A 111,196-nucleotide genomic window follows, 5' to 3' on the forward strand; every position below is an offset into this window, starting at 1 on the left:
AAGCCATTCTCATGTGGTGCGTTTAACGTCGAAACGAAGAAGTGTTCTGGCGGTAACTAGAGCGTCAATTCAGGAACATTGAGCCTTCCGGTTTGGGAAGAACGCGTCTGTTTAACGGGCGAAGCGAACGGAAGGCTCATCGTTTCAGGTAATAACCACTATCCACACATCCTCCAAGTAAAAATAACAATATCTAACTTGGTTGGTTAAGGAAGCAGGGATGAAAAACGTATTAAACGTATTTAAAGCGCTGTTGCTCATGGCAGTCAGTGCTCAGTTGGCTTTTGCTGGAATAACGGATGAAGCTAGCTTTACCAAGGCGCTAGTTGGTAAGAAAACATCGGATAAAGAATTAGCTATCGATTGGGTGATTGAGACGCAAACGGAAGATGTGTCGAAACCTATTTTAGATGGCTGGTTAAACGGAAACATTTACTACTTCAATGAGAAACAGAGCGAGCAGTACAAACAGCTCTACCTCATTCAAAACATCAAAACAGCAACGTCAGCTCAGTCTGTATGGACTGATTCAACCCTGAATATCGATAATGCTAGACAGTTTAAAAAGGTTCGTGTGAATAACAAACTTCGCGGGATCTTGCGCGGGGAAATTGCTTCTATTGGACTGAACAGCAGTAATCCTGATGTGCGTTATAAAGCTGTTTTGGATCTACTAGGGACTAAAGACGCTGACATCATCGAACGACTCACTGAACTCAGAACCAATGAATCAGATAGCAAAGTAGCCGAGCTAATGGATTTGTCGTTAGCCATTTCCACCTCTCTTAATAACAGTGCCACCACTGAAGATCGTGTTGCTTCAATTGAACGAGTTGGCGACTTCAAACATTCTGTGGTTCTGAAAACATTGAATCAACTACTGAGCAATGAGCAAGACCCAAAAGTCTTAGCAGCGGCAGAGCGTGCGATGGACGGTTATCAACAGAGCCAAGCACTCTATTCGGGTGTAGAAACGGTATTCTTCGGTTTGAGTTTAGGTTCGGTATTGGTGTTAGCGGGCATTGGCTTGGCGATTACCTTTGGTGTAATGGGCGTTATCAACATGGCTCATGGCGAGTTGATCATGATTGGCGCTTATACCACCTATGTCATGCAATTGTTGATGCCCAATCATATTGGTTTGGCACTGATACTCTCTATCCCTGCTGCGTTTATTGTTTCTGGTTTGGTGGGCATTGTGATCGAGCGAAGTGTGATTCGTCATCTTTATGGTCGCCCATTGGAAACCTTACTTGCGACCTTTGGTATCAGCTTGATCTTGCAGCAAGCCGTTCGCTCGATTTTCTCTCCTTTGAACCGCTCAGTGAGCACACCTGAATGGATGTCTGGCGCACTTCAATTGAACCCAATGTTGTCCCTGACTTACAACCGACTTTATATCATCCTGTTCTGTGGTTTGGTGTTTATGGGCTTATTAATGGTTCTGAAAAAGACACCACTAGGCTTACAGGTTCGTGCGGTTTCTCAAAACCGTGGCATGGCTCGTGCGATGGGTATTCGTTCTGAGCGAGTTGATGCGATGACCTTCGGTTTAGGCTCTGGCGTTGCGGGTGTCGCGGGTGTGGCACTTTCTCAACTGACCAACGTGGGTCCAAATATGGGGCAGGCATACATCATCGACTCATTCATGGTGGTGGTGTTCGGCGGTGTTGGCAACCTATGGGGCACGCTAGTCGCTGGCTTAAGCCTTGGTCTTTTCAACAAGATTTTAGAACCATGGGCTGGTGCGGTTCTCGCCAAGATTCTGGTACTGGTTTTCATCATTCTGTTTATTCAAAAACGCCCACGCGGACTCTTCCCGCAACGTGGTCGTGCGGCTGAAGGTTAAGGACAACATCATGCAGTCAAAATCATTTGTACTTTCGGCAATGCGTGGTGACAAAGGTGGCCAACTGACCATCCTTGCCATTCTTGCGGCCGTCATTCTTATCCCACTGGCTAACACCATGTTACCAAGTGGGCACCCGCTTCATGTCGAGACTTTCACTATCTCACTAATGGGCAAATACCTGAGCTACGCAATGTTGGCGTTGGCGCTCGATCTAGTGTGGGGCTATCTCGGAATCTTGAGTCTTGGTCACGGTGCTTTCTTTGCGCTTGGTGGTTATGCGATGGGCATGTACTTGATGCGTCAGATTGGTGACCGTGGGGTTTATGGTGATCCAGTCTTACCAGATTTCATGGTGTTCCTTGATTGGTCTGCGTTGCCGTGGTTTTGGCAGGGTTTTGATCAGTTCTGGTTTGCTTGTCTGATGGTGGTGCTAGTGCCGGGCGCGTTGGCTTACTTGTTTGGTTATCTGGCTTTTCGCTCTCGTGTGTCAGGGGTTTACCTTTCTATCATGACTCAAGCGTTAACTTACGCATTGATGCTGGCATTTTTCCGCAACGAGATGGGCTTTGGTGGTAACAATGGACTGACAGACTTCAAAGACATCATCGGTCTGAGCTTGCAGAGTGATGCGGTCAAGATAGGTCTGTTTGTCGCGACTGGCATTGCGCTTATTCTCAGCTACATTGCTTGTCGCATGGTGGTGACCAGTCGATTAGGTCGTGTGGCACTAGCGATTCGAGATACGGAATCACGCACTCGCTTTATGGGCTACGACGTCGATGGCATCAAGCTGTGGGTCTTCGTTCTTTCAGCGGTTATCGCGGGTATTGCTGGGGCTTTATATGTCCCTCAAGTTGGCATCATTAACCCAGGTGAATTTGCTCCGCTCAACTCGATTGAGATTGTGGTTTGGGTAGCCTTAGGCGGTCGTGCCACTCTGTTTGGTGCCATTGTTGGGGCATTGATCATCAATTACGCCAAGAGTTGGTTTACGGTTGAGTTCCCAGAGGTGTGGTTATTTGCTCTGGGTGGGCTATTCGTTCTCTCGACCATGTATTTCCCACAAGGTGTAATTGGCTTTGTCAGTGAAAAATGGCAGCAGCTACGCAAGGCATCAAATGGGAAAAGCCAAGATAAAGATAAGGATGATCAGCACAAAGCCAAGGAGGTGATCGCATGACCACATTTAATAGCGTAAAGGAATCGGTTCAGGCGTTTACTCGTCGAGACCAAGTGTTTGATTACCTTAAACCTGATATTCACCCCGCCATCGATACTCGCCATAACGTGCTGTTGTATGTGGAAGGCGTCAACAAAAGCTTCGATGGTTTCCAAGCGATAAACGATCTGAACCTCTACATCAATGAAGGAGAGCTTCGCTGCATCATTGGCCCCAATGGCGCAGGTAAAACCACCATGATGGACATCATCACAGGTAAAACTAAGCCAGATACTGGCGAAGTGTGGTTGGGTTCGAACATCAACTTATTGAAGATGAATGAAGCCGAAATCGCCAATGCAGGCGTTGGGCGTAAATTCCAAAAACCGACCGTGATTGAGTGTTTAACCGTGTGGCAGAACCTTGAATTAGCCATGGCCGGTGACCGCTCAGTGTGGGCGACTTTTACCGCTGTGATGTCTGGTGAACAGAAAGACAGACTGACCTCTGTGCTTGAGCTGATTCATTTAAAAGATGAAGCCGCGAATTTGGCAGGTAACCTGTCTCACGGGCAAAAGCAGTGGTTAGAGATCGGCATGTTATTGATGCAAAACCCTAGGCTATTGCTGGTGGATGAACCTGTTGCTGGCATGACTCACCAAGAGATGGACCGTACCTCTGAGTTACTTAACTCACTGGCAGGCAAGCACTCGGTTGTGGTAGTTGAACACGATATGGATTTCGTTCGTTCTATCGCAAGCCATGTCACCGTGCTTCATCAAGGTCATGTGTTGGCTGAAGGCACTATGGACCAAGTGCAGGCTCACCCTGAAGTTAAACAAGTTTATCTTGGAGAATAGGATGCTAGAGGTTAAATCAGTTAATCAATATTACGGTGAGAGCCACACGTTGTGGGATTTGGATATGCAGATCCCAGAAGGTAAATGCACGGTGCTAATGGGGCGCAATGGCGTCGGTAAAACCACGTTGCTGCAATGCATCATGGGGTTGGTTAAGGTCGAAAGCGGTGACATCTCATTATCGGGCGAGTCGCTTTTGAAAACCGATGCGGAAGATCGCGCTCGCCAAGGCATTGGTTATGTGCCGCAAGGCCGTCAGATCTTTCCGATGCTTACCGTTCAAGAAAACCTAGAAGTAGGTTTGCCGATTCGAGAAAAGGGCGACCGTAAGATCCCAGAGTTCATCTTCGATATATTCCCAGTGTTAAAAGAGATGCTGCATCGTCGCGGTGGTGATTTATCTGGTGGTCAACAGCAGCAACTCGCGATTGGGCGTGCGCTGGTGGTCAATCCAAAGCTATTGATCTTGGATGAACCAACAGAAGGTATTCAGCCCAATATCGTGCAAGAGATTGGTGACATCATTCGCATGCTCAACGAGAAGATGGGACTCACCGTTCTGCTTGTTGAACAGAAGCTGCCATTTGCGAGAAAGGTCGGTGACCGATTTTGCATTCTCGACCGCGGTCGTCAGGTAGCAGAAGGTGAAATGAAAGGGCTCAATGAGTCCTTGATTAAGGAGTACCTAACCGTATGAGCTCCCTATATTCTTCGAGTGAAGCAATAAACACTTCTTTAGCGGGAGTGTTGTCTCTGAATGAGACCATCGAGCAAGATATCCGAGACGGTTGGCAAGCGAGTTTAAACCTCACCTTTGTCGACCGTGGTGATAAAACCGTTTTAAAGAATCGTCAGCAGTCTGGTCCGCTTGCGGTGCAACGCCCCTTGTATCCTGATGGGGAAACGTGTCACACCTACTTACTTCATCCCCCCGGCGGAGTAGTAGGTGGTGACACACTCAATATTGAAGCGACCATCGAAAGCGGTGCGCATGCGTTGATCACTACACCCGGTGCGACCAAGTTTTATCGCTCAAACAACAAGTACGCCAAGCAGAAGCAGACCCTACGAGTGAAGAAAGATGCACGCTTGGAATGGATGCCGCAAGAAAACATCTTTTTCCCGAATGCACACGTTCGTTTAGACACTGAAATTCGCCTAGAAAAGGGTGCACAATTTTGGGGTTGGGAGATGCACTGTTTTGGACGTCCTGCACAGAATGAGGGATTCGAGCATGGTCACCTCGTTGGGAAAACAGAAATCTATCTTGATAATCAAAGGCTTCTGACTGAAGGTTTTAATTTTCACGGTGGCGATAAGTTAATGATAAATATGGGGTTACTTGATTATTCAATGATGGGGACTTTTTATATCACCTCAAATGAGAAGCAAGATTTAGAGTTGGTACAGAGCTTGCTCTTATCTATTACACAGCAAGCTTCACAGCAATCAGTTACATCAAAAACGTCGAGTGAACCCACATTAATATTGGGTGCGACTCAGATAGAAGGATTGATTGTGGTGCGAGCCTTGGGTAATTGGAGTGAAGATATCCTCCAGGCCTTTGGTCAGATATGGCAAGCAACTCGCTCTCATTTATGTGGTACGACTCCTGATTTACCAAGGATTTGGGCGACTTAGCGATTAGCCCTTTTTGTACCTAGGGTGACTTCCGACCCTAGGTACATTTTTTCAAGCTTGCTGTGATTGAATCCCACTTACTGCTCATGCGTTTTTGAGCAATAAGAAAACAACACTAACAGCGGGCGGCTAAATGGAATTAACACCAAGAGAAAAAGATAAGCTACTTATCTTCTGCGCAGGAATGCTGGCACAGCAGCGCAAACAAAAAGGCTTAAAACTCAACTATCCAGAATCTATTGCACTGATCAGCAGTGCCATTCTTGAAGGTGCCCGCGAGGGTAAAACCGTTTCAGAATTAATGGATTTTGGACGCACACTGCTTACTGTCGATGACGTTATGGAGGGGATCCCTTCCATGATCCCTGATGTACAAGTCGAAGCCACTTTTCCTGATGGCACCAAGCTGGTGACCGTTCATGAACCTATCGTGTAGGGAGAAGTAATATGGCTGGTTCAACAAAACAATACTCAGGATTCGTTCCCGGAAAAGTCGAAACCGCTCCCGGTGACATCACTCTCAATGAAGGCCGTGACACAACGTCCGTTAAGGTTCAAAACATTGGCGATCGTCCTGTTCAAATTGGCTCTCATTACCACTTCTATGAAGCAAACCCTTCGCTGATCTTTGACCGAGAAGCCACTAAAGGTTTTCGACTCAATATTCCTGCTGGTACTGCAACCCGCTTTGAGCCGGGTCAGTCGCGCAGCGTCGAGTTAGTGCGTTACGCCGGTAAGTTAGAGATCTATGGCTTCCAAGGAAAGGTGATGGGCAAGCTCTAAGCGCTCCCACGGAATAATGAAAATAACAAAGGATTGAACATGGCGACGATATCCAGACAGGCTTATGCCGAAATGTTTGGGCCAACAGTCGGTGACCGAGTGCGTCTTGCTGACACTGATTTATGGCTAGAAGTTGAAAAAGATTACACCGTATACGGCGACGAAGTGAAATTCGGCGGCGGCAAAGTTATCCGTGATGGACAAGGGCAAAGCCAACGTCCAAGTGCCGAAACTCCAGATTTGGTGATCACCAATGCGATTGTGTTGGATTACTGGGGCATCGTAAAAGCCGATGTCGCAGTCAAAGATGGTCGAGTTCAGGCATTGGGTAAAGCGGGCAACCCAGATGTTCAACCGGGCGTTGATATTGTGATTGGCCCGGGCACGGAAATTTTAGCCGGTGAAGGTTCAATCTTGACTGCTGGTGGTATTGATTCACACATTCATTTTATTTGCCCACAACAGATTGAAGAAGCACTGGCGTCGGGTGTGACAACCATGATTGGCGGTGGCACTGGACCAAACACAGGTACTAACGCGACCACATGCACACCGGGGCCTTGGAACATGCACCGCATGCTAGAGTCACTCGATCAATTCCCGATGAACTTTGGCTTGTTAGGCAAAGGAAATGCCAGCCAGCCAGAAGCTCTACGCGAACAAGTAGCGGCAGGTGCAGTGGGTTTGAAGTTGCATGAAGACTGGGGAACCACTCCCGCTTCAATCGATACCTGCTTAAATGTGGCTGACGAGATGGACGTACAAGTTGCGATTCATACCGACACTCTGAATGAATCTGGTTTTGTTGAATCGACACTTGGCGCAATCGGTGATCGCGTGATTCATACCTATCACACCGAAGGTGCGGGCGGTGGTCATGCTCCCGATATTATTCGTGCTGCAGGTGAGCCGAACGTTTTGCCCTCCTCAACCAATCCAACACGCCCTTACACCATCAATACCGTCGATGAGCACTTAGACATGTTGATGGTGTGTCATCACCTTTCACCATCAATTGCTGAAGATGTCGCGTTCGCCGAATCGCGTATTCGCCGTGAAACCATTGCCGCAGAAGACATTCTTCATGACTTAGGCGCGTTCTCGATGATCGCTTCGGATTCACAAGCTATGGGGCGAGTGGGTGAAGTAATAACTCGAACTTGGCAAACCGCGCACAAGATGAAAGTTCAGCGCGGCAGCCTAAAAGAAGATTCAGACTACAGCGATAACTTCCGATTAAGACGCTATGTCGCTAAGTACACCATCAACCCAGCGATCACTCATGGTATGTCTCATGAAATCGGCTCTATTGAAGCAGGAAAGCTGGCGGATTTAGTGTTGTGGAAGCCCGCTTTCTTTGGTGTGAAACCGAGTGTGATTTTGAAAGGCGGCATGATCGCCATGGCGCCGATGGGTGACCCAAACGCTTCAATCCCAACCCCTCAGCCAGTCCATTACCGCTCTATGTTTGGTAGCTACGGCAAGGCATGTCAAAACACATCAATGCTGTTTGTCTCTAAGGAAGCCAAAGCGCAGAACATCGATAAGCAATTGGGTTTGCAGAGCTTGATTGGCGTAGTAAGTAACTGCCGGAACATCAGTAAAGCCGACATGAAGCTCAACGATTGGATGCCAAAAATTGAGGTCGATTCTCAGACGTATCAAGTCCGCGCCGATGGTGAATTGCTAACTTGTGAGCCTGCTGAAGAACTACCAATGGCACAACGGTATTTTCTATTTTAAGAGCTCGGCTGAAGGCTTTTATTTTAGCGCTGAGCTGAAGGCTCTTGTTCTAGCTCTTAGCTAAGGGCTTTTAGGCTGAAGGCTCCTAATTTAAACGTTATAAATCTCACAAGGAGATTGAGGTAATAGCATGATTGAACTGACTCAACTGAATACTAAAATACAAAATGCACCGGACGGCTACTTAAGCCTGCCGATCGATAGCCGCATTAAAAGTCGTCTTAAGGTGATGCTCGATGACGGGCGTAATGCCGGCCTGTTTCTACCACGAGGTCATATCTTGCGTGGCGGCGAACAACTCTCAAGTGAATGTGGTTTAGTCGTGGAAGTGAAAGCGGCACCGGAAACCGTTTCGACTGTTTACTGTGAAGACTTGCTCCTGTTAACGCGAGTGGCATATCACCTTGGTAACCGACATGTTCCTCTGCAAGTGGAAGCGGGCTGGGTTCGCTATCAACACGACCATGTTTTGGATGAAATGGTCGAAGGTTTAGGCGCGAAGGTGACCACCGAGAAACAACCGTTTGAACCAGAAGGCGGTGCTTATGGCGGTCGCTCTGGTGGACATCATCACCATCATTAATCGAGTCATTGATGACTCACTAAACGATTTATATAACAACAAATATTAATAACTATAAACGCAAGGAACTCGCGATGAACTTTAAAACAGCTGCAGGCTTATGCACTTTCACAATAGCTTCTCTAACAACATCAACGATGGCTTTTGCTCACCCAGGACATGGGGCGCATTCAGTTCATGAGTCTCACTCGTTTATGTCTGGCTTAACTCACCCTGTGACTGGCATGGATCACCTAATCATGCTGATCGCTTTCGGTCTGTTAATTGGCGCACTGTCATTTTCCACCAAGACAAAAGCAGCTCTGATTGGCGGTGGATTGGTGTCTTTAGTGGTAGGGCTTATCGCAGGCCAAGCCTTAGGTTTCTCTGTGATTGTTGAGCCTGCCATTATCGCTTCTCTGTTTGTCGTCAGCTTATGTTTATGGCATGTATTCTCACCATCAACCAAGCGTGTAAACAGCGTATTAGTTGCTTCGATTGCTATGTTGTTCTTCCATGGTTACGCACACGGCGTTGAAGCCGCGAGCAACCTGACTCAGTTCGCAACAGGCATGAGTATCAGTGCTTTGGCTCTGATGGTTATCGGTACTTTTGTTGGTCGCGCGGTTTACTCTAAATGGTTGTCAGTCGGCGTGGCTTCAGCAAGCGCACTATTGCTGTTAGGCGCGTAGGCTCTCGAACTTATTTGATTCTGGAAGACTGAGGGCACGATTATGACCACAACAGAAAATGTAGCCGTCTATCGTCTGTTTCAATTGATCAGTCCATCGTTGCCGATTGGTGGGTTCACTTATTCGCAAGGCTTAGAGTTAGCAGTTGAAGCGGGGTGGGTGACCGATCGCAACAGCATGGAACAGTGGCTTAATACCATCGTCAGTTCCAGTGTCGCAACTTTGGAATTACCTATCTTAGAGCGTCTTTATCACGCGCTAGAAAAGGGTGAAATCGATGAGATTGAGCATTGGTGTAACTACTTATACTCAAGCCGTGAAACCAGTGAATTGCGAGCGGAAGAAAAGCAGCGTGGGCATGCATTGAACACCTTGTTGAAGCGCTTGGATATCGATATTTCGCTGGTGGATTCTGTTGATAGTCATCCAAACCAATTGTTGGGAATGTGTATGGCAGCTCAACATTGGGGTATTGATTTAGAAAGCCTCAAACAAGGTTATTTATGGAGTTGGCTTGAAAACATCGTTACCGCAGGCGTGAAACTGGTGCCTTTAGGGCAAACCGATGGTCAGTTGGCATTGATTAATATCACCAACACGTTTCCCGAGATCATTGAGAAAGCACGCACGATAGAAGATTGGATGATAGGCAGCTTTTCGCCTTCGATGGCATTAGCGAGTTCACTGCACGAAACACAATACACACGACTATTTCGTTCGTAGCGGTTAGCGCGAACGATGTAGCAAAAAGAATATAAGGAAGTAGACAATGGAAAGTTATAAGCAACCACTTCGAATTGGTATTGGTGGCCCGGTAGGGTCTGGTAAAACAGCGCTATTAGAAGTGTTATGTAAAGCGATTCGCAACAAGCTAAACATTGCGGTGGTAACCAACGACATCTACACACAAGAAGATGCAAAGATTCTCACGCGAGCAGAGGCTCTGGAACCAGATCGTATTATTGGTGTTGAAACAGGTGGCTGTCCGCACACGGCAATTCGTGAAGATGCGTCGATGAACTTAGCTGCCGTAGAAGAGCTTGCTAAGCTGCATAAGAACCTTGATGTGGTATTCGTCGAAAGCGGTGGCGACAACCTCAGTGCCACGTTCAGCCCTGAGTTAGCCGACCTTACTATCTATGTAATCGATGTGGCGGAAGGGGAGAAGATCCCACGTAAAGGCGGGCCGGGTATTACACGTTCTGATCTGCTAGTCATCAACAAGATCGATTTAGCACCGTATGTTGGTGCGTCACTTGAGGTGATGGAGCAAGACACACAACGCATGCGTCCAACCAAGCCATATGTGTTCACCAACCTAAAAGAGAGCCAAGGCTTAGACTTCATTATCAACTTTATTGTGACGGAAGGAATGCTGACCATGAAGGAGCCTTCTACGACTGAGTCGTGAGTAGGGAGTAAGGTTTGAATCCGTTCGTTTGCTTTTGAAGTCAATAGACACAAAAAAGCCCTGTCGATTATTCGATAGGGCGCTTTCTGGTTTTAAATGATTTTTAACGTCCTAGTTGAATCTAAAGCTCGCTCTTCGCGACGCTTGTTGTCACTTGCGACTCAATTACACCGTCTTCAACTTGAGTGGTGATCACTTCACCTACTTCTACGTCATTAATCGATGACACGGTCTTGCTCGATGCTGAATGAGTAATGCTGTAGCCACGCTTTAGGGTAGCAAGTGGACTAACGGTCTCTAACTTCTCGGCAGCCATGGCTAGCTGGTGGCGAGTGGTTAGCAGTGTTTTATCCATTGCATCCAATAGTTTTTGCTCTGAACGTTGTAGATGCAGTTTTTGTTCACCAAGGCGCTTTACTGGTGAGTTCAGCTGAAGCTGGTGCTGTTTACGTTCAACACGCTGTGCATGTTGTTTTAGGTATTGAGTCATACCACGACGCAAACGCATGTCTAGGTCATCAAGCTGCTGACTCTGCTTTTGCAGTTGGTAGCTCGGGTGTTGTTTCTCTAAGCGGTATTTCAACGTTTGAGTTGATTGCGCTTGTTTGATTAACACATGACGAATCGCACTGACTAAACGAGCACGTTTAGACGCATAAGCTTGCTCTTTATGACTGTTGTCACGGCTAACCAATTCAGCGGCTGCTGATGGCGTTGGAGCTCGCATGTCTGCGACGAAATCGGCTATAGTGACGTCAATTTCGTGGCCAACGGCGCTGATAATCGGTATTTGGCTTGCTGCAATTGTGCGAGCGACGATCTCGTTATTGAAACACCATAAGTCTTCTAATGAACCGCCACCACGACCAACGATCAATACATCACATTCGTCGCGCTCATTGGCACGTCCAATCGCTTGAGCGATCTTAATCGAAGCTCCTTCACCTTGTACCATGGTCGGATACACGATGACTGGCAATGACGGATCGCGTCTTTTCAGTATATCGAGAATATCGAAGAGGGCTGCGCCTGTTTTAGAGGTGATGACACCAACGCATTTAGGGTGTTCTGGGAGAATTTGTTTACTGGACTGAGCGAACAAGCCTTCCGCCGCCAAGTTCATCTTAAGTTTTTCAAACTCTTGCTGAAGCTTACCGTCACCCTCTGGCTGCATGCTTTCGATGATCAGTTGATAGTCACCACGCGGCTCATAAAGAGACAGACGTGCTTTGACTAGAACTTGATTACCGTTCTGGGGTTTAAAAGTCACACGGCGGTTATTGCCACGAAACATAGCGCACTTAACTTGAGCGCGGGAGTCTTTAAGTGTGAGGTACCAGTGACCAGAGACAGGTGCAGAGAAATTTGAGATTTCACCAACGAGCCAGACTATTCCCATTTCGTTTTCTAATAGGAGACGAACCTCTGAGTTGAGGCGAGAAACAGTAAAGATGTTTGGATTAGTCATAGAAGCACTATCTTTCCTTGAAGGAAGGTCTTTCTTGGAATATCACAGGGCGTGAGTATGGAAGATAGCGGCAATATAATACATAGCAAGGGGGTAAATGCAAATTAAAAATACAAAAATGTGTAGCCAAGCGATTTCGTTGGCCGTATAATCCGTCCGCAATATCTAATCCAAATGCAGTTTGATTTTCCTTAATTGGCTGCCCTCATTAGGCGAAACGATGAGATTGGATTGTTTCTTTTTACTCCTATTATTGTGAGATATTGCAAATGCTAAGAATTGCCAAAGAAGCGCTGACATTCGACGACGTACTGCTAGTGCCAGCACACTCCACCGTTCTCCCTAATACAGCTGATCTTCGCACTCAGCTGACGAAGAATATTTCCCTAAACATCCCAATGATCTCTGCATCGATGGATACTGTGACAGAAGCTCGCCTAGCGATTGCACTGGCACAAGAAGGCGGAATAGGCTTCATTCATAAGAACATGTCTATTGAACAGCAAGCTGAAATGGTTCGCCAGGTTAAAATTTACGAAGCAGGTGTGGTTTCTCACCCTGTTACTGTAAACCCTGACGCGACAATCGCTGATGTTGTAGCCCTTACTCAAAAACACGGCTTTGCCGGTTTCCCTGTTGTTACTGAAACAAACGAACTTGTTGGTATTATTACTGGCCGTGACGTTCGCTTTGTGACTGACCTTTCTAAGAAAGTTGATGTAGTAATGACGCCTAAAGCTCGCCTTGCTTCTGTTAAAGAAGGTGCAACTCGTGAAGAAGTTCAAGAGAAAATGCACGAAGCGCGCGTTGAAAAAGTTCTTGTTGTAAATGATGACTTCCAACTAACGGGAATGATCACTGCAAAAGATTTCCATAAAGCAGAACGTAAACCAAACGCTTGTAAAGATGAGCGCGGCAGCCTACGTGTAGGTGCAGCTGTTGGTGCTGGTGCTGGTAACGAAGAGCGCGTTGCTGCTCTAGTTGAAGCTGGCGTAGACGTTCTACTTATCGACTCTTCACATGGTCACTCTGAAGGCGTACTTAACCGTATCCGTGATACGCGTGCTGCATACCCTGATCTACAAATCATCGGTGGTAACGTAGCAACTGGCGCTGGCGCTCGTGCTCTTATCGAAGCCGGTGTTAGTGCGGTTAAAGTAGGTATCGGCCCGGGTTCAATCTGTACGACTCGTATCGTTACTGGTGTTGGTGTTCCTCAAGTAACAGCAATCGCAGACGCAGCTGAAGTGGCTAACGAATACGGTATTCCAGTAATCGCAGATGGCGGCATTCGCTTCTCTGGCGATATCTGTAAAGCTATCGTTGCTGGCGCATCTTGTGTGATGGTTGGGTCAATGTTCGCGGGTACTGAAGAAGCACCGGGTGAAGTTATCCTTTATAACGGTCGTTCTTACAAGTCTTACCGTGGTATGGGTTCTCTTGGCGCTATGTCTCAAGGTTCTTCTGACCGTTACTTCCAATCTGACAACGCTGCAGACAAGCTTGTTCCAGAAGGTATTGAAGGTCGTATCGCATACAAAGGTCGTCTAAAAGAGATCGTTCACCAACAGATGGGCGGTCTACGCTCAAGCATGGGCCTAACGGGTTCTGCAACTGTTGAAGACATGCGTACTAAAGCTGAGTTTGTTCGTATCTCTGGTGCGGGCATGAAAGAATCTCACGTACACGATGTTCAAATCACGAAAGAAGCACCTAACTACCGTTTAGGTTAATAATACGTCCAAACGTTTGAATAATGTGCTGATTTAGTCGGCACATTCTTATACCAATCGTAGTAAATAACTGGTCATCCTAGCTTGTTAAAAACCTCGATAACTTCGTTAGAATTTTTGATTGTAGAATAACTACTTATCAGAAAATTCTGCCTTGTTCTCAAGCTTTTTTTCTGCGCTATTCCTGAACACTTACTTACTGTGATTGGTATTATATCTACCGCCTGTTTTGTTTAGATAGTAATTCTCACAAAACATCGCCTTACAGATAACCTACGAAAACGTTTGCTTTATTTCTTGAAGAGTTAATCAGAGGTGAGTAAACTCGCCTCCGTTTTATCACATAGCCAATAAGACTGCTTACAATGACTAAAAATATTCATGACCAACGTATTCTAATTCTGGACTTCGGTTCTCAATACACACAGCTAGTAGCTCGTCGTATTCGTGAGATCGGTGTTTACTGTGAACTTTGGAGCTGGGACGTAGAAGAAGCGGATATTCGTGAATTCAATCCAGACGGTATCATCCTATCTGGTGGCCCTGAAAGTGTAACGGAAGAGAATTCTCCACGTGCACCTCAGTACGTATTTGATTCAGGTGTTCCTGTCTTCGGTATCTGCTACGGCATGCAAACTATGGCTGAGCAACTTGGCGGTAAAGTAGCAACGTCTACTGAGCGCGAGTTCGGCTACGCAGCGGTACAAGTAACGGGTGAATCTGCACTTTTCGCTGACCTTGAGACGACTCAAGATGTTTGGATGAGCCACGGTGACAAAGTGGTTGAAATCCCTGCTGATTTTACAAAAATCGCAGAGACAGACACTTGCCCATACGCAGCAATGGCAAACGAAGATAAGAAATACTACGGTGTTCAATTCCACCCAGAAGTAACGCACACTAAAAACGGCCTAAAAATGCTTGAGAACTTCGTTCTTAACGCGTGTGGTTGTGAAGGTCTGTGGACTTCAGCGTCTATCATTGAAGATGCAGTTGCACGCATTAAAGAACAAGTAGGTGACGACGAAGTTATCCTTGGTCTTTCTGGTGGTGTGGATTCATCTGTAGTAGCGATGCTTGCTCACCGCGCTATCGGCGACAAACTAACATGTGTATTTGTTGATAACGGCCTTCTTCGTTTAAACGAAGGCGAGCAGGTTATGGACATGTTTGGTGACAAATTCGGCCTTAACATCATTAAAGTTGATGCTGAAGAACGTTTCCTTAACGCTCTGGAAGGTGAAGCTGAACCAGAAGCGAAACGTAAGATCATCGGTCACGTATTCGTAGATATCTTCGACGAAGAGTCTAAGAAACTGAAGAATGCTAAATGGCTTGCTCAGGGTACTATCTACCCAGACGTCATCGAGTCTGCAGCATCTAAGACTGGCAAAGCACACGTAATCAAATCTCACCACAACGTTGGTGGTCTTCCTGATGATATGGAAATGGGTCTTGTTGAGCCTCTACGTGAGCTGTTTAAAGATGAAGTACGTAAGATCGGCCTAGAGCTTGGTCTTCCATACAACATGCTTTACCGCCACCCATTTCCGGGTCCAGGTCTAGGTGTTCGTGTCCTTGGTGAAGTGAAGAAAGAGTACTGTGACTTACTGCGTCGTGCTGATGCTATCTTCATTGAAGAGCTTCACGCTGCTGACCTTTACCACAAAGTATCTCAAGCATTCACGGTATTCCTACCAGTACGTTCAGTTGGCGTAATGGGCGATGGCCGTAAGTACGATTGGGTTGTATCTCTACGTGCTGTAGAAACTATCGACTTCATGACTGCTCACTGGGCACACCTACCATACGACTTCCTAGGTAAGGTTTCTAACCGTATTATCAACGAAGTTAACGGCATTTCACGTGTTGTTTACGATATTTCTGGTAAGCCACCAGCAACTATCGAGTGGGAATAATCTCTTAGAGATTTAACCAGTTTTGATTTAGCTATTATTTGACTTAGCCATGATTTGACTTAGTTATTAAAAGCCTCGAACTCAGTTCGGGGCTTTTTTATTTCTGACTCAGGGTATTAAAAGCTTATAGCTGACAACTAAACACCAAATCAGTTGGAAACTAGATATCAGCTCAAGAAACCATGAGACGCTTTGTTGTGTTGAGCTATATATCAAAAAGATCACTCGCACTTTTTATAAATTCACACCGCTACAGCTAGGCCATTTCACATGTGAAGCATACTCTTTGATGGACTTATTAAGGACAGATAAGAGAATTCATCATGTTAAAAATCAAATATTTGGCGACAGTGCTCGGCTGCACATTGGCAGCGCAAAGTCATGCGTCTTTGAACATCCAACCTGATCCGCAAAACCCGAATGGTTACCTTGTTGAAAAGTCGGCCCTACAAGCTGCTGAACAAGCGAAAACATCCGATCCTATGTATGCGATCTGGTCACAAGCATTACAGACTCGTCCCAATAGTATTGTTGAAGCGATAGAACCGGGCTTAGCCTCGAATCCTGAAAACGTGAAACGAGTCGAGCGTGTATTCCCCCAATCTGAATGGGATTTCCTCACTCAGATGGCAGCGCCAGAATATACTTACACTCGCTTCTTACGTGCGATTGGCAAATTCCCAGCCTTCTGTGGAGAGTACACCGACGGCCGTGACTCCGACGCCATTTGTAAAAAATCCATCATTACGGCCTTTGCTCACTTCTCACAAGAGACGGGCGGTCACATTGCGATAGACAACACCTCTGATAATCCATTAGCTCTCGAAGAGTGGCAGCAAGCGCTGGTGCATGTTCGTGAAATGGGTTGGTCTGAAGGCCAAGAAGGTTATACCACGGGTTGTGGTCAGAACGATTGGCAGAATGCACGTTGGCCATGTGCCGCGGGGCAGGGTTACTTCGGACGTGGTGCTAAACAGCTTTCTTACCATTTTAACTACGGCGCGTTCTCGGAAGTGATGTTTGATGGTGATGCGACGGTCCTATTGAATAATCCAGGCTTGGTTGCTGACTCTTGGTTGAACTTGGCTTCTGCTATCTGGTTCTTCCTTACGCCTCAAGCTCCTAAACCAGCCATGCTGCACGTGATTGACCGTACTTGGACTCCCTCTCAACGCGAATTGGATGCAGGTATTGGTTATGGATTTGGTACCACGATCAACGTGATTAATGGTGGTATTGAATGTGGTGAGCAAAACAAAGATAAAGGCCAACCCGTTAACCGTATTCGTTACTGGGAAGGGCTAGCGGCGCACTATCAAATTCCGGTAGAAGCGGATGAAGCCAATACTTGTTGGCAGCAAACGCCTTACGGAAGCTTGAATCTCAACGGCGCGACTGATGTGTTGTACACCAACTGGGATGGCAACTGGAAATACTACGCAGACCGCCCTGAAGGCTACTCATTTGAATGTGAGTTGGTTGGATTCCAAACGGCATATTCAGCACTAGTGGCTGGCGATTACGAGAAGTGTGTGACGAATTTTTATGGTTCTCATGCGAGCTGGCCTGAAGTGAAAGTGGTCGATAAGCTGGATCCGGTAGACCCTGGGACTGATCCGGGTGGTAACGGTTGGAGTGCGACCAAGGTTTACAACGTGGGCGACCAAGTTACTCACAACGATGCAACCTACGAAGCGAAATGGTGGACACAAGGGGATGACCCTGCGAGTGGAGGCCCTTGGAAGTTGATTGCTGGAGAGCCAACACCACCCGTAGTCACCGATCCTACACCTGTTGATCCTGCTCCGGTAGACCCAACACCAGTTGAACCACCTGTTACCGAGCCGCCTGTCGTCGTTGACCCATCGGTGTTTATCACATGGCAAGCGGGCGTTAGCCAAGTGAGTAACGGTGACAAGGTGACACATAACGGCAAGTGTTTCGTGGCTAAAAACGGCCCGGGTGTATGGGAAAGCCCTGTTCAGTCGAATTGGTTCTGGGATGAAATTAGCTGTAATTGATCGTCTGAATACTGAAAAGCGGTCTAACCGACGAGTTCAGTAGTACGACCATAATGATATAAATAATCAAAAGCCGAAAGTTTCTACTTTCGGCTTTTTTTCGTTTCGAACTTGGCTATCTAAGGAGGGCTATTGGTCTATTTGGCTATGTTGAAGCGCATTTAAAGACTAATTATCCAGTTAGAGGATAAAGTTCTGTACAAATGATGGTTGTGAATTTATATTCAAATTTAATTTATATTTATTCTTTTTATTTTAGGGTTAAGGTGTACCTATGGAACAGACAGATATCACGTCACTCATCCCCATTGTTATTACTTTGGTGTTGTCGTTGGCGACAAGGAATGTAGTGATAGGCCTTTTTGCTGGCGTGCTGAGTGGTGTGGCGATGCTGACTGGCATGTTTAGCGAACTTAACCCACTTGATACGTTTGGTACCATGGTGAAAGGTTACTTAGTCCCTCAACTTACCGACAGCTATAACGCAGGTGTCATTATGCTGTTGGTGTTCATCGGTGGCTTTGTTGCTCTGATGGAGAAGTCGGGTGGTGGTGTTGCGTTTGCAAAACGTGTTACTCAATGGGTAAGCAACAAATGCCAAGCTCAAATCTCAGCATGGTTGGGTGGAATCGTTATATTTTTCTCAGACTTAGGTACTCCGTTAATTGTTGGCCCTGTTTTTCGTCCCCTTTTCGATAAACTGAAACTCTCAAGACAGAAGCTAGCATTCATCATCGACTCAACCTCGTCGCCCGTCGCTATTCTTATCCCTTTCATTGGATGGGGCGTTTACATCATGAGTCTGATTCAAAAAGAGTTCACGGCGTTGAATGTCAACATGTCTGATTGGGATGCCTTCATCGGTGCGATTCCTTTTCAGTTCTACGCATTCCTCGCGATTTTCATTGTCCCGTTAGTGTCCGTTAAAGGTTTAGACTTTGGGCCAATGGCAAAAGCCGAGCGTGATTGCCAAGCGGGAATCGATACTGGCGTGAATAGCGAATCACTGAATCCGTTCTCGCATAAAAATGCAAAGGCATCTTTTGTTTGGGCACCGTTGTTAGTGATGCTGGTGGTGTTGTGTGCCATGTTGGTTCCTCAAGGCTTCCCATTCCAAAAGGTCGCGGGTTCATCGTTCAGAGCAGCTTTATCATCGGCTTATTTCTTTGCGGCGATTACCTTGATCTCGCTAATGGCTTACTACGGTGTAAGAAAGCTTTCAGATGGTGTTTCAGTGTATTTAAAAGGCATGGGAAACATGATGCCAGTTGCGATCATCTTGGTATTGGCTTGGGCGTTAAGTACAGTCGGTAAAGAGTTGGGCGCAGCGGCTTATATTGCCGAGCAAGCACAGAGTGGTTTCCCTTATTGGCTAGTGCCTGCGGTCGCTTTTTTGTTGTCGGCTATTATTTCATTTGCTACTGGTTCGTCGTGGGGAACCTTCGCGATAATGATGCCATTGGTTATTCCAACCGCGATTGCGATTGATGCACCGCTACTCGTCGCAATTGGCGCAGTGTTGTCTGGTGGTTTATTTGGTGACCATTGCTCACCGATCTCTGAAACAACGATTCTTTCTTCAACAGGGGCTGGGTGTGATCAGTTTGAACACTTCAAGACACAGCTTCCTTATGCGTTGATGAACGGCTCTATCGCTTTGGTCAGTTTTGTAGTGGCAGGCTTTACTGGAAGTGCATTGGTTGTGTTGGGCGCTCTTGTTGCTCAGCTTATCCTTGTGACTCTGTTAGCTAAACGAGATGTGAGTAAAAACGCTTCTTCAGAAGTTCAATCTCAAGTGTCTGAATCTAAACCACAACAAGCGTAATTTAAGATTACAAACGAGGGAGGAGATTCCAGATATCTCGTCCCTCGATTCTGGAATGACGATCTAATGAATAGATACGGGATGCGAGTAAACGGGTAACGAAAGCTCGCCCTCTGTTGCCTACGTTTGCTATTTAGGGGGGCGCTTTACTCAAATCTAAAGACTCTTTTCGCATCTCGTATCTCGCATCTTTTTTTATAGCGTGATAGGGAACCTGCTTATTTATAGTTCCTATGAATCAATCTGCGCCGTTATGAAACTAATTTTCCATAAGATCATTTCTACAACCTTAGTTTGCGTTAACTTGATTATCCTTTATGGCGGTTTATAGATTAAAATTTTCTTACAAATTTTATCGATTTTTTTTAATCAACCACTTTAATAAGGTAAATTCGCAATGTCGACCAAACTAGCTAACCCAGCGCCACTAGGCTTAATGGGTTTCGGTATGACCACTATTCTTCTTAATATCCACAACGCAGGTTTCTTCCCAATGGATTCAATGATCCTTGCGATGGGTATTTTTTACGGTGGTTTGAGCCAAGTTATCGTGGGCACAATGTGTTTCAAACGTGGTGACACGTTCGGTACAACTGCATTTACTTCTTACGGTCTGTTCTGGTTGTCTTTGGTTGGTTTGATTGTAATGCCTTACATGGGTCTACCAGCAAGCCCTGCAGCATTCATGGGTTGGTATCTACTATTATGGGGCATCTTCACAGGCTTCATGTTCATCGGTTCTCTATGCTACCCAGTAGCGAAGCAGGTAGTATTCGGTTCACTCACTATCTTGTTCTTCCTACTTGCAGCTCATAATTTCACGGGCAGCTCTTTGATCGGCACTATCGCTGGTTTTGAAGGTATCTTCTGTGGCGCTTCAGCTATCTACTTTGCAATGGCACAAGTAATCAACAACGAATACGGCCGCACAGTACTGCCTGTTGGTGAGAAGAAAGCACCTCAAATGGCAACACAAGAAATCGCTGCTTAATGCTCTAACTTGGGAACAGTTAGTTTGTTATAAGCCGTTTATTGGTTATGAATAAAACAAAAGGGGTTAGCTGAAATGGCTAACCCCTTTTTTATGCGTTATTAATAGCGCTATTTGTTTAGGTAATCTTAAGCTGAAGGTTGCTCTACAGGTTTAGTGTCTGCAGCTTCTGCTTCAGGAGACTTACCTGTTTTACGCTTGTACTTTTCTTCCCAGTAAGTAGCACCTTTAATGCCTAGTTTTACAGGGTTGAATGTGTACTCAGTCACACCTTGTTTCTGCTGTTCTTCGTAGTCTGCTAGAGCTTTAAGCGCAGGCTTAGACATGAAGAAGATGATCAGAATACCAACGATGTTTAACCATGCCATCAAGCCAACACCAACATCACCCATTGCCCATGCAAGGTTAGCTGTTTTGACTGTGCCATAGAAAACCGCAGTGATAAGAACAAGCTTAAGTACGAACATCATGCCAGGGATCTTGATGGTACGACGTAGGTAAGCAATATTCGTTTCTGCGATGTAGTAGTAAGCAAGAATCGTTGTAAATGCGAAGAAGAACAGAGCAAATGCGATGAATGGCTTACCAATACCTGGTAATGCACTTTCAATAGCAAGCTGTGTAAATACAGGACCATTCGCACCAATGTTTGCTGCTAAGTTCTGAACAAGGAACACGCCTTCAGCGCCGCCGTGAACGTTGTAAGCACCAGTGATGATGATCATGAACGCTGTAGCAGAACATACTAGAAGAGTATCGATGTAGATAGAGAACGCTTGTACCAAACCTTGCTGAGCTGGGTGATCGACATTTGCCGCTGCTGCCGCGTGAGGACCAGTACCTTGACCTGCTTCGTTTGAGTAAACACCACGCTTAACACCCCAACCAATTGCAGCACCAAAGCCCGCCATAGGTGTGAATGCATCGCCAAGAATCATTCCGAAAACAGCTGGCACTTGGCCGATGTTTAGCAAGATGATAACGAACGCGATAATGATGTAAGCCAATGCCATGAATGGAACAACAATTTGTGTGAAGTTCGCGATACGTTTAACACCACCAAAGATGATGAAAGCAAGGATGATAGCAACAACAGTACCAGTGAAAATTTTAGCGAAACTGAATGTACCGATAGCTGTTTCAATCATGTCGCCTGAGCCAAATGCAGCTTCTACAGCATTACCTATACTGTTTGACTGAACACCTGGAAGCAAAATACCACATGCAAAAATAGTCGAGATAGCGAAGATCCATGCGTACCACTTCTGGCCCATTGCTTTTTCAATGTAGTAAGCCGGACCGCCACGGAACTGGCCTTCGTCTTCTTCTTTGTAGATTTGCGCTAGCGTAGATTCTGCGTAAGCAGTCGCGGCGCCAAAGAAGGCTACAACCCACATCCAAAAGACTGCACCTGGGCCACCGAAACCGATAGCGGCAGCAACACCAGCAATGTTACCTGTACCTACACGGCCAGATAGCGAAACGGCAAGAGCTTGGAAAGACGAGATGCCTTTTGCAGAGCTTTTACCTGATAGTAGCAAGCGCCACATTTCAAAGAAGTGACGGATTTGAACAAATCGAGTCATGATGGAGTAGAACAAACCTGCACCTAAACATAGGTAGATAAGTACTGGGCTCCAGATTATTCCATTCAAAAAATCAACGAATGACTGCATGAGTATTTTCCCTGTTAGTTTTACTTATGATTGTTTTTCGAACAACACAATACTTCACTTGTAACCCAAGTGTTAAATTATTTAACTGCGCATTAGGATTACTGTGACATAAAGCAAGTTACAGAGGGGGTTTGTTAACGCTTAGTTCTAATTCGATAATCGTTCCATTTAATTTCATATGCAACTGCATGTGCTCATTGGCGTTTTGCAGAGTGAATAAATAGTGATTAATACAAAAATAGAAATTTTAGCCATGCAGAAGAGACAAATTCGAGAAAAACAGCGGTTAAAATCGCTTAGCATGAACGGCTGATATATGAGTGGTGAGATGGATTTGATTGGAATATATCACCTGCATAGAGTGATCTCGCAGGCCTAAGAAACTGCGTATTTGAAGGCTCGAGAATTCTGGCCTTCATGTTTACTGAGTGAAAGTGGCTAGTTTGATGCGTGTTTCAAACAACCACAAACCCTCGCTCCTCTAGTTCTTGAGCGAACTCAGACTGAGTATTTGGCTCACCGTGAATCAAATGCACCTCTTTCGGTGGTGTCGCGATACCTTCTATAAATCGGTAGAGATCCTCTTTATCGGCATGAGCCGAGTAGCCAGACATGCCATGAATTTGAGCATTGACCTCAACGTCTTTTTTATCAATAGAAACCTGCATTTCGCCTTGTTGCAGTTCTCGCCCGAGCGTTCCGTGCGCTTGATAGCCCGCTAAAACCACATCGGTTCGTTTATCGGGAAGCAAGGCTGATAAGTAGTTCATTATCCTGCCGCCCTGACACATCCCAGAAGCTGCAACCACAATCGCGGGTTCACCTGTCGACTTGAGGCGGTTAACGATTTTCTTGTGCATTCTATGCCCATCAACAGTAATGCATTGTTCAAAAGCGAGTGGGTGACGTTTCAGTTCAAGACGCTGCTTTGCTTCTTGTCCCCACAACTCTTTAAAGCGTCGGTAGGATCGCGTTACTTTATCTGCCATAGGCGAATCGAGGATGATAGGAATATCGGCGCTGAGTTGATGCTCAAAGACCAGATTTTCGATATCAAACAGCAGTTCTTGTGTTCTGCCGATGCTAAAAGCCGGAATTAAAATAATGCCACCATCAAGCAGCGAACGATCAATGATCGCCTTTAAGCGCTCCGATCGCGTTGCAATATCGTCATGTTTACTGGTGCCGTAAGTTGATTCGATAAATAGGTAATCGGCTTGTTGTGGTGGCAGAGGATCGGGCAGCAGTGGTGTGTTAGTTGGGCCTAAGTCGCCAGAGAAGACTACGACCTCTTGGCTTGGTAACTTAATCTCTATATAGGCCGAACCTAAGATATGCCCTGCAGGTTGAAAACGGGCATACAGAGTATTTGGCCTATGATGATCCTTTCCGTCGTTTTGCTGTGTGGACGTGATGGGAAACCATTCCCCGTAAGGCTTGGGAGCTATCAACGAATGAATCTTTTTGAGTATCAGCTTCGATTGTTTATTGCTGAGCCCTTGTAGTTTTAACCCATCCTCAATCATTAAAGGCGCGAGTTCGGCGGTGGCTTGCGTGCAATAAATAGGTTGGTTAAATCCCCTAGCGAGTAACCAAGGTAATCGGCCAATATGATCAATGTGGGTATGGGTCAGCAGCAGAGCGTTGAGGTGGGACGTTTCAAATTCAATATCAAGAGGACGTGCGTCCGAACCTTGAAAAAGGCCACAGTCGATGAGCACCGCTTGGCCTGAATCTCTTAGTTCGTGACAAGATCCTGTGACAGTATGTTTTCCGCCATGGTGAATCACTTCCATCGTTTACTCCCATTGCTCTTTAAAGCCATTAACGCCTGTTTTTATTTTGCGGATAAGCGCCGGCATGTAAAACAAGAACAATGAGAGTTGCGATCGTTAAGTGTCTTTTAAAGTAATTGAGCGATGACTCAGTGTATTCGTTGCGAGTTAGCTCTTGTTCCTTCTGTGACTACCTTGTTAGCGCGTAGAAGAACGGTCTGAATCCAGCTCTGGATTTTGTTGAGCCTCTATACGAGCCACTTCGGCATCAAGCTCTGCTATTTTTTCAGCCATGATTGCGTGACAGCGATTAGCTAGTTCTCTAGCGTCGCTGATCTTGTATCCAGACACATCGATAGGTTCAAGCATCTCGGTGATCACAATGCCATTATTAACTCGGTTGAGGTCAATCTTATTGTATGTGGTGCTGGTACACATCGGGGTGATAGGTACGCCAGCTTCAATCGCCATTCGAAAAGCGCCCGTTTTGAATGGCAGTAGTCCACGCCCTTTACTGCGCGTTCCTTCAGGGTAAACCCAAACAGACAGATCTCGCTGATGAATGGCTTCTGCCACTTGCTTGATCGTATCGCGTGCTTTGGATTTATCTTCGCGGTTAATCATGATGTTACCTGTGATCCAATACAGCAGACCAAAGAAAGGCACATACAACAAATCGCGCTTGCCTAAAGAAACGGTACGAGGCCTTAGCATCCCAGGGTCAGTCACAAAGTCTAATATGCTTTGGTGGTTAGAGATGTAGACGCTTTTTTCTGACGTTGGCGCATTGTCTAGGCCACGCTGCACCAGTTTCACACCGACGATCTTTTGTAGTTGATTGAACCAACGGCAGAAAACGTACACATGCTTAGGGTTCTTGGGGCTAAACAAGCAGTAAACAAAAGCACAGAGGGTGGTGAAAATAATAAACACCGTAGCCAAAATAATACGAAGAACAGCAAGCACAATTCACTCCTTACTCACGACAAGATTGCAGTGATTAAATAGTTTTAGATGCTTGAAGTTTTCACTCTATTTAACCGAATTGCAACAATTAACTGTTATAGGGTGTGATTTTTAGATCTTCATATAAAACAAGGACTAACAATGGGTGTTTGACACGATCATCGAGCTTACACGTGTTCACCAGTAGGTAGGCATGTTCACCAATACTGTTTATTTGGATCCGACTTTTCTATCCATTCAGGATCTTGACGCGACTCTAAATAGAGTTGTAGGCCGTTATAAGACATGAAAGCCGCAGGGCCACCAAGATGCTCGAAATAGTCAAAATAATCATCCTCGAGCGCGCAAAGGTGAGCTAAATCTTTAACGTTATTCATCATTGCCCATTGAATGGCAAATACAGGCGCTATTGAGCCAGAGATACTCACTTCTTCGACATTCGGGTTGAACAGTGAGTTGGCTTGTTCAAGCAGTATCTCTTCTTGCTCAGACTCTTGCTGTAACACCTCTTCGACGATCTCTGAGCGTTTGGTATTAGAGACATTCTTGTTCAGCTTGGCGATTCGAAGCGCGTAGCTAAAACGGTCTGTTGAAACGATGTCGACAAGTTGCGATAGCAGCTCTTTGTCTACGCCCGCAGCCTTAGTGAAATAATCGATACATGAATTGATTGAAGCATAGCGAGTACCGTCGAATTCAAAGCCACTGGTTTCGTCGTAGACCTCTATTACAATGTCATCAACGGACAAAGGCCAACCTTTATAGTCGATTCGCTGTTTGGCTATTTGATACATCTTCCAAGCACTGCGCCCAAACCCGCCAAGTGTCGAGCCTGAAAAATCAGAATCAATAAGCTCTTGCTCCGTCCAGTTCTCACCGATGCCTAGGTGCTTTGCGTACTTATCGATGAGTGCGTGTTTTATCTGATCGCGCACAGCCCAAATTGAGGTTAGATCCTTTGCATACCTAACACTCGCGCACTCCTTGCAAGCTGGCAGTGCAATCGGTGAATAGTCTACCTTGGCAATAGCTTGTGCAGTCTTAGGGAATTCAACAACATCATTGGAAGGTTCACCACAAAACCAACAGGTGTGGCGCAGGTTGAATGGGATGTCTATGTGTGAGTATGTGGTCATTAGTCTTTTATCGGCTGGGTGCTTGAGGTTGATTTAATTATCAAAACAATTATCCCTGTTCGGGCTTGTCCTTGCACGCTGTTATTGGGTCTTCTGACTATATTTAACCAACGACAATAATAAAATCAACGCAATTCGGAGGCTGTGTATGCTGTTTATTCTCGCTTTGCTCTGCATCTTTCTGGTGGGATACCTCGCCCAAACTACCGGCCTTTGCATGGTTCGGGGCGTTAAAGAGGCGACAAGCGGATCACCAATTTTGATTGTCGCGATTGTATTTAGTGGCTCATTGGCTTGGGTGTTTATGGCATTAGGATCGGCAGTGGAAGGGCGAGCTTTATCTTCTGCGTTTTGGCCGAGTCTGTTTTCATTGTTCGGCGGTTTTTTATTTGGTATCGGAGCGGCAATTAATAGTGGTTGCGGCGTTTCGACGGTCAGTCGTTTAGCTCGTGGCGAAGTGGTTATGTTGGCGACCATATTAGGGTGGTTTGTTGCTTGGTTGTTGTTTGCTCCAGTTTTGCCGACGGAGTTAAAAGGATCTCGGTTGGTATTATCTGATTTTTCCCGATATGCATTCCTTGGGATCATTTCGTTCATTATTGTGGTGAGTTACTACTTCATGAATGCAGTAAATCGCAAGTTATGGTTCTCAATGTTGGGGATTGGGTTAATGGCAGGCTTTGTTTTCACGTATGAACTGCACTGGACGCCAAGTGGTTTATTGAAATCTATGGGTACTTCACTCTGGCATGGAAGAGTGGAAGATTGGCCAAGCAGTGAGCGCTTTATATTGATGATCTCGCTGTTAGTTGGAATGGTTAGCGCTGCGTTATTTACTGGATCCTTTTCTTTGAGGTTGAGCTCTATACGTCGATTGGGCAAGCACTTAGTTGCGGGTGTGCTTATGGGCTTTGGAGCCGTAATGGCCGGTGGCGGGAACGATACTCAGCTATTAGTGGCGATGCCAGTGCTGTCGTTGGCGGGTGTTTTTTCTGTGTTGAGTATCATTGTGGGTATATATACCGGAGTTAAGTTGATTCAAAGCCGATAGTTAGCGACAGTACGTAAATAACATGGGCACGTAATTTGAGAACACAATGAAATACATCGGAATTGATGGCTGCAAGGCGGGTTGGATCGCTTGGATTATCTCTGGCAATGAGCCACCTACGTTCAAAGTAGTAAACACGCTCGATGAGTTGCTTGATGATCTTACGGGAGCAACAACGTTAATCGATATGCCTATTGGCTTTAGCGATTCACAGACTCCGGATAGATTATGCGATAAAGCAGCAAGGCGCTTTCTCACCAGTAAGCGTGGCTCTTCCGTTTTTCCTGTTCCGTGCCGCGAGGCGGTTTATCAAACCGATTACATTGCGGGATGTAATGCCAATGTGGAGCAGCTTGATAAGAAGTTTTCTAAGCAGACTTGGGGAATTGTGCCCAAGATCCGCGAGCTTGATGAGCTCATTGAAATTCATCCCAATCTTTCTATCAGGGAATCACATCCTGAGGTGGTATTTGCAGCTTTGAAAGGCGAACCGCTGACGTTTTCCAAACGAACACTAGAAGGCAAAGAGGAACGGCTTTCTATTATTCAGCAACTCGCCCCTCAATGGTGTGGCCGCTTGTCGTTGGACATTTCAAATACCAAACGTAAAGACGTCGCGATAGACGATATTTACGATGCGTTCGTACTTATGTTGGTTGCCTATTACGCTCCGCAATTATCGACCTTACCTGAGCCTTCTGATGTTGGTAGAGAAGTGGATGTCGACCAGAACGGACGAGTTCGAGAGATTGTTTATTGGAACAAAACGCGCTAACAAAGCGTGCGCTCAACTTGGCTTAATATGCTATTTTCTAACTTATGCTATTTTCCAACTTCTGCTACTTTTCACTCTTACTATTTTTGAGTCTTTGATATGAAACGTTTTATTGTCGGCTGGCTGGCCATTGTGCTCAGTGCTGCGACTTATGCCCAAGTTGCTCCTATATCTCAATGGCAATGCGACATGATGAAAAAGAACAATGTCTTGAGTAATGGTGCGCCCGTTGGTTGTGAGCGACTATCCAAGGTGGATTTCGATTTCATTAATTTCAAAGGGGAAATGCAACAGGGCAATATGATCGTGCTTGATGTTATTGCGCCTGCTGTTGAACAAATCTTTTCAGAGCTTAAACAGCGCAATTTTCCTCTTCATTCTGCTCGCTTAATGCGTGAATTCAGAGGTGACGATAACGCCTCAATGGACGCGAACAACAGCAGTGCGTTTAATGCTCGTCCTATTACAGGCGGAGGAGGTTGGTCGAAGCATGCCTATGGTGTGGCGATAGACATCAACCCAGTTCAAAATCCTTTCTTAGAGTTCGATAGCAACGGAAAAATAACGGTAAAGCCTTCACAATCTGCGACAAGTTATGTGAACCGTACTCGCTTTCGTGCGCGTGATGAAATAGAACGCAGCGGCATGGCAGAAGATGTGGTGGATCTGTTTGCCCATCACGGATTTATGATCTGGGGAGGGGATTGGAATAGCCCCATCGATACTCAGCACTTTGAGGTCGGCTCAAGAAAGTTTGTTAACCAACTGCTTTCTAAACCCCAACCTGAAGCCAAGGTGTTATTTGAGCGCTACGTCGAATCTTATCGACAGTGCTATCTCAAAAATAAAGGTGAGGACGCAGAAAAAGCTCGAGCTATCTGTGCAAAGAAAACAGTCGGGACTTTTTAGTGCTATGTTTATCTAGAACCGTTTGTGTTTTAGCAAGTTAAACTCGCTTCAGGTGTGTTTTGAATCGCTAAGGTCAGCGCTTGTCGTTGGCCTTTTTTGTATTCATTTCTTCAATAGAACACCGAGCATTGAAAAGGTTATTGGGTATCCATTAGTCAATAATCGATAAGCGAATGCAGCGCAAAGTCATCGGTTTGTCATTGAAAAACTCATAGCGTTAACGTTTTGTGAGAACCATTACTGGTGGGGGAACTCTTTACCGAATCGCCAGTATTATTAGTGAACTGATCACAACGGACCAACTAATGAAAAAGATACCTTTGGCTCTAACTCTTTTAAGCACCCTACTTTTTTCACAATATACTTTGGCTACTGATACTTCACCTACCACTCAAAACCCGACTTACGAACTCGATGGTAAGGCGGTATTAGGCCGTACTGAGAATGTATACCTCTCTAGCGTTCAAGGGCTAAAAGACGTTCCTTTCATTGGCAAAATCGACACTGGTGCAGAAACTACCTCTATGCATGCTGAAGATATTCATGTGAAGAGCACGAATGCCGATTACAAGAATCTTAAAGACAAAGAGTTGATGGCGGCGTTAACCGAAGACTTGTTGAATAATTCCGATGTTGATTACGATGATTGGGATGGCAGTACCTTTGCGAAATATGAAGCTGTGGTGTCTTTTAAGGTTCAAAACCCACGTACGGGAGATATGGTATTAATCGAAGCGCCTTTAGAGCGTGTCAGCATGATACGAAGCCGCACCAGCAGCACACCTTTACTTCGTCCTACCGTAAAAATGTCGCTCACCATTGCAGACCAAGAGCTAAAAACCGATGTTAACCTGACCGACAGAAGCCACTTCTCTGCGCCAGTATTGATCGGCAAAACCTTCCTTGCTGACAACGCTTTAGTGTTTGCGGGCTATGACTACTTGCAAGAGCAGGAAAACGCGACCGTTGTTGGCCGAAAAGAGGTGGTGTCTATCTCTGGAATGGCGATGAACGCGACCTTCTCATTAAAAAATCGCTACAGCATCCTTCATGCAAAAGACATCGATGTAGATAAGAAGAACAGTGAAGTGACGTTTGATATGTTCGACAACGATGGCAAGCAGAAAGAGATGACACTGCCATTAGTTCGCATGTTAAGCGTGAGTGGTAAGAAAAGGCCTTTGGTGTATGTGCCGGTTCAACTCGATGAAAACACAACTAAAGACGTTCTGGTGTACCTACGTGAGCGCTCGAGTAGTGAGTCGCAGTTGAGATTTGGTACCAGTACCGCCAGTGAACTCTTCATGATTGATACCAATGCAGAAAATATTCTTTCTGAAGGTTCAGAGAGCTTTAGTGATGTTGCTAAAAAGAGTGAACCTTTGGTTATTTCTCCAGAAGAGGACATCACCCTTGATGACTTCCCTCTAAAGGCCGTTGCCTCATTCACTGTCAACACGCCTTTGTTGAAGGTCGACAGTTTTGAAATGACAGGTAAAGGCAAAGATGCCTCCGTTGAATTTTACCTTACGGATGTAAACGGTGAGAAGCAGAAGGTGACCAAGCCAATTATTAAGAAGCTTAAAGTCGGTGATGATACTCGTCCGGTTGTGAGTGGTGAGTTTGCGGTCTCTGGAAACGTTCGTACGCAAGAATTTGCCATCGATGTACTCAATACGAATGAGAAAGAAGCGTACTTTATTTTAGGCAAGAAGATGGCAAAAGACGGTGTGTATGTGAACACTCGCTCTGACTATCTTTTGAAAGCTGAGCCTTTGTTTAAAGTTGGGCACATTGAAGTGGTTGAAGTGAACGGCATGAAGTTCCCGGCCAAGCTCGACACGGGCGCGGATGTGAGCTCAATGAATGCAGTCAACATCAAACGATTTAAGAAAGATGGCCAAGACATGGTGAGTTTTACCTATCAAAACAACCAAGGCGATAAGAAAGATTTCACCAAGCCAGTGATTGATGTAATGCGCATTAAAGCCAAGAAAGGCGAGAAGGTGAACATTCGCCCTGTAGTAGAAATGAAGGTTAAGCTCGGAGACTTAGAGAAAGAGGTGAGGGTAAACCTTCAAGATCGCTCTCGCTTTGAATACAGCATGATCCTAGGTAAGAACTTCTTGAAGCACGGCGCGGTAGTGAGTAGCGATGAAGATTACTTGTTGGGTGATATGGATTAACACCTAAACTTCTTTAAGTTCGTTCTAGAACAGTTTAAACAGCCACACATTTCAGCAACGGGATGTGTGGTTTTTTATTGAGAGCCTAAACGGCTAACCATCAATGCCTTGTGAACAAGTTAAAAAAAGCGGCTCCTTAGAGAGCCGCTTATTACTTAGTCATCACCTAAATAATCATCATTATTTGGGTTATGTGCATCAGACCAATCATCCATATCAGCATCGTTGTTTGGGTTGTTGATATCTGACCATACATCGAGCTCGTCTTGAGACATATCACTTGAGTTTGGCATATTATTTCTTCCCTTGTTGATTAGGGTTTAGTTGTTTACCGCGGTTGCCTTTGTTCTGATCATACTGACGGTTAGTGCCGCTTGTTCCCTTGTTGGCATTAGGGATGTTTGCTGCATTGTCTGCTGGTGTGATTTTCTTAGCCATTGTCAATTTCCTTGTTTAATAACTAGCCTTGCGGATTTGTTTAATGATTCGCTCAAATCCTTGCCTAGTTGTGATTGCTTTGGGATAAAGCCCATCAGGAGCAACACGCCAAACAAACCGGAACCCTCTACCCAACTTAAACCTAATATAGGTCGGACAAGAGCGGATCTTCTTACCCCCTAAATTTGGGTATAAAGCTCCAGCTCGGAGTTGGGCTTCAATACTGAAAGCTCGCTCTGCATAGCATGGAGGGAGTTGAGATTGGAATGTATCAATAAGCTGTTTAGTTGAAGTCATTCTTGCTCTCCCTGATGAACTGATAGCAAGAATGATTGAGTGCACTGCACTCGCAACAACTAATTTAATAAATTATTTAATAGGTCATCGAACTCGACGGCTTCGAGGTATTTCTGCTTGATAAGGGTTTGGTATTGAGCCAGCGCAGGAGTTGTATTTCCTAGAGAGCATGCTGCAAGGTAGGCTTTTTCTATATCCTGATTGAAAAAGTGCATGATCATTGATTCACCTTGTGTCAGCAGGGCGCTTTGAGCCAATAGAGCCTGCATTACACTGGTTACACCATTGAGAGAAAGTTGCGGTAACTCTTGAAAAGGGTTTGGTAATTTTTCTTTACTCAGGTCGATGTGTTCTGATTTTAATTTTACGATCAGTTCTGACAGCGCAGTCGTTTGAATGCCAACTGCGAGAATAGATTGTCTACCCATGACGACTGTTTCTAAAAAGTCCGCTGCTTCTATGCGTTTTTTTGAATGAGAAAAGATCTCTTTGACTCGTTTACTATCAGCAAAGAACCCTTGTAGCAAGACGGCATTATGGAGTTTGGTTAGGCTATTACTTGCAATGAGCAAGTTGTTCTTTGTTGAGCCCAGCGCCATAGGCTCTTTTTTTACCTCAAAGAAACCTTTGCTTCTTACTAGTGGGTACACCAAATCTTTGAATGATTTATGTTCGGCTAGCTTTATGTTGAATAGCTTCTTAATTGCATCAGGCGTTGAGATGTAGCTATCGGTTGAGGTGTAGCTATCGTTAGATTTCACACGATAGCTCCAATAGTTTTCGCTCTGGCAACGGCTTATCTTTTAATGACTCGCGTGCAATAAACTGTGCTCGCTCATACCAATCTGAACGGCAGCCATATTCGGACTTTTCATATTGGTCAATCACTCCCAAGCAGTATCCTGCACGTAAACTTTCTGATAGCGATGTGGTTTGTGCCGCTAACAATCGTTTCGAACTTTTGGAGTCATAAATATTGATAAGTTCAACACAGCTATCGACCAGAGAGAGTTTTTTAGCATTGGAAACCATTGGTAAGATCGCTAGTGCAATAGCAAGCATGGCGTGTTTTTTATTGAGCATTTGTTACCTCAGCGTCCGTTTGTGCTTGTTTAGTATCGTTGTCGTTATTTGGGGTTTCTAATGGGGTTTCTAATGGGGTGTCTGAGCCTGGGTTTAGAATCAGATCCTGGCTTGGAACTGCAATATACAAGCACAGTAATACAATGCTGAAAGAAAAGATTTGGTCGTAACTTTGCTCTAGCAATAACAGGTTTTTAAAGTGCTCGGTACCTTCGAATAGGTCAATAAAAACAATCGTACTGGCACAAAGTAACGCAGCCGTAATGAATTTTCCGTGCCATAAAAACGGGGTGCTAATGATATGCCACCAGCGAAGTGAGGTTTGTTTTGTATATACCCAATAGCGTTTTAGCAACACAAGAAATGAGATAAAAAAGATAATCTCGATGGTTGATACATCAGAGAACCCATCTTGATATTCAAAAATATTGAGTAATTCAAAACTGATGACTGCAATACTCATACTGACGAGGAAAATGTAAATTAACGCTTTTAAAATAAATCCTAGCAAGCGACTTAATGTCCAATCAGCCTGCTGTAAATAGTGTTTTAAAGAGGGCGTAGCCAATTTGGGCTTCGGGGTATCGTTGTTGATAGTGCTCTGCTCATGATTTGTTTACGTAATAGATATTTTACATACATCACGGGTGTTTAATTGCATAAAAAATAGATATTAATATGAAATGTTATGCAAATCATGGATTGCATCGATGATTTGTTGTGTTTGCACTCTTTCATTGCCCCACCAGCCCTACGACAATGCGAGAGTATGTGTCAGGTGAGTCATTGCCATACTTAGGGCGGAATTATCGCTTAAAAGTGCTAAAAGGCGACTTAAAGCCTACAAAACTACTTAATGGACGTTTTACGGTCACCGTTCCCGACCCATCCACACAAACGCACTATATTCGCCGAGCTTTAACGAATTGGTATAAGCAGCCATGCTGATAAGAAGATTCGAGAGAAGGTAAGGCGTTACGAATCGTTGGTGGGCGTTGAAACGGGAGTTGTTCGTACTAAAGAGTTTAAGAGTAGATGGGGCAGTTGTACCCCTTACGGTGATTTAGAATTTAACTGGGTGATTGTCATGGCTCCCAACAGGGTTGTTGATTACGTAGTGGTGCATGAGCTTTGTCATCTAATCCACCATGACCATTCGCCACAGTTCTGGAAAGAAGTTGAACGAGTCATGCCCGACTATAAAGAGCATAAAGAGTGGCTTAGAGGAAATGCACAAAATCTAATCATATAGTGCGTACGTTCACTAATGTAAAAAGACATCCTCAAATGAGACATAAAAAAAGGGCCAACTCTTTCGAGTTGGCCCTTTCCAAACGTTTGGTGGAGCTGGCGGGAGTTGAACCCGCGTCCAAAAATCATTCATCATTGGTACTACATGCTTAGTCGATCTTTAATTTCACCAGCAACCTGCGAACCGACACGCTAGTTAAAGGCTAACCTGAATTGTTATTCGCGCTTTTCCTCTCAGGTGGGAGAATCCGCGCTAGCTAGTTTGGGTTTGATCTCTTATTGGTCCCCGTCTTACGAGCGGAAGCTAGGGTAAGAGAGCTCTGAGCAGGTTATTAAGCTGCTAGTGCGTAGTTTTCGTCGTTTGCGACTATTTTTTTGCGGCTTTTAACGTGGCCAACCGCCCCACGGCATGCACCTCAGACTTCAAAATTCCTGTCGAATCCTAAATCAGCCCCAAGTGTTATTTGCATAGTACCAGAAAAGCATTGCCTGTCTAGCACTGTGCGTTTAAGTGCTTAAAATTAACGCAAATTACTCTTCATAATTCGTGCTTTATCTCTCGCCCAATCTTTTTCTTTCATATCAGTACGTTTATCGTGCAGCTTTTTACCTTTCGCTACGCCAACTTTAATCTTCGCCCAAGAGCGAGACCAGTAAAGCGCGGTTGCGACAAGTGTCATGCCTTCACGGTTAATACGACCGATAAGGTTATCGAGCTCTTTTCTCGACATAAGTAGTTTACGGATACGTGTTGGGTTCGCCACGATATGAGTACTCGCCTGAGTGAGCGGAGTGATCGTCATACCACTGATGAATGCTTCGCCGTCTCGGATGTAGACGTAGCTTTCTGCGATATTGGTTTTGCCTTCACGTAGGGATTTTACTTCCCAGCCTTGTAGCTCAAGCCCCGCTTCTATCTCATCATCGATGAAATATTCGTGGCGAGCTTTCTTATTAAGCGCAATGGTATTACTACCGGCTTTTGATTTTGATTTATTCTTTGCCATAATGGCCTCATTATACGGATTGCACCCTAGTTGGGGAATCCTTTTTATTTGCGCTCTGGCCCAATACAATTAAAATTGCAGTTTGTGTTAATGTAACGCTGTCTTTAACAGGAGTCTATATGCCAAAGGTTACTCGTTCAGCATTAGTGTCGTTTAGTGCCGACCAGATGTTCAGCTTGGTCAATGATGTTGCTCGTTATCACGAGTTTTTGCCAGGGTGTTCTGGTTCACGTGTGATCGAATCTTCAGATTCAACTATGGTGGCTTCGGTTGATGTCTCTAAAGCTGGTATCAGCAAAACATTTACCACATCGAACCGCTTAGCAGATGGTGCTGAGATCTTGATGGAGCTGGTGGATGGCCCATTCAAAAAACTGCAGGGTGGTTGGTATTTTACTCCGCTCGATGAGCAAGCGTGTAAGGTTGAGCTTAAGTTGGAGTTTGAATTCTCTAGCCGAATGATTGAAATGGCATTTGGTAAGGTTTTCAATGAGCTGACGAGCAATATGGTCAGTGCTTTTACTCAACGCGCGAAACAGGTTTATTAAGCCATGACTATTGAATCGGATATGATCCACGTAGAGGTTGTGTTTGCGCTTCCGCACGAGCAGCGTGTGTTTACCTTGGTGGTGAACAAAAACGCGACTGTGGAAGAGATTATTGCGCAGTCTGGTGTTTTGGAACTGTATCCAGAAATCGACTTAGCGAAAAACAAGGTTGGCGTATTCAGCCGTAACGTTAAGCTAGATGCGACGGTTCGTGATAAAGATCGTATCGAAATCTACCGTGCACTGTTAGCCGATCCAAAAGAGATTCGTCGTAAGCGTGCTGAGCAAGCGAAAGCGAAAGCAGCAGCGGCTAAATCGTAATGCTAAACAAATTCGACTAAGAAGAGAGCTCGCTATATTGGCGAGCTTTTTTGTGCCTGTTAGTTAGACAACGCAGCTAATTTGTTAGCAGATATTAAAAAGCCTGCTCGTGTTAGCAGGCTTTTGCGATTCTTGCTTTGTCGACCGATAGCTTTGTCGACTGATAGCTTTATCGGCTAAGAGCTTTGTTGACTGGAAAGCTTTGTTGGTTGAAAGCTAGCGAAGGCTTTCGAAGAACTCATCACTGGCTTCAAAATCACCGTTGATCGTTACTAGAGTGCCTGTGGCATCAAAGTTAACGACTAGGTTTTTCTGAATAGGGTCTTCATGGCCTTTTTGGTGGTGATAAATGTAATACCACGTATCTGGGTAGCCGTTTTCGATAAGCATTGGTGAGCCCATAACGTAACGAACTTGTGTTTTTGTCATGCCAAACTTGAGCTGATCGACAGCTTCTTGTTCAACATAGTTACCCTGATTGATGTCAATTCGATAAACCAACTTCTCTAGTAGAGAGCAACCGGTCAACATTGTTAGTGCAAGTGGAACTGCAACTAACCACTTTTTAATTCGCATAGTTTGAGATCTTTCTTCGCTAAAATACTGCCTGATAATAAACAAGCTCCAGCAAGAAGTAAAAAGCTCCTTGCGCTTTGAGCTTGTTATGACTGGCAATTTTGAATTAAGTTGCAAAATTGCCAAGAATTTTCGGTAAATTATCAGAAAGTTGCCGAATATGTAACCTAAGCTGCGATTAATAACTCTTTTGCATTGGCCAGTGTCGATTCGGTAATTTGGCTGCCACCAAGCAGTCGAGCAAGCTCTGAAACGCGTTGTTGTTCATCAAGCGTGTGCATTTGAGTCTCGGTTTTACCTGATTTTGTGTTCTTCGCAACAAACAGCTGTTGGTGACCGCAACCGGCAACTTGAGGTAAGTGAGTCACACACATTACCTGCGTAGATTCGCCCAGCTTACGTAGCATTTTTCCGACAACCGCAGCCGTTGGTCCACTGATACCCACATCGACTTCATCGAAAATCAGGCTTGGTGTATCCACTTTTTGCGCTGTGATCACCTGAATCGCCAGTGAGATTCGTGATAACTCACCACCAGAGGCCACTTTAGCAATTGGCTGCATTGGTTGGCCTGGGTTGGTCGAAACAATGAAGGTCACGTTATCCATACCCAATGGAGAAGGGTGCGTGTTGGTGTTGTTCACTTCAATGGCAAACTGCGCTTTTTCCATGCTCAGTTCGTGCATGCTTTGCGTGATCAGTTTGTTGAGCTCTTTTGCATAACGAGTTCGAGATTTATGAAGCTTCTCTGACTTGGCAACGAACGATTGGTATTGGTTTTCTACCTCGTTTGCTAAGTCTTCGAGTTTTTCATCCGAGCAATCAAGCGCTTCAACTTGTTGTAATAAGTCTTGATGGTGCTTATAAAGCTCTTCTGGTAACACGTGGTGCTTACGAGACATCGACATCACTTTAGAGAAACGCTCTTCAACGTAAGCCATACGACCCGGATCGACATCAATGCTGTCTAGGTAGGTTCTTAATTCGTTATTGGTCTCTTCAATCTGAATAATGGCTTCAGACAGTAAGCTCGGCAATTCAGCCAATCTTTCATCAAGCTCAGCTAACTGAATCAGGGAGTTATTGGCCGATTGCAGAATACCAAGCGCATTAACTTCTTCGCCTTCATAAATAAGCTCGATAGCTTGCTGACAGGTTGTGGCCAATTCTCCGCTATTGGAGAGGCGCTTATGCTCTTGTTCGAGGTCTTCATATTCTTCCTCCCCAATAGACAGCTCATTTAACTCTTTGATTTGGTATTCAAGAAGTTGTTTTTGAGCTTGGTTTTGCTGGCTATTTTCACGTAACTCTTTTAAGTGGTTATCGGCTTGTCGCCAGGCTTGGTAAGCGTTACGTGTCGATTTCAACAGGTTCAAGTGGCCTGCGTATTGATCAAGCATCGCCATTTGGTAATCGCTTTTCATCAACTGGTGATGCGCGTGTTGACCATGGATGTTGATCAGCAGTTGTCCAAGTGATTTCAATTGCGAAAGAGGGACAGGACTACCGTTGATGAATGCACGAGAACGACCTTCTTTTGAGATGGTTCTGCGCAGGATGCACTCACTGCCATCAAGCAATTCGTTGTCTTCTAACCAGCGAGTAGCGTGCAGATTGTTCTCAAGTAAAAAAGCGGCACTGACTTCGGTTTTTTCTTCACCTTGTCGAACCATTCCTGCATCGGATCTTCCCCCAAGACATAAGCCTAAAGCATCGATAGCGATAGATTTACCCGCACCAGTTTCTCCGGTGATTGTTGTCATGCCTTTAGAGAGTTCTAGCTGTAAAGACTTAACAATAGCGAAATTATTAACACTTAGATGAGCCAGCATTTTTATTTACCTGTATAACTGAACAATACTGTATATAAGCTCAGTATATACTGTTTCTTTATACAGTAAAGTCGACAGGTGAAAATTTTTTGTGACCGATCTCAGAATTGAGGTTGTCTGTAGATCACTGAAACCGCTATAGATTCCCAACTCAGTCGTTCCTCCCTCTTGGGAATGACGATGTGGTGGATTGGCGTAAAGGTAGAGGCGGTGGGCTTTTAATCGGCAATAAAAAAGGCTGACGAATGTCGTCAGCCTTTCAAGTTTTCGGTTACCACTGGAGCGTTTATTCTTTTAGAACAGCTTACTCGACCAGCCTAGTTTGTTACGTAGAACATGGTAGTAGTTGTAGTCTTTAGGGTGGATCAGCTTTAGCACATTCGGGCTTTGGTAAATATGGATCTCGTCGCCAGGAGAAACCGGTAGCGAGATTTGGCCATCGCAGCTGACTTCCTGTGTACCGCGGTTATCAGGCGATACGATAAGCTTGATTCGACGCTTGCCATCCACCACCAGTGGGCGGCTTGAAAGGGTGTGCGGGAACATTGGCACTAGTGAGATAGCATTTAGGCTTGATGACAGGATAGGGCCGCCGCCAGAAAGCGAATAAGCGGTAGAACCTGTCGGTGTTGAGACGATCAAGCCATCAGAGCGCTGTGAGAAGGCGAAGCTGTCATCGATATACACTTCGAACTCGATCATGTGCGCGACTTGGCCGGGGTGTAGTACAGCCTCATTAAGGGCTGCATTGTGGCTTTTTATCTGGCCGTGACGATGAATTTCAGTTTCAAGTAAGAAGCGCTCTTCTTCCATGAACTCTCCCTTAAGCACATCAGTCAGCGCGCTCTGGAAGTTTTCAGGGTTGAGATCGGTTAGGAAACCAAGATTACCTCGGTTAACACCTATCACTGAAATGTCGAAACGTGACAAGATTCTAGCGGCACCGAGCATATTTCCATCACCACCCACAACAATTGCGAGATCGGCACGTTTACCCAATTCAATCAGGCTAGAAAAATGTTCTTGTGGGATATCGTCCAAAATGCTGGAGAGCCTATCATCAACAAACACTTGATAACCCTCAGTACTTAACCACTGATAGAGCTCTCTATGAGTCTGAATTGCTTGCTGATCTCGAGGTTTACCAATAATTGCGATGACTTCAAATGGCTTTTTCATAACGTTTCCAAACGAATTAGGCTTGAATCAAAATTCTTCATCCCCATAATAAAGGCAAGTTGAACGTCTATGCGAGTGTTTTATATCAATTTGAGGCGCAAACACGCCTGTCACTGGCATTGAAAACGAATTCTGGAGATATCATGAGCAACGAAGAAAACAAAGTAACCGAAGAAGAGCTAGATCAGATCATTGCTGAAGCTGAGAAAGTTGAAGAAGCTGAACTGAATGAAGACGCGGCTGATGAGCAGGAATCAAAAATTGCTCAACTAGAAGCCGCACTGCTTTCTAGTGAGTCTAAAGTGAAAGAGCAGCAAGATTCTGTTCTTCGCGCAAAGGCTGAAGTTGAGAATATGCGTCGTCGTACTGAGCAAGAAGTGGATAAAGCACGTAAATACGCGCTAAACAAATTCGCTGAAGGCCTACTACCTGTTATCGATAACCTAGAGCGTGCAGTACAAGCTGCAGATGCTGAGAACGAAGCGGTTAAGCCGATTCTTGAAGGTGTTGAGCTAACTCACAAAACGTTCGTAGATACAGTGGCTAAATTTGGTCTTACAGAGATCAACCCTGAAGGTGAAGCATTCAACCCTGAATTCCACCAAGCAATGTCGATTCAAGAAAGCCCAGACCACGAGTCAAACACTGTGATGTTTGTTATGCAGAAAGGCTACGAGCTTAACGGCCGTGTTATTCGCCCTGCAATGGTAATGGTTGCTAAGTAATTGAGTAGCCGCTTGCTAAGCAGTCGATTATTACAGTTGTGAAGTAAGACAATAGCGGCGACAAAACAATTCACTGGTTAACGTGAAATGAAAAGAGAGGCATATGCCTCTCTTTTTTTATGCCTGTAACTTGAGAGTCCACGTGAATAGTCACCAAAATCGCATTAAGAATGTCGTTCTTTTTATTTTATCCAGAACAGTGATTTAGAGTTTTATATTATGAAACTGGTTGTTAATGAAGAAATGTTTTGATGTCACACTTGTAATGTTTTTGTAAATAAATGCTTTTAATTGTTACCTTTGTATGTAAAATCCACTGCAATATAGCGATTTGGGTCGCATATATAACTATAAAAGTACAATTTTTAAACACAACAAACTGGAGAAGAACGATGGATAAATCGCTCTCAAGTAAGATTTTTGTAGGCTTGTTTGCCGGCCTTATTATTGGTACTGCTATTCAGTACCTATTCAGCGGCATTGCTATTTTTGATACGTACCTACTCGGCGCTGCTGAAGGTGCTGGTGGTATGTTCGTATCACTTATCAAGTTGCTTGTAGTACCTCTTGTATACGTATCTATTGTTTGCGGTATCGTTGAGCTAAAAGATATTCGTTCATTCGGTCGTCTTGGTGGTAAAACCTTTGGTCTTTACATTATTAACACCATCATCGCGATTTCAGCTGCTCTAACGATTGGTCTTATTTTCCAACCGGGTGCTGGTGCGAATCTAGCGGGTACAGTTTCTGAGACAATTGCGCTTACAACAACTGAAACGCCAGATATCTTCTCTCTTGTTGTTAATATCGTTCCTAGCAACCCTGTAGAAGCATTTGCAAGTGGCGACATGCTGCAAATCATCTTCATGGCTATTCTGACTGGTCTTGCTATCCAAGCTCTTGATTCTCGTGGTGGCCCAGCTATCAAGACATTCAAGATGGCTAACGAAATCATGATGAAGCTTATCGGCCTAGTAATGAGCCTTGCGCCATACGGTGTATTTGCTCTGATGATTCAATTAGGTGCAACACTTGATGCAAACACGCTAATGTCAGTTGCTGGCTATGTCGCGCTTGTTGTGGCAATGCTTGTGTTCTGGATCTTCTTCTTCTACCCAATGATGGTTGGTTCATTCACTGGTATTTCTCCAAAGCAGTTCCTACGTGCAACTCGTGAGCAAATCCTTTTCTCACTATCGACTGCAAGTTCGAACGCGACGATTCCAGTAACAATGCGTACTCTGACGGACAAACTGAACGTATCTAAGTCAGTGGCAGGTTTCGGTGTACCACTAGGTGCAACAATGAACATGTCTGGTGTATCTATCTACATCGCACTAGCAACTATGTTCGTAGCAAACGCATTCGGTCAGCCAATCAACACTGCTGATATCTTTACTCTAGGTCTAACTATCTTGCTACTGTCTATCGGTGCTGGTGGTGTTCCTGGTGGTGGTGTGGTTATGGTCGGTGTTCTATTGCACCAACTAGGTTTGCCACCAGAAGGTCTAGCGATTGTTGCTGCTGTTGACCGTATCTGTGACATGTTCTGTACTTCTTCTAACGTTGTTGGTGATACTGCGGTTAACACTATCGTAGCGAAATCTGAAAACGAAATCGGCGTTGAAGCTAACGAAGAAGCTGAGCTAAAGAAAGCAGAAGCATAATTCTTAATTAAGATTTGATAATTAGAAGCCCCGCTCAATGAGAGCGGGGCTTTTTGTTTCTGATGATAAGTGCTTTGGGCTATCTGATAACTTGGCTAAAAATATCTTTGATTGGTGTTAAGTCTCATTTTTTCTTTTTACTCGTGCCGAATTGGCCATCAGTTTTCAATCTTTAATATAGATCACATATAATAATACAATATTATTTTATTGTTCTGGCAACCTACATTATGACGACATAAAGGAAACCCAATAATGAAGCTGTCTTACCTTAGTCTACTGACTGCCAGCCTTTTAGCCGCTCCCGCTCTTGCTTCTAATCACGATATTGGTCAACAGTTCAATCTTGACCCTGCAAAAGCACCAGCACAAAACTTCGATTTATCTAAATGGAAAATTAACTTACCGGAGCTGACGACTGAAGGGTCTAGAAAAGGTAAAACGTTGGAGATTGGTAAAAAGGAACTGTCGAATGTAGACACGCCTTACGTTCACCCTAAATGGTTCTACACGGATGCCGAGTCTGGTGCGATGGTGTTTGTGGCTCCGAATACAGCTCCAACGACGCCAAACAGTAAAAACACGCGTAGTGAGCTAAGAGCGATGCTAGCGGATAGCTACTCTGCGCCGAGCAACAACTTCGCGATTTCAAGCCATAAGAACGCGGAAGAGTTTGGCTCTATCGGTGGGCAGATGACGGCAACACTTTCTGTTGATCAGGTGAGCACCAGCGGTAACTATAAGAAAACCGGTGCATTCTCTGTGGTTATTGGTCAAATCCATGGGTCGGATAATGAACCTCTGAAAATTGTTTACCGCAAATTGCCAGAGCATGAGCATGGTTCGTTAACGTGGAACTATGAATTAAATCCGCCGACAGAGATGAAAAATGCGAAGGATGAAAATGGTAAGAAGCTTCGTAAAGACATTCGCCATGATGTATTTGGCCAATACAATCTGAAAAAAGGCAGCTCGGATCCTACTGATGGTATCAAGCTAGGTGAAGTGTTCTCATATGATGTGAATATCAAAGATAACATCATGCACTTAACCTTTACTAAAAATCCAAACTCAGCCGAACCTGTTGTGAAGACCTATGATGTTGACTTGGCAAAGGGTAAATATCAGGGACACGATATCGATCTTGGTTACGGTCAAGACTGGATGTACTTCAAAGCGGGTGCGTATAACCAGTGTAATACTAAGAAGTCGAGTTCTGCCTGTGAGTGGCGTGGTATGGAAGCGGGTGACTACACCCAAGCAAGCTTCTACCAGTTAGTTCTTAATCAATAATATTGCTGAATCAAAAATAGTGCCGAATCAATAACGGTTCGACTCGCTGTTAGTTGAAAAAAGACCTTCCATATGAAGGTCTTTTTTTATGCGAGATAGAATAGGGAGACATTTTATTTATGAAGATGAACGCGTGAATATGTCAACTTTCGAGCCTTAAGCAGTAAGGGGTAAGCCACTTTTTACCTTTAAGTAGAAAGATAGGGGGAAAAACAGATTTTTTTTACCTATTTCCCTTGAAAATTAGTTTGCAGCCCTTATCTATGGTGCATACGAAAGCAAAATACATTTGCATTTAAATTTTGTGTATTAGGGTTGAATCCCTGATTACTACCCCCCACATAGTGGGTATAGCAAAAAACTAAATAGAATTTATTCGGAGAAAGCCTGATGGGTCGAATCATTGGTATTGATTTAGGTACTACTAACTCTTGTGTTGCTGTTCTTGACGGTGACAAACCACGCGTATTAGAAAATGCTGAAGGCGAACGCACAACAGCATCGGTAATCGCATACACTGAAGGCGAGACGCTAGTTGGTCAACCTGCGAAACGTCAAGCAGTTACTAACCCTCAAAACACGCTATACGCGATTAAGCGTCTAATCGGTCGTCGTTTTGAAGATGAAGAAGTTCAACGCGATATCGAAATCATGCCTTTTAACATTGTTAAAGCTGATAACGGTGATGCATGGGTTGAAGCGCAAGGCCAAAAAATGGCTGCTCCTCAAGTATCTGCTGAAGTTCTTAAGAAAATGAAGAAAACAGCTGAAGACTTCCTAGGCGAAGAAGTAACTGGCGCAGTTGTAACTGTTCCTGCTTACTTCAACGATGCTCAACGTCAAGCAACGAAAGATGCTGGCCGTATCGCTGGTCTAGATGTTAAACGTATCATCAACGAACCTACTGCTGCTGCTCTGGCTTACGGCCTAGACAAGCAAGGTGGTGATCGCACTATCGCTGTATACGACCTTGGTGGTGGTACATTCGATATCTCTATCATCGAAATCGATGAAGTAGAAGGCGAGAAAACTTTCGAAGTTCTTTCAACTAACGGTGACACTCACCTTGGTGGTGAAGATTTCGATAACCGCATGATCAACTACCTAGTAGATGAGTTCAAGAAAGAGCAAGGTATCAACCTTAAATCTGATCCACTAGCAATGCAGCGTGTTAAAGAAGCAGCAGAAAAAGCGAAAATCGAGCTTTCTTCTACTACTCAAACTGACGTAAACCTACCTTACGTTACTGCTGATGCGACTGGTCCTAAGCACATGAACATCAAAGTGACTCGTGCGAAGCTTGAGTCTCTAGTTGAAGACCTAGTTCAACGTTCTCTTGAGCCATTAAAAGTTGCTCTAGCAGATGCTGATCTATCTGTAGGCGAAATCACTGACGTTATCCTAGTTGGTGGTCAGACTCGTATGCCTATGGTTCAAGCTAAAGTAACTGAGTTCTTCGGTAAAGAGCCACGTAAAGACGTGAACCCTGACGAAGCTGTTGCAATGGGTGCTGCTGTTCAAGGTGGTGTACTAGCTGGTGAAGTTAAAGACGTTCTTCTTCTAGACGTTACTCCTCTATCTTTCGGTATCGAAACGATGGGTGGCGTAATGACTAAGCTTATCGAGAAAAACACAACTATCCCTACTAAAGCGGATCAAGTGTTCTCTACAGCTGAAGACAACCAAAGCGCAGTAACTATCCACGTTCTTCAAGGTGAGCGTAAGCAAGCGACTTACAACAAGTCTCTTGGTCAGTTCAACCTAGAAGGTATCCAACCAGCACCACGTGGCATGCCACAAGTTGAAGTAACATTCGACCTAGATGCTGATGGTATCCTGAACGTATCTGCTAAAGATAAAGCGACAGGTAAAGAGCAGAAGATCACTATCCAAGCATCAGGCGGTTTGTCTGAGGAAGAGATCGAAGCAATGGTTCAAGAAGCAGAAGCTAACAAAGAAGCTGACAAGAAGTTCGAAGAGCTAGTAACTGCACGTAACCAAGCTGACCAAATGATTCACGGCACTAAGAAGCAAGTAGAAGAAGCTGGTGAAGCTCTACCTGCAGACGAGAAAGCTAAAATCGAAGCAGCTATCGAAGCTCTAGAATCAGTTAAGTCTGGTGACGACAAAGAAGCTATCGACGCTAAAGTTCAAGAACTTATGCAAGCAGCTCAAAAGCTAATGGAAATTGCTCAACAGAAAGCTCAAGCTGAACAAGCTGGTGCTGACGCTGGTGAACAACCTAAGCAAGATGACGACGTTGTTGATGCAGAGTTTGAAGAAGTTAAAGAAGACAAAAAATAATTTTTCGTCGCTATAACACGTGATTTCTGCGTCGAAGGTACTCACTTACACTTGCCTCTTTATTGGCTAAGAAAGTCCGTGCCTTCTCCTTGAACTAACGTGTTTTAGCTTAGAAAAAGTCGTTTTTCGATTTCTAAAGATACGGGCGTCAGAGGTAACTCTCACGCCCGTAAATTTGTATTTAGACTTGTCGATCTAGATAATAGCTTTATTCGGCGTTTCAGCCGACAGAACTTTTATCTAGATTGATACATAGACTACTGAAGTGATCATTCGGTAGTAGCAATTATTTGGTGACCTAGAACATGTCAAAACGTGATTTTTACGAAGTATTAGGCGTAAGCCGCGATGCATCAGAGCGCGATATTAAAAAAGCGTACAAACGCTTAGCGATGAAATTCCACCCGGACCGTAATCAGGGTGATGACAGCGCAGCAGACAAATTTAAAGAAGTAAAAGTAGCGTACGAGATCTTAACCGATTCTCAAAAGAAAGCAGCTTACGACCAATACGGCCACGCAGCTTTTGAACAAGGTGGCATGGGTGGCGGCGGCGGTTACGGCGGCGGTGGCCAAGGTGACTTCGGCGATATCTTCGGTGATGTGTTTGGCGATATCTTTGGCGGCGGTCGTCGCGGTGGTGGTCAAGCGCGCGCACAACGTGGTTCTGATTTGCGTTACAACATGGAGCTTTCTCTAGAAGAAGCCGTTCGTGGTGTATCTAAAGAAATCGAAGTACCAACTCTTGTAGAGTGTGATATTTGTGACGGTAGCGGCGCGAAAGCGGGTTCTTCTGCACAAACGTGTGGTACTTGTCATGGCCACGGCCAGGTACAAATGCGCCAAGGTTTCTTTGCGGTTCAACAGACTTGTCCTACTTGTAACGGTAAAGGCAAGATCATCAAAGACCCATGTAACTCATGTCATGGCCAAGGTCGTAAACAGAAAACGAAAACGCTTAACGTTAAGATCCCAGCAGGTGTTGATACTGGTGATCGCATTCGTCTATCTGGCGAAGGCGAAGCAGGGGAGCATGGCGCTCCAGCTGGCGACTTGTACGTACAAGTACACGTAAAAGAGCACAACATCTTTGAGCGTGACGGCAACAACCTTTACTGTGAAGTGCCAGTAAGCTTCTCTATGGCTGCTTTAGGCGGTGAAGTTGAAGTTCCAACACTAGATGGTCGTGTAAACCTTAAAGTGCCAGAAGAAACACAAACGGGCCGTATGTTCCGTATGCGTGGCAAAGGCGTGAAAGGCGTTCGTGGCGGCGGTGTGGGTGACCTAATCGTTAAACTAGTGGTTGAAACACCGGTTAAGCTAAGCTCTCGTCAAAAAGAACTACTGCGTGAATTCGAAGAAACATGTTGTGGTGAAGCGGCAAGCAAGCACAAGCCAAAGTCTGAAGGTTTCTTCAGCGGCGTGAAAAACTTCTTCGATGACCTAACTAAGTAATTGATAGTGATTTGAAACTTTTAAAGCCTGCCAGTGTGCAGGCTTTTTTGTATCTGTAGATCAAAGAAAGAAGCTCAGAGAATAAAGAGTCTAGATTTCTCAGATAGATTATCGAGCCCTTTGGTGGTTGCTCTTGTTACTTCCAACACGCTTCTGGCTCTGAAACACCCGAGTGGTGTAATTCCAATATATCGGTAATTGAATTTAAACATCCATCATTCACTTGCTGTGAAAGTGGTTCCGCTTGAATGGCATAGGTTGTACTACTCGCCGAAATCGCTAACGTGTATCGGCTGGTGTCGGTATCGCAAAACAAACATGTCCCTCCGGAAATAATATTCTCCGCTGCGGATGCATAGTTCCCCGTGTACAGCGTCTCTATTTCCAATTGTATCTTTGTCATATCAGCTATCGCTGTGACTCGATGCGCTTTGATTACATGGTTTGTATAACTTGGATAGGCAATGGCGCCGAGTATCCCCACGATGGCGACAGCGATCAATAATTCGATCAATGTCATCCCTCTAATGCTTAAGTTGTTGTTGTTGCATATATTTCTTCGAATCATCGCGAGTAGTTTCCTTTAATATCTCTGCCTATTTTTCTCCGGTGGTAGCATCGGCGCAAGATTAAATACGGTTACGAGCGGTATTACATAGGAAATTGGGAAATGACTCGCGGGTTTACTTTATTAGAGCTTTTAATCACGGTGTCGGTGTTATCGATACTGATAGCGACGGCTGCCCCGAGTTTTAGTTCGGTGCTAGCTTCAACGAAAATCAAGAGGCTTGCACCTGAGGTTCATGGCTTATTAATTGCTGCGAGGTCAGAAGCCATTACTCGGAATCAAGACGTTTATTTGTTCTTTTTAGTATCCGGCAACTCAGGGGCTGTTAATAACTCTGATGGTGATTGGGATTTGGTACTAAGTAGTTCTGCATCTTATGACCCTACAAATGTTCTTATGCTGTTGGATGGCTCTCCCTATCAGGATATAGAAGTGTCCTTTAACTTCTTCAATCAAAATTCAATATCGATCGAGGGTGTAAGAGGTCGCTTCAGCAATGGCAATATTTCGATAGCATCTACAAGTAAATTAACGGAGGTGTTGTCAATAAAAGCATCGAATGTTTCGGGGAGGATTAGGGTTTGTAGTAGCGATCCCAATGACAATGGACGTAACAGTATAGGTCACCACGGTTATGAGATCTGTTAACTCGTATGTCAAGGGAAGCACACTAGTCGAAATGATGGTGGCTTCAGTTATTGGAATCATCGCAATTGGGACTATAGGTTCGGTATTCATTACTAATCAACGAATCGCTTCAGAAAATAGCTTAGCGCTTTTGTTATCACAAAACTTATTTTCCGCAACTCAAATGATGAAAGAGGAAGTTTGGCGCGCTGGTTATGACTCAGATTCGGGAATATCGGTTAAGTTATCGGGAGCTACAAATACAATTTATGTTAATCAGGTAAGTATTGATGAGGTGTATATTGGTTTTGCTTATTTGCGGGATGGTGGATCGTCGGCGTATCGAAACATTGTCTATCAATTCAAAGAAAACAAACTCAATTATTGCTTAGGAGAGTCCGGTCAGCTCTTGGCAATTAATGAAAAACCATTTGGGACGGCTAGTGGCGCAGTTTCAATGAAGTGTGAAAACGTGTTCTTTGATCGTCAAATTCAAGTTGATGCTTTATTTGTTGAGGTTGCAGAGCTTTCAACAGGATCTTCGGCTTCTCAAAAAGTAGATATTGAGTTAGAGGCGTCTTTAGTAAATGCGGATGTTAGTCATAAAGTGAGAACTTCCGTCGTTCAGAGGAACTGGCAATGAAGCGGTGTAAGCAAGGAGGCTTTATCACTCTGTTGTTGGTTAGTGTTCTTCTTATAGGGACATTAATCGCTTCGTTTGGAAATTTTAAGGTTCTCTTCTATCAAATCAAGCGAGCACAAAATGAAGTTCTGGCACGTAAAGAACATTGGCGTTCGGAAGGCGGCTTAGAATGTACCTACTCCTACTTACTTGAATTAGATAAAACCATTGCTGATATCAAAGACGCGGGTGCCCGTCCTGCAGATTTTTCTGATTGGTGTTCCCCATACGAAAATCAACCGCAAATTGAAATCTCTGATAGTGCGATTTCTAGCGCTTACGTTGTGGCGTCATCCTCAAATGCGCAGTCTCTTTTTAAGACAATAAGAGAAAGCTCCCAACTTGGAAGTGGGGCAATTCAATCAACAGGGCCGATTGAGATCATCGGTACATTGAGCCTGAAGCCGACAGTTAAAGAAGAACCGATCAGTGGTAATGAATATGAATGCGTGAGTGTTACTTTTGCCGACCTTTTTACTTACCAATACGATTCAACACATGGTGATTCAGGACAAACGTTAGGCTTAGAAGTGCTCGACCCAAGTGCTGATGGTCCGTTTTCTGGTTTTGATGGCGTGTGTGATAGTGACTATAAGACGGAGATCCCTAAAGGCAGTTCGGGAAGTAGTTATTCAATCTATGCGCCTGATTCCTATCAAGGAACGAATCCGCTTCCCTTCAAAAAAGATTTTAATCCTGATCCTAATATGAACCCGTTTTATACCTTTTTTGGTATCGCTAAAACGGATCAAAATATTGTCGACTTATCTCAAGACACTGACCTTTTTAAGCACGTACAGATACTGAATGCGACAGAGTGTGGCACCGAAATCATGGACCATTTTACTCCTGGGCAAACCAAGGGACTGTGGGTTGAGGGAAATTGCCATATCAATTCAGCGGTTGCCGCCGCCAACAATCAATCTCAACTTCTAGTGATTCAAGATGGTGTGCTCGCGTTAAATGGTGCCATGACTTACAACGGTGTGATTTATCATTTGGTCGATTATCAAAAGAGTCATGTTAAAACTCGTATAGATGACTTCTGGGAAGCGCTTGTTACTCCTAATGTATTTGCACCTTTTATCAAAGACATCGATGACGCTACTGTCCTGAAAAAAAGTGTCGGGATTCAATTTGCTTCTGGTTTACCTTCAGGTGGCCTTATCTTCGATTCGCCACTTGGGGTGACAACGATTGTGGGTGATATGGATTTGGATTTTCGTTCAGAGTCTAATCCGAGTGATCCGCCTTCGATTTATCAATGGAAGCGAGGATCATGGAATGATTTCTAAACACTCAGGTTTTAGCCTGATAGAGGTTCTTATCTCTTTTCTATTGATCGGTGTAGCTTCTCTAGGGTTGGTTAAGCTGCAAGTTTATGCGGAGCAAAAGTCGGACTTTGCGCTTCACAGTGTAGAGGCACTTCACTTTGCTGAAAGGCAAATGGAATATTATCGAACGCGAGTCTCGGATGTGAGTGGGGCAGTAGGGCTTATTCCTTTTTCGCAACTCAATCAAGCGAACTATTGTCTCAACACGGCAAGCTCAGATCCTTTATCCGGTTTGTCGGACTCTGGGTATGCGATGACTTGTGAGGTGGAGAATGCTGCTGGCGCTTTGTCTAGTGCGTTAAAAAGCATTACTGTTTCCGTTGCATGGCAAGATCGTATGAACCATTCGCAAAGCATTTACCTCGAGACTATGCTCTCCAAATACAGTGAGTTTGATTGATCTATTAAGCAAACGTTTACTGCATGCCAAGGCCTAAGCATCCTCTTTACTGATAGTTTTCACTCCTCGGACATTGTTTACGTGCCAGTTAAAACTCTGTATATGGAATGGTGTTTTTTGTGTTTTTATATTGTTGCTGTTGTACAGTATTTTTGCAAAATATGTCTCCATTTATGGAAAATGATGTGGAACCTTGTGCTTTTTAACAGCGACTTTAATAGAATATGTGCTGTACCAATAGGCCATGGTCAAAACTTTTATTAGGCCTAAACAAACAACATCACATATGGAGTTACAATGAGTAACCAAGCTGTAAAAAAAGCACCATCGACTGAGAAGATCAGTGGGATGGACCGCTTTCTAAACTTCATTGAACGCGCCGGCAACAAAATTCCAGACCCTGCAATTCTGTTCTTCTGGGCTCTAGTTATCGTATGGGTAGCATCTGCACTTTTATCGAATCTTTCATTCGACCTAATCAACCCTCAAACGGGTGCTGCTCTAGAAGTAAACAACCTATTAACTGGTGAAGCGCTTGCTAGCTTCCTAGCGAATATGGTTACCACGTTCACAGGCTTCGCACCGCTAGGCATCGTACTTGTTGCTATGCTAGGTGTTGGCGTTGCTGACTCTTCAGGCTTCATTACGACTGGCCTTAAGAAGATGCTGAACTTTACGCCAGCTAAGCTATTAACGCCTATGCTAATCCTTGTTGCTATCGTGTCTCACACAGCAGCAGATGCAGGTTACGTTCTAGTAATCCCTCTTGGCGGTATCATCTTCCACGCAGCGGGTCGTCACCCTCTAGCGGGTATTGCAGCAGCGTTTGCTGGTGTATCAGGTGGTTTCTCAGCGAACTTCATTCCTTCAGGTATTGACCCGCTACTAGCAGGCTTCACTCAAACAGCGGCAAACGTTCTTGACCCTGCATACGTGGTTAACCCTCTAGCGAACATTTTCTTTACTGGTTTGTCTTCAGTTCTCATTGTTGGTATCGGTTGGTACGTGACAGAGAAGATCATTGAACCTCGTCTTGCAAAAACTCCAGTAGATGAAGATGCAGAGCAAGCACCTGATCTAGGTACGTTCACAGCGATTGAATCTAAAGCATTCAAATTCGCTGGTTGGGCAATGGTTGCAGGTATTGGTCTGCTTATCGCTGCTTTGGTTCCTGAAAACTCAGCACTTCGTTCGCCTGAAGGTGAACTAACGGCGTTCTCAGCACCAGTAATGAAGTCTATCGTTCCTCTGATCTTCATTCTGTTTATTATTCCGGGTATCGTCTACGGCCGTGTTGCGGGTACATTCAAGAATAGTAACGATGTTATCAAAGCGATGTCTGAGACAATGGCAACGATGGGCGCATACATTGTAATGTCGTTCTTCTGTGCTCAGTTCTTATCTGCATTTGCTCAATCAAACATCGGTACTATGCTGGCGCTTTACGGTGCTGAAGGCCTGAAAGCGATGGATCTTCCTGGTGAAGCAACGGTTGTTGGTATGATTCTACTAACGGCTTCAGTTAACCTGCTTGTAGGTTCGGCTTCAGCTAAGTGGGCACTGATTGGTCCTATCCTAGTTCCTATGCTAATGGTTGTGGGTATCTCTCCAGAGCTATCTCAAGCGGCTTACCGTGTAGGTGACTCAGTGTCTAACATCATCTCTCCACTAATGGTGTTCTTCCCACTGGTTGTTGTTTACTGTCAACGCTACGTTAAGTCGACTGGTATCGGTACTCTAGCTTCTCTAATGATGCCATTCTCGATTGCTATGCTAATCGGTTGGTCTATCTTCTTGCTAGGTTACTGGGCTCTTGGTATCCCACTAGGTATCCAGGCACCTTACACTTACACAATGTAAGATTGAACTAAGCAAAATTAAGCTTTATTCATTACTAAGCCCGCACCGAAATGTGCGGGCTTTTTTTCGCCATCTTTTTTCGTTTTTTTATCCAAGATTTTTTATCCAAAACTTTTTATATTCAAAATAAAGGCACTCAGCTTATACTCCGGATCACGGCTAATTGTTGGCCGGTAAAATTAGGAAATCCAAACCACATGAAGATTCTGCTTTTAGTAGGGTTAATTGTTTTAAATGGTCTGTTTGCCATGTCAGAGATTGCATTGGTAGCAGCAAAAAATAGTCGGCTGAAACGCTTAGCCGAAAAACATCGCTCCGCTCAGATTGCTCTTGAGCTCAAAGAAAACCCAACCCGCTTCCTTTCAACCATTCAAATCGGTATTACGGTAATCGGCCTACTCAGCGGTATTGTGGGCGAGGCGACGCTCTCTGCGCCACTGGCCGTTCAACTTGAGCTGTGGGGATTCGACCCAACACAAGCGAATATCTTGTCTACTGCGGTCGTCGTTGTCGGTATTACTTATTTCGCGATTGTTGTGGGTGAGTTGGTGCCAAAGCGTTTTGCTCAGTCTCAAGCTGAAAATATTGCTGTGTTAGTCGCGCTGCCAATCTTCTGGTTATCTAAAATCGCGACGCCGTTTGTGTTTGCGTTGTCGGCATCAACCGAAGGTATTCTCAAGTTAATGGGACGTGGTGGTGAAGAAGACAGTGTGACTGAAGACGATATCCATGCACTGGTGAAAGAGGGCTCAGAATCTGGAGTGATTGAGCGCGGCGAGCAAGAGATGATTCGTAATATCTTGCAGCTTGATGATCGCCTTGTAAGCTCGTTGATGACGCCACGTCGAGACGTCGACTTTCTAGATATTGAGCAACCTGTAGAGCAGATATTTAAGAAACTACGCTCTTCAAAGCACAGTGTATTTCCACTATGCCAAGACCATCTCAATAAAGTGGTCGGTACGGTGTCGTCCAAAGCCTTGCTGAATCAGGCGGGCAATTTAAGTATTCAAGTGATCATGGGACTGTCTAAGTCGCCGATCTATGTTCCAGAATCGATGAAGGCACTGCGGCTACTTGGCTATTTTAAAGAGTCGGGTACCGAGATGGCATTCATTGTTGACGAGTATGGCGATGTGCAAGGCCTTGTGACTCATTACGATATTCTTGAAGCGATTGCAGGTGAGTTATCCAATAACCCCAATGACCTATGGACAGAGCAAGTGGAAGACGGGTTGCTGGTGGATGGATTAATCCCTATCAGTGAGCTCAAGAACCGTTTAGAGCTGTCAGAATTAGAAGGGGAAAGCGAAGGCTTCCAAACATTGAATGGCCTTGTGACTTGGTTAATCGGGCGTTTACCCGATACGGGAGAAGTCGTTCAGTGTCAGCAATGGCAGTTTGAAATCATCTCGGTCGAGAACAACCGTATTGTGAGTGTGAAAGCGACAAAAATAGTCAATGAGCTAGGCGATGCTGTTAGTTAGATAAGTCGCTAGCTAGAGATTAAACGAACAAGCCCGCGCTTGTTGTTCATTATCTCTTTATTGTTCATAATCACTTTATTGTTCATTATTACTAAGATTAGGTATGCTTCTCCGCATACCTTTTTTTGTTCTTATCCTTTGTTTTCTGGAGTTCCCTTTGTCAGACCATCAATTCACCCCTCAAGATGAAATCTTCATGCGACGCGCCATTGAGGTTGCTAAGCAAGCTGAGAAAGAGGGAGAGGTTCCCGTTGGTGCCGTGTTGGTAAAAGAGGGTGAGATTATTTCTGAAGGTTGGAACCGTTCTATTGGAAGCCACGATGCCACGGCACACGCAGAAATCGAAACCTTGCGTAAAGCTGGGCAAGCTTTAGAAAACTATCGTTTACTCGATACCACCTTATACGTCACGCTTGAGCCTTGCCCAATGTGTGCAGGCGCCTTGTTACACAGCCGAGTAAAGCGCATTGTGTTTGGGGCTCCTGACTTAAAAGCAGGCGCAGCAGGTACGGTATTGAACCTCTTTGAAAGCCAAGCCTCATACCACTATGCAGACGTGGAAAATGGTTTGTTAGAACAAGAGTGCCGTGATCAACTGCAAGCGTTTTTCAAGCGTCGTAGAAAAGAGATAAAAGAAAAACGAAAGCAAGACCGTCTGTTGGAAGAGCAGTGTTTAGAATCTGACAAGGCAAGTAATAAGAATAAGGTCAGTAACAAGAACAAGGTCTGTAACAAAAAATAGCAGTAAGCTTTCGGCACTCTCTATCGCAAGAGTGCCGCAAAAAACTTACTCGGTATATTTACTCAGAAAGTATCTGCATGAAAGCACGGTTGCGCCAAATGATTTTCTTCTTATTATTTGAAAGCATACGCTTACGACGGTTTGCAGCAACGGTCTTATCAAGGCGCTTCGATTTCAGTTTACTCTTCATCATTTCAACGATTTCCTATTTGTCGTCTGGCTTTGTAATTATGACTTCAGTTTTAATTATAGTGGTTCTTTGTTTATGAGCTCTGTCGCGAACTTAGCGATACTTTTTGAGTGACCATTCGTAATGGCCAATGTCTGAGTACAACAGAACATCATGGCGCTTATGGTGTGTCGTTATAAAGTTCGATTGTTACTGCAATATGACACCTCAAATTTAACGGTCACTTTGCTGGTTTAGTTTCTCAATGCGAACTAGCCAATACGAACCAGTGGCTCATGTATAAAAAAAAGAGCAACGCTATATAGCATTGCTCTTTTTTATTTATTTGGAAGACTCAGCTTCATCGACAGCGGATTCAGCCGCACTGATTGTCGATTCAGCGCCCGAGATCTCTAAAGGTGGGATAACCACCAACCCTTCAAGGCTCGCTTCTTCCTCTTTATTGCGCTTATTCACATGGCCGATAATGCTTTGGTAATAACGGCGAATGTTCTCAACGTAATTCCTTGCTTCATCACCACGCGCATAACCGTAACGAGTTTTACTGTAGTACTTCTTCTGTCTTAGCAGAGGCAGCCTGTCTTTCACATCACCCCAAGCGTCAGGATCACCGCCTTGTGCTTTGGTTAAGCGACGAGCATCCATCATGTGCCCGTAACCTACGTTATATGAGGCAAGCGCAAACCAGATCTTTTCGTGTTGAGTGATTGAGTCGGGCACTCGGTTAACGATACGACGCAGGTATTCAACCCCGCCTTGTACCGACTGTTTAGGGTCAAGACGATTGGTCACACCAACGCTTTTCGCGGTTGGTAGCGTCAACATCATCATGCCTCGAACACCAGTAGGAGAACGTGCGACAGGGTTCCAGTGTGACTCTTGGTATGCCAAAGCAGCAATCAAGCGCCAATCAAATTCTTGTGAGTATTTTTGAAACAGTGGAGACCATTTTGGCAGCTTGCTATCCAATGCGCGGATAAAGGCACGAGTATCGACATAATCGAAGGTGCCGATATGGCCAATATACTTCTCTTCCAATGAAGCGAGCTCACCAGACTGCTTTAGGTTACCGAAAAACTCAATCAGCAGCGCATAAAGGCTTTCATCTTCAGACTTCTGTAAATACCAAGAGATCGGTTGGTCTTCTGTAAGTTCAAAAGCCAAGGCTACGTCTGGGTATAAACGTTGTGCGAGTGACAGCTCAATCGAATCCGCCACAGTAAACAAGCGTTCCCCTGTAGAGACTTCTTTTAGCAGGTCGTTGATATCAGCATTACCGATCGCATCGTAGATAAAGTCATCGTGTGTGTTTTGCAGCTGTTTTAGTGTTGGCTCAAAGTGTGAGTCTTTCACTACAACCAAAGATGGCGTCAATGTGTCAGTAGTCGTTATCTCTTCTGATTCAGTTTGTGCTTTGACGAAATCAGCCTGACGCTCATTCTCGAACTTGATCAGTTGCTCAAGGTTTCTTGGACGCCACTGGCCTTTTTTGTACACGACTTGCTGGCTTACATAGTAATAAGCGGGCGCAGCGCGATAGGCACGTGTCAGGTTGCTATTTTGTGTTAACCCCGTTGCGATAAGATCGATCTCGCCCTTCTTTAACGCAGGAAATAGGCCGGATAGACGGTAAGCAGGTTTAACCTCAAGCTTTACACCAAGCTCTTCTGCAAACTCGCGAGCTAACTCGTAGTCCAAGCCAGCAGGACCATCTGGACCGATGTAATAAGAGAGTTGGTTATTCAGGGTGCCGACACGAAGAACGCCACGCTCTCGTATCTGCTCAAGGACACTTTTAGGTTCAGATTCAATCTGGCATCCAGCCAACCCAAATAGGGCAATAGCGAGCAGAAGGAACTTAGACGAAAAGATGAGCGTAAATTTAGGCATCAAAATGAAATCTCGAAAAGTGGAAGCCCCTTTATACCAAACCCCGCAAGGCTGGCAAAGCAGGTTTATTTAAACAGTTGTAAAAGTGCTGATAAATGCAGCAAAAGTACCATTTACACAGAAAGATAAAAAAAATAACGCAAACGGTTGCTTTTGGTGTTACGTCACAAAAAGAAATGCTTTATAATGCGCTCGCATTGAAGAGGTGGAATCGGCATAGGTTTGGCAACCTTCGGGAATAGCTTCGAAGAAAACAGTTAGGTTGTTCCTATAACCCACTGAATTTATTCCAATACTACCTTAATCAACTGCATAAGAGACGTAAGCACATGAGAATTTTGCGTGGCTCCCCAGCTCTATCTGAGTTTCGTGTTAACAAGCTTTTAGAGCTTTGTCGTGAATTAAGCTTACCTGTAACAGGTATTTACGCTGAGTTTGCCCACTTTGCTGATCTAACGGCAGACCTAGATGAGTCTGAAGTTGAGAAGCTAGAAAAGCTACTGACTTACGGTCCAACGATTGAAGAGCATGAACCTGAAGGTTTACTGCTGCTTGCAACGCCACGCCCGGGCACTATCTCGCCTTGGTCTTCAAAATCAACAGATATCGCACACAACTGCGGACTGGCTAAAGTGTCACGTCTAGAGCGCGGTACTGCTTTCTACATTGAAACCTCTTCTGAACTTTCTGAGCTTCAACTTGTTGAGCTGAAAGCCATTCTGCACGACCGTATGATGGAAGTGGTTTTCACTGACTTCGAATCAGCGGCGGCACTGTTCACTGTTGCTGAGCCTGCTCCTTATGCGGAAGTTGACCTACTAACTGGTGGACGTAAAGCGCTTGAAAAAGCAAACGTTACCCTAGGTCTAGCACTTGCAGAAGACGAAATTGATTACCTTCTTGAAAGCTTCACTGAGAAGCTAGGTCGTAACCCGACTGACATCGAGCTAATGATGTTTGCACAAGCGAACTCAGAGCACTGTCGTCACAAGATCTTTAACGCTGATTGGACTATCGATGGCGTTAAGCAAGAAAAATCATTGTTCAAGATGATTAAGAACACCTTTGAAACGACACCAGAGCACGTTCTGTCTGCTTATAAAGATAACGCAGCGGTAATGACAGGTTCTGAAGTGGGTCGTTTCTTCCCAGATCCAGAAACTCGCCAGTACAACTACCACCAAGAAAAAACACACATCTTGATGAAAGTTGAAACGCACAACCACCCAACGGCAATCTCTCCATGGCCGGGCGCATCGACAGGTTCAGGCGGTGAAATCCGCGATGAAGGCGCGACAGGTATTGGCGGTAAGCCAAAAGCGGGTCTGGTTGCTTTCTCTGTATCTAACCTGAAAATTCCGAACTTCGTTCAACCTTGGGAAACAGACTTTGGTAAGCCAAGCCGTATCGTTACTGCTTTGGATATCATGCTTGAAGGTCCTCTTGGTGGCGCAGCATTCAACAACGAATTTGGTCGTCCAAACCTATTGGGTTACTTCCGTACTTACGAAGAGAAAGTAAACTCTCACGCAGGTGAAGAAGTACGTGGTTACCACAAACCAATCATGCTGGCTGGTGGTCTAGGTAACATTCGTGATGATCATGTTCAGAAGAAAGAGATCCCAGTAGGTGCAAGCCTAATCGTTCTTGGCGGTCCAGCAATGAATATCGGCCTTGGTGGCGGTGCTGCATCTTCAATGGATTCTGGTTCTTCTTCTGAAGACTTAGATTTTGCTTCTGTACAACGTGAAAACCCAGAAATGGAACGTCGTTGTCAGGAAGTTATCGACCGTTGTTGGCAGCTTGGTGATGCGAACCCAATCGCATTTATCCACGATGTGGGCGCGGGCGGCATCTCGAATGCTCTTCCTGAGTTAGTAGACGATGGCGAGCGTGGCGGTATCTTTAACTTACGTGACGTGCCAAACGATGAGCCGGGCATGAGCCCACTTGAGATCTGGTGTAACGAATCTCAAGAGCGTTACGTAATGGCGGTTGCTGATAAAGACTTAGCGACATTTGAAGCGATTTGTAAGCGTGAACGCGCTCCATTCGCGATTGTTGGTAAAGCAACAGAAGAACGTGATCTTAAATTAGAAGATTCACACTTCGACAATACGCCAATCGACATGCCGATGGACATCCTATTAGGTAAAACGCCTAAGATGCACCGTGATGCGAAGACGCTAAAAGCAAACAATCCTGCGATTGACCGTTCTGGTATCGAACTAAACGAAGCGGTTGACCGTATTCTTCGCCTACCAACAGTGGCAGAAAAAACATTCCTTATCACTATCGGTGACCGCTCGGTAACAGGCCTTGTAGCTCGTGACCAAATGGTTGGCCCATGGCAGGTTCCAGTTGCTAACTGCGCAGTAACTGCAGCAAGTTACGACTCTTACCACGGTGAGGCAATGTCTCTTGGTGAGCGTACGCCAGTTGCACTTCTAGACTTTGGCGCGTCAGCTCGTCTAGCGGTTGGTGAAGCAATCACTAACATCGCAGCGACCAACATCGGCGATATCAAACACATTAAATTGTCAGCTAACTGGATGTCTCCAGCAGGTCACCCAGGTGAAGATGCAGGCCTTTACGAAGCGGTTAAAGCCGTAGGTGAAGAGCTATGTCCAGCACTGGGTCTAACTATCCCTGTGGGTAAAGACTCAATGTCGATGAAGACTAAGTGGGAAGAGAATGGCGAGCAGAAAGAAGTAACCTCTCCGCTATCTCTTGTTATCACTGCGTTCGCACGTGTTGAAGACGTTCGTAAGACGATTACTCCTCAATTGCGCACCCCTGATAACCTTGAAGGACTAGGCAACACTTCACTGGTTCTTATCGACCTAGGTAACGGCAAAAACCGTATGGGTGCTACAGCACTAGCGCAAGTTTACAAGCAGCTTGGTGACAAGCCAGCAGACGTAGACAATGCAGCACAACTAAAAGGTTTCTACGAAGGCGTTCAAGCGCTAGTAGCAAACGACCAAGTTGTCGCTTACCACGATAAAGGCGATGGCGGTCTATTCGTAACGCTAGCAGAAATGGCGTTCGCAGGTCACTGTGGTGTTAATGCTGATATTGCGGCGCTAGGCGAAGATACGCTAGCAGCACTCTTCAACGAAGAGCTAGGTGCGGTAATCCAAGTTCGTAACGACGACCTAGACGCAGTCCTTTCTACGCTTGCAGCCAATGGCCTAGAAGCGTGTTCACACGTAATTGGTAGCGTTGTTGGTGAAGGGGAAGCATCAGACGAAGTAGTGATTAAGTCAGGCGCAGACGTTGTAATCCAGCGTAACCGTACTGAATTACGTACTATTTGGGCTGAAACTACGCATAAAATGCAAGGTCTACGTGATAATCCAATCTGTGCAGACCAAGAACATGAAGCGAAAAAAGACAACTCAGACCCAGGTCTAAACGTTAGCCTAAGCTTTGACGTAAACGAAGACATTGCAGCACCATTCATCAACGCTCCTATGATAAATAAGGGCGCTAAGCCTAAGATGGCGATTCTACGTGAGCAAGGTGTTAACTCTCACGTTGAAATGGCAGCTGCATTTGACCGTGCAGGTTTCGAAGCAACCGATATTCACATGAGCGATATCCTAACGGGTCAAGCGGTTCTAGAAGAGTACAACGGCCTTGTGGCTTGTGGTGGCTTCTCTTACGGTGATGTATTGGGCGCTGGTGAAGGTTGGGCTAAATCGGTTCTGTTTAACGATTCTACTCGCGACCAATTTGAAAACTTCTTCAAGCGCGAAGATACTTTCTCTCTAGGTGTGTGTAACGGTTGTCAGATGTTGTCGAACCTACGTGAACTTATCCCTGGTGCAGAGTACTGGCCACGTTTCGTTCGTAACGAATCAGAACGTTTTGAAGCTCGTTTCAGCCTAGTTGAAGTTCAGAAGTCTGATTCTGTATTCTTCAACGGCATGGAAGGTTCTCGTATGCCAATCGCTGTTTCTCACGGTGAAGGCCGCGTAGAAGTGCGTGACAACGACCACCTAAACGCGATTGAAAACTCAGGTACGGTTGCTCTACGTTACGTTGATAACAACGGTAACCAAACGCAGCAATACCCGAACAACCCGAACGGTTCGCCAAACGCTATCACAGGTCTAACAACGACCGATGGCCGCGTGACTATCATGATGCCGCACCCAGAGCGTGTATTCCGCACGGTTGCAAACTCTTGGTCTCCAGAAGGTTGGGGCGAGAACGGCGCTTGGATGCGTATGTTCCAAAACGCACGTAAGAATGTGGGTTAATCACTTTCTTACAGGCCGCATTAATCTAGGCTAGGTTAAGCAAAAACGAAAAGCGCAGATCGAAAGGTCTGCGCTTTTTTATTGGCAACTCTTCAGGAACCAGAGCGAAACAAATTAGGTTTGCAGTTTGCTGTTCTAAAAATCTCCACTACGCTAAATGTTATGGAATCAATTTGTTAGGCCATCATTTCTTGTGTTCATACAAGAACAATTCAATTTGGCCGTTCAAAAACTGAATCAAGCATCGTGGCATAAGAGGGATCTATGAAAACAACAATCACAAAAGCAGTTGCAGTGGCAGCGATTGTCATGTCGTTAGCTGGGTGTGTCGGTAGTAATGCCGTTACTGGTAAATTAATGAAGTTCAACGTTGAGGTTGTAGATAACCGTTACGCTCGTGCTGGGGTCAACTTCTTGCTTGCTCCTGTTTACGCTTTAACATTCGCAGCCGATTACATCGTATTTAACTCGATCGAATTCTGGGCAGGAAAAAACCCACTGACTGGCGCGCCTCATATATTCGATAGTAAAGTCGATACTATGATTGATGTGAACGATAGCCTTGACGATTCACTGAAAGATGCACCACTTGGGTTTAATAATCGCCATATTGAATGGGGTGAGATGCAACAGATCGATGAGAACACCATTCAAATGGACATCACCTATAACGATGGCCAGAAGGCTGTTCTGACGGGGGTTCGTGATGGTGACAAGGTCAGTTACTACATGGATGGAACATTGGTTTCAGAGACTTCGATTCAAGCTCTTGAACAGCTAGCAGCAGAAAAAGCATAACCTTCTCTGCTTTACCGCTATAAAAAGAAAAGCCGCTGGATTTAACCCCAGCGGCTTCGTATTTTCTAGCATCTAGCATCTAGCATCTAGCGCGTAGATTAGTTGTTGCTGTGTAGCTCGCTGTTCAGTTCAACTGCAGACTTGTTCGCAAGACATTCAATTTGGCCAGTAATCGAGTTACGACGGAATAGAAGGTCAGAAACGCCAGCAAGGTCACGGGCTTTAATGATTTCTACTTCGTTGCCTTCTTTATCTAGCATGCGAACCTTAGTACCCGCAGTCACGTAAAGACCAGACTCAACCGTGCAACGGTCGCCCATTGGGAAGCCAAGACCTGCGTTTGCGCCTAGCAGGCAGTTTTCGCCGATAGAGATAACCATAGTACCGCCACCAGACAGAGTACCCATGATAGAAGCGCCGCCGCCGATGTCTGAACCGTTACCCACAACAACACCCGCAGAGATACGACCTTCAACCATGCTCACGCCAGTAGTACCCGCATTGAAGTTGATGAAACCTTCGTGCATTACCGTTGTGCCTTCGCCTACGTGTGCACCAAGACGAACACGAGAAGTATCAGCAATACGAATACCTGTTGGTACTACGTAATCCACCATTTTAGGGAACTTGTCTACGCAATCTACAGACAGAGCGCGACCCGCAAGGCGAGCTTCGATTTGACGCTCTGGTAGCTCAGGAAGGTCGATTGGGCCTTCGTTTGTCCATGCGATGTTGTGCAGTAGACCGAAGATGCCGTCTAGTACTGTACCGTGTGGTTGTACTAGGCGGTTAGAGATAAGTTGTAGCTTTAGGAAGCCTTCAGCAACTGATGCTGGCTTCTCGTCAGTTGCAAGAACAACAAGAACAAGTGGCTGTTCAGACGCTGCCGCTTTTTCTGCGAAAGATGCGTTTGCTGCATCGTCGTTTGCTGCGAATGCTTTCGCTAGTTCTGCGCTTTGTGCAGCAGAGATTTCTATAGCTTGGTTGCCTTCAGCGTAACCTGACACTTCAGCTACAGCTGCTACAAGAGCGTCGCTTGGGTTTAGAAGTGGGTTAGGGAAGAACGCTTCAATGATTTTATTGTCGCGGTTTTTGGTTGCCGCACCGAAGGCTAGTGAAAAGTAAGCCATGTTGAATCTCCATGTGTTGAGTCTTGATTTTGCTATTCCATAACAGCGACTCGAATAACAAGCGCTGCAGTTAGCAAAGTTAATTTAATTGCGTTCATCATAAAGAGAGCGCCCTCGTTATGAAAGGGCGTATCGGGATAAAGTCTGTAAAATGATATTGCTTGTCTTTTGAGAGATAGTTTTCATTATCCAGATATTATACCTCGCTCTTAAATATGGGCGTGCTTACTTAAGTAGCGCGGTGCCATTTCATTTCCACACCTGACACTTATCTTTAGTCCATCCTCTTGTTAGCAGTATCAATAGAGTGAGTCACACTTTCTTTATAAATTCATGTTTATTATCAGAATTATTCGACTTCTGTTGATTAATCGCTTGTGCCTACAGTTAGGGTAAATACTCAATTTTCCAGACGTGTAATTAAGAGAACGATCACTAAAACCCTGCAAGATGTCAGTATATTGCCTGCCATAACGACATTAAAACGATTAATAAAGGATCTTCTATGAATTTTACTAAGTCTTTACTAGTGCTCTCTATCGGCGTAGCGATGGTTGGTTGTGGCTCGGATAATGATGACATCACGGTGACATGTGACACTGCGGACTCTTGTACCAAGTTTACGGTTTTACATACTAACGATAACCATGGTCGCTTTTGGGAAAACAGTAAGGGTGAGTATGGAATGGCGGCTCGTAAAACGTTGATTGATAGTATTCGTGCGGAAGTGACTCAAAACGGTGGTGAGACGATCCTACTGTCCGGTGGTGACATTAATACTGGTGTTCCAGAGTCTGATATGCAGGATGCGGTACCAGATTTTGTTGGCATGAACCTTCTTGGTTACGATGCGATGGCATTAGGTAATCATGAGTTTGATAACAGCTTAGATGTGCTAGATATGCAGGCTGAATTAGCTGACTTCCCGATGCTAGCTGCGAATATTTATATTAAAGATGGAGACACAGTTACTGATGAACGCCTTTTCTCTCCATATAAAGTATTCACCATCAATGGCTTAAAAGTTGCTGTTATTGGCCTGACAACCAAGGATACGGCGAAATTAGTTAACCCTGACAACGTCGCGACGATTCACTTTGCCGACCCGCAAGTCGAAATCAAAAAAGCCATAAAAGAAATTGAGGCCAATGAAACGGTTGATCTGATTTTCGCTACCACGCATATGGGGCATTACGCGGATGGTCAACATGGTAGTGAAGTACCTGGAGATGTATTACTTGCTCGTTCTTTAGAAGAAGGGCAGTTAGATGCAATTATTGGCGGGCACTCTCAAAATCCTGTCTGTATGGAAGGCAATGAATACGCTGATTTCAATCCGGGAGATGATTGTAAGCCTGATCAGCAAAACGGTACCTACATCATGCAAGCTCACGAGTGGGGTAAGTATGTAGGTCGAGCTGACTTTGAGTTTTACGATGGTAAATTGCATTTAGCGAAATATGATCTGGTCCCTGTGAACTTAAAAGAGAAGGATGAAAATGGAAGTTACCAGTTTATCCAATCTGAAATTAAGCCTGATGCTACTGTAAAATCCATTCTCTACCCATATCAACAACAAGGGCAAGATCTGCTAGATGTCATCATCTCAAAGACAGATGCAAAACTGGAAGGTGATCGAAATGTTGTTCGAGCAGAGCAAACTAACCTTGGTCACTTGTTAGGAGAAGCATACCGTACTTATGACTTAGTGAATGCTGACTTTGGTGTGATGAACTCTGGTGGTGTTCGTGACTCAATTGCGGCGGGTGACATAGCTTATCGTGATGTGCTGACGGTTCAACCTTTCGGAAACTTCGTGACTAAAGCAACGATGACAGGGGCTGAGGTTAAGGCATATTTAGACGTTGTTGCGACCAAAACTGCAGGGTCGGGCGCTTACGCCCAACTCGACAATATTAGCTTAACCGTCGACTGTGACTTGAGTGATGTGACCATTAGAGAAATTAACAATAAAACTTTTAGCTTAACCGATACTTATACGTTCTCTGTTATCAGTTTCAGTGCGGCTGGTGGTGATGACTACCCAGTAATTGATGTTGAGTCGACGCAGTTGACGGATGCCGCTGTGCTGCGCGAGTTCTTCGTTAAGAACCCAGATGTCACTGCTGCGAATTACGCACCAGTGGATGGTGAGCTAATCTATATGAGCAATGGTTTAGAAGTAAAAGGCTGCCCTGCGAACTAATTTATAACGCATAAACAGAAACGACAAAGAAAATAGCCAGCGAATTGCTGGCTATTTTTGTATAAAACTTAGTGAGAAAATCTAGATAAACAGCGCCTTATAAGCCTGTTCAATCCCTTCAATCAACATCTGCATACCGATAACTGCGAGTATCAAACCCATCATTCGAGTAATCACGTTCAGTGCACTTGGCCCTACGGCTTTAACGAAGCGTTCGCCGAATACAAACAGTACGTAGGTTAAGGTACACAGTAGACCAAAGGCTACGATGGTAATGATGGTCTCGTAAATTCCTTCGGTACTGGCGAAGTTCATCGCAGTGGCAATGGTGCCCGGGCCGGCCAGTATTGGCATGGCTAAAGGTGATACGGCGATACTTAGAGCTGCGTCTCGCTGGGCATCTGAGTTTACTTTCTCTTTTGCTTTTGAGTGTGTTGAATCACCTTGCAGCATGTGAAAGCCAATCAAAAAGACCAGAATGCCGCCAGTGATGCGCAGTGCGTATAGCGTGATACCAAAGAGGTCAAAGATCAGTTTGCCAGAGATCGCAAAAGTACTGACGATAACGAAGGCGATAAGCACCGATCGGAATGCGATAGATTTGACCGTTTCCCTGTCATTGTCACCGGTTAATCCAAGAAAGATTGGCGTATTAGCGATAGGGTTCATGATGGCAAAAAAGCCCATGAACACGGTAATGGTATGAATGATGAGCTCTTTCATATTATTCCTTTGAAAAGATGCAGTTAAATACCAATGGTTTGTGTATTTAATCTTAGGTACAAATAATTATTAGAAATAGATAGTAGAGCAAGTGTGAATAAAAAACAGCCAGCATAAGGCTGGCTGTTTGGTTTTAGTGATAGGTGTAGAGTTTTGGTCGTCCGTTATTGCTTGATTCTCAATTAACGGAATCAAGCAATGGATAGATTGCGGCGCTCAATTTTGTCGTTATGCGTTCAAAGATTCGCTCACCGCCACAGCCAATGCAACTGTCGCACCGACCATTGGGTTGTTACCCATACCGATGAAGCCCATCATTGCCACGTGAGCCGGAACAGAAGAGCTACCTGCAAACTGAGCGTCAGCGTGCATTCTGCCCATGGTATCTGTCATGCCGTAAGACGCTGGGCCAGCTGCCACGTTATCTGGGTGCAATGTTCTACCTGTACCGCCGCCTGAAGCAACTGAGAAGTAAGGTAAACCTTGGCGAGTACGTTCTGCTTTGTAGATACCCGCAACAGGGTGTTGGAAGCGAGTTGGGTTAGTTGAGTTACCCGTAATACTTACATCCACTTCTTCTCTGTGCATGATTGCCACGCCTTCACGTACATCATCAGCGCCGTAACACAAGATCTCTCCGCGAGGGCCTTGTGAGAAGCGGCGACGTTCTGCTTCAATAAGCTCGCCTGTTTGGTAATCGTATTGAGTGCGAACATAGGTAAAACCATTGATGCGAGAAATTAAGTAAGCCGCATCTTTACCTAGACCATTGAGTATTACCTTCAATGGGTTGTGACGTGATTTGTTGACGTTGAGTGCGATTTTAATCGCACCTTCTGCAGCAGCAAAAGATTCATGGCCCGCAAGGAAAGCAAAGCAGTGGCTTTCTTCATTTAGAAGACGTGCAGCCAATGCGCCGTGGCCTATACCCACTTGACGTTGCTCGGCAACACTGCCGGGTTTAGTAAATGCTTGGAGGCCTTCACCAATAATATTAGCGGCTTGTTCTGCGCTGGTGGCTTTGCGAAATAACGCCAGTGCTGAGCCAAGGATATAAGCATCGGCAGCGCTTTCAAAAGCAATAGGTTGGGTGTCCATCACCATGGCTTTTGGGTCGACATTGTGTGATTTACAGTATTGGTTCGCTTGCTCTAAAGAGTCGAAGTTCATTTCTGCCAATACGCGAGTTACTGATTCATTAAATTGAGTGTTCATCATATCTTTCCTCTAAATTGGCAAAAATTACTGTTGGCGTGGGTTAATAGTGGTAACGGCTTCATCGAAGCGCCCATAAGTACCCGTCGCAAGGTCGGCCGCTTCGTTGGCTGACACGCCTTGATTTATCGCCTTCATCATTTTGCCGAGGTTGAGATACTCGTAGCCAATCACTTCACTGTGGTCATCAAGTGCAAGCTTGGTCACGTAACCTTCGGCAAGCTCTAGGTAACGAACGCCTTTCGCAGCAGTTGAGTAACTGGTACCTACTTGGCTGCGCTGTGTTTGACCGAGATCTTCTAATGCAGCGCCAATTTCTAGGCCGCCTTCAGAGAATGCAGACTGAGTTCGACCGTAAACAAATTGCAGAAAGATCTCGCGCATTGCTACGTTAATAGCGTCACACACTAAGTCGGTATTTAGGGCTTCAAGAATGGTTCTTCCGGTGAGGATTTCGGCTGCCATCGCGGCTGATTGAGTCATGCCTGAACAACCAATCGTTTCGATTAGTGCTTCTTCGATGATGCCGTTTTTTACGTTCAGCGTTAGTTTTGCTGCACCTTGTTGTGGTGCACAAGTGCCGACGCCATGGCTTAAGCCAGAAATAGCGATGACATCTTTTGGGCTAACCATAGCGCCTTCAACTGGAATTGGCGCTGAAGTGTGCAGATCACCCCTTTGAATAGGGCACATTGATTGAATTTCTGAAGAATAGTGCATAATGTTTTCTCACAGTTAGAGTCATTGAAGACCTAGGGTGTTGAGAAAACAGGACGTGTTGGAAGAGGTGCGGCTAATTCACTACAGATCTTGAGTATCGATAATCCAAAGGTGTCATGAAGCTCGGTCTTAAGAGACTAAGTCCATTTCAAAATGGAGGAATAGCGATACATCCAACAGTATTACCTGTTTTCGATTCTGTAGGAGTCATTAGCACTGTTCGAAAGAACGGGCGGTTGAAGCAAAAGCTTAGGTGGAACCCCATCACCTGATGGCTATAGATTAGATCTTTATCACACTTTCATGCAAGCGAATGTTTAGAGCGATTTCGACTATAAACAGGCTTCATTATATTTCAACAAGTATAAAAAAACGCCAATAACGAGCTCCGATAAGAGGCGTTATTGACGTTTTCTAGAAAAATATCAGCTAGTTACGCTGCATCTTCTTCTGCGTCTTCAACAGCTTCAAGTTTCTTTTCTTTTTTCGGAGCTGGTTTGCGCTTAGCACCTAATGCATAAAGAACTTCTTCTTTATTCTTCGCTAGGTACATTGCAAGTTCTTCTTGCTTGCCTTCATCTTCAACTAAGTCGCTTTTGCTTAACAGTTCAAAAAGCTCATCAGCCATATCCAGCATTTTGTCGTATGCGTCAGCTTCGGCTTTAGAGGTAAAAGTCATTTTCTCTTCTCCGTTGCGTTCGACCACGTACTTGACGATAACAGCCATGGTTAATCCTCTAAGTTTGATAAATTTTACTGGCTTTTTATACAGTTTCTGATGTTAAAAGTCCAGTTGGAGCCCTAACAATGCGGCCTCAATCTTGATGTGTAGCCCAGTCTTCACAATAACTCATGAAAGATTTCAGCAGCGGGCTCTGGTATTTGTCTTTGTGTACCAGCATCCAGAAACGTCGTTTCATGTCGAGTGGGACATCGAGTGCTTTCACTCGGCCTGAGTCAATTGCTCGTTGCGCCGCCAGTCGTGATAAACACGCGAATCCAAGATTGGCAGAAACTGAATTGATGATCGCCTCGGTGGTGTTGAGTTCAAAGGATTCATACCAGTGTTCGATACGCGGTGCGACGGCACGAAGGAAAAACTCGCGAGTCCCTGATCCTGATTCACGCAGGATCCAGTGACTATCTTCTAAATCGCTTAAAGTCACTTTTTCTTTTGAAACGAGAGGATGTTGATTACTAACAATAATACACATTTCATCGCTGCTAAACTGACTCGAAATGAGTTCAGGGTGTAATGTTTTTCCTTCAATTAGCGCGATATCAAGTTCATAATCCACCAACTTTTGGCAGATCAGCGCACTGTTTGAAATGAACAAGCTTTGATCCTGATGTTGAGTTCGTTCACGAAAGCCAGACAGAATAAACGGTGCGACCTGATTACCAATTGTGTCACTCGCACCGACCTTTAGATTGCCACTTAAAGGCTGGTCGTCACGGAACAAAACATCAATACCAGCAGCACGATGTAATATCTCATCCGCCAAAGGAAGAAGCTTTTGTCCTTCTTGATTGAGAATTAATCGGTTATTAACCCGGTCAAATAGAGAGTGACCGAGTTGTTTCTCCATTTCGCCTAGCGCCATGCTGACAGCGGCCTTAGACAGAAACAGAGCCTCAGAGGCTGCGGTCAATGTCGAGTGCTGGGTAATAGTGACGAACACTTTGAGTTGTTTAATTGAAATATTAGCCATCAGATTCCTAGTTTTACTCTGCTGGTGAAAATGGATTCTGTTCAGTATTGATGAACACTTGTTATATATAATTGGATATTGTTTAACGAAGCGCAAGCGTATTATGGCTTCAACAAGCTGATGAGTTCACAAGTTTAGTGAATTAAGTTTAAGAGAGGCTGACATGATTCAACGTATTAAATATAGATTAACAGGAGCTCCAACACCCATGGCTGGGTTAGCACTCGCAATTGCAAGCTTAGGCTGGTGTTGGGATGGTGTTTTAGTCGCACAAGGTATCTTACACACACCGGGTTTGGTGCAGTGGATCAGTGCTGGCATTGCGGCGGTATTACTTCTTGTTTTAGCTGTGAAATTTTTGATTCACGGCCACTTATTACGTGAAGACCTTGCACATCCTGTTGTTGGCAGTGTTGTACCCACATTCGCGATGGGTTGTATGGTGGTGTCTGCTTCGTTGGCTCCAATCTCTCAATTCTTACAAGAAGCGGTGTGGCTCGCTTCGGTAGCTTTGCATGTCGTGTTCTTGGTGAGCTTCTTATACCACAGAGCTAAAAACTTTGAGATTCACCACATGGTGCCAAGCTGGTTTGTACCACCAATCGGTATTATCGTGGCAGACGTTTCTTTTTCAGGTAACCCGATCTTAGAACCCGTTGCTCACGCGACTTTAGTCTTTGGTTTATTGGTTTATGCGGTAATGCTACCTCTCATGATTTATCGTTTGATCTTCTCTCATGAAGTGCCAGATGCGGCGAAACCAACCATTGCGATTATGGCGGCACCAGCAAGTCTATCTCTAGCTGGCTACCTAACGGTGACGGCAAATCCTTCGCCAGTTATCATCGGTCTATTGTTTGGTATTGCAGTGCTAATGACGTTCATCATTTACGCAGCGTTCTTCAAACTACTTCGTCTGCCATTCAGCCCAGGCTATGCGGCGTTTACCTTCCCAATCGTGATTGGTGCAACGGCGTTATTCAAATTGGCGGCTTGGATGCAAACTGTTGGTGTGGAAGCTCACTATGTGGATCAAGTGTTCAACCTAGCGTATCTAGAATTGATTGTGGCAACGTTTGTAGTGGGTTATGTGGCGGTTCGTTATTACATGAATTACAAACCTCACCGTGTTCTAAGTGTGGTAGGTAGTAGATTGTAAGAAGCAATAGTTCAAAAGATAAACGGACCTTAAGTTTTCAGTATTTCATAAGCTTATATTCCTAATCCAAACACGGCACTTATGCTAATCTGGCTTTATATTGTGGCAAGATTAGCGTGAGTGCACTTTGTTTACTGTTTACCATTCCAATAAAGTTGATACTTTAAAAATCCTTCTCGTTCACTTAATCAAAAGTGATCCTTTAGCCAATCCTTTCGAAAAAGAGCAGATCTTGGTTCAGAGCCCAGGTATGTCTCAATGGCTTAAGATGGAACTCGCCAAAGAGTTTGGCGTAGCAGCAAATATCGATTTCCCACTTCCAGCAACCTTCATTTGGGATATGTTTACCCAAGTGCTTCCTGATGTACCTAAACGCAGTGCTTTTAACAAGGAAGCGATGACATGGAAGCTGATGAGTTTGCTACCCGCTAAGCTTGACCACCCTGATTTTTTACCTCTACAACGCTACCTTGAAAACGACGAAGATGATTCGAAGTTGTATCAATTGGCAGAAAAAATTGCCGATATCTTCGATGGTTACTTGGTGTATCGACCTGAATGGATGGCGATGTGGGAAGCGGGAGAGCCCGTTGCAGAACTTATCGATGATGAGGGACAACAAGAGCACCCTTGGCAACCGATTTTGTGGCAAGCACTCTATGAGAAAACCTTGTCTCAAGGCCAATCTAAATATCACCGTGGCAACTTGTATCACGACTTCATTGAAGCGCTAGCCAAGCAACAAGGTCAACTGCAACATCTGCCTAAACGCTTATTTGTGTTTGGTATTTCTTCGTTGCCTCCTCGCTACATGGATGCATTGAAAGCGCTTGGCGAGCAGATTGATGTGCACTTGATGTTTACCAATCCTTGCCAACATTACTGGGGCGATATTCGCGATCGTAAATACTTGGCAAGAGTCGAAGCACAGCGCCGCAAGCAGTTTGCTTTGATTGATGGTTTACCTCAGCTTGAAGGCGAAGCCTCACCATTGAAAGATGGCATTGAAGCCAACGTTGAAGACGAACTACACACCAGCCAAGCCGTCGGTAATAGTTTACTTGCGTCTATGGGTAAATTGGGTAGAGATAACCTGTTCTTGCTGTCTCAATCAGACAGCGAAGAACATGAATTCTTTATTGATGTTGAGAGGGATAACCTGCTTCATCAACTGCAAGCCGACATTCTCCAGTTAGAAGAGCATCAAGACGACCACATCTTAGATTCCAGCAACCATAAGCAGGTGGTTGAACTAGGTGATCGCTCGTTGACGGTACACGCTTGTCATAGCCCAATGCGTGAGGTTGAAGTCCTTCATGATCAGCTGTTGGCAATGTTTGATGCTGACCCGACACTGAAGCCACGCGATATCATCGTGATGGTGTCTGACATTAATGCTTATAGCCCAGCGATTCAGGCGGTATTTGGTAATGCTCCGGGTGAGCGCTATATCCCATATTCAATCTCAGATAGAACCGCCGACCAAGAAAGCCCAATATTGACTGCCTTCATGCAGCTGGTCGCGCTACCGAATACGCGTTGTTTAGCGTCTGAGTTACTAGAGCTATTAGAAATTCCTGCAATGATGGCGCGCTTTGGTATTGATGAGTTTCAATTCGAGCAAGCCAAGCAATGGGTTGAAGAAGCGGGCATTCGTTGGGGTGTTGACGCTTCAACGGCGACAGAATTTGACCTACCTGCAACCGAGCAAAATACCTGGCTATTTGGCATTCAGCGCATGTTATTAGGATATGCGATGTCGGACTCTGCGGGTTTGTTTGAAACCGAACACTCTCCAATTGCCGCTTATAACGAAGTTCAGGGCATTAACGCCGAACTTGCGGGTAAGTTAGCGCACTTTATTGACCGTATCGCTCATTACCGCCAACGACTAACTGAAACCCAATCAATCGATATGTGGCGTGAAACCTTGCTGCAAATGATTGATGACTTCTTTGCGGTTGAACTAGAAGGCGAGGTGGTACTTAAGTCGATTCGTGATGCACTTTCACAACTGAATGAACAGCTTGATGATGCCCTGTACGAGCAAGAGTTGTCGCCAAGCATTATCTACCAGTACCTCAATAATAAGTTATCTGGTGCGCGTATCAGCCAGCGTTTCTTAGCGGGTCAAGTTAACTTTTGTACCTTGATGCCGATGCGTTCTATTCCGTTCAAAACCGTTTGTCTATTAGGCATGAATGACGGGGTTTACCCTCGCTCAATGCCCCCAGAAGGTTTTGATTTGATGAACGGTCGCACTCGTCCAGGAGACCGTTCTCGTCGTGATGATGACCGCTACCTATTTTTAGAGGCGATGTTGTCGGCGCAAGAGTGCTTGTACATCAGTTATGTCGGCCGTTCAATTCAAGATAATACCGAGCGAGTGCCGTCGGTATTGGTTTCAGAGTTAATTGAGTACTGCCAACAGAACTACTGCTTAAGTGAAGACCAATCACTACCAAGCGATGATTCTGGGCTCAACCTGACCCAAGCGATCAGCTTTGAACACACCATGACACCGTTCAGCCCCGCTGCGTTTACTCAAGGTGACGCGAGCCATGTATTGAGCTACGCCAAAGAGTGGCTTCCAGCGGCTAACCGTTCCGGTGAACGCAGTGGTGAATTCAATCGCGCATTGGATGATTACTTGTTGGGTGCAACGTATCCGTTAGAACTCGACTTGGTTGAGTTACAGCGTTTCTGGCGCTTACCGGTTCAGTACTTCTTTAATCGCCGTCTAAAAGTGGTGTTTGAGCCTCCTCTTCCTGTGATGGAAGATGATGAACCATTCGTACTTAATGGACTAGAGAGTTTCCAACTTAAGGATGCTTTGCTGCAAGTGCTGCTAGACCACCCTGAAGGTGCAGACGAAGCGGTTCGATTGTTTGTCTCTGAGCAAAAAGCACAGGGCCGATTACCGGTCGGCGCCTTTGGTGATATCGAATTTGAAACCAACCGTGTTCAAGCGGAAGACTTAGCCAAAGAGATTCGATTTGTGAGCGGCTCACCGCAACAAGATCTCGAAGTGAATATCGAATTTGATGTGTTAGGCGAAGGCAAACCTGTTCGTTTGATGGGTTGGTTAACTCAAAACTATCAATCAGGTCTAGTGCGTTTCCGTAGCGGTAAAATACGCTCTCAAGATTATTTGGCAGCGTGGATTGATCATTTATGTTGTGCAGTGATGGGACACGGAAAAACGACTCATATTATTGGCTATGACAGAAAAGAGGGCGTTGTTCACCAAACGCTACAACCTATCGGCGATGCACAGCAGGCGAAGAGCTTGTTGGCAGAGTTAGTACGACTGTTTTATCAAGGCATGACAGCACCGCTACCTTACTTCCCGAAAACCGCATTGGCTGGCGTTGAGGCTGGCTTTAGCCGTGGTAAGTGGGTCGATGACGAAGAAAAGTCCCTTAAGAAAATGGCCGATACCTTTAATGATAGCTTCGCCTTTACGGGCGAGGGTAGAGATACCTACATCTCACGTATTTGGTCTAAATGGGACGATGAGTTGGCTGCTGAGTCACGGATGTATTCAACGCTTGTGTTACAGGCGGCAAGGTTGGCAGCTGCCGATCTGGAAGATCAGGAGTAATTGGTTGTGATCGACAAGATCAATAGCGGGTGCGCTGAATTAATGAAAGACGAAAGAGAGTCGTTGGTAAGCATTTGGGATGCCTGCTTTCAAAGTGAAGGGAATCAAGGCAAAGGGAAGCAGGTACAGGAAATAAAGTGGCCGCCAGTAAATCATTATTAGTGTAGGGCGTTCGCTGTACGGCCACAGGTCAGAGGGACCATTATTCTGTGGTTCAAAGTAACGCCGTAAAGTACAAAACTCATAGGCGCTCCTGAACTCGTGGGCGCATAGTAGCGAGGCGATCTGAATTGATCCGTGAGAGAGATCGCACTAACTATTAACAAATCAGCGTAGGACGTAAATTGAATGACGTTTTCCACGCTAGGTCACATTTGTAACAACACATTTATCAGAAGGCAGTAAGGCATGACGACCACAAGCAGTGTTCAGGTAATCGCTCCAAAAACACTCGATACCATGACGTTTCCACTTCATGGCGCGCGTTTAATTGAAGCATCGGCGGGTACGGGTAAAACATTTACTATTGCTGGCTTGTATTTGCGCTTACTGCTGGGGCACGGCACTGCTGCGCCGCAAGGTGATCTGACGGAAGCTACACGACACCATGAGCCACTAACTGTAGACCAAATTCTAGTGGTGACCTTTACCGAAGCGGCTACCGCTGAGCTGCGAGATCGTATCCGTGCTCGAATCCATGATGCACGGATTGCGTTTGCACGTGGGCAAAGTGATGACCCAGTGATTGCTCCTTTGTTACAAGCCATCGATGATCATGCTGGCGCAGCTAAAACTCTGCTTAACGCTGAAAGACAAATGGATGAAGCAGCGGTCTACACCATTCACGGTTTCTGTCAGCGAATGTTGACTCAAAATGCCTTCGAGTCTGGAAGCCGCTTTGATAATGAATTTGTGACCGATGAAAGCCACCTAAAAGCACAAGTGGTTGCCGACTATTGGCGTAAACAGTTCTACCCATTGCCAATTCAATTAGCAGGTGAGGTTCGTAATATCTGGGGTTCTCCCGCTTCTCTATTGGCTGACGTAAATCGTTATCTGACGGGTTCTCCACTAAAGCTAACCGTCGAAGCAATGTCGGGCGACCTGCAAACTCTGCACAATCAAAACCTAGATAAAGTGAAGCAACTTAAGGCGTTGTGGTGCGAATCCGAAGCGGACTTTTTGGCTTTGATTTCAGGTTCAGATGTGAACAAGCGCAGCTACACCAAGAAGTCTTTACCGACTTGGTTAGAAGCGGTCACGGCATGGGCGCAGAGCGACACTCATGATTACCAGTTTCCAGATAAACTAGAGAAGTTCTCACAAGCCACTTTAATTGAAAAAACACCGAAAGGCACTGCACCTCAGCACGCCGTTTTCGAAGCGATTGAGGACTTCTTAAATTCTCCAGCAGATCTAAAAGCTCCATTGCTGGCGCATGCCATTACCCATTGCCGAACCATGTTAGCCAAAGCTAAACAGCAAAAGCAGTGGTTATCGTTTGATGATTTGTTGACTCAGTTATCCGCGTCGATTGATGTGGATGAGCAGTCACTGCTAGTGGAGAGAATTCGAACCTTATACCCAGTGGCGATGATCGATGAATTCCAAGATACCGATCCGCTGCAATACAGTATTTTTAGCCGAATCTACCTCGATAATCCGCAGTGTGGTCTGTTTATGATCGGTGACCCGAAGCAGGCTATCTATGGCTTCCGCGGCGCAGATATCTTTACCTATATCAAAGCGAGAAACCAAGTTAGTGCTCACTACACGCTAGGGACTAACTGGCGTTCGAGTGCTGATATGGTCAGCGCGGTAAACCAAGTGTTTATGAATTCGGATAGCCCGTTTATCTACGATCAAGACATTCCATTCTTACCCGTTGCTGCTAGCCCATCGGCTGATAAACGCCAATGGATGATGAACGGAGAAACCCAGCATGCACTGACCTTTTGGCTACAAGAAGCGGAAGATAAGCCATTGCCGAAAGGCGAATATCACAAAGCCATGGCCGAGGCGACAGCGAGTCAAATTCAAACCATTCTGACCGCCTCTCAAAATCAACAAGCCTATTTTGATAACGGCAAAAAACAACATGCCGTGAATGCGGGTGATATTGCTGTTTTGGTTCGAACCGGTAGTGAAGGTCGTCTGATCAAGAACGCGCTGTCTGAGCAAGGCATTGCGAGTGTGTATTTGTCTAACCGAGATAGCGTGTTCACCAGCTTGGTCGCACAAGATATTCAACGTTTGTTGCAGGCGGTGCTGACACCTGAAAATGACCGTGCGTTGCGCGCCAGTTTGGCCTCAGAGTTGTTTGCTTTGGATGCCGCATCATTGGATGAACTCAATAACGATGAAGTGGTTTGGGAAAACGTTGTTAACGAGTTTAGAGAATATCGCAAGTTGTGGCTTCAGCGCGGCGTGTTGCCAATGCTTCGCAGTGTGATCAGTAAACGACATCTCGCGGAACGCTTACTGGAAGAAGAAAATGGTGAGCGCTCACTCACTGATTTAATGCACATTGGCGAATTGTTGCAACAAGCAAGACAAGAACTCGACAGTGACTATGGCTTGTTGCGTTGGCTGGCAGACGCGATATCAGATGCACAAAATGGTTTAGGTGGCAGTGACGACGACATTCAACGCCTTGAATCAGAAAGAAACTTGGTTCAAATCGTTACCATTCATAAATCGAAAGGCTTGGAATATGATCTAGTATTCCTGCCGTTCGTTGCGAGTTACCGAGAAGCGAGTGAAGGCAAGTTCTACGATCACGATTCAGATACCACAGTGCTTGATATTACCGGTAGCGACAGTGCTTTAGCGCAAGCCGACAAAGAGCGATTAGCGGAAGACTTACGTTTGGTTTACGTGGCGCTGACTCGTGCTGTTTATGGATGTTTTATTGGCATGGCACCGCTACGTAAAGGGCGTTCAACCAAAGAACCAACTGGCGTTCACTTAAGTGCGATGGGCTACTTGGTTCAAAACGGACAAGAACAAGGCATTGTTGAGTTGAATCAAGCTCTATCTGCGATTGAGGGTAAGAATTCAAGCGTATTACTGTCTGATACTCCGACTGCTCACGATCATGTTTTTGTGCAAACAGAGCAAGTGAGTGACAACTTACAGGCCAGTGAACTCAAGGCTTCAATTGACCGAGCTTGGCGTATCACCAGTTACTCAGGACTAGTCAAACAGGGCAGCCACGGAGCAAGCCATGATGCGACCATTGAGGTGTCTGGCTTTGATATTGATTCGGCGGATGAACAAGACGAGTCTGAGTTGATAGAACCTGAACGTTCTATATTCACGTTTCCTCGCGGCGCTCGTCCAGGTACCTTCTTGCACACCTTGTTTGAGGATGTTGAGTTTACTGAGCCAGCAACCAGCGAACATAACACGCAAGTAATCACTCACTTATTAGAGTCGGAGCAATACGAACTAGAGTGGCTACCCGTGCTTCAACAGCTTGTCGATACAGTGCTGAACACTGCGTTGGATGGTAAGAACTTAAAGCTAAGCGAGAAAGATTCGACGCAACGATTGGTCGAGATGGAATTCTTATTGCCGATCGAAGTGTTGGCTGCATCTGAGCTCAATCAAACCATTCAGTATCATGATCCCTTGTCGGCAAAAGCGGGTGACCTAGGTTTTCAAACTGTACAAGGCATGCTGAAAGGCTTTATCGATTTGGTGTTTGAGCATCAAGGTAAATACTATGTACTCGACTGGAAATCGAACCATCTAGGTGATGACGTTGCCGTCTACCATGGTGAAGCATTGAAATCGGCGATGGCCGACCACCGCTACGATCTGCAATATCAAATCTATGCGTTGGCATTGCATCGTTTCTTACGCAGCCGCGTTGCGGATTATAGTTATGAACAACATTTCGGTGGGGTTTATTACTTGTTCTTAAGAGGAATGGACGGCCAATCTCAACAAGGTATTTTCTCGGCTAAACCCACATTGGCTTTGCTCGATGAAATGGATCAATTGATTGACGGTAAAGTGATAGACAGACGTTCAGCACAATTGAATGACAATGAAACTGGACAGATGGGGCTTTTATAATGACAACGACCACTAATACCAGCATAGAAACAGCGAACTCTGTAAAGCCAGTTTCACTTATCCCTGAACAGCTCATGGATGTACTCAAGTTCCTAGCGGATAAGGGCTCAATTCGTCAGCTGGATTATCAGTTTGCCCGTTTTATTTCTCAGCAAGCGACGAGTCACTCTCAAGAGGTAGGGTTTCTCGCTGGGGTCGTGAGCCATGAATTAGGCAAGGGGCATATTTGTACTCAGCTTATACAGCAGTATACGGTAGGCCCTGAACAAACGGCGGATCTTGCTCAGTTACTTGGGTTGTACGGTGAAACGGCACTGCAACTGAACCAAAAATTGCTAGGTATTGATTGGGCTACTGTTCTGCAATCATCTAACTTAGTGGGTACGACCAATGATTGTGTTAAGCCGCTAATGTTCGATGGGCAACGTGTCTACTTACAGCGTTACTGGAACTATGAGGTTGTGTTGGCTGAAACTCTAAACCGTTTAAGTAAGCCAGTAGAGTTCAATACTGAACAGAAGAAGGCACTGACTGAAACGCTCAATCAACTATTCGCACGCAGTTACCATTTTCTGTTTAATGCCTTAGCCAAGGCTGAAGCAAACCAACAAACGTCTCAGGTATTACGCCAACAACTGGTGTGTGACCATCTAGATATTGTGAATGAGCAGGCTTTGGATTGGGGTGCAATCGACGAAGCGATTGTCCAAGCTAAGCAGGTAACGGACTTAGATGTTTTAGACGGTTTGGTACCGCTATCAGCATGTTTGAACTGGCAAAAAGTGGCGGCAGCGGTGGCGTTAAGTCGACGTTTTGCTGTTATTTCTGGCGGACCGGGCACCGGTAAAACGACCACGGTAACTAAGTTACTTTCGGCTATGGTCGAGCAATCGCTAAGCCAAGGTAAAACACCGACGATCAAGCTAGTGGCACCGACAGGTAAAGCGGCAGCACGTTTAACTGAGTCGATTGGTAAAGCGATTGAGCAGCTGCCATTAGCACCTGAAGTAAAGGCCAACATACCGACTGAATCCAGTACTTTACATAGGTTACTCGGCGCGATTCCTAATCGAGCGGAATTTAGACATAACCGACGTAATCCACTTCACCTTGATATATTGGTAGTGGATGAAGCTTCTATGGTTGACCTGTCGATGATGTATAAACTGGTGGATGCACTTCCTGAGCACGCAAGGCTCATCTTATTGGGTGATAAAGACCAACTCGCTTCAGTAGAGGCAGGTGCTGTGCTCGGTGATATCTGTTCATTCAACTCTGCTGGTTACAGCAGCGCGCAAGGAAACTTGATTGCGGAGATGACAGGCTTTGATGCGATAGCTAAACCAAGACAAGACAAAGCTGGATCGGTGAATCCGCCTGCGATTGCAGACAGCTTGTGTATGCTGCAGAAGAGTTACCGCTTCGATGCGCGTTCCGGTATCGGGCAGTTGGCAAAAGCAATCAATAATGGTTCTGCGAATCAAGTAGACCAAGTGTTTGCCAAAGGTTTTGGCGATATTGAAAATCATCTCCTGTCGAGTGACAGCTATAATTTGATGCTGCGTACCTTGGTTAACGAGTATGGTGCGTATCTCAACCGAATGAATGTGCCGTTGGAAGAGCTAGAAACCCAAGAAGCGCGAGCGAAGTCGGTGCTCGATTTGTTCAGTCAATGTCGACTATTGTGTTCTATTCGTGAAGGGGATTTTGGTGTTAAAGGCCTCAACCACAGAATCGAAAGGGCGCTTGCCGCAAGACGTTTAGTGAATCCGCACAACGATGAATTGTGGTATCACGGGCGACCAGTCATGGTGACGCGTAATGATCATGGCTTGGGTTTGTACAATGGTGATATTGGTATCTGTATGCTTGAGGTGGATTCAAGCCAACCTGATTCAGCACCTCGCTTGAAGGTCTATTTTGAGTTGCCGGATGGTAGCGTGAAAGCTGTGTTACCAAGCAGAGTGCCCGATCATGAAACGGCTTATGCAATGACGATACATAAATCTCAGGGTAGTGAGTTTGATCTGACCTTAATGATCTTGCCGCCGGATTTCAGCCCTATTTTAACGCGAGAGCTTATCTATACCGGTATTACACGTGCCAAGAAACGACTGATGATGTTCAGCGACACAAATGTGTTGAAGCGTGGGATTAAGGTGAAAACAGAGCGAGTGAGTGGTTTAGGCAGTCGCTTAACGAATTAGTCGTTAATGGCCGCTAGAAAAGGGCTTGAACTTAGAGCTAGATAAACACAAAGCAACCATCCCTGGTTGCTTTGAACGTTATTAAGACTCTTTGCTTAAAAACGCTCGAGTAAACGATATATGGTTTATCTTGTACTTTGCTTGGCAATTCAAAATAAACTCTTTTAGATTCTCGCTAACAGGGAACACGCAGTGTACGTCTAGCCCTTCTAAGAATTGGTTATCAGCCATATCCCAAAAACTTTGCAGCGAGTTACAAACAATGGTTCTCATATCAATGTTGCTCTTTTTGCTGTTTATATTAACGAGCAGAGCTAATGGTTAGCATGCTGACCGTCAACGGGTATAGCAATCCGTGCAGTGACCATCTCAATGAGTTCGATATGACTATCGAGATGGCAATTCCAATAAAAACATTTGTTAATATTATAAAGCGCCTAAATTCTATACAATTATTCGTGTGAGTGAAAGTGCATATTTGATAAACCTCATATAGTAAACGATTACATTTGCAATTATTTTTCTATTAAATTGAGATTCCGCTCCAAAACTTTATTTATACGTTTAGCGCTAAGATTTTTGAGTTTCTCTGATAGTTGTATAGCCCTTGTTTTTCCATCGGTAACTCGTCCACGCCTATCTCGTAAAACCCCTGCTCACGGAACCAGTGAAGGCTGTGCGTAGTAAGGACAAAGATCTGGTCGATATCACGAGATTTTGATTGATGGCGCATGTAATCCAGCAGTAACTGGCCACGGTTTCCATCGCGATAGTCTGGGTGGATAGCAACACAGGCCATCTCTGCCATGTGGTCTTCTGGGTACGCGTATAGCGCAGCGCAACCAATAATTAGGCCGTCTTTTTCGATAATGGTAAAGCGATAGATCTCTTGCTCTAACTGCTCTCTTGAACGGCGAACTAAGATGCCTTGTTCTTCCAGTGGACGAATGAGGTCAAAGATGCCACCGATATCATCAATCTGAGCTTGTCTTACTTGCTCGGCACTTGCCATGACCACTTGGGTGCCAATACCATCAAAAGAGAATAGCTCTTGAATTAATGCGCCATCCACTTTGTAGCTGATTAGATGACAACGAGGCACTCCAGCACGACAAGCAGAGATAGCACCTTTTAAGAAGCGTAACGTACCAGTGCTCATATCTTCTTTAGGGTTCTGAGATTCCGTTAAGCGTTCTAGAATTTGCTTGGCGTCTTTAGGGAAGAGTTCGGCGAGTACATTACCGCTTTCATCGGTTACTCCTTGCTCTGAACAAAAACCAATCAGCTTGTCGGCCTTTAAACGAATAGCAACTTGGGTTGCGACCTCTTCAGAAAGCAGGTTAAAGCTTTCGCCAGTCACGGAGCTAGCAATAGGCCCAAGAAGGACGATGGAACCTTGGTCAAGTGTGCGATTAATCCCTTCGATGTCTATTCTACGAATACGGCCGCTGTGGCAATAATCCGTACCATCATCGACACCTAGCGGCTGAGCGGTAATGAAGTTACCACTCATTACATTGAGTTGAGTGCCTGCCATCGGGGTGTTGTTTAGACTCATTGAAAGTCGAGCTGTGATGGCAAGTTGTAGTTGGCCAGCAGCCTGCATCGCGACACCTAAAGAATATTCGTCAGTAACTCTAATATTCTTATGGTAAGGCGTGTGGCAATCTTGCCTTGCTAATAGTTGGTTGATCTGTGGTCTTGCTCCGTGAACGAGAACAATTTTTACCCCAAGGCTGTGGAGTAAGGCTATATCGCTAATTATGTTGCCAAAGTTTCTATCGGCAACGGCTTCGCCACCAAGCATAATAACCATGGTTTTGCCACGGTGAGCGTTCACGTAAGGGGTTGATTGTCTGAAACCTTTTACTAGCGCTGTACTTCTTAATTTCACAGAACAAGTCCATTTGTGTTTATTTATTCGCTAATTTAGCATTTAAATTCAAATATAAACAGCACCTTTTTTGGAATAAAGCGCAAACTATTCTCATCTAGGGTTCATTATATAAACTGTCTCAGTGTAGAATGCATATAGCATCTTTATGAGTCGTAACCGAATGCAACAAGCTCCAGCAACAAAGAACAAAATCGATGAGATTACCCAAGGCCTCTACAGTGAAGTTGAGCAACGCAATCAATCTAAGTTGAAGCGTAAGATTATTGAACGCTGTTTAATGGTTTTAGCTTTGGTGGGATCGTTTGCTGTGGTTTCCTTGTTCGGTGATGTGCTTTCCCGAGTACAAGATGCGGCAACGCCCGACAATCTGATATACGGTACGTGGGTAGAGCAGGACGTTGCACATTATGCGACAGACGAATTTCGACTAAATGCTAATGGCGTGTCAGTGCGTGGGTCTGTTGTTTCGACGAGTTTTGACTTTGATGGTAACTACTTCGAATATAAAGCGGGTGATAAAACCTATCGCTTCCGCATGACCAATTCTGACAACACAGAAATGGTGCTCGATTCTGATAATCACTACAATCCCGTCTTCCGTCTTAAAGGCCATATCGAGAACTCAGTCCGATAGGTTATCTTATTGTAAACTCTTACAATCTACGATTGTGTTATCTGACTGTTTTTGTCATCCTCGATGCATAGAATTTTTAGGATGACTCTTGTGATTAAAAAATGGCTTCCCCTTGTCGCTGCCTCTTTCTTATTTGGCTGTGCTCAACCGACTGATCTTGCTCAACAACACCTTGATGACGAATTTCCCCGCACCTTAAATAAGGTCGATCAGGTTGAATCCAATAAACCAAGAGACTACACCGCATTTGCAGAGCAAGCTGAAATGGTGGTTTCTAAATCCCCTTCGATGGCTAAAATCTATGAGCCGCTTTATCAGCAACTCAATGAGTGGGCGATGCAAAGTGGAGATCCAAGCGAGCTCGCTAACTTTGGCGTTCAAACTGCTCAATTGGGTGGTGGTGATAAGCAAGGCAACGTTTTGTTCACGGGGTACTTTTCTCCTGTAATGGAGCTACGCCACGAAGCCAGTGAAGAATACCGTTTCCCTGTTTATGGACTTCCAGAGTGCGATAAAGAGTGTCCAACCCGCGAAGAAATCTACAACGGTGCATTAGAACGCCAGGGCCTTGAGTTAGGTTACTCGGCGAACCGCATCGATCCATTTATGATGGAAGTGCAGGGCAGTGGATTCGTGCATTTCGGTGATGACGATACGTTGCAGTATTTCGCATACGCGGGTAAGAACAATAAAGCTTACGTGAGCATTGGCCGTGTTTTGATCGAGCGAGGCTTAGTTCCACGCGAAAAAATGTCACTGAAAGCAATCAAAGAGTGGGTATTGGCAAACGATCCTGAAGTAGTCAAAGAGCTGCTTGAGCAAAACCCATCTTTCGTGTTTTTTGAAGCGAGAGACGACCTGTCAGTAATGGGCAGCGCGGGCATTCCTTTATTACCTATGGCGGCAGTCGCGGGCGATCGCTCTATATTGCCTATGGGGACGCCAATCCTGGCTGAGGTTCCATTATTGAATGCAGACGGTACTTGGAGCGGTGCGCACCAACTAAGACTGTTACTGGTTTTGGATACCGGTGGCGCAGTTAAGCAGAACCATTTGGATCTCTACCACGGTATGGGGCCAAGAGCAGGAACTGAAGCGGGTCATTACAAGCATTTTGGTCGTGTATGGAAGCTTGGCTTAGATGGCAGTGCAACCGAAGCGCCTTGGGCTTTGCCTCCTGAAAAGGTCGAGTAAACAACAATAAAATAGGGCATTGAAAGCGAATCGCTAATCCCCTAGACTTTTAAATCAAGAGTGCGTATAAAACGCACTCTTTTCTTTTTCTCAGAAATAAATTGGCGGCAACAATGCGTGAATTGACCACTCCAGCTTCAGAAAACTATGACCAACGATTTGGTGGCACTCGTCGCTTATATGGCAATAATGAAGTCGACATACTTAGAGCAGCACACGTGTGTGTGATCGGTATTGGCGGTGTAGGTTCATGGGCTGTTGAAGCGCTTGCTCGTACCGGTTTAGGTGAGCTGACTTTGATCGATATGGATGATGTGTGTCTGACTAACATCAACCGTCAAATCCACGCAATGTCGGGTACCGTCGGTAAGAGCAAAATCGAAGTGATGGCAGAACGCATCAAACTGATTAACCCTGAGTGTAAAGTGAACCTGATTGACGACTTTATTGGTCCTGATAATCAGGCTGAATACCTATCGAAAGAGTTCGACTTTGTGTTAGATGCGATTGATAGTATGAAAGCTAAGGCTTCACTGTTGGCATATTGTCGTAGTAACAAAATTAAGGTGATCACCACCGGTGGCGCGGGTGGGCAAGTCGACCCGACTCAAATCAAAGTGGCCGATCTGACTAAGACGATTCAAGATCCGCTAGCGAAGAAGCTAAAAGACACCCTTCGTCGTCATCATAATTTCCCTAAGAACCCTGCGCGTAAGTTTGGTATCGATTGTGTGTTCTCGACTGAACAGCTGAAATACCCTCAAGCCGACGGCAGTGTATGTGCTGCGAAAGCAACAGCGGAAGGTCCAAAACGCATGGACTGTGCGACGGGTTTTGGCGCTGCGACAGTAGTTACTGCGACTTTTGGTTTTGTGGCTGTTTCACGTATTGTTGAAAAGCTGATTCAAAAGCACTCTAAGTAGTTCTCTATTATTTGCTTGAGAACACTAAACCATTGTCACCTGTACATTTAGTCATAATTTATTGGATATTAAAATGATGTCATTCCCAAGCTCTCCATTCGGCACTGAAATTACCAGTGATGATATTGTCGCGAAGATGCAGACATTCAGCGGCTGGGAAGATCGTTATCGCCAAGTGATTCAATGGGGTAAGAAATTACCTAGCATGCCTGATGAGCTGAAGAGTGAGCAGGTTGTAGTTTCTGGTTGTGAAAGCCAAGTCTGGCTAGTTTCTCAGAACATCGACGGTGTTTGGTATTTTTGTGCTGATTCTGATGCTCGTATCGTGCGCGGTCTGATTGCATTAGTGATGGCTGCGTATGATGGAAAAACATCAGAGCAGGTTCAAGCGTTCGATATTGATGGTTACTTTGAACAAATCGGTTTAATTACCCACCTTAGCCCATCTCGCGGGAACGGATTAAAAGCGATCGTTGCTCAAATCCAAGAGCTAAGTGCTTAATATCTCTTAGATACACAGAAACGAAAAGGGTTGACGCTAAACGCCAACCCTAAATAATCTCGCTACTCGCTACAGCATATCAACGGCTTTTTCTATCGCAGCTATAAGCTTATCAACGTCATCCATGTTGTTGTAAATACCAAATGAAATTCGAACCGTGCCTTTCACATTAAGCGCATCCATTAATGGGTGAGCACAATGATGCCCTGCACGTACCGCGATCCCTTGCTGATCCAATAGAGTCGCTATATCTTGGTGGTGAACGCCATCCATCACAAAAGTAATCACGCTTGCGTTGGGCTGATACCCCAAAACCTGAATATCATTCAGTTTACTGAGTGCAAGATAAGTCTCGTGTTGTAGCTGGTGGATATGATTTTCGACATCTTGCTGTGCAAAATCACTTAACCATTCTATTGCAGTGCTTAATGCTATCGCTCCGGCCACATTTGGCGTACCCGCTTCAAACTTCCCAGGCAGCTGTGAAAAAGTAGTGCCAGAAAAAGAGACGCGCTCAACCATTTTTCCACCACCGTGCCAAGGTGGCATCGCTTCGAGCAATTCAAGTTTGCCATAAAGTACACCGATACCCGCAGGGGCATAGAGCTTGTGCCCTGAGAATACGTAGAAATCCGCACCTAAAGCAGCAACATCAACTGGCTCATGAACGATGCCTTGTGCGCCATCGACCACAACAATCGCATTCATCTTGTGTGCTTTTTCTATGACAGCTTCGATTGGCTGACGAGAACCCGTCACGTTGGTTATCTGAGCTAATGCAACAATCTTGGTTCGTTCATTTAAAAGCGTATCAAACGCGACTAGGTCAAATTCGCAATCTGATGTCATCGGTACCTTAACGACTTTAGCCCCGGTTTGTTCTGCCACAATTTGCCAAGGCACAATGTTGGCGTGATGCTCCATTTCACTCACTAAGATCTCATCGCCAGTCTGAAGGGTACTTCTTGCGTAGGTTTGAGCGATCAGGTTAAGTGCTTCGGTGGCACCACGAGTCCAGATGATCTCTTTTGAAGAAGTTGCCCCAATAAACTGAGCGACCTTATCTCTGGCAGCTTCAAACTGACTGGTCGCGTTCGCTGTTAAGCTATGGCTACCACGGTGAACATTGGCATTTTGTTTGGAGTAATATTGGCTAATGGCATCAATAACTACCAGAGGTTTTTGTGTCGTTGCCGCGCTGTCTAAGTAAATCAATGGTTGTTGATTGATAGTTTGTGATAGCGCAGGGAACTGCTCTCGGATGTGATTGATATCAAGCATCTATTCTTACCTAAAATCTTGGAAATTGGTGCCAGCGTTATGCTTAGCGGTATTGTTATTTTATCGCGACTTGTTGACCGTTGCTGACTAATCTTGATGATTCCAGCTATTTTCTTGCTCTTTGACTTGAGCGAACAGTCTTTGGTTAACGGGAACGTCTATATGATGCTTGAGTGCAGTCTTAATAAGGTAGCCGTTAATGAAGTCGATCTCGGTCTTACGTTGGTAAAACATATCTTGCTTCATAGATGAATTGTTCTGTGCCGTGGCTTGGATAACCTGTTTGACGCTTGCTTCCAATTCATCGAATGAACAAACGATCCCTTCGGCTTGCATAACCTGCGTGAGCTCTTTAACGATAGAACTCAAAATATCCTCAAATCTTTTATCTGCAAGTTCGCCATTCTTGATCTGTTCAAGGCCCGTGAGTGGGTTGATCGCACAATTGATGGCGAGCTTAGTCCAAAGCGCGGTTTCTATTTGTGGGTTCCAACGCACAGTAGGGAGAGCATCATCTAAGACATCAACTAAAAACGTGCACTGTTGGCCGGTTTGGTTGAAAGAACCCAACTGGGTTTGTCCGATTCCTGTGTGAGACACATTATTGCGGTCTGGTTTGAATGCAGCTTGAGTAGTGGTCGCCAATATTATTGGGTAAGCATCAATTTGAGTGGCTATCTCATCAACCGCACCCATTCCGTTATGCATGAACATGAGAATGGTGTCGGGATCGAGATGTTGAAGCAGTGGCGTGGTTGCTTCTGCTACTTGCCAAGCTTTGACCGTGAAAATAACCAAGTCACTCGCTGATAGCTTTTCGATATTGTTGTTACTGAAGGAAAGGGAAGCTTGTCCATCAAGTGATAAGTCAATTGAGTTATCAGTGGAACGACTCCACAAAGACACATTATGACCCGCTTGAGAAAGTTTGATAGCCCACAAAGAGCCGATAGCTCCAGGCCCAATAATTGAGATGTTCACAGCAATACCGAGATAAGAAAGTGATGCTGCAAGGATAACGAGGCATTAAATGAAAGCAATAAAAAATGGCACCCGAGGGTGCCATTTTGGAAACTTTCTTATAAGTTCTATTAGAACTTATAAGTTACTGCAACGTAGTGACCTACGCCAGAAGAGTCGAATTGAACATCGTTACCAGGGATAAATGGTACATCTTCACCGTCAGCAAAGCCGTATACATCGCTGTATAGTTTCAAGCCGTAACCTACTGCAAAGCGATCTGAGTGCCAGTAGATGCCGTTAAACATCGCGCCGCCGTTGCTTGCTGTTGAGTACTCATCTTGCATACCGAATTGGTAATCGATGTAACCTTGGTAAGAGATGAATGAACCGTTCTCGAAGAAGAAAAATGGTTTGAACCAGTTAGTCGAGATTTGGAAACCGTTCCAGTCTTTATTATTTGAATCGTATGTACTGTAAAGGTTTAGGCCCATTTTACCAAACCAAGGAACCATTACGTCAGAACCAAGACCAACTTTTTGAGTGTTAACGCCAGAGTTACCACCCCATTCCATAAGCGTAGATACGTAAAGTTCTTGAACTGGACCGAAAGAAAGATCTTTACCTGTTAGTCCGTCTAGAGACATACGAGGAGCGAACTTCATAAAGATTTTTTCTTGGCCATTCTTATCACTACCTGGATCAGAAGTTAGGTTGAATACATCAACGTAACCGTAAAGATCGAAGATTCCAGAGCGACCACCAAATTCCATCTCTAGGTAATCATGAGAAGACTCAGTAACGCCTTTCTCATTGAATGCACCCATAAGGTTGAACTGCATCCATTTGTAATCGTTCTTATGGATGTCGCCGTCAGAATAATCAGCCGCCATTACTGGAGCAGATGCTGCTGCAAGTAGGCCAAGAGTTAAAAGTGATTTACGCATAATGGAACTCTCTATGTTTAAAATAAGTAACCCGCTAATCCGTGCGTGTTTGTATGTCCGAATGCCGAGCATAATAGCGATTTTGTTCTCAAATAAAAGTGAGACAGAGTGAAAACTATAATTATTATGGTGAGCTTGATCACACTAACGATCTAAATGATGGAACTTTAATGTGTCAATGCATCTTGATGCACCTCTAATTCTATTGATTTTGTGAAATTAGATTATTTTGTGGATAAATCGGTGAAATACTGCGCTAAGCAAACGATTCTACTAAATAGAGTGACATGCATATCAAAATCAACAGTATTTCTTTCTAAGCGTTTTCTCTTAAAAAATGACTCATTCAAACCCCCTCTTAATCTTGTCTTTGATCTATTTTTGACCAACTGCGTAATGATGTTGGAATCAATTGATGAACAACTCACGTGATGACTGACTAGGAATTTCAACCTAACTGTTTTTTGAATCACGGAGAATCAAAGACAGTTCACTGCACTAGATTTTGAGACAATTTTTAAAGGTTAGTTATTGGACTAATCATTTGTGTGACGAACTGGTCTAACTTTTTTGGAGAGAAGACCGATGAAATATTCACCAATACTCGCGGTAGCGATATCAGCCCTGTTCATTGTTGGGTGTGATGATGACGACGAACCAACAACTCAACTTCAAGCTGTACATGCATCGCCAGATGCTCCGTTGGCTAACGTCTTAGTAAATAGTCAGGCTCGTTGGAGCGGTGTCGATTATGCTCAAGCATCCGGATATACCTCAGTAGATCAAGGCCAAACCACTCTGCAAGTCGATGTCCAACTCTCAGGTGACGCAGTAGCGACTGTGATTCCGCCAAGCCAATTCGATTTGAGCGGTGATCTAGATTACACCGTAATGGTGGTCGGCGATGCTGATGGTTCTAATAACCCGGTTGAGACTTTGGTTGTTACAAAACCTGCAGAGGGAACGGCAACAAGTTCAAGTCTAGATGTGCAAGTTGTTCACGCGGCAACAGGAGTTGGGGATGTGAACTTATACGTAACGGCACCGAATGATCCATTGGGCGCTCCGCTTGGCACTCTCGGTTATAAAGACTTTACTGACGTACTCAATATTCCAGCAGGGCAATACCGAGTGAGACTAGAAACCGTGAGCGGCAATGCTATTGCTTTTGACTCTGGAGAAATCACTCTTTCTGGCGGTAGCGAGCTAACGATTGCGGCGGTGCCAAGAGCTGATTCAAACAGTGCATCTCCGGTGAAGTTGATGGTGATGGATGGTCAGGGTTCATCTTTAATCTACGATATGGCAGAAAAGGCAGAAGTGAGAGTGGGGCATTTGGTTGATGGTGCGCCGGATGTCGACCCATTTGTCAACGGTTCTGCATTTGCTCCACTTGCTGATTTAATGTTTAAAGAGATCCGTGGATTCTTAGATTTAGCAGCAGGGACTTATGATATTGACATCTTTGCCGATGGCACAACGACCAATGCATTGATTGATGCTGACGGGGTGGCTGTATTTGCCGGAATGGATTACAGCATTTATGCCGTGGGTACGGTAAGTCCACTCAATTTGGAAGCACTCGTTGTTCCTGAAAGTCGACGCCCAGTTGCAACCAGTGCGGTGTTAAACATTACTCATGCGGCGGCAAACCCAGTCGCAGCATCTGTTGATATCTACTTGACTGAGAACGTGGGAATCTCTGGTAGCACTCCGGCACTAAGTGATGTGAAGTTCAAAGATTACGCGAATGGTATTTATGTTGCAGCGGGATCTTACTACGTGACAATTACAGTAGCAGGAGACCCAACTACTGTTGCCATTGACTCTGCGCCTGCAACTTTGGCTGACGGTGTTGTTTATCAAGTCGTCGCGATTGATGACTCGACGGGAACTGGTTTTAACTTAATCGTAAGTGATACAACAGATTAGCGTTTAAGTCTCTGCTGGCAGAAAGTAAAAGAGGGTAGCACTGGGCTATCCTCTTCTCTTTTGTTTTCTTTTACTCTTATTCGTGGTTGTTTTTGGCTTTTTCTAATAAATCAGTGAAAAAGTGGCGTAACGAGTAGAGCATGATCAAACTTGGAATCACCATTAATGACGTTAGTATAAAGAAGGTTGACCAATCATTGAGGAAGTCGACCAGCTCACCGCTAAATGAAGCCAGAGTTGTACGACCGAAATTTCCAAGTGATGCTAGCAAGGCATATTGGGTTGCCGAGAAAGCTTGCCCGGTTAGTAGCGTTAAGAAGGAAACGAATGCCACTGTCGAAAAGGCGGTTGTGAAGTTATCGACAATAATCGTTGCAAGGAATAAGTTTTCATTGGGTCCTACTTGAGCAATCCATGCAAACATTAGGTTGCTAGCTGCCATGGCTACGCCGCCAATCATTAGCCCACGTACAATACCAAATTTCACATTGAAGACACTGCCTAGCAAGGTGAAAAATATGGTTGCACCCCAACCAATTAACTTGGAGTAGTGGCCGATTTGTTCATTGCTAAAGCCGATCTCTTTATAGAAGGGAATCGACATTCTGCCTAAGAAGGCCTCACCTATCTTAAACAGGAATACGAACAGCAGAAGCGTAATAGCAACTTGAACACCGTTTCTCTTAAAGAAATCGTAGAAAGGCTCCAACACTGTAACGCTTAGCCAGGCCACAACTTTAGAGCCCACAACTTTATTATGGCGCTGTTGTGCTTCTTTTTGTAATGCTTCACGTTGTGTTTTTGGTTCTCCGACAAACAGGGTGAATAGCATCAGAATGATAACGACACCGGCCATACCATAATAAACACCATTCCAACCTATTGTATCGGCATTGATAAATGCGAGATAACCAGGAAGAGAGTAGCCTGTCCACCATCCCATCACTGCCATTGCGGATGCTTGCGGTAATTTGGTGGATTCAGATTTAGGAAATGAATCAATACGGAAGGCATCAATGGCTATATCTTGGGTTGCCGACGCAATCGCAATTCCGAGAGCCAGCATTGAGGTGAACATCAAGTCATTGGCAGGGTTAACCCCGGCAATGAACAGCGTGCAGATCAATACAAAGCTTTGGCATAGAAATATCCAACTGCGTCGTTGTCCCAATATCGCATGTAGAATCGGCAGTTTGACTCGGTCTACCAGTGGTGCCCAAAGAAAGTTAATGGCATAGACGGCGAACACACTACCGAAATAACCGATAGCAGCACGAGTTAATCCTGCATCTTTTAGCCAGCCTGACATGTTAGAGCCGATAAGAACCCAAGGAAAGCCACTCGAACAACCCAACATAAACACCCAAAGTAGACGTTTATCTAGGTAGCTACGGAAAGTCTGCATCCAAGAAAGAGAGGGAGTGCCAGATGACATGGGGCGTCCTTGTATAGAAAAACGCCCTTAAGAGGTTAAGGGCGCTGTATGAGATTACTTAAGAAGTGTTACTTTGTTGATGATGATAGGGTCGGTTGGGATATCTGACATGCGGCCCATTCGCTTAGTTGGAATGGTTGCCATCTTTTGTACGACATCAAACCCTTCAGTTACCGTGCCAAAAACAGCGTAGCCCGGGTTACCACCTTTTGCATTCAAGAAGTCGTTATCCGAAAAGTTGATAAAGAACTGACGAGTCGCAGAGTCTGGCGCGTTAGTACGAGCCATTGCGATCGTTGCTGTATCATTCTTTAGACCGTTACTGCCTTCATTTTTAATTGGGGCATAAGTCGCTTGTTGATTCATGTCTTGATCGAACCCGCCACCTTGCGCCATAAAACCAGGAATAACACGGTGGAAGATAGTGCCTTCGTAGCTGCCGTCTGCCACGTATTTTAGGAAGTTTTCAGTACTAACCGGAGCTTGCTCTTGGTTTAGCTCAATCGTGAAGTCACCTAATGTTGTTTCAACGTTCACTTTAGGGCCTGCCCAAACGCTCACGCTCACCAGCATTAATGCAATAGAAGTTAGAATACGGCTCATTAGAAACGTTCCTTCATGTAGTTTTGTAGTTCAGGGTCGTTCGCGATTTCAGTAAGAACCAAGTTGATCACATCGTTAAGAACCATAGAAATGTCGTCGTTTGAAGCACTTAGCGCTCCAGTACGAGTTGCGGTACCGTTGAATGTTTTAACTAGCTTACCTTCAGGTGTCTCGGCCGTTACTTCAAGCGTTACTTTACCGTCCATTTGGTTTTCCATAATGGTGTGTTCTACGGTAACCAGTGCTTCTTGAATCTCTAAAACAATGGAGTTTTCACTGTTTACGCTTGCTCGAAAACCTTGAGACTCTAACTGTTGAGCTACTGCGTTTTCTAGCGAAATACGCATGTTTTGTTTAGCGTGAATTGGCTGAATGTTTGAACGGCCACTATCAACCAAGGCTACATATTGAGCGGCACGAACATCTTTACTGGTTAGTGTGTATGTTTTGCCTTGTACAAGGTTGCTTGAGCTTAGTGAAGCTTCTGGCATTACATTGATCTGTTCTTGCTGAGGGGCAGAACATGCTGTCAATGCCATAATAGAAGCAGCCAAAATCAGTTTTTTCATTCCTTTATCCTTTCTAAATTCACACCAGAAGCTCGGTATCTTAAATTCTTGTGAAGTCGTTTCTGCTTATTTATTAAAATTCGCAGGCTCTCTTGTTGCTTGTAATATCTCAAATTTTTGGTTTAGTTCAAGCGTTTCAACGTTAGCTTCACCAAATAGTCTTGCTAGTTTGACATCGTATCCGAGGTGTCGGTTGCCAATAACAATTAATTTGCCTCCGTTGCTAAGAACATGCTTTGCATCACAGAACATTTGCCATGCAATGTGGTCTGTAATCGCTTGTTGCTGGTGGAACGGAGGATTACACATAACTAAGTAAGTGCTGTTCTTCTTGAAGCCATCTAAACAGTTGTTGGCGATGAACTGGAAGTTGCCTTCTTCACCAAGGTTATCCTTGACGTTTTGGCGCGCCGATTCCACCGCCATAAAGCTTTCATCCACACAGGTGATGCGAGCTTGTGGGTTCAATTGCCCGGCTTTTACACTCAATACACCGTTGCCACAGCCTAAGTCGATGATATGACGTAGCTCAGGATCTTGAGGGATGTGCTCTAGCATATAACGAGCGCCTTGATCGAGTGCTTCCCCTGAGTAAACATTTGGTAAATTTTTCAGGCGGATATCTTCACCGTCTACGTCCCATTCAACATAAGGTTCTACTGTTTGAATCGGTTGGCAGTTTGGAGAAGAGAACACAAGGCGGTGCTTTTTCTTAGCCAGAGAGGTTTTGGTTTCACCGAGATATTTTTCAAACAGGTTCAGTGTTGAAGTGTGAATCTCTTTTACTTTATTCACACCAATCACTTGGCAGCCTTCAGGCAATGCTTGGCGCAACTGGCTCAATTGCCATATTAGGTGGCGGTTGGTTTTTGGCAATTGCATGATCACAAGGTCGATACCGTGTGGGATATCATCCATCGTGTTCAAGAAGTTCACTCGGTTACTTTGATTGCGCTGTAAGTTTTTTAGCGTTCCGCGATGAGAAATGAAAGAGTCACTCATCATGGTCACGTCATGATCTTTGGAGAACCAAGCGGATAGGGCGCCAAAACTGTCGTTCATGATCAGGATGTGTTTACCAGGTTCAAGATTCATCTCTTCAACATGGCTAATCAGATATTCGTCGCCGGCATCCCAAGCTTGAAGGGTTTCATTTGAACGGTTGGGGAAACGATTTAGGGTTAAAGTTCTATCGTGAAGGGTAAGTTCAGTTTTCATTGCTTGAGATACTTATGTAAGAAATAACAAAGATATTGTCTCAAATGCAGCCTGAACAAGATATAAAAAACTCGACTAAACCCCTCGAGTCAGCGATGAAATACTCAGACAGTCGGTTAGTTAGGGTTTATACTGGAGCGACAGATAATGCCAATACGCTATTTAAGGAATCACAATGATCCAAGAAGTTATCGAAACAAAATTGCACAATGAGTTTTCACCAAGTCATTTAAACGTGGTGAATGAGAGCTATATGCACAATGTTCCGGCTGGTTCTGAGAGTCATTTTAAAGTGATTGTTGTCAGCGATGTGTTTGAAGGTTTGCGTCTTATTGCTCGTCATAGAGCGGTAAATAAAGCACTATCAGAAGAGTTAGCGAATAATATTCACGCATTATCTATTCACACTTATACAAAAGATGAATGGATGAAGCAGCTAAATAACGTGCCAGATAGCCCGATGTGTATGGGTGGTGGTAAGTAAGATAATTAACCCATATAGAAGAGGCGGCTAGGCCGCCTCTTTTGTCTCAAAATCTATCTGTTTTCTGTTGTTATATCACTCAAGCTGATGGTAAATTGACCGACCAAAAATACCTACAATGAGTAATGTTTTTATTAACAGTGTTTCAACATAACACGTAAAATATTAGTTTGTGACAGAGTATTAATCTCTTGTTTAAAACACGTTCTAAAAGCCATTCTATCTGTGCGGCTCGTCAAATTTATACATATTTGAGAGTCCATATGCTTCAAATCTCACCAAATAAAGGCCGTATTCAAGTTATTGGTCATGGCATCAAGTTGTCAAAAAATGCTAGAATATGGCACCTGATAAATCTCACATAATTCTTGTGATGAGTTTATTAATGTATTGTTGCGATTTTGGTATCTCAAATTTACCAAAACCGGACACTGTAATGTCGTGTCTAAGGGCGATTTTAAAACGTCCTGAATTTACGCAATTAAAAGAATCTTTTTCCCGATAAAGTAGTGCAAGTGCGTATGATTACAATAAAGAAGGGTTTGGATCTTCCTATCGCAGGAACTCCATCCCAGGTGATTAATGATGGTAAGTCCATCACTAAAGTCGCCTTGCTTGGCGAAGAGTACGTTGGTATGCGTCCTACGATGCATGCTCGCGTTGGTGATGAAGTGAAGAAAGGCCAAGTTCTTTTTGCAGATAAAAAGAACCTAGGTGTTGTATTTACTTCTCCAGCAAGCGGTAAAGTTATTGAAGTGAACCGTGGTGCTAAGCGTGTTCTTCAATCAGTAGTGATTGAAGTAGCAGGCAATGAGCAAATCACGTTCAATAGCTATGAAGCTAACCAACTAGTAGGCCTTGACCGTGAAACGGTTAAAGCTCAGTTAGTTGAGTCTGGCGCATGGACCGCTTTGCGAACTCGTCCGTTCAGCAAGGTTCCAGCAGTTGATTCTGAAACTCAGGCTATTTTCGTTACTGCTATGGATACTAATCCGCTAGCAGCTGAGCCAGAATTAATCATTAACGAGCAGTCTGATGCTTTCGTTGCTGGTTTAGATCTTCTTTCAACTCTGACTAACGGTAAAGTGTACGTTTGTAAAAAAGGTACTAGCTTACCTCGTTCAGCTCAGTCTAACGTTGAAGAACATGTTTTTGATGGCCCACACCCTGCAGGTCTTGCAGGCACGCATATGCATTACCTGTATCCGGTAAATGCACAAAATGTAGCGTGGAGCATTAACTACCAAGACGTGATCGCATTCGGTAAGCTTTTCCTTACTGGTGAGATTTACTCTGAGCGCGTTGTTTCTCTGGCTGGTCCAGTAGTTAACAACCCTCGTCTAGTTCGTACTCAAATTGGTGCTAGCCTTGAAGAGTTGACGGACAGCGAGTTGATGCCAGGTGAAGTTCGCCTGATCTCAGGTTCAGTGCTATCTGGTGTTCACGCTTCAGGTCCACATGCTTACCTTGGCCGTTACCATCAACAAGTTTCGGTTCTTCGTGAAGGTCGTGATAAAGAGCTATTCGGCTGGGCTATGCCTGGTAAGAACAAGTTCTCTGTTACTCGTTCATTCCTTGGTCACGTGTTTAAAGGTCAGTTGTTCAATATGACAACGACAACGAACGGTAGTGATCGCTCTATGGTTCCAATTGGTAACTACGAGAAAGTAATGCCATTAGATATGGAGCCTACTTTGCTGCTTCGCGATCTATGCGCTGGCGACGTTGATAGTGCACAAGCACTTGGTGCGCTAGAGCTAGATGAAGAAGATTTAGCACTGTGTACCTTTGTATGTCCTGGTAAGTACGAGTACGGTCAGTTACTTCGTGAATGCCTAGATACAATTGTGAAGGAAGGGTAATTTCATGGGCCTTAAAAAGTTTATTGAAGACATCGAGCATCATTTTGAACCAGGTGGTAAACACGAAACGTGGTTTGCGCTTTACGAAGCAGCAGCAACACTTTTCTACACACCAGGTACTGTTACAAAGAAAAGCTCGCATGTCCGTGATAGCGTTGATTTAAAACGTATCATGATCATGGTTTGGCTTGCGGTATTCCCAGCAATGTTCTGGGGTATGTACAACGCAGGTGGTCAGGCTATCGCAGCACTAAACCACATGTATTCAGGTGCAGAACTAGTTTCTATCATTGATGGTAACTGGCATTACTGGCTAACCGAAATGCTTGGAGCCTCCTTAGGGGCCGATGCAGGTTGGGGCAGTAAGATGCTCTTGGGTGCGACTTACTTCTTACCTATCTACGCAACGGTATTTATCGTTGGTGGTTTCTGGGAAGTACTGTTCTGTATGGTGCGTAAGCACGAAGTCAACGAAGGTTTCTTTGTTACTTCTATCTTATTTGCGCTTATCGTTCCGCCAACGCTTCCTCTATGGCAAGCAGCACTAGGTATTACCTTTGGTGTTGTTGTTGCGAAAGAGATCTTCGGTGGTACGGGTCGTAACTTCTTGAACCCTGCTCTTGCTGGTCGTGCGTTCCTGTTCTTTGCATACCCTGCACAGATTTCAGGTGACGTAGTTTGGACTGCTGCAGATGGCTTCTCTGGTGCAACTGCTCTTAGCCAATGGGCTCAAGGCGGCGGTAGTGCACTAATGAACGTAACATCAGGTGAAGCTATCACTTGGATGGACGCATTCATTGGTAACATTCCAGGTTCTATCGGTGAAGTTTCAACGCTTGCACTTATGATTGGTGCAGCAATGATTGTTTACATGGGCATTGCTTCATGGCGCATCATTGCGGGTGTAATGATCGGTATGGTTGCAGTATCAACACTATTTAACGTGATTGGTTCTGACACTAATGCAATGTTCAGCATGCCTTGGCATTGGCACCTAGTTCTAGGTGGCTTCGCATTCGGTATGTTCTTCATGGCGACTGACCCGGTATCAGCTTCATTTACCAATAAAGGTAAGTGGTGGTACGGCATCCTAATCGGCGCAATGTGTGTAATGATTCGTGTAGTTAACCCTGCATACCCAGAAGGCATGATGCTTGCGATTCTATTCGCAAACCTATTTGCTCCTCTGTTTGACCACGTTGTAATCGAGAAGAACATTAAGCGGAGACTAGCGCGCTATGGCAAGTAATAACGATAGCATTAAAAAGACGCTGTTTGTTGTTATCGCATTGAGCCTAGTGTGCTCAATCATCGTTTCAACAGCTGCAGTTGTTCTTAAACCTAAGCAACAAGCTAACGCAGTTCTGGATCAGCAAACTAAGATCCTTGAAGTTGCGGGCATTGAACTTGCGGGTAATATCCCAGCACTGTACGCAGAGAACATCGAACCTCGTCTAGTTGATTTCGCTACTGGCGATTTCGTTGACGGCGACGCTGCTGCATACGACCAACGTAAAGCGGCAAAAGATCCGGCTCAGTCAATCAAGCTTTCAGCTGAAGATGACATCGCTAAGATCATTCGTCGTGCTAACACGGGTACGGTATACCTAGTGAAAGATGGCGCTGAAACTTCTAAAGTTATCATCCCTGTTCACGGTAACGGTCTATGGTCAATGATGTACGCATTCGTTGCGGTAGAAACTGATGGCAACACAGTTTCTGGTATCACTTACTACGAGCAAGGTGAAACTCCTGGACTTGGTGGTGAAGTTGAGAACCCAACTTGGCGCGCTCAATTCGTTGGTAAGAAATTATTCGACGAAAACCACAAACCTGCTATTCAGGTTGTTAAAGGTGGCGCTCCTCAAGGTTCTGAGCACGGTGTAGATGGCCTTTCTGGTGCAACACTGACCAGCGTTGGTGTTCAACATACATTTGACTTCTGGTTAGGTGATATGGGCTTTGGTCCGTTCCTAGCAAAAGTTCGTGACGGAGGTCTGAACTAATGTCTAGTGCAAAAGAAATTAAAAAGAGCATCTTAGCGCCTGTGTTGGATAACAACCCAATCGCGCTACAGGTTCTTGGTGTGTGTTCTGCTCTTGCGGTAACCACTAAGCTAGAAACTGCATTTGTTATGACTATCGCGGTAATGTTCGTTACTGCTCTGTCTAACTTCTTCGTTTCTTTGATCCGTAACCACATTCCTAACAGTGTGCGTATCATCGTTCAGATGGCAATTATCGCATCATTAGTAATCGTGGTAGACCAAGTGCTTAAAGCATACTTATACGATATCTCTAAGCAGCTATCTGTATTCGTTGGCCTAATCATTACTAACTGTATTGTAATGGGTCGTGCTGAAGCATTCGCAATGAAGTCTGCGCCAATCCCATCTTTCATCGATGGTCTTGGTAACGGTCTTGGTTACGGTTTCGTTCTTATCACTGTTGGTTTCTTCCGTGAGCTTCTAGGCTCTGGCAAACTATTTGGTATGGAAGTACTACCTCTAGTGAGCAACGGTGGTTGGTATCAGCCAAACGGCTTGATGCTTCTAGCACCTTCTGCATTCTTCCTAATTGGTTTCTTGATTTGGGCAATTCGTGTGTTCAAACCAGAACAAGTAGAAGCGAAGGGGTAAGGTAGTCATGGAACATTATATTAGTCTGCTAGTTAAATCGATTTTCATCGAAAACATGGCGCTTTCTTTCTTCCTAGGTATGTGTACATTCCTAGCGGTTTCTAAGAAAGTTAAAACTTCTTTTGGTCTTGGTGTTGCGGTAGTTGTAGTACTTACAATCGCTGTTCCTGTAAACAACCTTGTTTACACACACATCCTAAAAGAAAATGCACTTGTTGCCGGTGTCGATTTAAGTTTCCTTAACTTCATCGCATTCATCGGTGTTATCGCTGCACTTGTACAAATCCTAGAGATGGTTCTAGACCGTTTCTTCCCACCTTTGTACAACGCACTAGGTATCTTCCTTCCATTGATCACAGTTAACTGTGCAATCTTTGGTGGTGTATCTTTCATGGTAACTCGTGACTACAACTTTGCTGAATCTGTTGTTTACGGCTTCGGTTCTGGTGTGGGTTGGATGTTAGCTATCGTTGCTCTTGCGGGTATCCGTGAGAAGATGAAGTACTCTGACGTACCTCCAGGTCTACGTGGCCTTGGTATCACGTTCATTACTGTTGGTCTGATGGCGTTAGGCTTTATGTCTTTCTCTGGTGTTCAACTGTAGGGTAAGCACCCAGTAATAAGGAATAACAAATGCAAAGCATTATTCTTGGCGTAGCGATGTTTACCATTATTGTATTGGCTCTAGTACTAGTGATTCTTTTCGCTAAGTCTAAGCTAGTACCATCAGGTGACATCACTATTGCTGTAAACGGCGACCCTGAAAAGGCGATCGTTACTCAACCTGGTAGCAAGCTACTTGGTGCCCTAGCTGGCGCTGGTATCTTCGTATCGTCTGCTTGTGGTGGCGGTGGCTCTTGTGGTCAGTGTCGTGTAAAAGTTAAGTCTGGTGGTGGCGACATCCTACCAACTGAACTTGATCACATCACCAAAGGCGAAGCTCGCGAAGGCGAACGTCTTGCATGTCAAGTTGCTATGAAAACTGACATGGAGATTGAGCTAGACGAAGACATCTTTGGTGTTAAGAAGTGGGAATGTACAGTTATCTCTAATGATAACGAAGCTACTTTCATCAAAGAGCTAGCACTTGCTATCCCTGAAGGTGAAGAAGTTCCATTCCGCGCGGGTGGTTATATTCAGATTGAAGCTGAACCACATCACGTGAAATACGCAGATTACGATATTCCTGACGAATACCGTGGTGACTGGGATAAGTTCAACTTGTTCCGTTACGAGTCTATCGTTAAAGAGCATTCGATTCGTGCTTACTCTATGGCTTCATACCCAGAAGAGAAAGGCATCATCAAGCTTAACGTGCGTATCGCAACTCCGCCGCCAAACAACCCTGACGTAGCTCCTGGTGTGATGTCTTCATACATCTGGTCTCTTAAAGAAGGCGACAAATGTACTATTTCTGGTCCATTTGGTGAGTTCTTTGCTAAAGACACAGACAATGAAATGGTATTCATCGGTGGTGGTGCAGGTATGGCGCCAATGCGTTCACATATCTTCGACCAACTTAAGCGTCTTAACTCTACTCGTAAGATGTCTTACTGGTACGGTGCACGTTCTAAGCGAGAGATGTTCTACATTGAAGATTTCGATGGCCTAGCGGCTGCAAACGAGAACTTCGTGTGGCACTGTGCACTGTCTGATCCTCAACCAGAGGACAACTGGGACGGTTACACAGGTTTCATCCACAACGTATTGTACGAAAACTACCTGAAGGATCACGAAGCTCCTGAAGACTGTGAGTACTACATGTGTGGTCCACCAATGATGAACGCGGCTGTTATCGGCATGCTGAAAGATCTTGGTGTAGAAGATGAAAACATCCTACTAGATGACTTCGGTGGTTAATCCATTTAAGTGATTGATATTATGGCTGACTCTTACGAGTCAGCCATTTGTTTTTCTAAGACTACTCGTGACAACAAACTGGCTTATATAAGAAAGAGTAAGGCATTCAAAATACCTATTTTTTACTCTTATTTTTCCTTATATAAATCCTTAACCTTAAACAGGAGTAAGCAAGTGAGAATTTGGCTTGTTGCATTAACTTCTTTGATTTTTCTTGCGGGCTGTGATCAGGCAAGAGAGCAAGTGCATTTAAGTGGCCCGACAATGGGTACCAGTTACAATATCAAGTACATCAATGGTGATGAATTTCCTGAGTCTAACGAAGTTCATACCGAGATCGACCGTCTGCTTGAAGAAGTGAATGATCAAATGTCGACCTACCGTGAAGACTCAGAACTGAGCCGTTTTAACCAGCATAAAGGTGCCGATGCATTCGAAGTATCTGAACAAACAGCTACTGTTGTGAAAGAAGCGATTCGTTTGAACGGTCTTACTGAAGGTGCATTGGATGTTACGGTTGGACCATTAGTTAACCTTTGGGGTTTTGGTCCTGAAGCGCGTCCTGAAGTGGTTCCATCAGATGAAGAGCTTGCGGCTCGCAAGGCTAAGGTTGGCATTCATCACTTAAGCGTTGAAGGTAATAAGTTAAGCAAAGACTTGCCTAACTTGTATGTTGACCTTTCAACTATCGCAAAAGGCTGGGGTGTGGATGTCGTTGCTGATTACCTTGATTCAATTGGTATTCATAATTACATGGTTGAAGTAGGTGGTGAAATCCGCTTGAAGGGTTTAAACCGTGAAAGTGTGGGTTGGCGTATCGCCATAGAGAAGCCAACTGTCGACGAGCGCAACATTCAAGAGATCATCGAGCCGGGTGATATGGCGATCGCAACATCTGGTGACTACCGTAACTATTTTGAGCGCGATGGTGTTCGTTACTCACACATCATTAACCCTGAAACAGGCAAGCCGCTTCATCATAAAGTGGTTTCTGTAACCGTTTTAAACCCGTCTTCAATGACTGCAGATGGTTTATCTACAGGCCTTATGGTCTTAGGTGAAGAAAAAGGACTGGAAGTCGCGAACCAACATAACATCCCTGTGTTCATGGTGGTAAAAACAGCAGATGGCTTTAAAGAAATTGCTTCTGAAGCATTTAAGCCATACTTAGGTAAATAAGGTAAGCGAGATAATTATGAATACATTTCTGATTACATTTGGTGTTTTTCTTGCAGTAATCGCAGCGATGTCTATTGGTTATATTATCCAAAAGAAAGTTGTGAAGGGTAGCTGTGGTGGCTTAGGCGCTGTTGGTATTGATAAAGTATGTAACTGCCCTGAACCTTGTGATGCGCGCAAAAAGCGTGAAGCACGTGAAGCATACCGCGAAGAGAAACTGGCTGAGCGTCAGCAAAAAGAAGCTTCTTGGAATAAAGATCGTATTGCTTAATTGCGATTAGCAGCAATAACGATTAGGAGCGAAACCTGCTCCCCAAAAAACAAAGAGCCCAAGGTTAACACCTTGGGCTCTTTTCATTTTAAAGGTTGACTCGATTCGTGCTCTAGGAAAGCAGGAGTTACTCATTAACGCGTTGAAGGTTATTACGAGCGCATATCAACTGGTTTCGACCTTGCTTTTTCGCGGTATAAAGTAGCTCGTCTGCTGCTTTGATTTGCTCGTCTAAAGAGCCTTCTTGGTCGGTCACGCCAATGCTCATGCTCACTTTAATCACATGTGAATCATGCTGCACTTCATGATTTTCAATTGCGACTCTCATCGACTCCAAGGTCTCTATAAAATCTTCAAATGGTTCGCATGACTGAATGCAAAACTCTTCGCCACCGAAGCGAACCGCTAAATCATCTTTAAAGTGCTCTTTGATGATTTTACCAACCTCAATTAATACCGCGTCACCACCATCGTGGCCGTAGGTATCATTCACCTTTTTAAAAAAGTCGATATCCATCATAGCGATACTGCGATGTTCGCAGCCTTTGCAAGTTTGATTGAAAAGGTAGCGGCGGTTCCAAAGTCCGGTCAGAGCATCCTCGTTTGCATGACGAAACAGTTCATTAGTCGCTTCTTTCATGTCGAGCAATTGGTGAATACGGCAGAAAAATTCTTCTTGGTTAAATGGCTTATAAAGGAAGTCGTTGGCGCCAGCTTTAAGGAAGCGAGCGGTCATTGTGCGATCATCACTGCCAGATAGACCGAGAATAGCGAGTTGATTACGATCGTGTTGGACTCGAATATCACGGGTCATTGAAATGCCATCTTTGTTCGGCATGTCATGGTCGGTAACGACAAAAGTGATATCAGGATCGTTTTGGAGGAGCTCTAGTGCTTGCTCCCCATCTACCGCTTGAATCGTTTGAATATATTGATGCTCAAGAAGTTGGACGACATATCGACGAACCACAGCAGAATCATCAACTACTAAGGCTTTATGGTATCGGTTATTCGAGATTCGATTAACCAGAGGAAGTAAGTAACTGACTGACGACATGCTGTCTTTGAGGATGTAATCAAGCACACCTTTTGCGAGTACTTGCTCTCGAAGTGTGTTGTTGAACATGCCGGTGAGCACAATGATTTTTTGTTGATAGCCGAGTACCAAATCAATGATCTCACCATCTTGGCCATCGGGTAAGCAGTAATCGAGCACCGCACACAAGAAATCCGTCTCTTGCTCTAAGATAGCTTTGGCTTCTGCTACTGATTCAGCCAGTGAAACATCATAGCCATCATTTTTAAATTGCTGGTACAGGTAGTTTCTGAATGCACGACTGTCTTCTACTACTAGTATTTTCTCACTCAAAAGCTATCCCTACTTATAGACTAAATACTCCTTAACAATACTATCAGAATAGTAGCTGGCTATTGAAGAGAAACCTGTTGAGCTGGACTCCAGATCATTTTAAATCTGAGAATAATTGATTATACTGGTCATAGATACAGTTGTAAGGTTGAGTTATTCCTAAATGTGTAGTGCGGGCGAAGAGAAAGTTAGAAAAATAATCCATGTTGATATGGATTGTTTTTACGCAGCTGTAGAAATGCGAGATAACCCATCTTATAGAAATCGACCGCTCGCAGTCGGGGGGCATGAAAAACAGCGCGGGGTTTTGAGTACATGTAATTATGAAGCTCGCAAGTTTGGTATTCGTTCTGCAATGCCAACAGGAAAAGCGCTGCAGCTTTGCCCCAACCTGTTGGTTGTCCCTGGGAGAATGTCGGTCTACGTCGAGATATCGAAAAAGATCCGCGAAATTTTTTCTCGATACACATCCATCATTGAACCTCTTTCTTTGGATGAAGCTTTCCTTGATGTCACCGATTCCAAGCAATGTCATGGTTCGGCCACACTGATTGCAGAGGCGATTCGTCATGATATCTGGAATGAACTCAACTTGACCGCTTCGGCTGGCATCGCTCCAATAAAGTTTCTAGCGAAAGTAGCGTCGGATATGAACAAACCTAACGGACAGTTTGTGATTCCTCCGCAAGACGTACAAGCTGTGATTGATGAGCTCCCACTCGAAAAGATTCCCGGTGTTGGCAAGGTCAGTATCGAAAAACTGCATCAAGCAGGCTTCTTTACTTGTAAGGATATTAAGGAGTCTGATTATCGCGATCTATTGCTCAGGTTTGGCCGTCAAGGTGCATCACTATGGAAGCGCAGTCATGGAGTTGATGACCGAGAAGTTATCATCGAACGTGAACGAAAATCGGTAGGTGTGGAGCGCACCTTTACTCAAAACATTTCTACCTACGAGGAATGTTGGCAGGTGATCGAAGACAAGCTGTTTCCTGAGCTCGAAACTCGCTTAGAAAAAGCTAGCCCAAGCAAAGCGATCATCAAGCAGGGCATTAAGCTCAAGTTCGCCGACTTTCAACAAACCACTATTGAGCACATCCACGCCTCTCTTGATCGCGAGCACTTCAAAGAACTGTTAAGTGAAATACTGAAAAGACAACAAGGGCGAGAAATACGCCTGCTTGGTTTGAGCGTGATGCTACAACCCAAAGATCAAATGCGTCAGCTGAGTTTCTTTTAGGCTGTCTTGTTTAGAGAGTAATAAGAATAGAGGGTAGGTGAGGATAGAGGATAAGTGGGAATAGAGAGTAATGAGATGCACACAGATAAGCACCGACTAGACTTCATAGCCTAGCCAGTGTTCTATATCGATACGTGAGATACCTTATCTAGGAAGCTGTTTAACTCGTGCTAAGGTATCACTGAATGGTTGCTGCTCTAGCTTGCCGTAACCAACCATTTTGCTGGCTTTAAGCTTGGTTGAAAGAGGGGTTGCAATTCCGCATAGAAAACGCGTAATGGCTTCGTCGGTGATCAATTGTTGGCTCTTAGATACAAATTCATGAATCCATGTCATTACGGTTTCGTCGTCAACGGGTTCAACATCGACGGTTGGTAATATTGCTACCTCACCACGGCATACCGAGCAATGACCACAGTTTGTTGGTGCCTTATCATCGGCAAAGTAGCTCGCTAGGCGTGAGCTTAGACAAGTGTCTGCCTCAAAGAAGCTCAGCATTTGGTTAAGACGGTTTATTTCACTGTTCTCTTTTTCTTTAAACAATTCAGTTAGACGTTCCGATAACTGCATCATGTCTTCAGAGGTGTTGTGGATCGCATACACATCTGTGATCTGCTTACTTTCCAACTCAATCCAACCTTGTTCATTGAAATAATCGATTGCCGCAATCACACGCTGACGATCAGTCTGGAAGTGTGTCCACAGCGCATCGAAATCAACTTGGCACCAGACTCTGGCTTGAGGCGAGCACTGGAAAATCGCTTCGACAAAATGACGACGTTCGCCTTGGAACTGTTCGGTGATCTGCTGTTTGGGGCGAACGAACTTAAATTTGTAGTCAGCGAAGTAGCTGTACTTCGGCTCAATCACGCCTTCAATTTCGAGATACACCAGTAGCGTTTTTAGCGGCAACTGACGAATGTTGGATTCACGTGATAGCTGGTTAAGCATAATCTCCCATTGGTTTGAGCCAGAAGCGCCAATGTTTTGGTTTTCGTAGATCTCTTTCAAGACTGCTTGAATCGATATGTTGTCTGGCGTATCGCCAAATACGAAGTTCTCTAGTGTACTGAGGCCGTACTTGTTGGCGAGAAGAATACATGCTGAAGGCTGGCCATCTCGGCCTGCTCGACCGATCTCTTGCGAGTAGTTCTCTATCGATTTAGGTAAATCAAAGTGAATGACTCGGCGAATGTTGGATTTATCGACGCCCATACCAAACGCAATGGTGGCCACGATACAGTTCACGTCATCATTCATGAATTGATGTTGAATTACATCTCTGTTTTCTGGCTTAAGGCCTGCATGATAAGCAACAGCATTAACGCCAGCGTTACGAAGTTGCTGAGCCACCATCTCTGCTGTTTGTTGAAGGGTGACATAGACAATAGTCGGAGCAAGAGAAGCTTGATTAACGACGTTGCACAAGGTTTCTAGTTTGCTGGTTTGTTCGCAAGGTTGAATAGACAGATCGAGGTTTTGACGATAGAAACCCGTAACCACAACACGTTCCTCATCGATATCAAACTTAGACTTCATATCTTGGATAACTGATGTGGTCGCGGTGGCTGTCAGTAGCAGTACCTGAGGAATATTGAGCTGTTTTTGGTATTGGGGAAGCTTTAGGTAGTCTGGTCTAAAGTTATGTCCCCATTCTGAAATACAGTGCGCTTCATCGACCACCAGTAACGAGATCGGCACTTGGGAGATAAACTGGCGAAAGCGCTCGTTCTTCAAGCGTTCAACGGAGATCATGAGGATCTTGGTGTCTCCGTTACGTACCGACTGCATCACTTGTTGGGTGGTTTGTCTGTCTTGGCTTGATTCGATTGCAGCTGCGCTAATGCCTTTGCTGTGCAAGAAGCTGAGCTGGTCTTTCATTAAAGCTAACAGTGGCGATATCACTAAGGTTAAATGTGGCAATGCTAGCGCTGGCAACTGATAGCAAAGCGACTTACCTGAGCCTGTTGGGAATATGGCCGCCGTCGAATGACCAGATAGAACATTATCAATGACTTGCTTTTGCCCATTACGCAGTGAGTCGAATCCGAATACTTGTTTTAACTTCTGCTCAATCATTTATGTTCTACCTGAATTATTAAGTGTCGTATTGATGATAAAGCGAGCGTCCATTCATGATCGCGTCGCTTGATGAATCAAATGTCTTGCACCTGATTGTACCTAATTCTATTCTGTAGCTCCTATAGAAAAGCACTCCAATAGTATGAATAAGTCAGAGCTTCGCCAAATAATCTTAGAGCAACTCGAATCCCGACTACATATCGCCCAATCTGCGACTCAGCGTGCGATTGATGCTGCGACCGATGAAGAGACTGTGCCTGAACATAAGTACGATACATTGGCATTAGAAGCTTCTTATCTTGCTCATGGCCAAGCCGTAAGAGTGCAAGAGTGTGAAGACGACATTCAGTGTTATCGTAACTTAGTGTTGCGCGACAGTGAGCGAATTACGGTGAGCAGCTACGTTGTGGTCATTGACGAGCATGATCAATATAAACACTTTTTTATGGGACCGAGAGTCGGCGGACTTTCTGTCACGTGGAATGAGAATGAGATTGCCATCGTGACGGCAAATGCACCTTTTGGCCAGGCTCTAATGGGTAAAGAAGTCGGTGATGAAATTGAGTTTAAGGTTGCAGATAAACAGTTTTGCTATGAAGTAATATCTATCGACTAACTGAGTAACGGATATATATAAAACGTTTCTCTGACAAAGAAGCATATACCAAGGGTATAGTAATCTGTCAGATTGATGAGAGGATGTTATGAAAAACAATGTATTTATGAAAAACAAAATATTTATTAAAAACAATGTATTAATCGCATCGTTAACAGCAGTAATCTCTTTTGTGAGCCTGCCAACTTTTGCTGCGCAGTGTCGAGTTGATTTGAAAAATGAATTGCGAATCGATGACCAAAAAGTCGAAATCCATCAAGTGAATGGTGATACTGCCGTTTTCGATGGCAACAACGACTTATATATCCATGGTGAGAAGGTTGATCTTGATGCCGACCAACAAGCGGCGATTGAAAAATACCGCGAAAGCATGAGTGAGTACTTACCACGAGCGAAACAAATGGCGAACGATAGCCTAGCGTTAGCGAATGACGTGATTGATGATATTGCGGCTAGCCTAGATTCACCGGAATCATTTGATAATGTAAAAGAATCAATGAAAACCTACTTTGCTGAACTGGAAGCTCGTTACTACAAAGATGGCGAGTTAGTGTTACCAGCTGAAAGCTTTGATTCGATGGCCAATAGTTGGTCTGAAGATTTCGAGAAGGCGAAAGAAATCTTTAATCAAGAATTTATCTCCAGCGCTTTTAATGCGATGTCAGAAAAAATGAAACAAGACGGTGGTTTAAACCTTACCGAATTGGCTGATAGCATGGCTGAATTAAAGCTTAAAGTTGAAGAGCGAATGAAAGAACACTCTCAACAAGTGCAAGAGGAAGCGAATGAGTTCTGTGATTCACTTGATGACATGGCAGAACAAGAGCAAGAGCTGCATGAAATCATTCCGAACCTAAAAGACTATCAAGTATTCACGATCTAATCTGAATTGACTGATGAATCACAAGAGCACCGTTTGGTGCTCTTTTTGTATGTGCTTATGGATGTAGGTGTTTATGGATCTATGGATTCAGTTGCACGAGCATTTAACCCGATATACTTTCTTCGTTTCTTCGTTTCTTCGTTTCTTCGCTTTCCTAGGTCTACATCTTGACTGGTTGTTATTTGGTAAACGATAACACCAGTAGATTGTTAACTTTGTGGTTATAAATAGCGCATTGATTGTAAAAATTAGAGAATTGTTCATTTATTGGTTGTGCCTATCATTGCTTTTGATTACTGTACTTATCAACTAGTTCACTGATTTTTGATGCGGGCAATATGGACCAACAATCTTCCTCTTCAAGAGAGCACTTTAGCTCTCGTTTGGGTTTTATTTTAGCAGCGGCGGGTGCAGCGGTTGGCTTGGGTAATATTTGGGGTTTTCCAACTCAAGTTGCCAGTAACGGTGGTGGCGCTTTTCTCTTAGTCTATTTGATCATGATCTTTGTGGTCGCTTTCCCAATGCTGGTGGTTGAGATGGCTATTGGTCGTCACGGTCAAGCAAACCCTGTCGATAGCATGCGTTCATTGACGACAAACCCTTTGGGTAAGAAAGTCGGTGAGTTTGTCGGTTGGATTGGACTGAGTGTGCCAAGCGCTGTATTAGCGTTTTACAGTATTGTTGGTGGTTGGTTGATCTGCTTCCTAATCGGCGCTGTTGCTGATCTGATTGGTCTTGAGGCTGTTGCTGATTGGTTTAAAGGCTTTAGTGTTGAGCGCAACGTATTTGGCACTGTCGCATTTTATGTACTGACTATCTTGATAGTGCAGGGCGGTGTTAAGCAAGGCATCGAGAAATGGTCGACTCGTTTGATGCCTGCGCTATTTGTTTTATTTGGCTTATTGTTTGTTTACATCATGACGCAATCTGGTGCGATGGAAGGCCTAAAACACTACTTGGTTCCGGATTTTGAAAAAGTTTGGGATAGAAAATTGATTTTGGCAGCAATGGGACAAGGCTTTTTCTCGCTAACCATTGGTGGTTGCTCGATGTTGGTTTATGGCTCTTACTTGAGTAAGAAAGAGAACCTGCCCAAAATGGCAATGAACGTTACCTTAGTTGATACCGCTGTCGCTTTTATTGCGGGTTTAGTCGTGATGCCTGCAATGTTTGTTGCGATGCAGAAAGGGGTACAAATCTATGCGGAAGATGGCTCACTATTAAGTTCTGATACGCTTGTATTTACGGTTCTGCCGTTGATGTTTGATAGCTTAGGCGTGCTTGGTCAGATCTTCGCGATTGTTTTCTTCTTATTGCTAACGATTGCCGCACTGACTTCATCGATTTCGATGCTTGAAGGCCCTGTAGCACTAGTGAGCGAGCGTTTTAACACTAGACGAACGCCTACGAGCTGGGTAATTGGTGGTGTTATCGCGTTGTTTAGTGTGGTGATTGTTTACAACTTTGCCGCGATGTTTGGCATGGTTGCGATGATAGCGACTCAGTACCTTCAACCGGTCGCAGCACTGATGTTCTGCGTGTTTGGTGGTTGGGTATGGAGTCGAGCTTCTAAGGTGAAAGAGCTTGAGCAAGGTTGCCCTGATTTCCAATTGGGTTGGTTTGGTAAGGTGTGGCCAATGTATGTGAAGTTTGTGTGCCCAATCCTAGTCGCAACGGTTATCTGGGCATCTTTCGGCTAACGCTGAACCCTATCGGGACTCTCTGAACCTAAACCCTCAGAAGAACTTGAAACGTTAAGCACAGAGCCACTCATAATGAAGTGACCCCGTAAAGTTGGACATTTCTGTTAAGCGGCTTTCAAGGCCTGAGTTCGATATTCTATCGGAGTCAGGCCTTTTAGTTTCACTTTTATACGTTTGGTATTGTAGTACTCGATGTATTC

At 44.7% G+C, this 111,196-nt stretch carries 98 protein-coding genes, 1 other RNA gene and 1 riboswitch (1 of these 100 running past the window's edge); of the genes, 63 read left to right on the top strand and 36 right to left on the bottom strand.

Going from position 1 to position 111,196, the window contains the following annotated elements; translation table 11 throughout:
- The 13 genes from urtA to ureG all read left to right on the top strand — a co-directional run.
- A protein-coding gene (gene urtA / locus L3V36_RS18130) for an urea ABC transporter substrate-binding protein (RefSeq protein ID WP_208775212.1) crosses the window boundary here: on the top strand, positions 1 to 60 show its final stretch. Its footprint begins 1,227 nt before the window's first position; only the last 60 of its 1,287 coding nucleotides appear in the window; its start codon lies beyond the left edge, outside the window; it ends in the stop codon at positions 58 to 60.
- A 160-nt stretch (positions 61 to 220) separates the two neighbouring features.
- Positions 221 to 1,849 (top strand): urea ABC transporter permease subunit UrtB, encoded by a 1,629-nt coding sequence (urtB, locus tag L3V36_RS18135; RefSeq protein WP_208775210.1) that lies wholly within the window; start codon positions 221 to 223, stop codon positions 1,847 to 1,849.
- A 10-nt stretch (positions 1,850 to 1,859) separates the two neighbouring features.
- Positions 1,860 to 3,032, top strand: coding sequence for an urea ABC transporter permease subunit UrtC (gene urtC, locus L3V36_RS18140; protein WP_102447154.1), 1,173 nt, complete (start codon positions 1,860 to 1,862; stop codon positions 3,030 to 3,032).
- Positions 3,029 to 3,871, top strand: coding sequence for an urea ABC transporter ATP-binding protein UrtD (gene urtD, locus L3V36_RS18145; RefSeq protein ID WP_102447155.1), 843 nt, complete (start codon positions 3,029 to 3,031; stop codon positions 3,869 to 3,871). Before urtC ends, urtD begins: the two co-directional genes overlap by 4 nt.
- A gap of 1 nt (position 3,872) precedes the next feature.
- A complete protein-coding gene (urtE, locus tag L3V36_RS18150; protein WP_017090946.1) occupies positions 3,873 to 4,568 on the top strand; it encodes an urea ABC transporter ATP-binding subunit UrtE in 696 nt (231 codons plus the stop codon).
- Entirely contained in the window at positions 4,565 to 5,512 is a 948-nt protein-coding gene (locus L3V36_RS18155) for an urease accessory protein UreD (RefSeq protein ID WP_050619867.1), read from the top strand. The genes urtE and L3V36_RS18155 overlap by 4 nt, the downstream gene beginning before the upstream one ends.
- 133 nt (positions 5,513 to 5,645) lie before the next feature.
- Complete coding sequence (ureA, locus tag L3V36_RS18160) at positions 5,646 to 5,948, top strand: urease subunit gamma (RefSeq protein ID WP_004735119.1); 303 nt, start codon at positions 5,646 to 5,648, stop codon at positions 5,946 to 5,948.
- Positions 5,949 to 5,959: 11 nt separating this feature from the next.
- Positions 5,960 to 6,295: an urease subunit beta gene (locus L3V36_RS18165; protein WP_004735120.1), complete on the top strand. Its 336-nt coding sequence runs from the start codon at positions 5,960 to 5,962 to the stop codon at positions 6,293 to 6,295.
- A 39-nt stretch (positions 6,296 to 6,334) separates the two neighbouring features.
- The gene (gene ureC, locus L3V36_RS18170) at positions 6,335 to 8,038 is read left to right on the top strand and encodes an urease subunit alpha (RefSeq protein ID WP_017087876.1); all 1,704 of its coding nucleotides are present in this window, start codon (positions 6,335 to 6,337) and stop codon (positions 8,036 to 8,038) included.
- Positions 8,039 to 8,168: 130 nt separating this feature from the next.
- Positions 8,169 to 8,621 (top strand): urease accessory protein UreE, encoded by a 453-nt coding sequence (gene ureE, locus L3V36_RS18175; protein WP_017080288.1) that lies wholly within the window; start codon positions 8,169 to 8,171, stop codon positions 8,619 to 8,621.
- A gap of 74 nt (positions 8,622 to 8,695) precedes the next feature.
- Positions 8,696 to 9,292 carry a HupE/UreJ family protein gene (locus L3V36_RS18180; RefSeq protein ID WP_017079882.1) on the top strand — a complete coding sequence of 199 codons (597 nt, stop codon included), beginning with the start codon at positions 8,696 to 8,698 and terminating at the stop codon, positions 9,290 to 9,292.
- Between the two features lie 42 nt (positions 9,293 to 9,334).
- Complete coding sequence (locus L3V36_RS18185; protein ID WP_017079883.1) at positions 9,335 to 10,015, top strand: urease accessory UreF family protein; 681 nt, start codon at positions 9,335 to 9,337, stop codon at positions 10,013 to 10,015.
- Positions 10,016 to 10,061: 46 nt separating this feature from the next.
- Entirely contained in the window at positions 10,062 to 10,703 is a 642-nt protein-coding gene (gene ureG / locus L3V36_RS18190; RefSeq protein ID WP_102447156.1) for an urease accessory protein UreG, read from the top strand.
- Positions 10,704 to 10,824: 121 nt separating this feature from the next.
- Here the strand turns inward: ureG and xseA are convergent, their stop codons facing one another.
- Entirely contained in the window at positions 10,825 to 12,171 is a 1,347-nt protein-coding gene (gene xseA, locus L3V36_RS18195; RefSeq protein WP_102447157.1) for an exodeoxyribonuclease VII large subunit, read from the bottom strand.
- Positions 12,172 to 12,440: 269 nt separating this feature from the next.
- Here xseA and guaB point away from each other — a divergent pair, with 269 nt between their 5' ends.
- From guaB to L3V36_RS18220, 5 genes are all read left to right on the top strand, one after another.
- A complete protein-coding gene (guaB, locus tag L3V36_RS18200; protein WP_004735127.1) occupies positions 12,441 to 13,904 on the top strand; it encodes an IMP dehydrogenase in 1,464 nt (487 codons plus the stop codon).
- A gap of 365 nt (positions 13,905 to 14,269) precedes the next feature.
- Positions 14,270 to 15,823: a glutamine-hydrolyzing GMP synthase gene (guaA, locus tag L3V36_RS18205; protein ID WP_017079884.1), complete on the top strand. Its 1,554-nt coding sequence runs from the start codon at positions 14,270 to 14,272 to the stop codon at positions 15,821 to 15,823.
- 323 nt (positions 15,824 to 16,146) lie between these two features.
- The gene (locus L3V36_RS18210) at positions 16,147 to 17,844 is read left to right on the top strand and encodes a chitinase (RefSeq protein ID WP_208775208.1); all 1,698 of its coding nucleotides are present in this window, start codon (positions 16,147 to 16,149) and stop codon (positions 17,842 to 17,844) included.
- Positions 17,845 to 18,118: 274 nt separating this feature from the next.
- A complete protein-coding gene (locus L3V36_RS18215) occupies positions 18,119 to 19,669 on the top strand; it encodes a Na+/H+ antiporter NhaC family protein (protein ID WP_102447159.1) in 1,551 nt (516 codons plus the stop codon).
- Between the two features lie 397 nt (positions 19,670 to 20,066).
- Positions 20,067 to 20,660 (top strand): GPR1/FUN34/YaaH family transporter, encoded by a 594-nt coding sequence (locus L3V36_RS18220; RefSeq protein ID WP_017106470.1) that lies wholly within the window; start codon positions 20,067 to 20,069, stop codon positions 20,658 to 20,660.
- 128 nt (positions 20,661 to 20,788) lie between these two features.
- On the opposite strand, the gene L3V36_RS18225 is transcribed toward L3V36_RS18220, so the two are convergent.
- The 4 genes from L3V36_RS18225 to L3V36_RS18240 form a co-directional block, all read right to left on the bottom strand.
- On the bottom strand, positions 20,789 to 22,336 hold the full coding sequence (locus tag L3V36_RS18225; protein ID WP_017084421.1) for an alanine/glycine:cation symporter family protein: 1,548 nt from the start codon (positions 22,334 to 22,336) through the stop codon (positions 20,789 to 20,791).
- 455 nt (positions 22,337 to 22,791) lie between these two features.
- Complete coding sequence (locus tag L3V36_RS18230; protein WP_208775207.1) at positions 22,792 to 24,132, bottom strand: MBL fold metallo-hydrolase; 1,341 nt, start codon at positions 24,130 to 24,132, stop codon at positions 22,792 to 22,794.
- 177 nt (positions 24,133 to 24,309) lie between these two features.
- Complete coding sequence (locus L3V36_RS18235; protein ID WP_208775205.1) at positions 24,310 to 25,077, bottom strand: 1-acylglycerol-3-phosphate O-acyltransferase; 768 nt, start codon at positions 25,075 to 25,077, stop codon at positions 24,310 to 24,312.
- A gap of 197 nt (positions 25,078 to 25,274) precedes the next feature.
- Complete coding sequence (locus tag L3V36_RS18240; protein ID WP_208775204.1) at positions 25,275 to 26,213, bottom strand: hypothetical protein; 939 nt, start codon at positions 26,211 to 26,213, stop codon at positions 25,275 to 25,277.
- 256 nt (positions 26,214 to 26,469) lie between these two features.
- Here L3V36_RS18240 and L3V36_RS18245 point away from each other — a divergent pair, with 256 nt between their 5' ends.
- From L3V36_RS18245 to L3V36_RS18260, 4 genes are all read left to right on the top strand, one after another.
- Positions 26,470 to 27,264, top strand: coding sequence for a YeeE/YedE thiosulfate transporter family protein (locus L3V36_RS18245; protein ID WP_208775218.1), 795 nt, complete (start codon positions 26,470 to 26,472; stop codon positions 27,262 to 27,264).
- A 46-nt stretch (positions 27,265 to 27,310) separates the two neighbouring features.
- The gene (locus L3V36_RS18250; RefSeq protein ID WP_208775202.1) at positions 27,311 to 28,039 is read left to right on the top strand and encodes a DUF429 domain-containing protein; all 729 of its coding nucleotides are present in this window, start codon (positions 27,311 to 27,313) and stop codon (positions 28,037 to 28,039) included.
- Positions 28,040 to 28,138: 99 nt separating this feature from the next.
- Positions 28,139 to 28,948 carry a M15 family metallopeptidase gene (locus L3V36_RS18255; RefSeq protein ID WP_208775201.1) on the top strand — a complete coding sequence of 270 codons (810 nt, stop codon included), beginning with the start codon at positions 28,139 to 28,141 and terminating at the stop codon, positions 28,946 to 28,948.
- A gap of 305 nt (positions 28,949 to 29,253) precedes the next feature.
- A complete protein-coding gene (locus tag L3V36_RS18260) occupies positions 29,254 to 31,134 on the top strand; it encodes a RimK/LysX family protein (RefSeq protein ID WP_065682673.1) in 1,881 nt (626 codons plus the stop codon).
- A 155-nt stretch (positions 31,135 to 31,289) separates the two neighbouring features.
- On the opposite strand, the gene L3V36_RS18265 is transcribed toward L3V36_RS18260, so the two are convergent.
- The 5 genes from L3V36_RS18265 to L3V36_RS18285 all read right to left on the bottom strand — a co-directional run bounded on the left by L3V36_RS18265 (position 31,290) and on the right by L3V36_RS18285 (position 33,415).
- Complete coding sequence (locus L3V36_RS18265; RefSeq protein ID WP_165689832.1) at positions 31,290 to 31,427, bottom strand: hypothetical protein; 138 nt, start codon at positions 31,425 to 31,427, stop codon at positions 31,290 to 31,292.
- Between the two features lies 1 nt (position 31,428).
- Positions 31,429 to 31,572 (bottom strand): hypothetical protein, encoded by a 144-nt coding sequence (locus L3V36_RS18270; protein WP_165689831.1) that lies wholly within the window; start codon positions 31,570 to 31,572, stop codon positions 31,429 to 31,431.
- A gap of 356 nt (positions 31,573 to 31,928) precedes the next feature.
- Positions 31,929 to 32,630, bottom strand: a complete 702-nt coding sequence (locus tag L3V36_RS18275; protein ID WP_065682675.1) for a hypothetical protein — start codon at positions 32,628 to 32,630, stop codon at positions 31,929 to 31,931.
- Entirely contained in the window at positions 32,620 to 32,952 is a 333-nt protein-coding gene (locus tag L3V36_RS18280; protein ID WP_054542203.1) for a hypothetical protein, read from the bottom strand. Before L3V36_RS18280 ends, L3V36_RS18275 begins: the two co-directional genes overlap by 11 nt.
- The gene (locus L3V36_RS18285; RefSeq protein ID WP_102501608.1) at positions 32,942 to 33,415 is read right to left on the bottom strand and encodes a hypothetical protein; all 474 of its coding nucleotides are present in this window, start codon (positions 33,413 to 33,415) and stop codon (positions 32,942 to 32,944) included. Before L3V36_RS18285 ends, L3V36_RS18280 begins: the two co-directional genes overlap by 11 nt.
- Before the next feature lie 296 nt (positions 33,416 to 33,711).
- On the opposite strand from L3V36_RS18285, the gene L3V36_RS23895 reads away from it, so the two are divergent.
- Together L3V36_RS23895 and L3V36_RS23900 are read left to right on the top strand one after the other, a co-directional pair.
- Complete coding sequence (locus L3V36_RS23895) at positions 33,712 to 33,900, top strand: YgjP-like metallopeptidase domain-containing protein (RefSeq protein ID WP_244343926.1); 189 nt, start codon at positions 33,712 to 33,714, stop codon at positions 33,898 to 33,900.
- A gap of 40 nt (positions 33,901 to 33,940) precedes the next feature.
- Positions 33,941 to 34,204, top strand: coding sequence for a M48 family metallopeptidase (locus L3V36_RS23900; protein ID WP_229649987.1), 264 nt, complete (start codon positions 33,941 to 33,943; stop codon positions 34,202 to 34,204).
- An 87-nt stretch (positions 34,205 to 34,291) separates the two neighbouring features.
- Here the strand turns inward: L3V36_RS23900 and ssrA are convergent.
- Positions 34,292 to 34,658: a transfer-messenger RNA gene (gene ssrA, locus L3V36_RS18295) on the bottom strand.
- Between the two features lie 66 nt (positions 34,659 to 34,724).
- Entirely contained in the window at positions 34,725 to 35,210 is a 486-nt protein-coding gene (gene smpB / locus L3V36_RS18300; protein ID WP_004735156.1) for an SsrA-binding protein SmpB, read from the bottom strand.
- 119 nt (positions 35,211 to 35,329) lie between these two features.
- Between smpB and L3V36_RS18305 the strand changes: the two genes are divergently transcribed.
- Both L3V36_RS18305 and L3V36_RS18310 read left to right on the top strand, forming a co-directional pair.
- Positions 35,330 to 35,758: an SRPBCC family protein gene (locus L3V36_RS18305; RefSeq protein ID WP_004735157.1), complete on the top strand. Its 429-nt coding sequence runs from the start codon at positions 35,330 to 35,332 to the stop codon at positions 35,756 to 35,758.
- Between the two features lie 3 nt (positions 35,759 to 35,761).
- On the top strand, positions 35,762 to 36,079 hold the full coding sequence (locus L3V36_RS18310) for an RnfH family protein (RefSeq protein WP_065682677.1): 318 nt from the start codon (positions 35,762 to 35,764) through the stop codon (positions 36,077 to 36,079).
- Positions 36,080 to 36,295: 216 nt separating this feature from the next.
- Here the strand turns inward: L3V36_RS18310 and bamE are convergent, their stop codons facing one another.
- From bamE to nadK, 3 genes are all read right to left on the bottom strand, one after another.
- Entirely contained in the window at positions 36,296 to 36,655 is a 360-nt protein-coding gene (bamE, locus tag L3V36_RS18315; protein WP_004735159.1) for an outer membrane protein assembly factor BamE, read from the bottom strand.
- A 167-nt stretch (positions 36,656 to 36,822) separates the two neighbouring features.
- A complete protein-coding gene (recN, locus tag L3V36_RS18320; RefSeq protein WP_065682545.1) occupies positions 36,823 to 38,487 on the bottom strand; it encodes a DNA repair protein RecN in 1,665 nt (554 codons plus the stop codon).
- A 294-nt stretch (positions 38,488 to 38,781) separates the two neighbouring features.
- The gene (gene nadK, locus L3V36_RS18325) at positions 38,782 to 39,666 is read right to left on the bottom strand and encodes an NAD(+) kinase (RefSeq protein WP_004735161.1); all 885 of its coding nucleotides are present in this window, start codon (positions 39,664 to 39,666) and stop codon (positions 38,782 to 38,784) included.
- Positions 39,667 to 39,809: 143 nt separating this feature from the next.
- On the opposite strand from nadK, the gene grpE reads away from it, so the two are divergent.
- The 5 genes from grpE (at position 39,810) to dnaJ (ending at position 47,109) form a co-directional block, all read left to right on the top strand.
- The gene (gene grpE / locus L3V36_RS18330; protein ID WP_017059864.1) at positions 39,810 to 40,391 is read left to right on the top strand and encodes a nucleotide exchange factor GrpE; all 582 of its coding nucleotides are present in this window, start codon (positions 39,810 to 39,812) and stop codon (positions 40,389 to 40,391) included.
- Between the two features lie 392 nt (positions 40,392 to 40,783).
- The gene (locus L3V36_RS18335; RefSeq protein WP_004735163.1) at positions 40,784 to 42,058 is read left to right on the top strand and encodes a dicarboxylate/amino acid:cation symporter; all 1,275 of its coding nucleotides are present in this window, start codon (positions 40,784 to 40,786) and stop codon (positions 42,056 to 42,058) included.
- A gap of 255 nt (positions 42,059 to 42,313) precedes the next feature.
- A complete protein-coding gene (locus L3V36_RS18340) occupies positions 42,314 to 43,351 on the top strand; it encodes a polysaccharide lyase family 7 protein (RefSeq protein WP_017091481.1) in 1,038 nt (345 codons plus the stop codon).
- A 390-nt stretch (positions 43,352 to 43,741) separates the two neighbouring features.
- Positions 43,742 to 45,655 carry a molecular chaperone DnaK gene (gene dnaK / locus L3V36_RS18345; RefSeq protein ID WP_004735165.1) on the top strand — a complete coding sequence of 638 codons (1,914 nt, stop codon included), beginning with the start codon at positions 43,742 to 43,744 and terminating at the stop codon, positions 45,653 to 45,655.
- Positions 45,656 to 45,960: 305 nt separating this feature from the next.
- Positions 45,961 to 47,109 (top strand): molecular chaperone DnaJ, encoded by a 1,149-nt coding sequence (gene dnaJ, locus L3V36_RS18350; protein ID WP_017079898.1) that lies wholly within the window; start codon positions 45,961 to 45,963, stop codon positions 47,107 to 47,109.
- A gap of 136 nt (positions 47,110 to 47,245) precedes the next feature.
- Here dnaJ and L3V36_RS18355 read toward each other — a convergent pair whose 3' ends face one another.
- Positions 47,246 to 47,677 (bottom strand): type IV pilin protein, encoded by a 432-nt coding sequence (locus tag L3V36_RS18355; protein WP_016796755.1) that lies wholly within the window; start codon positions 47,675 to 47,677, stop codon positions 47,246 to 47,248.
- A 102-nt stretch (positions 47,678 to 47,779) separates the two neighbouring features.
- On the opposite strand from L3V36_RS18355, the gene L3V36_RS18360 reads away from it, so the two are divergent.
- The 7 genes from L3V36_RS18360 to tadA all read left to right on the top strand — a co-directional run bounded on the left by L3V36_RS18360 (position 47,780) and on the right by tadA (position 54,809).
- The gene (locus tag L3V36_RS18360) at positions 47,780 to 48,325 is read left to right on the top strand and encodes a GspH/FimT family pseudopilin (protein WP_102445245.1); all 546 of its coding nucleotides are present in this window, start codon (positions 47,780 to 47,782) and stop codon (positions 48,323 to 48,325) included.
- A complete protein-coding gene (locus L3V36_RS18365) occupies positions 48,312 to 48,947 on the top strand; it encodes a pilus assembly protein PilW (RefSeq protein WP_102447173.1) in 636 nt (211 codons plus the stop codon). The genes L3V36_RS18360 and L3V36_RS18365 overlap by 14 nt, the downstream gene beginning before the upstream one ends.
- On the top strand, positions 48,944 to 50,281 hold the full coding sequence (locus L3V36_RS18370) for a hypothetical protein (RefSeq protein WP_017079901.1): 1,338 nt from the start codon (positions 48,944 to 48,946) through the stop codon (positions 50,279 to 50,281). The genes L3V36_RS18365 and L3V36_RS18370 overlap by 4 nt, the downstream gene beginning before the upstream one ends.
- The gene (locus L3V36_RS18375; protein WP_004735171.1) at positions 50,271 to 50,720 is read left to right on the top strand and encodes a prepilin-type N-terminal cleavage/methylation domain-containing protein; all 450 of its coding nucleotides are present in this window, start codon (positions 50,271 to 50,273) and stop codon (positions 50,718 to 50,720) included. Before L3V36_RS18370 ends, L3V36_RS18375 begins: the two co-directional genes overlap by 11 nt.
- Before the next feature lie 297 nt (positions 50,721 to 51,017).
- The gene (locus L3V36_RS18380) at positions 51,018 to 52,580 is read left to right on the top strand and encodes an AbgT family transporter (protein WP_054542738.1); all 1,563 of its coding nucleotides are present in this window, start codon (positions 51,018 to 51,020) and stop codon (positions 52,578 to 52,580) included.
- A gap of 197 nt (positions 52,581 to 52,777) precedes the next feature.
- A complete protein-coding gene (locus tag L3V36_RS18385; RefSeq protein ID WP_017091996.1) occupies positions 52,778 to 54,067 on the top strand; it encodes a hemolysin family protein in 1,290 nt (429 codons plus the stop codon).
- A gap of 103 nt (positions 54,068 to 54,170) precedes the next feature.
- Positions 54,171 to 54,809, top strand: a complete 639-nt coding sequence (gene tadA, locus L3V36_RS18390) for a tRNA adenosine(34) deaminase TadA (RefSeq protein WP_017091995.1) — start codon at positions 54,171 to 54,173, stop codon at positions 54,807 to 54,809.
- A gap of 58 nt (positions 54,810 to 54,867) precedes the next feature.
- Here tadA and L3V36_RS23905 read toward each other — a convergent pair whose 3' ends face one another.
- Positions 54,868 to 55,002 carry a hypothetical protein gene (locus L3V36_RS23905; protein WP_004735176.1) on the bottom strand — a complete coding sequence of 45 codons (135 nt, stop codon included), beginning with the start codon at positions 55,000 to 55,002 and terminating at the stop codon, positions 54,868 to 54,870.
- 318 nt (positions 55,003 to 55,320) lie between these two features.
- Positions 55,321 to 56,889, bottom strand: a complete 1,569-nt coding sequence (mltF, locus tag L3V36_RS18395; protein ID WP_102447177.1) for a membrane-bound lytic murein transglycosylase MltF — start codon at positions 56,887 to 56,889, stop codon at positions 55,321 to 55,323.
- 329 nt (positions 56,890 to 57,218) lie between these two features.
- Here mltF and purL point away from each other — a divergent pair, with 329 nt between their 5' ends.
- A complete protein-coding gene (purL, locus tag L3V36_RS18400) occupies positions 57,219 to 61,157 on the top strand; it encodes a phosphoribosylformylglycinamidine synthase (protein ID WP_102447178.1) in 3,939 nt (1,312 codons plus the stop codon).
- A 264-nt stretch (positions 61,158 to 61,421) separates the two neighbouring features.
- The gene (locus tag L3V36_RS18405) at positions 61,422 to 61,955 is read left to right on the top strand and encodes a DUF3332 domain-containing protein (protein WP_004735180.1); all 534 of its coding nucleotides are present in this window, start codon (positions 61,422 to 61,424) and stop codon (positions 61,953 to 61,955) included.
- A gap of 98 nt (positions 61,956 to 62,053) precedes the next feature.
- On the opposite strand, the gene dapD is transcribed toward L3V36_RS18405, so the two are convergent.
- Entirely contained in the window at positions 62,054 to 63,085 is a 1,032-nt protein-coding gene (dapD, locus tag L3V36_RS18410) for a 2,3,4,5-tetrahydropyridine-2,6-dicarboxylate N-succinyltransferase (protein WP_102447179.1), read from the bottom strand.
- Between the two features lie 505 nt (positions 63,086 to 63,590).
- Between dapD and ushA the strand changes: the two genes are divergently transcribed.
- On the top strand, positions 63,591 to 65,291 hold the full coding sequence (gene ushA, locus L3V36_RS18415; RefSeq protein ID WP_102447180.1) for a bifunctional UDP-sugar hydrolase/5'-nucleotidase UshA: 1,701 nt from the start codon (positions 63,591 to 63,593) through the stop codon (positions 65,289 to 65,291).
- 81 nt (positions 65,292 to 65,372) lie between these two features.
- Here ushA and L3V36_RS18420 read toward each other — a convergent pair whose 3' ends face one another.
- The 5 genes from L3V36_RS18420 to L3V36_RS18440 all read right to left on the bottom strand — a co-directional run bounded on the left by L3V36_RS18420 (position 65,373) and on the right by L3V36_RS18440 (position 69,661).
- Complete coding sequence (locus L3V36_RS18420) at positions 65,373 to 66,014, bottom strand: MarC family protein (RefSeq protein WP_017079911.1); 642 nt, start codon at positions 66,012 to 66,014, stop codon at positions 65,373 to 65,375.
- A gap of 228 nt (positions 66,015 to 66,242) precedes the next feature.
- Positions 66,243 to 67,232, bottom strand: a complete 990-nt coding sequence (locus L3V36_RS18425; RefSeq protein WP_065606592.1) for a GGGtGRT protein — start codon at positions 67,230 to 67,232, stop codon at positions 66,243 to 66,245.
- 24 nt (positions 67,233 to 67,256) lie between these two features.
- On the bottom strand, positions 67,257 to 67,949 hold the full coding sequence (locus L3V36_RS18430) for a hypothetical protein (RefSeq protein WP_017079913.1): 693 nt from the start codon (positions 67,947 to 67,949) through the stop codon (positions 67,257 to 67,259).
- Between the two features lie 194 nt (positions 67,950 to 68,143).
- Positions 68,144 to 68,227, bottom strand: a riboswitch (Fluoride riboswitch).
- 155 nt (positions 68,228 to 68,382) lie between these two features.
- Positions 68,383 to 68,676 carry a YebG family protein gene (locus L3V36_RS18435; RefSeq protein ID WP_004735185.1) on the bottom strand — a complete coding sequence of 98 codons (294 nt, stop codon included), beginning with the start codon at positions 68,674 to 68,676 and terminating at the stop codon, positions 68,383 to 68,385.
- 88 nt (positions 68,677 to 68,764) lie between these two features.
- Positions 68,765 to 69,661, bottom strand: a complete 897-nt coding sequence (locus tag L3V36_RS18440; protein ID WP_004735186.1) for a LysR family transcriptional regulator — start codon at positions 69,659 to 69,661, stop codon at positions 68,765 to 68,767.
- 163 nt (positions 69,662 to 69,824) lie between these two features.
- Between L3V36_RS18440 and L3V36_RS18445 the strand changes: the two genes are divergently transcribed.
- From L3V36_RS18445 to recD, 4 genes are all read left to right on the top strand, one after another.
- Positions 69,825 to 70,820 carry a TDT family transporter gene (locus tag L3V36_RS18445; protein WP_198594782.1) on the top strand — a complete coding sequence of 332 codons (996 nt, stop codon included), beginning with the start codon at positions 69,825 to 69,827 and terminating at the stop codon, positions 70,818 to 70,820.
- Positions 70,821 to 70,947: 127 nt separating this feature from the next.
- The gene (recC, locus tag L3V36_RS18450; RefSeq protein WP_208775199.1) at positions 70,948 to 74,424 is read left to right on the top strand and encodes an exodeoxyribonuclease V subunit gamma; all 3,477 of its coding nucleotides are present in this window, start codon (positions 70,948 to 70,950) and stop codon (positions 74,422 to 74,424) included.
- Between the two features lie 408 nt (positions 74,425 to 74,832).
- A complete protein-coding gene (recB, locus tag L3V36_RS18455; RefSeq protein WP_208775197.1) occupies positions 74,833 to 78,507 on the top strand; it encodes an exodeoxyribonuclease V subunit beta in 3,675 nt (1,224 codons plus the stop codon).
- Positions 78,504 to 80,714, top strand: coding sequence for an exodeoxyribonuclease V subunit alpha (gene recD, locus L3V36_RS18460; RefSeq protein ID WP_208775216.1), 2,211 nt, complete (start codon positions 78,504 to 78,506; stop codon positions 80,712 to 80,714). The genes recB and recD overlap by 4 nt, the downstream gene beginning before the upstream one ends.
- Positions 80,715 to 80,795: 81 nt before the next feature.
- Here recD and L3V36_RS18465 read toward each other — a convergent pair whose 3' ends face one another.
- Together L3V36_RS18465 and argA are read right to left on the bottom strand one after the other, a co-directional pair.
- Entirely contained in the window at positions 80,796 to 80,987 is a 192-nt protein-coding gene (locus L3V36_RS18465; protein WP_004735192.1) for a hypothetical protein, read from the bottom strand.
- Positions 80,988 to 81,270: 283 nt separating this feature from the next.
- Positions 81,271 to 82,608 (bottom strand): amino-acid N-acetyltransferase, encoded by a 1,338-nt coding sequence (gene argA / locus L3V36_RS18470; RefSeq protein WP_004735193.1) that lies wholly within the window; start codon positions 82,606 to 82,608, stop codon positions 81,271 to 81,273.
- A 163-nt stretch (positions 82,609 to 82,771) separates the two neighbouring features.
- On the opposite strand from argA, the gene L3V36_RS18475 reads away from it, so the two are divergent.
- From L3V36_RS18475 to csdE, 4 genes are all read left to right on the top strand, one after another.
- Positions 82,772 to 83,245 (top strand): DUF2850 domain-containing protein, encoded by a 474-nt coding sequence (locus L3V36_RS18475; RefSeq protein WP_004735194.1) that lies wholly within the window; start codon positions 82,772 to 82,774, stop codon positions 83,243 to 83,245.
- An 81-nt stretch (positions 83,246 to 83,326) separates the two neighbouring features.
- Positions 83,327 to 84,439 (top strand): murein transglycosylase A, encoded by a 1,113-nt coding sequence (gene mltA / locus L3V36_RS18480; protein ID WP_102447185.1) that lies wholly within the window; start codon positions 83,327 to 83,329, stop codon positions 84,437 to 84,439.
- 113 nt (positions 84,440 to 84,552) lie between these two features.
- Positions 84,553 to 85,362 (top strand): tRNA cyclic N6-threonylcarbamoyladenosine(37) synthase TcdA, encoded by an 810-nt coding sequence (gene tcdA / locus L3V36_RS18485; protein WP_102447186.1) that lies wholly within the window; start codon positions 84,553 to 84,555, stop codon positions 85,360 to 85,362.
- Positions 85,363 to 85,435: 73 nt separating this feature from the next.
- Entirely contained in the window at positions 85,436 to 85,864 is a 429-nt protein-coding gene (csdE, locus tag L3V36_RS18490; RefSeq protein ID WP_017087709.1) for a cysteine desulfurase sulfur acceptor subunit CsdE, read from the top strand.
- Between the two features lie 69 nt (positions 85,865 to 85,933).
- On the opposite strand, the gene csdA is transcribed toward csdE, so the two are convergent.
- From csdA to L3V36_RS18505, 3 genes are all read right to left on the bottom strand, one after another.
- A complete protein-coding gene (csdA, locus tag L3V36_RS18495) occupies positions 85,934 to 87,145 on the bottom strand; it encodes a cysteine desulfurase CsdA (protein ID WP_102447187.1) in 1,212 nt (403 codons plus the stop codon).
- Positions 87,146 to 87,232: 87 nt separating this feature from the next.
- Positions 87,233 to 88,126 carry a 2-dehydropantoate 2-reductase gene (gene panE, locus L3V36_RS18500; protein WP_102447188.1) on the bottom strand — a complete coding sequence of 298 codons (894 nt, stop codon included), beginning with the start codon at positions 88,124 to 88,126 and terminating at the stop codon, positions 87,233 to 87,235.
- Between the two features lie 110 nt (positions 88,127 to 88,236).
- Complete coding sequence (locus tag L3V36_RS18505; protein ID WP_102340718.1) at positions 88,237 to 89,052, bottom strand: outer membrane protein OmpK; 816 nt, start codon at positions 89,050 to 89,052, stop codon at positions 88,237 to 88,239.
- A gap of 585 nt (positions 89,053 to 89,637) precedes the next feature.
- Between L3V36_RS18505 and L3V36_RS18510 the strand changes: the two genes are divergently transcribed.
- Positions 89,638 to 90,984 (top strand): DUF4397 domain-containing protein, encoded by a 1,347-nt coding sequence (locus L3V36_RS18510; RefSeq protein WP_102447189.1) that lies wholly within the window; start codon positions 89,638 to 89,640, stop codon positions 90,982 to 90,984.
- Between the two features lie 76 nt (positions 90,985 to 91,060).
- Here the strand turns inward: L3V36_RS18510 and L3V36_RS18515 are convergent, their stop codons facing one another.
- The 4 genes from L3V36_RS18515 to L3V36_RS18530 all read right to left on the bottom strand — a co-directional run bounded on the left by L3V36_RS18515 (position 91,061) and on the right by L3V36_RS18530 (position 94,809).
- On the bottom strand, positions 91,061 to 92,419 hold the full coding sequence (locus L3V36_RS18515; protein WP_102447190.1) for an MFS transporter: 1,359 nt from the start codon (positions 92,417 to 92,419) through the stop codon (positions 91,061 to 91,063).
- A gap of 54 nt (positions 92,420 to 92,473) precedes the next feature.
- Positions 92,474 to 93,022 (bottom strand): peptidylprolyl isomerase, encoded by a 549-nt coding sequence (locus tag L3V36_RS18520; RefSeq protein WP_017092170.1) that lies wholly within the window; start codon positions 93,020 to 93,022, stop codon positions 92,474 to 92,476.
- Positions 93,022 to 93,591, bottom strand: coding sequence for a YajG family lipoprotein (locus tag L3V36_RS18525; protein ID WP_017084461.1), 570 nt, complete (start codon positions 93,589 to 93,591; stop codon positions 93,022 to 93,024). The genes L3V36_RS18520 and L3V36_RS18525 overlap by 1 nt, the downstream gene beginning before the upstream one ends.
- A 66-nt stretch (positions 93,592 to 93,657) precedes the next feature.
- The gene (locus tag L3V36_RS18530) at positions 93,658 to 94,809 is read right to left on the bottom strand and encodes a methyltransferase (protein WP_004735205.1); all 1,152 of its coding nucleotides are present in this window, start codon (positions 94,807 to 94,809) and stop codon (positions 93,658 to 93,660) included.
- 175 nt (positions 94,810 to 94,984) lie between these two features.
- On the opposite strand from L3V36_RS18530, the gene bolA reads away from it, so the two are divergent.
- The 9 genes from bolA (at position 94,985) to nqrM (ending at position 103,103) form a co-directional block, all read left to right on the top strand.
- Positions 94,985 to 95,293, top strand: coding sequence for a transcriptional regulator BolA (gene bolA, locus L3V36_RS18535; protein ID WP_017079929.1), 309 nt, complete (start codon positions 94,985 to 94,987; stop codon positions 95,291 to 95,293).
- 521 nt (positions 95,294 to 95,814) lie between these two features.
- Entirely contained in the window at positions 95,815 to 97,155 is a 1,341-nt protein-coding gene (locus L3V36_RS18540; RefSeq protein ID WP_102447191.1) for a Na(+)-translocating NADH-quinone reductase subunit A, read from the top strand.
- A 4-nt stretch (positions 97,156 to 97,159) separates the two neighbouring features.
- Entirely contained in the window at positions 97,160 to 98,404 is a 1,245-nt protein-coding gene (locus L3V36_RS18545; protein ID WP_004735208.1) for an NADH:ubiquinone reductase (Na(+)-transporting) subunit B, read from the top strand.
- Entirely contained in the window at positions 98,394 to 99,161 is a 768-nt protein-coding gene (locus L3V36_RS18550) for a Na(+)-translocating NADH-quinone reductase subunit C (protein ID WP_004735209.1), read from the top strand. The genes L3V36_RS18545 and L3V36_RS18550 overlap by 11 nt, the downstream gene beginning before the upstream one ends.
- Positions 99,161 to 99,793: an NADH:ubiquinone reductase (Na(+)-transporting) subunit D gene (locus L3V36_RS18555; RefSeq protein WP_004735210.1), complete on the top strand. Its 633-nt coding sequence runs from the start codon at positions 99,161 to 99,163 to the stop codon at positions 99,791 to 99,793. Before L3V36_RS18550 ends, L3V36_RS18555 begins: the two co-directional genes overlap by 1 nt.
- A 7-nt stretch (positions 99,794 to 99,800) precedes the next feature.
- Entirely contained in the window at positions 99,801 to 100,397 is a 597-nt protein-coding gene (gene nqrE / locus L3V36_RS18560; protein WP_004735211.1) for an NADH:ubiquinone reductase (Na(+)-transporting) subunit E, read from the top strand.
- Between the two features lie 29 nt (positions 100,398 to 100,426).
- Positions 100,427 to 101,653: an NADH:ubiquinone reductase (Na(+)-transporting) subunit F gene (gene nqrF / locus L3V36_RS18565; RefSeq protein ID WP_004735212.1), complete on the top strand. Its 1,227-nt coding sequence runs from the start codon at positions 100,427 to 100,429 to the stop codon at positions 101,651 to 101,653.
- A gap of 174 nt (positions 101,654 to 101,827) precedes the next feature.
- The gene (locus tag L3V36_RS18570) at positions 101,828 to 102,832 is read left to right on the top strand and encodes an FAD:protein FMN transferase (protein WP_004735213.1); all 1,005 of its coding nucleotides are present in this window, start codon (positions 101,828 to 101,830) and stop codon (positions 102,830 to 102,832) included.
- 16 nt (positions 102,833 to 102,848) lie between these two features.
- Positions 102,849 to 103,103 (top strand): (Na+)-NQR maturation NqrM, encoded by a 255-nt coding sequence (gene nqrM / locus L3V36_RS18575; protein ID WP_004735214.1) that lies wholly within the window; start codon positions 102,849 to 102,851, stop codon positions 103,101 to 103,103.
- Positions 103,104 to 103,230: 127 nt separating this feature from the next.
- On the opposite strand, the gene L3V36_RS18580 is transcribed toward nqrM, so the two are convergent.
- On the bottom strand, positions 103,231 to 104,472 hold the full coding sequence (locus L3V36_RS18580; protein WP_017079932.1) for a diguanylate cyclase: 1,242 nt from the start codon (positions 104,470 to 104,472) through the stop codon (positions 103,231 to 103,233).
- Positions 104,473 to 104,635: 163 nt separating this feature from the next.
- Between L3V36_RS18580 and dinB the strand changes: the two genes are divergently transcribed.
- A complete protein-coding gene (dinB, locus tag L3V36_RS18585; RefSeq protein ID WP_019350587.1) occupies positions 104,636 to 105,712 on the top strand; it encodes a DNA polymerase IV in 1,077 nt (358 codons plus the stop codon).
- A gap of 144 nt (positions 105,713 to 105,856) precedes the next feature.
- Here the strand turns inward: dinB and L3V36_RS18590 are convergent, their stop codons facing one another.
- A complete protein-coding gene (locus L3V36_RS18590; RefSeq protein WP_102447192.1) occupies positions 105,857 to 107,791 on the bottom strand; it encodes a RecQ family ATP-dependent DNA helicase in 1,935 nt (644 codons plus the stop codon).
- A gap of 145 nt (positions 107,792 to 107,936) precedes the next feature.
- On the opposite strand from L3V36_RS18590, the gene L3V36_RS18595 reads away from it, so the two are divergent.
- The 3 genes from L3V36_RS18595 (at position 107,937) to L3V36_RS18605 (ending at position 110,993) form a co-directional block, all read left to right on the top strand.
- Positions 107,937 to 108,410, top strand: a complete 474-nt coding sequence (locus tag L3V36_RS18595; RefSeq protein WP_102447193.1) for a GreA/GreB family elongation factor — start codon at positions 107,937 to 107,939, stop codon at positions 108,408 to 108,410.
- 88 nt (positions 108,411 to 108,498) lie between these two features.
- Entirely contained in the window at positions 108,499 to 109,293 is a 795-nt protein-coding gene (locus L3V36_RS18600; RefSeq protein ID WP_102447194.1) for a YggN family protein, read from the top strand.
- A 338-nt stretch (positions 109,294 to 109,631) separates the two neighbouring features.
- Positions 109,632 to 110,993 (top strand): sodium-dependent transporter, encoded by a 1,362-nt coding sequence (locus tag L3V36_RS18605; protein ID WP_102447195.1) that lies wholly within the window; start codon positions 109,632 to 109,634, stop codon positions 110,991 to 110,993.
- Positions 110,994 to 111,100: 107 nt separating this feature from the next.
- Here the strand turns inward: L3V36_RS18605 and L3V36_RS18610 are convergent.
- A partial coding sequence (locus L3V36_RS18610) for an IS3 family transposase (RefSeq protein ID WP_137409013.1) occupies positions 111,101 to 111,196 on the bottom strand: 96 nt, incomplete at its 5' end.

The sequence above is a fragment of the Vibrio sp. G-C-1 genome, from assembly GCF_021728015.1.
Lineage (GTDB): Bacteria > Pseudomonadota > Gammaproteobacteria > Enterobacterales > Vibrionaceae > Vibrio > Vibrio splendidus.

Excerpts from the sequence above, each read along its gene's own strand:
- L3V36_RS18520 (WP_017092170.1), bottom strand. The coding sequence starts at position 93,022 with ATGAGCCGTATTCTAACTTCTATTGCATTAATGCTGGTGAGCGTGAGC.
- L3V36_RS18335 (WP_004735163.1), top strand. The coding sequence starts at position 40,784 with ATGGATAAATCGCTCTCAAGTAAGATTTTTGTAGGCTTGTTTGCCGGC.
- L3V36_RS18180 (WP_017079882.1), top strand. The coding sequence starts at position 8,696 with ATGAACTTTAAAACAGCTGCAGGCTTATGCACTTTCACAATAGCTTCT.
- L3V36_RS18435 (WP_004735185.1), bottom strand. The coding sequence starts at position 68,676 with ATGGCTGTTATCGTCAAGTACGTGGTCGAACGCAACGGAGAAGAGAAA.
- dinB (WP_019350587.1), top strand. The coding sequence starts at position 104,636 with ATGTGTAGTGCGGGCGAAGAGAAAGTTAGAAAAATAATCCATGTTGAT.
- L3V36_RS18280 (WP_054542203.1), bottom strand. The coding sequence starts at position 32,952 with ATGCTCAATAAAAAACACGCCATGCTTGCTATTGCACTAGCGATCTTA.
- L3V36_RS23895 (WP_244343926.1), top strand. The coding sequence starts at position 33,712 with ATGCGAGAGTATGTGTCAGGTGAGTCATTGCCATACTTAGGGCGGAAT.
- L3V36_RS18430 (WP_017079913.1), bottom strand. The coding sequence starts at position 67,949 with ATGCACTATTCTTCAGAAATTCAATCAATGTGCCCTATTCAAAGGGGT.
- smpB (WP_004735156.1), bottom strand. The coding sequence starts at position 35,210 with ATGGCAAAGAATAAATCAAAATCAAAAGCCGGTAGTAATACCATTGCG.
- csdA (WP_102447187.1), bottom strand. The coding sequence starts at position 87,145 with ATGCTTGATATCAATCACATCCGAGAGCAGTTCCCTGCGCTATCACAA.
- L3V36_RS18215 (WP_102447159.1), top strand. The coding sequence starts at position 18,119 with ATGGAACAGACAGATATCACGTCACTCATCCCCATTGTTATTACTTTG.
- L3V36_RS18375 (WP_004735171.1), top strand. The coding sequence starts at position 50,271 with ATGATTTCTAAACACTCAGGTTTTAGCCTGATAGAGGTTCTTATCTCT.
- L3V36_RS18605 (WP_102447195.1), top strand. The coding sequence starts at position 109,632 with ATGGACCAACAATCTTCCTCTTCAAGAGAGCACTTTAGCTCTCGTTTG.
- L3V36_RS18600 (WP_102447194.1), top strand. The coding sequence starts at position 108,499 with ATGAAAAACAATGTATTTATGAAAAACAAAATATTTATTAAAAACAAT.
- tadA (WP_017091995.1), top strand. The coding sequence starts at position 54,171 with ATGCTTCTCCGCATACCTTTTTTTGTTCTTATCCTTTGTTTTCTGGAG.
- L3V36_RS18515 (WP_102447190.1), bottom strand. The coding sequence starts at position 92,419 with ATGTCATCTGGCACTCCCTCTCTTTCTTGGATGCAGACTTTCCGTAGC.
- L3V36_RS18255 (WP_208775201.1), top strand. The coding sequence starts at position 28,139 with ATGAAACGTTTTATTGTCGGCTGGCTGGCCATTGTGCTCAGTGCTGCG.
- nqrM (WP_004735214.1), top strand. The coding sequence starts at position 102,849 with ATGAATACATTTCTGATTACATTTGGTGTTTTTCTTGCAGTAATCGCA.
- dnaK (WP_004735165.1), top strand. The coding sequence starts at position 43,742 with ATGGGTCGAATCATTGGTATTGATTTAGGTACTACTAACTCTTGTGTT.
- L3V36_RS18305 (WP_004735157.1), top strand. The coding sequence starts at position 35,330 with ATGCCAAAGGTTACTCGTTCAGCATTAGTGTCGTTTAGTGCCGACCAG.
- mltF (WP_102447177.1), bottom strand. The coding sequence starts at position 56,889 with ATGCCTAAATTTACGCTCATCTTTTCGTCTAAGTTCCTTCTGCTCGCT.
- bolA (WP_017079929.1), top strand. The coding sequence starts at position 94,985 with ATGATCCAAGAAGTTATCGAAACAAAATTGCACAATGAGTTTTCACCA.
- L3V36_RS18340 (WP_017091481.1), top strand. The coding sequence starts at position 42,314 with ATGAAGCTGTCTTACCTTAGTCTACTGACTGCCAGCCTTTTAGCCGCT.
- guaB (WP_004735127.1), top strand. The coding sequence starts at position 12,441 with ATGCTAAGAATTGCCAAAGAAGCGCTGACATTCGACGACGTACTGCTA.
- nadK (WP_004735161.1), bottom strand. The coding sequence starts at position 39,666 with ATGAAAAAGCCATTTGAAGTCATCGCAATTATTGGTAAACCTCGAGAT.
- L3V36_RS18265 (WP_165689832.1), bottom strand. The coding sequence starts at position 31,427 with ATGCCAAACTCAAGTGATATGTCTCAAGACGAGCTCGATGTATGGTCA.
- L3V36_RS18405 (WP_004735180.1), top strand. The coding sequence starts at position 61,422 with ATGAAAACAACAATCACAAAAGCAGTTGCAGTGGCAGCGATTGTCATG.
- L3V36_RS18225 (WP_017084421.1), bottom strand. The coding sequence starts at position 22,336 with ATGCAGTCATTCGTTGATTTTTTGAATGGAATAATCTGGAGCCCAGTA.
- L3V36_RS18540 (WP_102447191.1), top strand. The coding sequence starts at position 95,815 with ATGATTACAATAAAGAAGGGTTTGGATCTTCCTATCGCAGGAACTCCA.
- L3V36_RS18590 (WP_102447192.1), bottom strand. The coding sequence starts at position 107,791 with ATGATTGAGCAGAAGTTAAAACAAGTATTCGGATTCGACTCACTGCGT.
- tcdA (WP_102447186.1), top strand. The coding sequence starts at position 84,553 with ATGCGTGAATTGACCACTCCAGCTTCAGAAAACTATGACCAACGATTT.
- L3V36_RS18525 (WP_017084461.1), bottom strand. The coding sequence starts at position 93,591 with ATGAAAAAACTGATTTTGGCTGCTTCTATTATGGCATTGACAGCATGT.
- L3V36_RS18185 (WP_017079883.1), top strand. The coding sequence starts at position 9,335 with ATGACCACAACAGAAAATGTAGCCGTCTATCGTCTGTTTCAATTGATC.
- L3V36_RS18555 (WP_004735210.1), top strand. The coding sequence starts at position 99,161 with ATGTCTAGTGCAAAAGAAATTAAAAAGAGCATCTTAGCGCCTGTGTTG.
- L3V36_RS18425 (WP_065606592.1), bottom strand. The coding sequence starts at position 67,232 with ATGATGAACACTCAATTTAATGAATCAGTAACTCGCGTATTGGCAGAA.
- L3V36_RS18210 (WP_208775208.1), top strand. The coding sequence starts at position 16,147 with ATGTTAAAAATCAAATATTTGGCGACAGTGCTCGGCTGCACATTGGCA.
- L3V36_RS18380 (WP_054542738.1), top strand. The coding sequence starts at position 51,018 with ATGAGTAACCAAGCTGTAAAAAAAGCACCATCGACTGAGAAGATCAGT.
- recN (WP_065682545.1), bottom strand. The coding sequence starts at position 38,487 with ATGCTGGCTCATCTAAGTGTTAATAATTTCGCTATTGTTAAGTCTTTA.
- L3V36_RS18420 (WP_017079911.1), bottom strand. The coding sequence starts at position 66,014 with ATGAAAGAGCTCATCATTCATACCATTACCGTGTTCATGGGCTTTTTT.
- L3V36_RS18385 (WP_017091996.1), top strand. The coding sequence starts at position 52,778 with ATGAAGATTCTGCTTTTAGTAGGGTTAATTGTTTTAAATGGTCTGTTT.
- purL (WP_102447178.1), top strand. The coding sequence starts at position 57,219 with ATGAGAATTTTGCGTGGCTCCCCAGCTCTATCTGAGTTTCGTGTTAAC.
- urtC (WP_102447154.1), top strand. The coding sequence starts at position 1,860 with ATGCAGTCAAAATCATTTGTACTTTCGGCAATGCGTGGTGACAAAGGT.
- recB (WP_208775197.1), top strand. The coding sequence starts at position 74,833 with ATGACGACCACAAGCAGTGTTCAGGTAATCGCTCCAAAAACACTCGAT.
- ureG (WP_102447156.1), top strand. The coding sequence starts at position 10,062 with ATGGAAAGTTATAAGCAACCACTTCGAATTGGTATTGGTGGCCCGGTA.
- L3V36_RS18465 (WP_004735192.1), bottom strand. The coding sequence starts at position 80,987 with ATGAGAACCATTGTTTGTAACTCGCTGCAAAGTTTTTGGGATATGGCT.
- L3V36_RS18545 (WP_004735208.1), top strand. The coding sequence starts at position 97,160 with ATGGGCCTTAAAAAGTTTATTGAAGACATCGAGCATCATTTTGAACCA.
- L3V36_RS18475 (WP_004735194.1), top strand. The coding sequence starts at position 82,772 with ATGCAACAAGCTCCAGCAACAAAGAACAAAATCGATGAGATTACCCAA.
- L3V36_RS18440 (WP_004735186.1), bottom strand. The coding sequence starts at position 69,661 with ATGGCTAATATTTCAATTAAACAACTCAAAGTGTTCGTCACTATTACC.
- L3V36_RS18360 (WP_102445245.1), top strand. The coding sequence starts at position 47,780 with ATGACTCGCGGGTTTACTTTATTAGAGCTTTTAATCACGGTGTCGGTG.
- L3V36_RS18220 (WP_017106470.1), top strand. The coding sequence starts at position 20,067 with ATGTCGACCAAACTAGCTAACCCAGCGCCACTAGGCTTAATGGGTTTC.
- L3V36_RS18155 (WP_050619867.1), top strand. The coding sequence starts at position 4,565 with ATGAGCTCCCTATATTCTTCGAGTGAAGCAATAAACACTTCTTTAGCG.
- ureC (WP_017087876.1), top strand. The coding sequence starts at position 6,335 with ATGGCGACGATATCCAGACAGGCTTATGCCGAAATGTTTGGGCCAACA.
- nqrF (WP_004735212.1), top strand. The coding sequence starts at position 100,427 with ATGCAAAGCATTATTCTTGGCGTAGCGATGTTTACCATTATTGTATTG.
- L3V36_RS18240 (WP_208775204.1), bottom strand. The coding sequence starts at position 26,213 with ATGACCACATACTCACACATAGACATCCCATTCAACCTGCGCCACACC.
- L3V36_RS18270 (WP_165689831.1), bottom strand. The coding sequence starts at position 31,572 with ATGGCTAAGAAAATCACACCAGCAGACAATGCAGCAAACATCCCTAAT.
- urtE (WP_017090946.1), top strand. The coding sequence starts at position 3,873 with ATGCTAGAGGTTAAATCAGTTAATCAATATTACGGTGAGAGCCACACG.
- guaA (WP_017079884.1), top strand. The coding sequence starts at position 14,270 with ATGACTAAAAATATTCATGACCAACGTATTCTAATTCTGGACTTCGGT.
- nqrE (WP_004735211.1), top strand. The coding sequence starts at position 99,801 with ATGGAACATTATATTAGTCTGCTAGTTAAATCGATTTTCATCGAAAAC.
- dnaJ (WP_017079898.1), top strand. The coding sequence starts at position 45,961 with ATGTCAAAACGTGATTTTTACGAAGTATTAGGCGTAAGCCGCGATGCA.
- L3V36_RS18595 (WP_102447193.1), top strand. The coding sequence starts at position 107,937 with ATGAATAAGTCAGAGCTTCGCCAAATAATCTTAGAGCAACTCGAATCC.
- xseA (WP_102447157.1), bottom strand. The coding sequence starts at position 12,171 with ATGACTAATCCAAACATCTTTACTGTTTCTCGCCTCAACTCAGAGGTT.
- L3V36_RS18365 (WP_102447173.1), top strand. The coding sequence starts at position 48,312 with ATGAGATCTGTTAACTCGTATGTCAAGGGAAGCACACTAGTCGAAATG.
- grpE (WP_017059864.1), top strand. The coding sequence starts at position 39,810 with ATGAGCAACGAAGAAAACAAAGTAACCGAAGAAGAGCTAGATCAGATC.
- dapD (WP_102447179.1), bottom strand. The coding sequence starts at position 63,085 with ATGGCTTACTTTTCACTAGCCTTCGGTGCGGCAACCAAAAACCGCGAC.
- urtD (WP_102447155.1), top strand. The coding sequence starts at position 3,029 with ATGACCACATTTAATAGCGTAAAGGAATCGGTTCAGGCGTTTACTCGT.
- L3V36_RS18165 (WP_004735120.1), top strand. The coding sequence starts at position 5,960 with ATGGCTGGTTCAACAAAACAATACTCAGGATTCGTTCCCGGAAAAGTC.
- L3V36_RS18310 (WP_065682677.1), top strand. The coding sequence starts at position 35,762 with ATGACTATTGAATCGGATATGATCCACGTAGAGGTTGTGTTTGCGCTT.
- L3V36_RS18550 (WP_004735209.1), top strand. The coding sequence starts at position 98,394 with ATGGCAAGTAATAACGATAGCATTAAAAAGACGCTGTTTGTTGTTATC.
- L3V36_RS23905 (WP_004735176.1), bottom strand. The coding sequence starts at position 55,002 with ATGATGAAGAGTAAACTGAAATCGAAGCGCCTTGATAAGACCGTTGCT.
- bamE (WP_004735159.1), bottom strand. The coding sequence starts at position 36,655 with ATGCGAATTAAAAAGTGGTTAGTTGCAGTTCCACTTGCACTAACAATG.
- ureA (WP_004735119.1), top strand. The coding sequence starts at position 5,646 with ATGGAATTAACACCAAGAGAAAAAGATAAGCTACTTATCTTCTGCGCA.
- L3V36_RS18230 (WP_208775207.1), bottom strand. The coding sequence starts at position 24,132 with ATGGAAGTGATTCACCATGGCGGAAAACATACTGTCACAGGATCTTGT.
- L3V36_RS18250 (WP_208775202.1), top strand. The coding sequence starts at position 27,311 with ATGAAATACATCGGAATTGATGGCTGCAAGGCGGGTTGGATCGCTTGG.
- L3V36_RS18530 (WP_004735205.1), bottom strand. The coding sequence starts at position 94,809 with ATGAAAACTGAACTTACCCTTCACGATAGAACTTTAACCCTAAATCGT.
- ureE (WP_017080288.1), top strand. The coding sequence starts at position 8,169 with ATGATTGAACTGACTCAACTGAATACTAAAATACAAAATGCACCGGAC.
- L3V36_RS18260 (WP_065682673.1), top strand. The coding sequence starts at position 29,254 with ATGAAAAAGATACCTTTGGCTCTAACTCTTTTAAGCACCCTACTTTTT.
- L3V36_RS18510 (WP_102447189.1), top strand. The coding sequence starts at position 89,638 with ATGAAATATTCACCAATACTCGCGGTAGCGATATCAGCCCTGTTCATT.
- L3V36_RS18285 (WP_102501608.1), bottom strand. The coding sequence starts at position 33,415 with ATGAGTATTGCAGTCATCAGTTTTGAATTACTCAATATTTTTGAATAT.
- ushA (WP_102447180.1), top strand. The coding sequence starts at position 63,591 with ATGAATTTTACTAAGTCTTTACTAGTGCTCTCTATCGGCGTAGCGATG.
- csdE (WP_017087709.1), top strand. The coding sequence starts at position 85,436 with ATGATGTCATTCCCAAGCTCTCCATTCGGCACTGAAATTACCAGTGAT.
- L3V36_RS18370 (WP_017079901.1), top strand. The coding sequence starts at position 48,944 with ATGAAGCGGTGTAAGCAAGGAGGCTTTATCACTCTGTTGTTGGTTAGT.
- mltA (WP_102447185.1), top strand. The coding sequence starts at position 83,327 with ATGACTCTTGTGATTAAAAAATGGCTTCCCCTTGTCGCTGCCTCTTTC.
- L3V36_RS18505 (WP_102340718.1), bottom strand. The coding sequence starts at position 89,052 with ATGCGTAAATCACTTTTAACTCTTGGCCTACTTGCAGCAGCATCTGCT.
- L3V36_RS18355 (WP_016796755.1), bottom strand. The coding sequence starts at position 47,677 with ATGATTCGAAGAAATATATGCAACAACAACAACTTAAGCATTAGAGGG.
- L3V36_RS18445 (WP_198594782.1), top strand. The coding sequence starts at position 69,825 with ATGATTCAACGTATTAAATATAGATTAACAGGAGCTCCAACACCCATG.
- urtB (WP_208775210.1), top strand. The coding sequence starts at position 221 with ATGAAAAACGTATTAAACGTATTTAAAGCGCTGTTGCTCATGGCAGTC.